The sequence below is a fragment of the uncultured Mediterranea sp. genome, from assembly GCF_902493215.1.
Taxonomy (GTDB): domain Bacteria; phylum Bacteroidota; class Bacteroidia; order Bacteroidales; family Bacteroidaceae; genus Bacteroides.
This window is the reverse complement of the sequence record NZ_CABUOL010000003.1, coordinates 57,672-173,014: the sequence shown is the minus strand read 5'-3', so window position 1 is coordinate 173,014 and position 115,343 is coordinate 57,672. Positions and strand designations below refer to the sequence as shown.

95 protein-coding genes (2 of these 95 cut by a window edge) are annotated in these 115,343 nt (G+C 53.2%); 50 read left to right on the top strand and 45 right to left on the bottom strand.

From position 1 onward, the window contains the following. From RDO88_RS03175 to RDO88_RS03080, 20 genes are all read left to right on the top strand, one after another. Positions 1-164, top strand: the 3' portion of a protein-coding gene (locus RDO88_RS03175; RefSeq protein WP_307757980.1) for a thioredoxin-like domain-containing protein. 679 nt of this gene lie to the left of the window's left edge; 164 of the gene's 843 nt are visible here — the last part of the coding sequence; its start codon lies beyond the left edge, outside the window; its stop codon occupies positions 162-164. A gap of 17 nt (positions 165-181) precedes the next feature. Next, positions 182-1,732, top strand: coding sequence for an O-antigen ligase family protein (locus RDO88_RS03170; RefSeq protein WP_307757979.1), 1,551 nt, complete (start codon positions 182-184; stop codon positions 1,730-1,732). A gap of 135 nt (positions 1,733-1,867) precedes the next feature. Then, the gene (locus tag RDO88_RS03165) at positions 1,868-2,347 is read left to right on the top strand and encodes a hypothetical protein (protein WP_307757978.1); all 480 of its coding nucleotides are present in this window, start codon (positions 1,868-1,870) and stop codon (positions 2,345-2,347) included. A gap of 42 nt (positions 2,348-2,389) precedes the next feature. Then, a complete protein-coding gene (locus RDO88_RS03160; protein ID WP_307757977.1) occupies positions 2,390-2,629 on the top strand; it encodes a hypothetical protein in 240 nt (79 codons plus the stop codon). A gap of 153 nt (positions 2,630-2,782) precedes the next feature. Next, a complete protein-coding gene (locus RDO88_RS03155; RefSeq protein WP_307757976.1) occupies positions 2,783-3,178 on the top strand; it encodes a hypothetical protein in 396 nt (131 codons plus the stop codon). 1 nt (position 3,179) lies between these two features. Continuing rightward, positions 3,180-3,830: a hypothetical protein gene (locus tag RDO88_RS03150; RefSeq protein ID WP_307757975.1), complete on the top strand. Its 651-nt coding sequence runs from the start codon at positions 3,180-3,182 to the stop codon at positions 3,828-3,830. Between the two features lie 89 nt (positions 3,831-3,919). Next, complete coding sequence (locus tag RDO88_RS03145; RefSeq protein WP_307757974.1) at positions 3,920-4,192, top strand: hypothetical protein; 273 nt, start codon at positions 3,920-3,922, stop codon at positions 4,190-4,192. 410 nt (positions 4,193-4,602) lie between these two features. After that, the gene (locus tag RDO88_RS03140) at positions 4,603-5,238 is read left to right on the top strand and encodes a hypothetical protein (RefSeq protein ID WP_307757973.1); all 636 of its coding nucleotides are present in this window, start codon (positions 4,603-4,605) and stop codon (positions 5,236-5,238) included. Further along, the gene (locus RDO88_RS03135; RefSeq protein WP_307757972.1) at positions 5,238-7,325 is read left to right on the top strand and encodes a hypothetical protein; all 2,088 of its coding nucleotides are present in this window, start codon (positions 5,238-5,240) and stop codon (positions 7,323-7,325) included. The genes RDO88_RS03140 and RDO88_RS03135 overlap by 1 nt, the downstream gene beginning before the upstream one ends. 154 nt (positions 7,326-7,479) lie before the next feature. Further along, positions 7,480-7,764: a hypothetical protein gene (locus RDO88_RS03130; protein ID WP_307757971.1), complete on the top strand. Its 285-nt coding sequence runs from the start codon at positions 7,480-7,482 to the stop codon at positions 7,762-7,764. A 382-nt stretch (positions 7,765-8,146) separates the two neighbouring features. Next, complete coding sequence (locus RDO88_RS03125) at positions 8,147-9,094, top strand: hypothetical protein (RefSeq protein ID WP_307757970.1); 948 nt, start codon at positions 8,147-8,149, stop codon at positions 9,092-9,094. A 110-nt stretch (positions 9,095-9,204) separates the two neighbouring features. Next, positions 9,205-9,900, top strand: coding sequence for a hypothetical protein (locus tag RDO88_RS03120; RefSeq protein ID WP_307757969.1), 696 nt, complete (start codon positions 9,205-9,207; stop codon positions 9,898-9,900). Positions 9,901-10,180: 280 nt separating this feature from the next. Further along, positions 10,181-10,804 carry a hypothetical protein gene (locus tag RDO88_RS03115; RefSeq protein WP_307757968.1) on the top strand — a complete coding sequence of 208 codons (624 nt, stop codon included), beginning with the start codon at positions 10,181-10,183 and terminating at the stop codon, positions 10,802-10,804. 81 nt (positions 10,805-10,885) lie between these two features. Then, the gene (locus RDO88_RS03110; RefSeq protein WP_307757967.1) at positions 10,886-11,275 is read left to right on the top strand and encodes a hypothetical protein; all 390 of its coding nucleotides are present in this window, start codon (positions 10,886-10,888) and stop codon (positions 11,273-11,275) included. A 3-nt stretch (positions 11,276-11,278) separates the two neighbouring features. Beyond that, positions 11,279-11,539, top strand: a complete 261-nt coding sequence (locus RDO88_RS03105) for a hypothetical protein (protein WP_307757966.1) — start codon at positions 11,279-11,281, stop codon at positions 11,537-11,539. Between the two features lie 214 nt (positions 11,540-11,753). After that, entirely contained in the window at positions 11,754-11,966 is a 213-nt protein-coding gene (locus RDO88_RS03100) for a hypothetical protein (protein WP_307757965.1), read from the top strand. A gap of 154 nt (positions 11,967-12,120) precedes the next feature. Then, positions 12,121-14,667, top strand: coding sequence for a beta-galactosidase GalB (galB, locus tag RDO88_RS03095; RefSeq protein ID WP_307757964.1), 2,547 nt, complete (start codon positions 12,121-12,123; stop codon positions 14,665-14,667). A 72-nt stretch (positions 14,668-14,739) separates the two neighbouring features. Continuing rightward, positions 14,740-15,963 (top strand): S-adenosylmethionine:tRNA ribosyltransferase-isomerase, encoded by a 1,224-nt coding sequence (locus RDO88_RS03090; protein ID WP_307757963.1) that lies wholly within the window; start codon positions 14,740-14,742, stop codon positions 15,961-15,963. A 94-nt stretch (positions 15,964-16,057) separates the two neighbouring features. Beyond that, complete coding sequence (locus RDO88_RS03085) at positions 16,058-16,555, top strand: NUDIX domain-containing protein (protein WP_307757962.1); 498 nt, start codon at positions 16,058-16,060, stop codon at positions 16,553-16,555. A 38-nt stretch (positions 16,556-16,593) separates the two neighbouring features. Then, on the top strand, positions 16,594-17,952 hold the full coding sequence (locus RDO88_RS03080) for an endo-alpha-N-acetylgalactosaminidase family protein (RefSeq protein ID WP_307757961.1): 1,359 nt from the start codon (positions 16,594-16,596) through the stop codon (positions 17,950-17,952). Between the two features lie 86 nt (positions 17,953-18,038). On the opposite strand, the gene glmM is transcribed toward RDO88_RS03080, so the two are convergent. The 7 genes from glmM to fmt all read right to left on the bottom strand — a co-directional run bounded on the left by glmM (position 18,039) and on the right by fmt (position 26,407). Continuing rightward, the gene (glmM, locus tag RDO88_RS03075; protein ID WP_021847824.1) at positions 18,039-19,427 is read right to left on the bottom strand and encodes a phosphoglucosamine mutase; all 1,389 of its coding nucleotides are present in this window, start codon (positions 19,425-19,427) and stop codon (positions 18,039-18,041) included. 35 nt (positions 19,428-19,462) lie between these two features. Then, on the bottom strand, positions 19,463-20,068 hold the full coding sequence (locus tag RDO88_RS03070) for a DUF4827 family protein (protein WP_307757960.1): 606 nt from the start codon (positions 20,066-20,068) through the stop codon (positions 19,463-19,465). Positions 20,069-20,169: 101 nt separating this feature from the next. Beyond that, positions 20,170-21,207 carry a DHH family phosphoesterase gene (locus RDO88_RS03065; protein ID WP_307757959.1) on the bottom strand — a complete coding sequence of 346 codons (1,038 nt, stop codon included), beginning with the start codon at positions 21,205-21,207 and terminating at the stop codon, positions 20,170-20,172. Positions 21,208-21,315: 108 nt separating this feature from the next. Beyond that, positions 21,316-22,548, bottom strand: a complete 1,233-nt coding sequence (locus RDO88_RS03060) for a Cof-type HAD-IIB family hydrolase (protein WP_307757958.1) — start codon at positions 22,546-22,548, stop codon at positions 21,316-21,318. Positions 22,549-22,654: 106 nt separating this feature from the next. Continuing rightward, positions 22,655-24,745: a ComEC/Rec2 family competence protein gene (locus RDO88_RS03055; protein ID WP_307757957.1), complete on the bottom strand. Its 2,091-nt coding sequence runs from the start codon at positions 24,743-24,745 to the stop codon at positions 22,655-22,657. Positions 24,746-24,757: 12 nt separating this feature from the next. Beyond that, a complete protein-coding gene (gene rpe / locus RDO88_RS03050; protein WP_307757956.1) occupies positions 24,758-25,408 on the bottom strand; it encodes a ribulose-phosphate 3-epimerase in 651 nt (216 codons plus the stop codon). Positions 25,409-25,438: 30 nt separating this feature from the next. Continuing rightward, on the bottom strand, positions 25,439-26,407 hold the full coding sequence (gene fmt, locus RDO88_RS03045) for a methionyl-tRNA formyltransferase (RefSeq protein WP_307757955.1): 969 nt from the start codon (positions 26,405-26,407) through the stop codon (positions 25,439-25,441). 368 nt (positions 26,408-26,775) lie between these two features. Here fmt and RDO88_RS03040 point away from each other — a divergent pair, with 368 nt between their 5' ends. Both RDO88_RS03040 and RDO88_RS03035 read left to right on the top strand, forming a co-directional pair. Then, the gene (locus RDO88_RS03040; RefSeq protein ID WP_307757954.1) at positions 26,776-27,894 is read left to right on the top strand and encodes a 6-bladed beta-propeller; all 1,119 of its coding nucleotides are present in this window, start codon (positions 26,776-26,778) and stop codon (positions 27,892-27,894) included. Between the two features lie 31 nt (positions 27,895-27,925). Then, positions 27,926-29,089, top strand: a complete 1,164-nt coding sequence (locus RDO88_RS03035) for a 6-bladed beta-propeller (protein WP_307757953.1) — start codon at positions 27,926-27,928, stop codon at positions 29,087-29,089. Between the two features lie 45 nt (positions 29,090-29,134). On the opposite strand, the gene RDO88_RS03030 is transcribed toward RDO88_RS03035, so the two are convergent. Together RDO88_RS03030 and RDO88_RS03025 are read right to left on the bottom strand one after the other, a co-directional pair. Further along, on the bottom strand, positions 29,135-30,925 hold the full coding sequence (locus RDO88_RS03030; protein ID WP_307757952.1) for a chloride channel protein: 1,791 nt from the start codon (positions 30,923-30,925) through the stop codon (positions 29,135-29,137). Positions 30,926-30,931: 6 nt separating this feature from the next. Then, positions 30,932-31,495 carry an L-threonylcarbamoyladenylate synthase gene (locus tag RDO88_RS03025; protein ID WP_307757951.1) on the bottom strand — a complete coding sequence of 188 codons (564 nt, stop codon included), beginning with the start codon at positions 31,493-31,495 and terminating at the stop codon, positions 30,932-30,934. 511 nt (positions 31,496-32,006) lie between these two features. Between RDO88_RS03025 and RDO88_RS03020 the strand changes: the two genes are divergently transcribed. The 3 genes from RDO88_RS03020 to RDO88_RS03010 all read left to right on the top strand — a co-directional run bounded on the left by RDO88_RS03020 (position 32,007) and on the right by RDO88_RS03010 (position 36,477). Beyond that, positions 32,007-33,467, top strand: coding sequence for a sulfatase-like hydrolase/transferase (locus RDO88_RS03020; RefSeq protein ID WP_307757950.1), 1,461 nt, complete (start codon positions 32,007-32,009; stop codon positions 33,465-33,467). A 69-nt stretch (positions 33,468-33,536) separates the two neighbouring features. After that, entirely contained in the window at positions 33,537-35,588 is a 2,052-nt protein-coding gene (locus tag RDO88_RS03015) for a histidine kinase (RefSeq protein ID WP_374043889.1), read from the top strand. A gap of 139 nt (positions 35,589-35,727) precedes the next feature. Next, a complete protein-coding gene (locus tag RDO88_RS03010; protein ID WP_307757949.1) occupies positions 35,728-36,477 on the top strand; it encodes a response regulator in 750 nt (249 codons plus the stop codon). Between the two features lie 157 nt (positions 36,478-36,634). Here the strand turns inward: RDO88_RS03010 and RDO88_RS03005 are convergent, their stop codons facing one another. The 6 genes from RDO88_RS03005 to rplU all read right to left on the bottom strand — a co-directional run bounded on the left by RDO88_RS03005 (position 36,635) and on the right by rplU (position 43,309). Then, positions 36,635-36,994 carry a hypothetical protein gene (locus RDO88_RS03005; protein ID WP_307757948.1) on the bottom strand — a complete coding sequence of 120 codons (360 nt, stop codon included), beginning with the start codon at positions 36,992-36,994 and terminating at the stop codon, positions 36,635-36,637. A gap of 394 nt (positions 36,995-37,388) precedes the next feature. Next, complete coding sequence (locus RDO88_RS03000) at positions 37,389-39,740, bottom strand: bifunctional dihydroorotate dehydrogenase B NAD binding subunit/NADPH-dependent glutamate synthase (protein WP_307757947.1); 2,352 nt, start codon at positions 39,738-39,740, stop codon at positions 37,389-37,391. Positions 39,741-39,976: 236 nt separating this feature from the next. Further along, positions 39,977-41,188, bottom strand: a complete 1,212-nt coding sequence (gene gluP / locus RDO88_RS02995; protein WP_307757946.1) for a glucose/galactose MFS transporter — start codon at positions 41,186-41,188, stop codon at positions 39,977-39,979. Positions 41,189-41,291: 103 nt separating this feature from the next. Beyond that, complete coding sequence (gene serS, locus RDO88_RS02990; RefSeq protein WP_307757945.1) at positions 41,292-42,566, bottom strand: serine--tRNA ligase; 1,275 nt, start codon at positions 42,564-42,566, stop codon at positions 41,292-41,294. A gap of 131 nt (positions 42,567-42,697) precedes the next feature. After that, the gene (rpmA, locus tag RDO88_RS02985; RefSeq protein ID WP_307757944.1) at positions 42,698-42,967 is read right to left on the bottom strand and encodes a 50S ribosomal protein L27; all 270 of its coding nucleotides are present in this window, start codon (positions 42,965-42,967) and stop codon (positions 42,698-42,700) included. 24 nt (positions 42,968-42,991) lie between these two features. Then, positions 42,992-43,309, bottom strand: coding sequence for a 50S ribosomal protein L21 (rplU, locus tag RDO88_RS02980; protein ID WP_288315946.1), 318 nt, complete (start codon positions 43,307-43,309; stop codon positions 42,992-42,994). A gap of 322 nt (positions 43,310-43,631) precedes the next feature. Here rplU and RDO88_RS02975 point away from each other — a divergent pair, with 322 nt between their 5' ends. The 5 genes from RDO88_RS02975 to RDO88_RS02955 all read left to right on the top strand — a co-directional run bounded on the left by RDO88_RS02975 (position 43,632) and on the right by RDO88_RS02955 (position 52,402). Continuing rightward, positions 43,632-45,764, top strand: a complete 2,133-nt coding sequence (locus RDO88_RS02975; RefSeq protein ID WP_307757943.1) for a cation:proton antiporter — start codon at positions 43,632-43,634, stop codon at positions 45,762-45,764. 232 nt (positions 45,765-45,996) lie between these two features. Next, a complete protein-coding gene (locus tag RDO88_RS02970; RefSeq protein ID WP_307757942.1) occupies positions 45,997-47,067 on the top strand; it encodes a DUF1573 domain-containing protein in 1,071 nt (356 codons plus the stop codon). A 2-nt stretch (positions 47,068-47,069) separates the two neighbouring features. Further along, on the top strand, positions 47,070-48,179 hold the full coding sequence (gene meaB, locus RDO88_RS02965) for a methylmalonyl Co-A mutase-associated GTPase MeaB (protein WP_307757941.1): 1,110 nt from the start codon (positions 47,070-47,072) through the stop codon (positions 48,177-48,179). A 220-nt stretch (positions 48,180-48,399) separates the two neighbouring features. Next, positions 48,400-51,099, top strand: a complete 2,700-nt coding sequence (locus RDO88_RS02960) for a TonB-dependent receptor domain-containing protein (RefSeq protein WP_307757940.1) — start codon at positions 48,400-48,402, stop codon at positions 51,097-51,099. 151 nt (positions 51,100-51,250) lie between these two features. Then, positions 51,251-52,402 carry a hypothetical protein gene (locus RDO88_RS02955; protein ID WP_307757939.1) on the top strand — a complete coding sequence of 384 codons (1,152 nt, stop codon included), beginning with the start codon at positions 51,251-51,253 and terminating at the stop codon, positions 52,400-52,402. A gap of 243 nt (positions 52,403-52,645) precedes the next feature. Here RDO88_RS02955 and RDO88_RS02950 read toward each other — a convergent pair whose 3' ends face one another. The 8 genes from RDO88_RS02950 to RDO88_RS02915 all read right to left on the bottom strand — a co-directional run bounded on the left by RDO88_RS02950 (position 52,646) and on the right by RDO88_RS02915 (position 65,845). Then, positions 52,646-53,902, bottom strand: a complete 1,257-nt coding sequence (locus RDO88_RS02950; protein ID WP_307757938.1) for a mechanosensitive ion channel domain-containing protein — start codon at positions 53,900-53,902, stop codon at positions 52,646-52,648. Positions 53,903-53,914: 12 nt separating this feature from the next. Further along, positions 53,915-54,913: a DUF4435 domain-containing protein gene (locus tag RDO88_RS02945; protein ID WP_307757937.1), complete on the bottom strand. Its 999-nt coding sequence runs from the start codon at positions 54,911-54,913 to the stop codon at positions 53,915-53,917. Between the two features lie 56 nt (positions 54,914-54,969). Continuing rightward, positions 54,970-55,824, bottom strand: a complete 855-nt coding sequence (locus tag RDO88_RS02940; RefSeq protein WP_307757936.1) for an AAA family ATPase — start codon at positions 55,822-55,824, stop codon at positions 54,970-54,972. A gap of 254 nt (positions 55,825-56,078) precedes the next feature. Then, positions 56,079-57,755 (bottom strand): AlwI family type II restriction endonuclease, encoded by a 1,677-nt coding sequence (locus tag RDO88_RS02935; protein WP_307757935.1) that lies wholly within the window; start codon positions 57,753-57,755, stop codon positions 56,079-56,081. Further along, positions 57,739-58,704, bottom strand: a complete 966-nt coding sequence (locus RDO88_RS02930; RefSeq protein ID WP_307757934.1) for a Dam family site-specific DNA-(adenine-N6)-methyltransferase — start codon at positions 58,702-58,704, stop codon at positions 57,739-57,741. Before RDO88_RS02930 ends, RDO88_RS02935 begins: the two co-directional genes overlap by 17 nt. A 342-nt stretch (positions 58,705-59,046) precedes the next feature. Beyond that, positions 59,047-60,342 (bottom strand): DUF3472 domain-containing protein, encoded by a 1,296-nt coding sequence (locus tag RDO88_RS02925; protein WP_307757933.1) that lies wholly within the window; start codon positions 60,340-60,342, stop codon positions 59,047-59,049. Positions 60,343-60,992: 650 nt separating this feature from the next. Continuing rightward, the gene (locus RDO88_RS02920; protein ID WP_307757932.1) at positions 60,993-62,552 is read right to left on the bottom strand and encodes a RagB/SusD family nutrient uptake outer membrane protein; all 1,560 of its coding nucleotides are present in this window, start codon (positions 62,550-62,552) and stop codon (positions 60,993-60,995) included. A 26-nt stretch (positions 62,553-62,578) separates the two neighbouring features. After that, a complete protein-coding gene (locus RDO88_RS02915; protein ID WP_307757931.1) occupies positions 62,579-65,845 on the bottom strand; it encodes a SusC/RagA family TonB-linked outer membrane protein in 3,267 nt (1,088 codons plus the stop codon). A gap of 281 nt (positions 65,846-66,126) precedes the next feature. Here RDO88_RS02915 and RDO88_RS02910 point away from each other — a divergent pair, with 281 nt between their 5' ends. Then, the gene (locus RDO88_RS02910) at positions 66,127-67,632 is read left to right on the top strand and encodes a hypothetical protein (RefSeq protein WP_307757930.1); all 1,506 of its coding nucleotides are present in this window, start codon (positions 66,127-66,129) and stop codon (positions 67,630-67,632) included. An 8-nt stretch (positions 67,633-67,640) separates the two neighbouring features. Here RDO88_RS02910 and RDO88_RS02905 read toward each other — a convergent pair whose 3' ends face one another. The 13 genes from RDO88_RS02905 to RDO88_RS02845 form a co-directional block, all read right to left on the bottom strand. Then, a complete protein-coding gene (locus tag RDO88_RS02905; protein ID WP_307757929.1) occupies positions 67,641-69,080 on the bottom strand; it encodes an NADH-quinone oxidoreductase subunit NuoN in 1,440 nt (479 codons plus the stop codon). Positions 69,081-69,170: 90 nt separating this feature from the next. Then, positions 69,171-70,655: an NADH-quinone oxidoreductase subunit M gene (locus tag RDO88_RS02900; protein WP_307757928.1), complete on the bottom strand. Its 1,485-nt coding sequence runs from the start codon at positions 70,653-70,655 to the stop codon at positions 69,171-69,173. A gap of 114 nt (positions 70,656-70,769) precedes the next feature. Continuing rightward, the gene (nuoL, locus tag RDO88_RS02895; RefSeq protein ID WP_307757927.1) at positions 70,770-72,653 is read right to left on the bottom strand and encodes an NADH-quinone oxidoreductase subunit L; all 1,884 of its coding nucleotides are present in this window, start codon (positions 72,651-72,653) and stop codon (positions 70,770-70,772) included. 61 nt (positions 72,654-72,714) lie between these two features. After that, positions 72,715-73,023 (bottom strand): NADH-quinone oxidoreductase subunit NuoK, encoded by a 309-nt coding sequence (gene nuoK, locus RDO88_RS02890; protein ID WP_204968770.1) that lies wholly within the window; start codon positions 73,021-73,023, stop codon positions 72,715-72,717. 21 nt (positions 73,024-73,044) lie between these two features. Continuing rightward, complete coding sequence (locus RDO88_RS02885) at positions 73,045-73,557, bottom strand: NADH-quinone oxidoreductase subunit J (RefSeq protein ID WP_307757926.1); 513 nt, start codon at positions 73,555-73,557, stop codon at positions 73,045-73,047. 6 nt (positions 73,558-73,563) lie between these two features. Then, a complete protein-coding gene (locus tag RDO88_RS02880; protein ID WP_307757925.1) occupies positions 73,564-74,046 on the bottom strand; it encodes a 4Fe-4S binding protein in 483 nt (160 codons plus the stop codon). Positions 74,047-74,081: 35 nt separating this feature from the next. After that, positions 74,082-75,158: an NADH-quinone oxidoreductase subunit NuoH gene (nuoH, locus tag RDO88_RS02875; protein WP_307757924.1), complete on the bottom strand. Its 1,077-nt coding sequence runs from the start codon at positions 75,156-75,158 to the stop codon at positions 74,082-74,084. A gap of 86 nt (positions 75,159-75,244) precedes the next feature. Continuing rightward, on the bottom strand, positions 75,245-76,852 hold the full coding sequence (locus RDO88_RS02870) for an NADH-quinone oxidoreductase subunit D (protein WP_374043888.1): 1,608 nt from the start codon (positions 76,850-76,852) through the stop codon (positions 75,245-75,247). After that, positions 76,842-77,441 carry an NADH-quinone oxidoreductase subunit B gene (locus tag RDO88_RS02865; RefSeq protein WP_307757923.1) on the bottom strand — a complete coding sequence of 200 codons (600 nt, stop codon included), beginning with the start codon at positions 77,439-77,441 and terminating at the stop codon, positions 76,842-76,844. Before RDO88_RS02865 ends, RDO88_RS02870 begins: the two co-directional genes overlap by 11 nt. Continuing rightward, complete coding sequence (locus RDO88_RS02860) at positions 77,432-77,782, bottom strand: NADH-quinone oxidoreductase subunit A (RefSeq protein WP_307757922.1); 351 nt, start codon at positions 77,780-77,782, stop codon at positions 77,432-77,434. The genes RDO88_RS02865 and RDO88_RS02860 overlap by 10 nt, the downstream gene beginning before the upstream one ends. Positions 77,783-77,931: 149 nt before the next feature. Further along, complete coding sequence (gene trkA, locus RDO88_RS02855; protein WP_307757921.1) at positions 77,932-79,272, bottom strand: Trk system potassium transporter TrkA; 1,341 nt, start codon at positions 79,270-79,272, stop codon at positions 77,932-77,934. A gap of 26 nt (positions 79,273-79,298) precedes the next feature. Next, positions 79,299-81,206, bottom strand: coding sequence for a 1-deoxy-D-xylulose-5-phosphate synthase (dxs, locus tag RDO88_RS02850; RefSeq protein WP_307757920.1), 1,908 nt, complete (start codon positions 81,204-81,206; stop codon positions 79,299-79,301). Continuing rightward, complete coding sequence (locus tag RDO88_RS02845) at positions 81,191-81,787, bottom strand: hypothetical protein (RefSeq protein ID WP_307757919.1); 597 nt, start codon at positions 81,785-81,787, stop codon at positions 81,191-81,193. Before RDO88_RS02845 ends, dxs begins: the two co-directional genes overlap by 16 nt. Before the next feature lie 344 nt (positions 81,788-82,131). Here RDO88_RS02845 and RDO88_RS02840 point away from each other — a divergent pair, with 344 nt between their 5' ends. The 9 genes from RDO88_RS02840 (at position 82,132) to ccsA (ending at position 92,980) form a co-directional block, all read left to right on the top strand. Further along, entirely contained in the window at positions 82,132-83,091 is a 960-nt protein-coding gene (locus RDO88_RS02840; RefSeq protein ID WP_307757918.1) for an SPFH domain-containing protein, read from the top strand. A 336-nt stretch (positions 83,092-83,427) separates the two neighbouring features. Then, a complete protein-coding gene (locus RDO88_RS02835) occupies positions 83,428-83,940 on the top strand; it encodes a hypothetical protein (RefSeq protein WP_307757917.1) in 513 nt (170 codons plus the stop codon). 13 nt (positions 83,941-83,953) lie between these two features. Further along, positions 83,954-85,300 carry an alpha/beta fold hydrolase gene (locus RDO88_RS02830; RefSeq protein WP_307757916.1) on the top strand — a complete coding sequence of 449 codons (1,347 nt, stop codon included), beginning with the start codon at positions 83,954-83,956 and terminating at the stop codon, positions 85,298-85,300. Between the two features lie 36 nt (positions 85,301-85,336). Beyond that, the gene (locus tag RDO88_RS02825; protein ID WP_307757915.1) at positions 85,337-85,552 is read left to right on the top strand and encodes a DNA-binding protein; all 216 of its coding nucleotides are present in this window, start codon (positions 85,337-85,339) and stop codon (positions 85,550-85,552) included. Between the two features lie 26 nt (positions 85,553-85,578). Further along, positions 85,579-86,067 (top strand): hypothetical protein, encoded by a 489-nt coding sequence (locus RDO88_RS02820; protein WP_307757914.1) that lies wholly within the window; start codon positions 85,579-85,581, stop codon positions 86,065-86,067. 111 nt (positions 86,068-86,178) lie between these two features. Beyond that, positions 86,179-87,537, top strand: coding sequence for a hypothetical protein (locus RDO88_RS02815; protein WP_307757913.1), 1,359 nt, complete (start codon positions 86,179-86,181; stop codon positions 87,535-87,537). Positions 87,538-87,686: 149 nt separating this feature from the next. Then, complete coding sequence (locus RDO88_RS02810) at positions 87,687-88,949, top strand: imelysin family protein (RefSeq protein WP_307757912.1); 1,263 nt, start codon at positions 87,687-87,689, stop codon at positions 88,947-88,949. A 17-nt stretch (positions 88,950-88,966) separates the two neighbouring features. Further along, positions 88,967-90,616, top strand: a complete 1,650-nt coding sequence (locus RDO88_RS02805; protein ID WP_307758029.1) for a di-heme oxidoredictase family protein — start codon at positions 88,967-88,969, stop codon at positions 90,614-90,616. A gap of 141 nt (positions 90,617-90,757) precedes the next feature. Next, on the top strand, positions 90,758-92,980 hold the full coding sequence (gene ccsA / locus RDO88_RS02800) for a cytochrome c biogenesis protein CcsA (protein WP_307757911.1): 2,223 nt from the start codon (positions 90,758-90,760) through the stop codon (positions 92,978-92,980). 322 nt (positions 92,981-93,302) lie between these two features. Here ccsA and RDO88_RS02795 read toward each other — a convergent pair whose 3' ends face one another. Both RDO88_RS02795 and RDO88_RS02790 read right to left on the bottom strand, forming a co-directional pair. Continuing rightward, positions 93,303-93,929, bottom strand: a complete 627-nt coding sequence (locus tag RDO88_RS02795) for a LuxR C-terminal-related transcriptional regulator (protein WP_307757910.1) — start codon at positions 93,927-93,929, stop codon at positions 93,303-93,305. Further along, positions 93,916-94,623, bottom strand: a complete 708-nt coding sequence (locus RDO88_RS02790; RefSeq protein WP_307757909.1) for a hemerythrin domain-containing protein — start codon at positions 94,621-94,623, stop codon at positions 93,916-93,918. Before RDO88_RS02790 ends, RDO88_RS02795 begins: the two co-directional genes overlap by 14 nt. A gap of 336 nt (positions 94,624-94,959) precedes the next feature. Between RDO88_RS02790 and RDO88_RS02785 the strand changes: the two genes are divergently transcribed. The 8 genes from RDO88_RS02785 (at position 94,960) to RDO88_RS02750 (ending at position 106,705) form a co-directional block, all read left to right on the top strand. Then, entirely contained in the window at positions 94,960-95,322 is a 363-nt protein-coding gene (locus RDO88_RS02785) for a BlaI/MecI/CopY family transcriptional regulator (protein ID WP_072544500.1), read from the top strand. Then, positions 95,319-96,077, top strand: a complete 759-nt coding sequence (locus RDO88_RS02780) for a redoxin domain-containing protein (protein ID WP_307757908.1) — start codon at positions 95,319-95,321, stop codon at positions 96,075-96,077. Before RDO88_RS02785 ends, RDO88_RS02780 begins: the two co-directional genes overlap by 4 nt. A 254-nt stretch (positions 96,078-96,331) precedes the next feature. After that, positions 96,332-98,173, top strand: coding sequence for a redoxin family protein (locus RDO88_RS02775; protein WP_307757907.1), 1,842 nt, complete (start codon positions 96,332-96,334; stop codon positions 98,171-98,173). Positions 98,174-98,187: 14 nt separating this feature from the next. Beyond that, positions 98,188-100,215, top strand: a complete 2,028-nt coding sequence (locus tag RDO88_RS02770; protein ID WP_307757906.1) for a TonB family protein — start codon at positions 98,188-98,190, stop codon at positions 100,213-100,215. 2 nt (positions 100,216-100,217) lie between these two features. Further along, positions 100,218-101,393, top strand: coding sequence for a thioredoxin-like domain-containing protein (locus RDO88_RS02765; RefSeq protein WP_307757905.1), 1,176 nt, complete (start codon positions 100,218-100,220; stop codon positions 101,391-101,393). Positions 101,394-101,438: 45 nt separating this feature from the next. Then, positions 101,439-102,668 (top strand): 6-bladed beta-propeller, encoded by a 1,230-nt coding sequence (locus RDO88_RS02760; RefSeq protein WP_307757904.1) that lies wholly within the window; start codon positions 101,439-101,441, stop codon positions 102,666-102,668. 380 nt (positions 102,669-103,048) lie between these two features. Then, positions 103,049-104,260, top strand: coding sequence for a hypothetical protein (locus RDO88_RS02755; protein ID WP_307757903.1), 1,212 nt, complete (start codon positions 103,049-103,051; stop codon positions 104,258-104,260). Positions 104,261-104,293: 33 nt separating this feature from the next. Further along, complete coding sequence (locus tag RDO88_RS02750; protein ID WP_307757902.1) at positions 104,294-106,705, top strand: glycoside hydrolase family 3 N-terminal domain-containing protein; 2,412 nt, start codon at positions 104,294-104,296, stop codon at positions 106,703-106,705. Between the two features lie 19 nt (positions 106,706-106,724). On the opposite strand, the gene miaA is transcribed toward RDO88_RS02750, so the two are convergent. The 7 genes from miaA to RDO88_RS02715 form a co-directional block, all read right to left on the bottom strand. After that, positions 106,725-107,618: a tRNA (adenosine(37)-N6)-dimethylallyltransferase MiaA gene (gene miaA, locus RDO88_RS02745; RefSeq protein ID WP_307757901.1), complete on the bottom strand. Its 894-nt coding sequence runs from the start codon at positions 107,616-107,618 to the stop codon at positions 106,725-106,727. A 97-nt stretch (positions 107,619-107,715) separates the two neighbouring features. Further along, entirely contained in the window at positions 107,716-108,279 is a 564-nt protein-coding gene (locus RDO88_RS02740; RefSeq protein ID WP_307757900.1) for a hypothetical protein, read from the bottom strand. 38 nt (positions 108,280-108,317) lie between these two features. Then, entirely contained in the window at positions 108,318-109,094 is a 777-nt protein-coding gene (gene lpxA / locus RDO88_RS02735; RefSeq protein WP_307757899.1) for an acyl-ACP--UDP-N-acetylglucosamine O-acyltransferase, read from the bottom strand. A 106-nt stretch (positions 109,095-109,200) separates the two neighbouring features. Continuing rightward, positions 109,201-110,586 carry a bifunctional UDP-3-O-[3-hydroxymyristoyl] N-acetylglucosamine deacetylase/3-hydroxyacyl-ACP dehydratase gene (locus RDO88_RS02730; RefSeq protein WP_307757898.1) on the bottom strand — a complete coding sequence of 462 codons (1,386 nt, stop codon included), beginning with the start codon at positions 110,584-110,586 and terminating at the stop codon, positions 109,201-109,203. Between the two features lie 3 nt (positions 110,587-110,589). Then, complete coding sequence (gene lpxD, locus RDO88_RS02725) at positions 110,590-111,630, bottom strand: UDP-3-O-(3-hydroxymyristoyl)glucosamine N-acyltransferase (protein WP_307757897.1); 1,041 nt, start codon at positions 111,628-111,630, stop codon at positions 110,590-110,592. 85 nt (positions 111,631-111,715) lie between these two features. Next, positions 111,716-112,945: an HD domain-containing protein gene (locus tag RDO88_RS02720; protein ID WP_307757896.1), complete on the bottom strand. Its 1,230-nt coding sequence runs from the start codon at positions 112,943-112,945 to the stop codon at positions 111,716-111,718. Between the two features lie 270 nt (positions 112,946-113,215). After that, the gene (locus RDO88_RS02715) at positions 113,216-113,692 is read right to left on the bottom strand and encodes a DUF6078 family protein (RefSeq protein ID WP_307757895.1); all 477 of its coding nucleotides are present in this window, start codon (positions 113,690-113,692) and stop codon (positions 113,216-113,218) included. A gap of 194 nt (positions 113,693-113,886) precedes the next feature. Between RDO88_RS02715 and RDO88_RS02710 the strand changes: the two genes are divergently transcribed. After that, positions 113,887-114,408: a cyclophilin-like fold protein gene (locus RDO88_RS02710; protein ID WP_307757894.1), complete on the top strand. Its 522-nt coding sequence runs from the start codon at positions 113,887-113,889 to the stop codon at positions 114,406-114,408. 24 nt (positions 114,409-114,432) lie between these two features. Beyond that, a protein-coding gene (locus RDO88_RS02705; protein WP_307757893.1) for an alpha/beta fold hydrolase crosses the window boundary here: on the top strand, positions 114,433-115,343 show its 5' portion. The gene runs 172 nt beyond the window's last position; 911 of the gene's 1,083 nt are visible here — the first part of the coding sequence; it begins with the start codon at positions 114,433-114,435; its stop codon lies beyond the right edge, outside the window.

The following is a 115,343-nucleotide window of genomic DNA, read 5'->3' as shown; positions in this document are numbered from 1 at the left end:
AAGGGTATACTTTCCCTGTCTATGCCGTCCACCGGAATTCTTCTCTGATGTCGCATGCCGACATCAGGGGATTTCCTACTGTTCTGATACTGGACCGAAACAAAACGGTGCTTTTCAAAGGCAGCCCTGACAGGGCTGTGGAAAAGATGAAGGTATTGGAATAAATGTTGAATTTAGGCTTATGATACGCTGGCTCCTCTTTTTCTTTACAGCGGCGGGAACATTGTTCTTCAGTTCCTCCCGGTTCGTGGACCCCTGGTTGGTACCCAAATGGGGAATACTGGTGGCGGGTATGGTCGTTTGGGGACTGGTGACGGCTGTCCACTGGGTGTATCCTTTCGACCGGTGTCCCGTCCGGTTCCGCTCGTGGGTGGAAGGCGGGCTGGTGGCGTTGGTCGGAGTGGAGGCGTGCTACGGCCTCTTCCGGGCGTTTGCGCCGGGAGGCGGCGGGGTAGCCTCCCTGACAGGCACGCTGGACAATGCCGCCGGCTTTGCGGCCTGCCTCTGTGTGGGGTTCCCATTCTGCCTTCGCCTGATGGGCGGGACGGGTTGGCGGCGCTATGCGGGAGTGGCGGCGGCCACGGTGGTGCTTGTGGCCGTGGCGCTTTCGGCTTCCCGGGCGGGTATCCTGAGCCTGCTGGCCGTGTCGGCGGTATGGGCGTGGAAGCGGTTGCGCTTTTCTCCGCGGGTCAAGGGGACGACCCTGGCGGTACTCCTCCTCTTGCTGGCCGGGTTGCTCTATGGGGTGAAGAAAGATTCAGCGGACGGGCGGCTGCTCATCTGGCGTTGCTCGCTGGAGATGATGAAGGACCGCCCGTTGCAGGGCTGGGGCCTCGGTGGTTTCGAGGCACATTACATGGACTATCAGGCCGCCTACTTCGAGCGGCATCCCGACAGCCGCTATGCACCTTTGGCGGACACGGTGCAATATCCTTTCAGTGAATACTTGAATATCGGTGTCGCGTTCGGAGTGGTGGGTTGGCTGGCCGTCGCTGCCTGGCTTGTCTGCCTGGGGCGCGCTTATGTGCGGCGGCCCACAGTGGAGAAGGAGTCCGGTTTGCTGGTCTGGCTGGCGGTGGTTGTCTTTGCCGCCTTCTCCTATCCGCTGATGTATCCGTTTGTCTGGCTGATGCTGGCCTATGCCTCCGTCCGGTTGCTGGAAGATGTCGGGACGGTCCGTCCCCTCCTCCTCCAGGCTGGGGCGGTGTGCTTGCTGGCCACCTGTGGCTGGGTGGGAAGCCGGACCTACCGCCGCATGAAGGCCGAACTGGTGTGGGCTGAGGCGGTCGCCGCCTCGTCATTGGGGCAGACGGAGGAGGCGATGGAGAAGTACCGGCGTGCGTATTCCGTACTTTGGGCAGACCGCTACTTCCTGTACAACTATGCGGCGGAACTGCACCGCCACGGGCAGCAGGACGAAGCGCTCCGGGTGGCCGGAGCATGTCGCCGCCGTTGGGCGGACTATGACCTGGAACTGCTGTTGGCCGAGCTGTACGAGCAGCGGGGCGAGGATGTCCGGGCGGAGGCGCACTACCGGCGAGCCTCCCTCATGTGTCCCAACCGTTTTGTCCCTCTGCACCGCCTGGTGCTCTTGCTGGACAGAACCGGGTGGGCGGATGAGGCTGTGCGGCTGGCCCGGCAGCTTGTGGAAAAACCGGTGAAAGTCCCTTCTTTCCAAGTGGATTGGATTAAGAAGGAGATGAATGATTATATAATCAAGCAATGTGAGTGATAACTGATTGTCGGATTTAAAGGTAAGTGTTATGGAACCACCAGTGTTATAATTAATGAAAGGAATCGAGTATATATAGTAATATACTGATTCTGAGTGGGTAAATAAAAATAGTATCATTAATATTGATTGGATATGAAAATTCTAACAATAATCTTATCAATTGGCATTTTGTTGTCAGTGAGTGCATGTACAGGTAGTGATATGTATATGCAAGAACAGATACCTGCCGGTGATGGGCAACTTCTTGAGACTAAAAATTGGGAAGAAGCCGACCTTTCCCCGGAATGGAATGTATTGGCCATTTCGTTGTTTTCAGAAGCGAATGCGAACAGAATCATTACTGCCCGTTTCGATGTGGATAAAAAGAGCGGGCAACATGTGATGCAGTTTCGGGTAGGAGGAGAAGGAGCGAAAGAGGGAAACCGGCCCATCTTGAAAACCCGAGAGGAAAATGACCGTAAGTGGATATACTGGGGAGAAGTATGTGGAATCATGTCTGCCAAGAGGTTTGCAGACTTCTTACAGAAGAAATTTGCGGGAGTCCCTTATGAAACCCGATTTGAACCGATAGAGGGTAAGGATTGCAGAAAGGCATATTATCGGAAAGGGTGATAATGCCTGTACACAATCGCATAATTAATAAATGTGAATGCAATGAGAAAGAACGTATTCTTTATCGTAATGGTTTCATTGTTTTTGGGAGCCTGTACTTCCACCGAAACAATAGAGGAGGTGGAGGGAACGTACTATTACGAGAAGATACAGGAATTGGCCGCTTCTTATGGAGGGTATGTTGAACGTGAAAGTTCGGCTCCTCCCATGACGAAGGCAGAGTATGAGGAATTGGAACGTATCGTACTTGCCCTTACAGGACATGGTCAGGAAAGCGACTGATGTTTATCTGAACTAAAGTACGGATCCATTTTGAATGGCCATCTTTGTCCTCTTAAGGGAGTATGTGGAAAAATGGAGATAGGGCATGAAGATTTGAAATGGATCCGTTCAAGTGAGTGATAATTCGTTGAATGGATGTAAAAGTAGAAGTTTATGAAAAGTAAATTGTTGTTATGTTGTTTGATTGTTTTGCCGATGGCTTGTTCCAAGGACAAACAATCTGAGCCTAAAGTGGAAAAGTTTGTATTGGAGTATTCTATACAGGAACGGGAGGATGCTTATGCTAAAATGTATCCTTATCTGAAAGTGGTAAACAAAAGATATACGCTTGACTTGACGGAAGAACAAGCGGATACTTTGGGTGTACCTGTAGCTTTGTATCGGGAAGCATTGGCAGATGTAGAAGCGGTAAATCAGTCTTTTGATAAGGCAGAGGAGGAAGGAATTCCCTTTGAAGTGAAAAAATTGCCGCTTTTGAGTGATTCGCTTATGAAGGCATCCCGAAAGGCTAAAATGGAATTTGAACAACTTTTAAAAGGAGGGGAATAAAATGAAAGTTTTCTTTGTTTTGTTGAGTATTATTGGAGCAGTATTGTTTGGAGCTTGTTCAAACGAACAAAATGTTTGGGAACAAGGAACAGAGCGAGTTACGGACACATCTGCAATATTGGATGCCCATTTGAAAATGGCTCCATATCTGAGGATTGTAGAAAATAGATATGTATTGGATTTATCAGAGAATGGAGCAATGAGATTAGGGATACCTATCGGTATTTATCATGAAGCTATTAAGGATATAGAAAGGGTAAATGGAACTTTTGATGAAGCAGAGTTGGAGGGAATACCTATTGTAATTGCGGATAAAACTCTTCAAAAGGATGAAAAACTGTTTTCTCCGCTTATTAAGACTAGGACGGAGAATCCTACAACTTATGCTACAATTTGGTTGGGTTACAATACATCTACAGGTTCTGCAAGTTTTACACCAAGGTCTAATAAAGTAGTGGTTAGTGCTAGTGGAACTTCGATGGTTTGGAGTGTCGTTTTAAAAGGAGGAATTAGTATGGTCTTGTCTGGCTCTTCTTTTGGAGGAATAGTGAAAAAAACGGCTAATGTATCAGCAGGATACAGAATTTCAGTGGAGGCACAAAAGGCTGCGGGTAATGGAGCTGTTGTAACGGTGGCGTTTAGTAATCAATGAAGCGGATATATTGGTTTGGATTTTGAAATTGAGTGTTATGGAACCATCACCTATATTTAAAGTGTTCTCAAAAGAGAAGAAACAGATGTATGTCGAATTGTATAATCAATAAATGTGAATGCAATGAGAAAGAACGTATTCTTTATCGCAATGTTTTATTGTCCTTTGGAGCCTGTACCTCCACCGAAACTGTAGAGGAGGTGGAGGGAGCGTACTACATCGAGAAGATACAGGAGCTGGGTGCTCTTTATGGAATCTATTATGAGCATGGCAAATCGGCTCCTCCCATGACCAAGGCGGAGTATGAGGAAGTGAAACGTATGTTGTTTGACATTATTAGACGTGGTCAGGAAAGCGACTGATGTTTGTCTAAATTAAAGTGCGGATTCATTTTGAATGGTCATCGTTGTCCTCTTAAGGGAGTATGTGGAAAAATGGAGACATTGCATGAAGATTTGAAATGGAGCCGTTCAAGTAACTTTAATCATGGTAGAATGGTAGAATATGAATGCTTTTTTTTGTAATCCATTTAAGAACAAATTTGATATGGTAGGTGTGGTAATTATATTATTGTTATCTGCATTTATAACGGTAATAGTTTTTTTCGTGATATGTCCGGTTATTCGTTACTGGCTTTTATAGGTATATGTGGCTGTTATATAGACTTATTTGTCGCAGATAAGGTGGTTCGGATAATTTGCTTGGCCATATTGTTGATGTTTATACTTGGGATAGTATAACTGATGTAATTTAACTCTGTAGGATTTATAATATGAAAAAGATTTACTGTGTTATTGTTGTGTGTTTAAGTTTTGCGGCTTGCCAATTGGAGGCCCCAAAAACTACACTTCCTGAGAGTATGCAGGATAGAATGCCCGAAACTTGGCAGGAACAAGTAGAATTTGCTAAAAAGACGACGGCCCAATTGGTATCACAAGGAAAGGGTGACTTGAAATTTGTCGATTATAACTATCTTGGGAAAATCACTTCCCAAGAGCAGCTTGACGACTGTTGGGAACGGTTGTTGGGGGATGATACGCAAGTGGTCATGTTTCCGAACAAGGATGATTATGAAACGTTTAATATCGTACCGTTGAAGCAAGAACGGGAGCGGATTTGGAACTTGGAAAAGCGGGACTATGTAAAAGGTTTCAGAGAATTGTTGGATACGGTGGTGACGATTGGAAAGGAAATGATGGAATTGGAGTGGGAGTATAAAGGGAAACCTGTTCACTCTTTGGCAATTCTTTCTCATGGGAAAATCGTGTTTGACCATATAGGAACCGTAGTTAGTGCACCGGGGTCAAGAACTCCGAAAAAACCGGTTGTCAAGACACGGGTGTACAAAAGCGAAGAGGAGGCGTTGCAACGGCTGAAGGAAAGATTGGATAGTTTAAACAATTTGTAATGAAAAAGTGGATTCTTATCTTTTCGGTTATCCTGTTGGCGTGCGGGGCGGCGGTGTATTTCGGCCTGCCGTCTCTTCCACCCGAAGCGGAGGGCAACCGCCGGAACCTGTGGGCGGTGTTGCTGCACTACCGTTGGGTGGACCGCGACCGCCAGAAGCTGGAAGCGGCCCGCTTTCTGATAGACAACATGCCCTATCATCGGGGAAAGGGGCGGCTGGTGCACGTGCCGGAAGAGATGAAGCGGTGGAGGAGGGAGGCGGACAGCCTGTATGCCTCCGTGCGGCTTGCGGGGATGGAGGAGAAGGACTGGCAGGACAGCCTGAAAAGAATGCGGACGAAACGGCTGGCTTTGTTGAAGGATTCGGTGATGCAGGAAGCGGCGATAGACGACGGATGGTTTGACGACATCCAATGCTTGTCGTACCGCTTTCTGGTGGACCATATCGACAACGCGTTCCGGATGTGGCGGCGGTCGGTGTTTGCCCGGAACCTGAGCTTTGAGGAGTTCAAGGAATATCTGCTGCCCTATCGTTCGGTGGCGGAATACGGATTCCACGTTTCGGGCAGGGAATGGCAGGAATGGTTCGGCAAATATGTACCCGTGGACGGAACGGCTGCCTTGCGGGAGGCGGTACGGGGATACAACCAGGCCGCAAACAACGTGCAGGGGCTGAACGGGAGCAACAGGCGGGAAGTACCGGCGGGGCAATATGATTTCTATGTCGGCGGCAAATTGGATTGCGTGGATATTGCCCATTATGGCTGCAACATCCTGCGGGCATGCGGTCTGCCGGTGGTTGTGGAGTTCAACATGAGTTACCTTTCCCTGCCGGGGCGGCACTACCATTGCGACGTATGGTACGATGCGAAAGGGGAATGGCGTACGTTCAATGCGCAAAGTGCCTTGCCCGGCGACCGAGATTGGGCGTTCAGCCAGGTGACCAATGTGTACCGCATGACTTATGGGGCACGGAAGGATACACCCTACTTCCTGAAGAATCCGGGAGAGCGGGTACCCGAGCTGCTGGATGACCCTTGCATTGAGGACGTGACATCGAACTTGCGGGAGACCGTGACGCTCACCGTGCCTTGCCGGGTTCCGGCGGCCAACCGGCTGGCCTATCTGGCCACGTTCCACAAGGAGAGCGGTGGCCTGATAGCCGTGACGTGGGGTACGGAGGAGGCGGGCCGCGACTCGGTGACGTTCAGGCATGTGCTGCCGGATGTCCTTTACTTTCCGGTGTACTATGCGGCGGACGGGGTGAAGGCGGCAGGTGAGCCTTTCTATGTGAAGATAAAAGACAAGCGGGCGGAAGTCCACACCCTGCCGGGAATACAGACGGGCGTACAGGAGCGGGAGACTCTCGTCCTGCGGCGCAAGTATCCCCGCAAGCCCAATATGGTGAAGGTGGCGAACGAGCTGGTAGGCGGTCGTTTCCTGGGAGCGAACCGGAAGGACTTCAGCGACGCGGTGACACTGTATGAAATCAAGGAACCGCCCTCACCCTATTTTCAGGACTATCCGTTGAAGCGGACGGGACGGTTCCGCTACTATCGTTTCCAGGCTCCGAAAGAGCGTCCGAGGGCCAATATCTCCATGCTGGAGTGGATTGCGTCTTCCGGGCGTGGGTATGCGAATGTGCTACCGGCTACACGGCCGGATATGCTGCGGCCTGCGGACACGGTTCGCCTGGCGGAGGAACAGCGTTGGGTGAAGTTGCTGGATGCACCCTGGAAGGATATGGTTTGGAAAGCGGAATATGACGGCAACAGACAGACGGCACCCGGGGCTTATCCGAACATTACACTTTGGCTGAAAGAGCCGCAAGTGGTTTCACGAGTCCGGTTCGCTCCTCTGAATGCCGATAACGGCATCCACGGAGGCGATAGGTATCGGTTGCACTACTGGGAGGAAGATGGCTGGCAATCTGTCGGGACCGTTCAGGCCGATTATGAGTATGTGGTGTTCGACAACGTACCGGCCCACAAACTGTATTGGCTGGAAAACCTGACCACGGGGCAGGAGGAGATGCCGTTTGTCATGGAGGACGGTGAACAACGGTTTCTGTATGGCGACATTATCTGAATTGGAGGTGGAGCTGATGCCTAATTTTCACCTAATCAAAAAAGTGGCTTTTGATTAGGTAAAAATTAGGTTTTAGTTAGATGCTATATGGCTGATAATCTTTATATTTGCGAAGTGTGGCTTTTGAGAAGCGGTGATGTTTTGAGAAGTCCCCATGCTGCAACAGCTGTATGACTATTACTGGAGCCGGAATGATGTGCTGGTGGCAAGTGTGTTTGTGCGATACAGAGCTGACGAAGATTTGGAAACAGGGAAAGATATCATACGGAAGGAGGGATATACTTCCCCTGTCTATGCCGTCCACCGGAATTCTTCTCTGATGTCGCATGCCGATATCAGGGGATTTCCTACCGTTCTGATACTGGACCGAAACAAAACGGTGATTTTCAAAGGCAGCCCTGACAGGGCTGTGGAAAAGATGAAGGCATTGTTAAGATAATTAAGTAACTTCAATCACAATAGGGTATGAATGCTTTTATCTACTTTCATGATGGCAATGAGTTTTTATACGGATCTGCCGGGCTATTCGTTACTGGCTTTTATAGGTATATGTGCCTGTTACATAGACTTGTTTGTCGCGAATAAGATCATTCGGACAGTATGTCTGGCTATCTTGTTGGCGCTTATACTTGTGGGGCTATTTAGCAATATGCATTGTACTCGTTAACTGATGCAATTAGCCTTGGCGTGAGTGATAATTGATTGTCGAACATAAAGATAAGTGTTGTGGAACCACCAGTGTGAATTGTGCCGTGTCTAATTCTATGACTTGGCTATATGTGTAATGATAAAATGATGTTTAATTACCAGATATAATGAATATGAAGACTATATACTACTTTTTTGTGCTTGTGTTGAGTCTACTTTTTGTCTCTTGTGGGTCCGATATTTTAGTAAATGAAGTTGTACCACCTGTTAAAGCAGAGAAAAAAAATGCTCTTGAAACATGGCAACAACAGGCTGAGTTCGTTAAGAAGTATACTAATCCGATGATTGAATTTGGTATTCATGGAGTTAGTCTTATAGGGTATACTTATCTTGGAAAAATTGATTCTCAAGAACAATTAAATGAATTGTGGGAATATCTTTTTGCGGAAGATACAGACGTGGCTGACAATGCAGGTGACAATACTTATGAAATAGTATCTTGGAAGATTAAAAAAGAAAAGGTGCGATTGCGTGGTCTGCCGGATCCCTCTGTTTTAATTAAACAACAACTTCAATCAATATTAAAAGTTGGCGTGGAAATGGTGGAAATGGAATGGATGTATAAAGGAAAAAGGGTTTATTCAAAAGCGGTTGTGTCTGATGAATGTGGTGGAATAATTTTTGATCCGATAGGTTCGTTTATATCCATTACTTTTCCTGAAAAAAAGGAGGAAATGAAATCGAGTATGAGAACAATTAAAACAAGAAGGGAAAACGAACCCATTGTGAGAGAGTGGATTTTGTCAAATCAAAGTCGCACTTATGTGAATGGTAAGCCAGCTTGGCGCTATCATCTTCAAAGTACTTCGTTGTTCTACAAGAATGGTATTTTAAAGGACTTTAGTATTTATCAGAGTCATCATGCAGAAACAGGGTGGAGTTGCGATGCAAATATTATAAGCACAAAGGGAGAAAGAGGAGTAAGCACATACCATGAATTTTCGTGGGGATATGCCTATGGAGAAGGTATTACGGTTTCTGTCAATTTGCAAGGAACTATATTTTCCATCACTCCGGGTGCTCATGGAGGTTCAGGCACAATGGCTCATACTGTTAATTAAAGAATGGTATACAGGTTATTGATCAGTTTTTGGAATGATAATCGAATGTCTAATCGTATAATGAATGTAAGTAAAATGATTACGAAAAACTGATTTGATTGAGATTTAGAATGAGAAAATATCCAATATGTCTTTTAAAAAATGAAAATATAAAATCGAAAATATTTTACAAATCTTTGATGCTTGTGTTAGGGCTGATTATGTATGGTTGTAATAATGAATATGATTATGTCGATGTGAGATTAGAAGCTGATAGAACGGAGTTTAAGCATGAAGTGTTAACTTTGGCTAATGAATATGGGGTGGAGGTCGAATTCTTGAATACATATTCAGATCCTAGTGAAAGCGATTTTAAATCAATAGAAGAGATAGAGAGAATTTTCATACAATTGAAAGAAGGTGTAGGCAAAAAACGTTCTTTTCCTTTGTATCGAAATAGAAAAGCAGATGGAAGAAGTTGGTATGAAACGAGAAATATCATGTCTCCTCCTAATGTGAAAACACGTAGTGAAATATACAGCTTTAGTGAATGGGCTTTTAATCTTTCTTGGTTTTCAGTTTCCATAGTAGAAGATGAAGGGATTTATACCGTATATACTGATTTTACAGGTTTGTCGGTATACTCATATATACAAAAGTACGCTAGTGGTTCATGCGATGGTGATGTTGTGACATTTAATGCGTTGGGAACTTTGAATGCTTCGATTACATCTGTTGTGGGATTTAAATTAAGTTATACAGTAACTGCTAATGGTTCTTATAATAAAATTGATGATAATGGATCTGTCTCATTGAGTTATTCGTAATATTCGAAAATTGCTGTCTTATGGAAATGTTAATCGTACTTCCGTACTTTGCGGAATTATTGTATCTGTCATTCTTGTTGGCAGGTTTGTTTCTCGTTTGGTATAAAAGCAGTTTTGAGAAGTCCGGAAAGCTCGTTTGGACAATCTTGATTGTATTGTTTAATGTGCTTGCCTTCATTCCATTGATATACCTGTTGTTTAGGAAGAAGAAGGAATATTCGGAGTCATGAAACGGCTTATGTCGTTTCAGTCATTATTTTAACTTGCTAAAATGGATAAGATGAAAAGAATTTACTATCTCATTGTATGCTTAAGTTTGGTGGCTTGCCAATTGGTGGCTCAAAAAAAGATATCTTCCGAGAAGATGCCGGACAAACTACCCGAAACGTGGCAGGAACAACTGGAATTTGCTAAAAAGACGACGGCCCAATTGGTAGCACAAGGAAAGGGTGACTTGAAATTTGTCGATTATAACTATCTTGGGAAAATCACTTCCCAAGAGCAGCTTGACGACTGTTGGGAACGGTTGTTGGGGGATGATACGCAAGTGGTCATGTTTCCGAACAAGGATGATTATGAAACGTTTAATATCGTACCGTTGAAGCAAGAACGGGAGCGGATTTGGAACTTGGAAAAGCGGGACTATGTAAAAGGTTTCAGAGAATTGTTGGATACGGTGGTGACGATTGGAAAGGAAATGATGGAATTGGAGTGGGAGTATAAAGGGAAACCTGTTCACTCTTTGGCAATTCTTTCTCATGGGAAAATCGTGTTTGACCATATCGGAACCGCGGTCAGTGTACCGGGTTCAAGAACTCCGAAAAAGCCGGTTGTTAAGACACGGGTGTACAAAAGCGAAGAGGAAATGTTGCAACGGATAAAGGAGATAAAGGAAAAAAAGTAGGTTTGTCTGTCTGTTAGGAATAATCGGATAGATTGCTCATAATTTAATTTCATTATTGATTAAAAAAAGGCTGATTGTTTTATGGAAAGAATATTTTTATTAGGCTGTTTAGCTTTTTTGTTGATGGCTTGCTCCAAAAGGAAACAGTCTGAACCTCAAGAAAGGAAATATGCATTAGAGTATTCTATGCAAGAACGTGAGGAGGCTCATGCCAAAATGTATCCTTATCTGAAGGTGTCAGACAAGAGGTATGTGCTTGATTTGACGGAAGAACAAGCGGATACTTTGGGTGTGCCTGTAGCTTTGTATCGGGAAGCGTTGGCGGATGTTGAAGCAGTAAATCAGTCTTTTGATAAGGCAGAAGAGGAAGGAATTCCCTTTGAAGTGGAGGATTTGCCGCTTTTGAGTGATTCGCTTATGAAGGCATCGCGAAAGGCTAAAATGGAATTTGAACAACTTTTAAAGGAATGAACGATGAAGAATCTGTTTCAAAATCCGTTTAAGAACAAATGGAATATCATAGACGGGATGATGGTATTGGTATTGTCTACATCCATGGCTGTAATCAGTTACTGGGGTGATCCGTACCATTGCTCATTCTTGCTTCTTATCATGATATACGGCTGTTACATCAGCCTGTTTGTCGCAAACAGGTTCATCCGGATAGGATGCATGGTGCTGCTTCTGCTGCTTACATTTTATTGGTATTTCAGCGGTTTTCTCCGTTCGGCATGACAGACATATCAGATGATATAAACAGATTGTGAATGCTTGTTTAAACTTTTAATTTGTCGATATTATGAGTGATTATGTGGTTGTAGTACTGGTGGTACTGATTGTTTGTACCGATGTATTGGCTATCAGGCATATCATGCGGTCGGATGCGGGTGGTGGCATGAAGGTGGTTTATGCGCTACAGAGTAGAGGGAATAGATAAATGGAATCTGACATGGAATACGCTGTTATCGGATTGATTATAGGGATACCTTTGATAGCATGGCTGTTGTATACGGGAGTACAAGACGTGCGGAGGTTGTATCGGGAACGGTCTTATGGGAAGACATTTCTTTATGTGTTTTTCCGTGTGGGACTGATTGCCTGTTTGCTTCTGTCCATCCTGTCTTTGTTTGGAGTTAAGTTGTTGGCGGATGTCCTGAAGTAGGTCGTTCGTTGTTTTGACTTTATTGTCTGGCTGATGCTCGCTTGTCTGTGGATGGAGTTGGACGATTTTATCCCATGTTGTATATGGATAATTCTCATTTAATCCTTATTTTTGCAACTACACTGAAAAATATGATTTAAGAGAAACAGACAACATGAAGAAACAAGAGAAAATGGGATGGGCCGGCGTTTGTTTGCTGTGCCTGCTTACGTGGCTGGGTTGTAGCCCGGCCGGAGAATCGGGAAAGATGGTACGTTCGGGACAGGTGGATGTCGTGTCGCTGAACGAAGGATGGACGTTTGCCCGCTACGGGCTGCAGGCCGACGGGACGTTGCGCGAAGAGCCGGAAGGCATGTATGCGGCCGGTTGGGACGATTCGTCCTGGCGGAAGTTGGATGTGCCCCATGATTTTGCCATCGAAGGGCCGTTCCGCATGGACCTGTCCGGAAACACGGGCCGCTTGCCCTATCAGGGAATCGGCTGGTACAGGAAAAGTTTTGTGCTGGATTCGACGGATGCGGACAAACGTATCTATGTGGACTTTGACGGCGTAATGGCCTACGCACAGGTGTGGCTGAACGGGCAGTACGTGGGCGGTTGGCCCTATGGATACAATTCGTTCCGGCTGGACCTGACGCCTTATGTACGTACGGGTGGCGAGAATCTGCTGGCCGTACGTACCGATACGGAAAAATGGGAGTCGCGCTGGTATCCGGGAGCGGGTATCTACCGCAATGTCTGGCTGGTGAAGACGGGGCAGGTGCAGGTGAAGCATTGGAGCGCACGCATGCGTACAGCCTGCCTGACGGAAAGCACAGCCCGGCTGGACCTGTCGCTTGAGGTGGAGAACCACCTGGACAAGGATGTGGAGGCCGTGGTGAAGGGCGAGGTATACGAACTGGACAGCACGGACTGCTTCGGCCGCAGGGTGTTGCGTCTTCCTGCACAGGAAGTCCGTCTGTCGGCCCGTTCGGCACAGGCCGTGAAGCTGGAAGATGAGCTGGATGACTACAAACGGTGGGACATCGGTTCGCCCAACCGGTATGTGGCCCGTCTGACGGTTTCGGTCGGAGGGCAGGTAACGGACCGCTACGATGTGCCTTTCGGCATCCGCGAAACGGAATTCTCCCGTCAGGGATTCTTCCTGAACGGCCGTAAGGTGGCTTTGCAGGGAGTTTGCCTGCATCATGATCTGGGTGCTTTGGGTGCCGCCTTCAACCTGAGTGCTCAGGAACGCCAGTTGCGCATCATGCAGGAGATGGGCTGTAACGCCATCCGCACTTCGCACAATCCGCCTGCACCCGAACTGCTCGACCTGGCAGACAAGATGGGCCTGCTGGTGATGGACGAGGCTTTCGATGCCTGGGCACGCGGTAAGCGAACCTGGGACTACAACAAACTGTACAACGAGTGGCATGAGAAGGATCTGCAGGCCATGGTGCGCCGTGACTGGAACCATCCGTCGGTCATCATCTGGTCCATCGGCAACGAGGTGATGGAACAAAGGGATGTGGAAATGACCCGTCACCTGGCCGGTATCGTCAGGGAGCTGGACGACACGCGTCCCGTAACGGCAGGCTATAACAATCCGGACGGCGGGCGCGACTCGAACGCCGCCCGTGAACTGGATCTGATGGGAGTCAACTATTTTTTCGGCCAGCAGGCCCGTTGGGACGAGGACGAACGCTACAAGGATATGCCTACGGTCGGTACGGAAACGTCGTCCTGCGTCAGTACCCGTGGTGTCTACTTTATGGGCGACACCTTGCGGAAAGATTTCCAGATATCGTCCTACGACCTGGATTCTCCCGGATGGGGCTGTTCTCCCGACAGACAGTTTGCCACGAATGCCCGCTTCCCGCATCTGCTGGGCGAATTCGTCTGGACCGGATTCGACTATCTGGGCGAGCCTACACCCTATAATTCGGACAACACCAACTTGCTGAACTTCCGGACGGATCCGTCGAAGCAGGAGGAGCTGAAGAAGAAACTGGAGGAACTGGCTCGTATACAGCCGCCTTCGCGCAGCAGCTATTTCGGCATTGTCGACCTGGCCGGCTTCCCCAAGGACCGCTATTACCTGTACCAGTCTCACTGGAGACCAGAGTTACCGATGGCCCACATCCTTCCCCATTGGAACTGGCCGGACCGCATCGGACAGGTTGTTCCGGTACATGTTTACACCTCGGGTACCGAGGCCGAACTCTTTGTGAACGGCAAGAGCTGGGGTCGCCGGTCGAAGAGGGAAGGACAGGACTTCCGGCTTGTGTGGGACAGCGTTGTCTACCAGCCGGGAAGCGTCCGGGTAGTGGTTTACAAAAATGGCCAGAAGTGGGCTGAGGACGAGGTACAGACAACGGGAGAGGCACGGAAGATCCGTCTGGAGGCCGACCGCAACAGCCTGGATGCGGGCAGTCGTGAACTGGCTTTCGTGACGGTCCGCCTGACAGACGAAGAGGGCCGGACGGTACCTACCGCCTGTTGCCCGCTGAAGTTTGAGGTGGAAGGAGCCGGTGAACTGGTGGCTACCGACAACGGCGATCCCATTTCGTTCACTCCCTTCCAGAGTGCGGAGCGGGAAGCGTTCAACGGATTGGCACTGGCTATAGTCCGTGCCCGGAAGGGAGCTGCGGGCGAAATCCGTGTCCGCGTTTCAGGCGAAGGTCTGGAGCCTGCTGTATTGCAGCTGGAGGCGCGATGACGATTTGCCGGGGGAATAGGGAAACCTTTGCCAAATAATCCGTACCTTTGCATCCGAAAGGAAGGAATGATTATGAAACAAGATCCCAGACATATCCGCATCAGCGAATTCAATTATCCGCTGCCCGACGAGCGTATCGCCAAGTTTCCCCTGCCTGTGCGCGACCAGTCCAAACTGCTGGTTTACCGTCACGGCGAAGTGACCGAAGACCGTTTCACTTCCCTGCCCGATTATCTGCCGGCGGGCAGCCTGATGGTGTTCAACAATACCAAGGTTATTCAGGCCCGCCTGCACTTCCGCAAGGAGACGGGAGCACTTATCGAGGTGTTCTGCCTGGAGCCCATCGAGCCGAACGACTATGCGTTGAATTTCCAGCAGACGGAACATGCCGCCTGGCTTTGCATGATAGGTAACCTGAAGAAGTGGAAAGAAGGCCCCCTGCATCGCGAGATGACGGTGAAGGGGCGTCCCTTGACACTGACTGCCGAGCGGGGCGAGTGCCGCGGCACCAGTCACTGGGTAGATTTCCGCTGGGACAACCCCGAAGTGACCTTTGCCGATATTCTCGAGGTGTTCGGCGAACTGCCTATTCCGCCCTACCTGAACCGCGAGACGCAGGAGAGCGACAAGACGACCTATCAGACGGTCTATTCCAAGATAAAGGGATCCGTGGCTGCGCCCACTGCCGGGCTGCATTTCACGCCCCGCGTGCTCGATGCCCTGCGCACGAAGGGAGTCGATTTGGAGGAACTGACACTGCATGTGGGAGCCGGTACCTTCAAGCCCGTGAAGAGCGAGGAAATCGAGGGGCATGAGATGCATACGGAATACATCTCCGTGTCGCGCGGCACAATAGACAAGCTGATAGCCCACGGCGGACAGGCCGTGGCCGTAGGCACCACGTCGGTGCGCACGCTCGAGAGCCTCTACCACATCGGTGTCACCCTGCTGAAGAATCCCGATGCGACGGAGGACGAACTGCACGTTCGCCAATGGCAGCCCTACGACATGGAGGGCGAGGCGCCTGCATCGGTTGCCGCCCTGACCGCTGTCCGCGACTACCTGGACCGCCACGGCATGGAGGCCCTGCACACCAGTACGCAGATCATCATCGCTCCGGGCTACGACTATCGCATTGTCAAGGCGATGGTAACCAATTTCCACCAGCCGCAAAGTACACTGCTGTTGCTCGTATCTGCCTTTGTACATGGTGACTGGCACACCATTTACGACTATGCGCTGGCCCATGATTTCCGCTTCCTGAGCTATGGCGACTCGTCGCTGCTGATACCGTAAGATTCACCACGGAGGACACAGAGTTGCACAGAGTATTATTCCTATAAAAAAACTCCGTGAAACTCTGTGTCCTCTGTGGTAAAAAATACAAGTTATGAACCAAGACAACAACCAAGAAATGTTTCCCCTCGTCGATGAAGAGGGCAATATCACCGGTGCTGCCACGCGTGGCGAGTGCCATAACGGCAGCAAGCTGCTGCATCCCGTCGTCCACCTGCACGTGTTCAACTCGCGCGGTGAACTCTATCTGCAAAAGCGTCCCGAATGGAAAGACATACAGCCCGGCAAGTGGGATACGGCCGTAGGTGGCCATGTCGATTTGGGCGAGAGTGTGGAGCAAGCCCTGCGCCGCGAGGTGCGCGAGGAGCTGGGTATTACCGACTTCACACCCCAACAGGTGACACACTACGTCTTCGAGTCGGCCCGCGAACGTGAGCTGGTCTTCACCTACAAGACGGTGTACGACGGTCCTGTCACTCCTAGCGACGAACTGGACGGCGGCCGCTTCTGGCCTATCGAGGAAATCCGTGCCAATCTGGGCAAGGGCGTCTTTACACCCAATTTCGAGGGAGAAGTGGAGAAGGTCCTGTAAATCTTTTACAATCAGTACAATCACAATAGGATAATATCATGAAAATGCGTGTTTTTCTTTTAGGAATATTGCTTTGCTCATGCATACATGCTGCTTGGGCTTTTAATCATGATTATTCTCAGACATGGGTATCCAAACTGTTCCTGTCGAAGCCGGATCCTGCGGGAGGATGTATAGTCAATCTGACGTTTGAGCAAGCTTTGGAAGTTATTCGGGTAACCGATAACCAGTCGTTGGGAATCCCCAAAATTGTATATCTGGTGGGATGGCAGTATAATGGGCACGATGATAAATATCCCGCGTTTTTTGATGCCAATCCTTTGCTGAAACGCCCGTCGGACAAGACGGCTCTGGAGAGTCTGCGTTGGCTGATGCGGGAAGCCCGGAAGTATCATACAACGGTGAGCTTGCATATAAACATGACAGATGCCTACGATGACAGTCCGTTGTGGGATGAGTATGTAGAAAAGGATCTGATTTCCAAAAATGCAGATGGCTCCTTGAAGGTAATAGGTGAGTACAACAACCGGAAGGCTTATCAGGTGAACTATCAACGGGAGTGGGAAGCTGGTTATACGCAGATGCGTATAGATAAATTGCTGGCATTGGTACCGGAGCTGAAAGAGGCGGGTACCATACATAGCGATGCCTGGATAGCCCGTCCGAGTGAGGGGCATAATGAGTCGGTCATCAACGAGGCGTTGTATCAGCAGCGGGCAGCCCTGTACTGGAAGTCAAAGGGGATAGATATTACCAGTGAATGGGTAATGGACTACATGATAGGTTATGTGCCTTATGCATGGCATTTCAATGGATTCAATCAGGCTGATTATCTGAAATATCCGGCCAGTGTATATACCGGCACGGGTATCAATCCGGATATTCGTAGCAGCGATCATGCTTTAGGCTTTCTGTTTGGAACTTCCTGTTATGGCGAACCTATCTGGAAGGGAGCCGATTACAATGCGTGGAAAGATGCGTTGGTCAAAGATTTCATGCTGAAGGTTCCGCAATACTTTTTCTTGAACCGTTTGGAGCGTGATTCTGTATCGGGGACAGGTGAAAACCGTGTGGCCTGGTATTCTGACGGAGTGTCTGTTTCCTTGAAAGACAGTACGGTCGTGCAGTATGACCGGGTATTGCGCAACAGAAATACGGTGTGTATGCCTGCCGTATGGCGGAATGACAGAGGAATGCTGCTGTATTGTGAAGAAGGGTGTCCGGACGGTTCATTCGATGTACCTTATTGTTGGGGTACGGCTAAAAAGGCTGAACTCTATCTGATAACTCCGGAAAATGGGCTGGTATATCAAAGAGAGGTAACGCTGAAACAGGGCAAACTGAAAATGAAAGTGGAGGGAAAGACACCCTATTATCTGATTCCCAGCAGGCGTTAGGAAAAGAATCAAAGAATAATAGGCTTGAAATGGAAAACGGGATGAAGTGTGATGCTCCATCCCGTTTTTTATTTCAGCAGAAAAACTTATTTCGCCAGTTCAGCAATTACTTTCATAATCTGCTGGCCGATTTCTTCGGCTTCTTCTTGCGTGTGAGCTTCGCTATATACGCGGATAATCGGTTCCGTGTTGCTCTTACGCAGGTGTACCCACTTTTCGGGGAAGTCAATCTTCACACCGTCGATGTCATTGATTTCCTCGTTCTTGTAGATTTCCTTCACCTTGGCCAGGATGGCATCCACGTCGGTGTCGGGCGTCAGGTCTACACGGTTCTTGGCCATGAAATAGGCGGGATAGGTGGCACGCAGTTCGCTCACCTTCTTGCCTTCGTGTGCCAAGTGGCTCAGGAAGAGGGCGATACCTACCAGCGCGTCGCGTCCGTAGTGGCTGGCGGGATAGATGACACCGCCGTTGCCTTCACCGCCGATAACGGCACCCACTTCCTTCATCTTTGTGGTGACGTTCACTTCGCCCACAGCCGATGCAAAGTATTCCTGTCCGTACTTGCGGGTTACGTCGCGCAGGGCGCGGGTAGAGCTGAGGTTGGACACGGTGCTGCCCGGCGTGTGCTTCAGGATGTAGTCGGCTACGCTGACCAGCGTATATTCTTCGCCGTACATGCGTCCGTCCTCGCAGATGATGGCCAGACGGTCCACATCGGGGTCAACCACGAAAGCCACGTCGTTCTTGCCGGCCTTCATCAGGTTCATGATGTCGCCCAGGTTCTTCTCCAGCGGTTCGGGATTGTGCTGGAAGTTACCGGTGGGTTCGCAGTAGAGCTTCTCTACATGCTTCACACCCAGTGCTTCGAACAGCTGGGGCAGGATGATGCCGCCCACGGAGTTCACGCAGTCGATGGCTACGTGGAAGTCGGCCTTGCGGATAGCCTCTACGTCAACGAGGTCGAGTGCCAGTACGCTGTCAATATGCTTTTGATTGTAGGTCAGGTCCTTGCGGTAAGTACCCAGCTTGTCTACTTCGGCGTATTCGAAGGCTTCGGCTTCGGCAATGCGGAGCACTTCGTTGCCTTCTTCCTTGTTCAGGAATTCACCTTTTTCGTTCAGCAGCTTCAGGGCATTCCACTGCTTGGGGTTGTGCGAAGCAGTGAGGATGATACCACCACTGGCACCTTCCATCGTAACGGCCAGTTCGGTGGTCGGTGTGGAGGCCAGGTCGATGTCAACCACGTCCCATCCCATACCCATCAGGGTACCTACCACTACGTTCTTTACCATTTCGCCGGAAAGGCGGGCGTCGCGGCCCACTACAATCTTGTTGCTTTTTACGGTACACGTCTTGCGGATAAGAGTGGCATAGGCAGAAGTGAATTTCACGATGTCGAGCGGATTGAGTCCCTCGCCTGCGCTGCCGCCAATGGTTCCGCGGATTCCAGAGATCGATTTGATTAGAGTCATAGATTATCGTTTTTAAGAGTTGATTGAATGCTTTCTTATCGCCAGAACTGGTATTTTGTTATGTCGTAATAGAAGGGATAGACATTCTGCATGGCTGCCTGATGGCCCATTTTGGACGGGACGATGAGGCGTACATGCGCTCTGTCGCGGATGTAGGGCATCGGCACCAGCCAACCGGCAGGAACTGCCGTATATCTGTACCAGGAGTACATCAATCCCTGGGTGAAGATACCTGCAATGGACGACGAGGTAGCTGTGTACTTGAATTCATCCGACATATAGGACAAAGACAAATTGCTCAGCGTGGTGTCCTGATCCAGCAGGCTGTATTCCATGAAGCGGACCAATACCACTTCGTTGTTTCTGACCGTGTCGGCCGGATTGTCCGAACCTTTGTCTACAATCTGCATATATACACCGCTCGCCAGCTGGACATATTCGTTTTCTTCCACATTGGTCACGGAGTCGTTGTCGAAGAATTCGGTCTGGCTGATTACCTTAATGCCTTGTTTGTTGATGAAGTCGGCAATGGCGTCGTCTTCCTCTTCCAGCATTTCGGCGTATGTCTTCGTGTCATCACAGGCCTGGAAGGCAAATCCGAAGGCCAGCAGTATAAAAAAGAATGGGATAAGTTTCTTCATTTGTATAAGTTTATATTTCCGTGCAAAAGTATCTGATTTCCTTGAATATTGAAAAACGTGGCGGCAAAGTTCGTATCTTTTAACCTTTGCCTGCCGGTTTTCTATCCTTTGGCAGTGAGCAGAGGCTTGTATTTCTCCAGAGCCTGTTCAAAAACCTTGAGCGCTTCCTCCATCGTACCGTAGAATTCTCCGCCCGAAGCGTTCAGGTGTCCGCCACCGCCGAAGAATTCGGCTGCCAGCTGGTTGCAGGGGAACTTGCCTACGGAGCGCAGCGATATCTTGATCATGGGCTTCTCGGTATCTTCGCGCAGGAAGCAGGAGAAGATGACATTCTTGATGCTGAGCGGAATGTTCACGAAGCCTTCGCTGTCGCCGCGGATGTAGCTGAACTGCTTCTGCTCCTTGACGGTGAGCGATATGAGGGCGGCGCGGTATTCGGGATACACTTTCATCTGCGTCAACACATGTCCCATCAGGCGCAGGCGGCTTTCGGAGTAGGTGTTGAACACCTTGCGGTAGATGGCGTCCTTGTCGATGCCCTTGGAGAGCAGTTCGCTGATGATGAAATAGATTTCGCGGTTGTTCGAGTTATAGGTGAAACCGCCCGTGTCGGTCATCATACCCGTGTAGATGCATTCCGCTCCCTGCTTGGTGATGTCGCTGAAATACCCCATGCGGCAGATCAGGCGGAAGATGAGTTCGGAAGTGGACGATATTTCGGGATGCGAGATGACGATACTGCAGAAGTCTTCGGGATGCAGATGGTGGTCTATCAGAATCTTGCGTGCGGGCGAGTTCCTGACGGCATCGGCCATGGCGTCGATGCGGCTCAGGGCGTTGAAGTCCAGGCAGCAGATGACGTCGGCTTCGGCGATGAGCTGGTTGGCAAACTCCCTGTAGCGGTCGTATTGCAGGATGTCCTTGCTGCCGGGCATCCACCGCAGGAAGTCGGGGAAGGCATTGGGCACAATGATGTTTGCCGTCTTGTCCTGCGAGTTGAGGAAATGCCACAGGCCCAGTGAGGACCCGATGGCGTCGCCGTCCGGACTTACGTGTGTTACGATAACCATCCGCTCCGCGCGGTCCAGCCATTTGGCGAAGTGGTCGATATTGGCTTGGGCAATTACTTTGCTTAACATGTACCTTTTCTCTTTTGAAGTGAATATTGAGCTGCAAAAGTACGAAAAAGTTTGTTTTCGGGCGAGGGAGCGGATGGTTTTCTTCGTATTATCGGCAACGGAGGAGGCTCAGCGTTTCTTCATCACGCTGTTTACCACACGTACCGACGACACCAGCTTGTTGGTCGAGGTGAATACGTCGACATTCCACACATGCGACGACCGTCCCTGGTGAACGATGGTGGCCACGGCACGCACTGTATCGCCTTCGTGGGCCGAGGAGATGTGGTTGCCGCTCACCTGCATGCCCACCACGAACTCGTCAGGCTGGCAGAGTACCATCGAACCCAGTCCGGCCACAGTTTCGGCCAATGCCAGCGTGGCACCGCCGTGCAGGATGCCGAAGGGCTGGCGGGTGCGGTGGTCTACGGGCATGGTCGCTTCCACGCGGTCCTGGGATACGTAAGTGTACTGGATGCCCAGATTGCCCATCAGCGCATGCTTGGCCTGGGCGTTCAGCTGGTCGAGGGGCACCTGCGTGGCGCGGATGTCGGCCAGGATGAGCTTCTCTACCGCCTGTGCCACACCGTCGTTTCCGTTGGTGTCGGTGGTATAGTCGGCACAAATCTTCACGGAGTCTACCGAATTGCCCATTGCTACGCCCATGCCGGCCAGCTGGATCATGGCCACGTCGCACACGCCGTCGCCGATGGCCAGCACTTCGTCGCGCCGGATGTCCAGATACTCCAGCAGCACGGCCAGCGTATTGGCCTTGTCTACCGTGCAGGGTACCACTTCGAGGAAATAGGGTTCCGAACGGAACACGTCGAGCACACCGTCCAGACGTTTCTTCCAGTGGTTTTCCAGGTCGGTCAGCGCTTCCTCATCGTCGCTCACCAGCATGCACTTGCAGGGGGCGAAGTCGATGGCGGTGGAGAACTCCTCTTCCGTTATCAGTTTCAGGTTGTTCAGCGTGGCCTCTTCCTGTACGTGCACGTTGTCGGGGGTGTTGGTCAGCAGGGTGTCGTCGTGGTAGGTGAATAGGGCGAAACCGTTCTTGATGGCTTTCTTTTCAATATAAGGTATCATTTCGGGGTTGATGCGCCGCTCGAACAAGACTTCGCCGTTCTTGGCGTCTATGATCTGCGAACCGTTGTAGGACAGGATGAAACCGCCGTACAACCCCAGTTCCAGTGACTTGGCTATGGGCAGCAGGCCATACGTGGGCCGGCCCGAGGCCAGTGCGATACGTACGCCCATCTGCTGTACTTTCAGCAGGGCGGCCAGGGTACGCTTGCTGATGGCTTTCTCTTCGTTGAGCAGAGTGCCGTCTACATCGAGAACCAAAAGTTTGTATTTCATAGTTGTAAAATTTGAAGTTGTCCAAAGATAGCCCAAATGTTTGAACTTTCCGAGTTCTGCTCATTAAAAAATGTCAATGTGACGGCTCTCCTGTTTCCTCGCCTGTTCAGAGAGGAATACGGATACAACCTTCTTCTTCCAGTGAGCGGCAGGGCAGGTTCAGGGCATGGCAGTCGGAGACAATCAGTTTCCGATAGTATGCGGACAATGACCCGTCGATGATGACGGTACCGATGCGGAAAAGGGAAGTGAGTTCGCGGATGCCGCCCTGATAGCCGCGCGCCACGTAGAGGTAGTCTACAGATAATGGATGGTCCGACCGCAGATTGCGCCAGCGGTTGTCGTTCAGCAGGCAGACGCGGCGGCCGGCATAGGTCACGATGTTGTCGTGCAGGCTGAAGTCCTCTGCCTGATACCGGCCTGTCACCACTTGCGGGGCAGTCAGGCGCAGGTGGTCCCAGTGGGGAGCCAGCGAGCGTTGCAGCCATCCCGTTTGCGGCAGGCTGTCGGCACAGGCCAGCCACGAACGTTTTCCGCCGGTCAGGCAATGGACGGCAGGTGTATCTTTTACGTTGTAGAAAACAATGCTTTTCGACGGGCAAGCGGTTGCGATGTTCACCGCATGGTAGCCGACTCCTGCCAACAGGATAAAGACTAACGTGTATGCGTGCTGCGCTGTCCGTTGCCACAAGTACCGGCAGGCGGCGAGCAGGAGGGCGTAAATCAGGAAGGTCTCCGTCCAGTCCAGCCAGATGTGGTCGATGGAGGCAAACGGCCATTGCTCAATCTGGCGGAGAACGTCGTTCTGAAGATGTATCAGTTTCTTTAACAAGGGGCTGAGCATAGCTTGTAGCGCGGCCAAAGGGCTGAGGGCCAGCCATGCCACGGCGGCATACAGAATGATGGATACCAGGGGAATGACCCACAGGTTGGTAAGCAGGAAGTGGGTGGAGAAGCGTGCGAAGTAGTGCATCACCAGCGGAGCCGTGCCCAGCTGGGCGGCAATGGAGACACTCATCAGACTCCATACTTTGTGCAGGAGGCGGTTTTCGCCCCGATACAGCCGGTTGAGTCGTGGGTAGAACAGCAGGATGGTCGCTACGGCGCAGAAAGACAACTGGAAGCCGACGTCGAACAGCCAGTCCGGACGGATGAGCAACATCAGGAAAGCAGTGGCCGATACGGTGTTGGCCGTCAGCGGCTTTTCAGTCTGCAGGCACGAGAGGGCCAGGATGCTGAACATCGTGACGGAGCGCACCACCGAAGGCGAAAGACCGGTAAGGAAGGCGAAACCCCACAGCAGGGCCACGAGCAACAGCAGCAGGGGAAGTTTCAGCAGGCGCCAGCGTTTCCACAGAGGGGAAGCCAGAAACCAGAACAGGGCATAGAGGAAACCGATGTGCAGCCCCGACAAGGCCAGTACATGGCTGGCTCCTGTCACCGAATAGGTCTCGATGATGTCTTCGCTCAGTTCGTCCTTGTGGCCTACGGTTAGGGCGGAGAGAACGGCCAGTTCGTCGCCCGTGAAGCCTTGTCGGCGGTATTGCTCCACGATGCGGGCCTGCCGGTCGGCTGCCAGCTGGCGCAGCGTCAGGGTGGAGTTGTGGCCAGCCTTCTGCCAATAGCCGGAAGGCACATAGGCCGTGCCGCACACGCCTCGCAGGCGCAGGTAGCGGGCATAGTCGAACTCGTCGGGGATGCCTTGGTTGGCAGGCGGTGCCAGGCGGGTGTGTATCCACAATATGTCTCCCCGTTGCAGGGAGCGGGCGGCCGAATCGGGTTGCAGGTAGAGCAGGAACTGCTTGCCTCGGGAGACGGATGTGAGGGTAGTGTCGTTCTTTCCTGCTGCCAGTATGAGGGAGGGGCAGAGCAGGCTGTGTGCCTTGGTTTCCGGCTGGCTATGGATGATCACTTTGTAGAAACCGTCCCGGCCGGTAAAGGGAAAATCAGCCCGCGCCAGGCTGTGCTGCATGAGCAGGCAGCCGCTTGCGGCCAGCAGGGTGTACAGGGCCGCCCCGAACAGCCGGTGCCGGTTCAGCCGATGGGCGGCGATGAGCAGGACAATGGCTGTGAGGACAAGTGCCTTGAGCCCGTCCGCAGGAATCGTGTGCGGCAAGGCATTACCGCATACGATTCCCACAACCAGCGGCAGCAGAAGCCGCAGGAAGGGATACCGTTGTAGTCCGTAGAGGAACAAACGGGTAGGGGATTACAGATTCTTCAGGGCGTGGATCATCTCTTCAGGACTGGGGGCGGAGAAGACGGCATTGCCTGCCACAAGGGCATCGGCACCGGCTTCCATCAGTCGGGCCCCCGTCTCCATATTGACGCCGCCATCCACTTCAATCAGGGCTTTCGAACCGGTACGGGCGATAAGCTCGCGCAGTTCGCGTACCTTCTCTACGGTGTTCTCGATGAACTTCTGCCCGCCGAAGCCCGGATTGACGCCCATGAGGAGCACCATGTCCACTTCGCGGATGATGTCCTTCAGCAGCATGACGGGTGTGGCGGGGTTCAGGGTAACGGCCGGCTTCATACCGGCCTCGCGTATCTGCTGTACCACGCGGTGCAGGTGGGGGCAGGCTTCGTAGTGCACGTTCATGATTTCCGTACCCAGTGCCTTGACTTCGGGGATGAACTTTTCGGGCTGCACAATCATCAGATGCACGTCAAGCGGCTTCTTTGCCAGCTTGGCCACGTATTTCAGTACGGGGAAGCCGAACGAAATGTTGGGTACAAAGACACCGTCCATGATGTCGATGTGCATCCAGTCGGCCTCGCTGCGGTTCAGCATTTCGATGTCGCGGGCCAGGTTGCCGAAGTCGGCAGACAGGATGGAGGGGGAGATAATGGGTTTCATAGGCTGTTTAAAAACGTTTTAAATGCAATGTTATTGTACGTTGAAAGTCTCGTCCAGGTGGAAACCGCGGAGCAGTTCGTCGGTCTTCAGCCGTTTCTTGCCCGGCAGTTGCAGGGAGCGGATGCCGATGAGGCCGTCGGCCGCAGCTACACGCAGGTAGGTCTTGCCGTCGGTCAGCAGGCTGCCCGGCTTCAGGTTGTGTGCCTGGGGAATCTTTTCTGTCTCGAACACTTTCAGTACCACCGTCGTTCCGTCGGGCTGCATCAGTTCGGTCCAGGCCGAGGGATAGGGCGAGAGGCCGCGCACGAAGTCGTAGATGCGCTTCACGGGCTGGTTCCAGTCGATGCGGCACGTTTCCTTGAAGATTTTGGGAGCCGGTTTCAGTTCGCCCGTCACGCCCATCTCCTCCTGCGGGATGCTGTGGATGGTACCGTCCAGAATGGCGTCCACGGTTTCGGTCACCAGCTTGCCGCCCAGCATCATCAGCTTGTCGTGAACGATGCCCACGTCGTCCGTGTCGGCAATGGGGACACGAACCTGCTGGATGACCTCGCCCGTATCAATTTCATGCTTCAGGAAGAAGGTCGTGATGCCCGTCTCCGTCTCGCCGTTGATGACGGCCCAGTTGATGGGCGCGGCTCCGCGGTACTGGGGCAGCAGGGAGGCGTGCAGGTTGAAGGTGCCCAGGCGGGGCATGTTCCACACCACTTCGGGCAGCATGCGGAAGGCCACGACAATCTGCAGGTCGGCCTGCCAGGCACGCAGGGCGTCCAGAAACTCCTCGTTCTTCAGCTTCTCCGGCTGGAGCAGGGGCAGGTTGTGTTCCAGCGCATACTGCTTGACAGGCGAGTATTGCAACTTGTGTCCGCGTCCGGCCGGTTTGTCGGGCATGGTGATGACGCCCACCACGTTGTAGCCGCCTTCCACGAGGCAGCGCAGGGCCTCCACGGCAAAGTCGGGCGTACCCATATATACGATTCTCAAGTCTTCTTTCTTCATGTTGTTCAGGAATTTGAAAGGCAGCCGCAACCGTTGAGGCTACCTTAAGTTACCTGCAAAGGTAGGCAATTCTTCCTTACCGTCAAAGCATAGCATGTATCCTTTTCCGCCTGCTTCACGCTACCAACCATCTCTTTATGCGATAACATCCCTTGTTGCAAAGTAAATAAAGGGTTTGACAGATAGACAATAAACCTGTCGATGTGCTGCTTCTCTGCCGCTCCATCAGAGGAGTTTCCTCTAAAAACATGTTTCTGGACATGTCTGTAAAAATAAGTTGTCAGATGTTTGCTTTTTATATTCTTTATATTGAACTTTAACGCAAAATGACAGTATGGTATAAGTTTGTATTCAAAAGAAATATTTCCATGAAATTTAATCTCTGTCTCAAAACATTTGTATTGTTGTCGGTATTGGCGGCTTGTACTTCCCCAAACAGCCCGCAGGATGACGCGGTTCTGATTCCCCTCAATCTGACCTCACCCCAGAAAGAGTTCCCCTTGTCATCCTTCATAGACAGTGTGACAACTTTGCGGCTTACCCTGCCGGACAGTATGTTCTTCGGTGCTGTCTCACGTATCTATTTCGAGGGAAATAACATCTATGCGGAAGACTACAAACAGCATGTTGTATTCCGTTTCGACCGCTCAGGACGGTTTCTCAACAGTATCGGACGGCAAGGAGGAGGACCGGGAGAATATACCGAATTATCTGGTTCCTTCTTGGGTAAAGATTGTCTGTTTCTGGAAGACTTGGCTACCCGCCGAATCTTCAGTTATTCCCCTGATGGTACATTCATTCGAAACATCACCTTTCCATTCAGCTTGGTCTATGATGACATTGTAGCCCTTTCTGACAGTAATTTTCTGTGTTATCAATTGTTTTGTCCAGAGGGTACTAGTGGAAGAGGACTCTGGATTATGAATGCCAAGGGTGAAAAGGTGGAAACGGTTTGGGAAGAAACAGACATATATCCCTATACTTCGAGTATGTTTGCCCGGATGACTACCGATACGGAAGGAATTGTTCACGCTTTCAATCCTTCCAGCGGAGAATTTTACAGGTATGACCCTGTTCAGAAAGTCATCAGCCGGACTTATCAGTTCCAACCCGATGTAAAATTAGAGGGGCAATTCATAGGGCATAGAACCACGTTGGACATCAAAGACGAACGGGCCGGTTGTGATATGGCCATCGAATCCGACCATTACCTGTATACTCTTTGGAGCATCTTTTCCGATAGTCCGAGAGGAAGAGGAGTACATGTCCTGTATCATAAACAGACCGGAGAATTGACAACATTCGAACGTCCTCTTGTCGACCTTCCCGGCGTGTTTTCATTAGGACTATATGTTTCTTCCAATTATCCCAATGCGTTGGTCCTTCAATATTCGGATGAATATTTTTCGGAATATTATCCCAAGGAATATAAAGAACTGGAAATGAAAGAGAACATGTTGCTTGTAAAGGTTTTGCATTTTAAATGAGATTAAAATGATAACTTCAAAAATATCATCTATGCGTAAACTGACATTCTGCATACTTGCATGTATGTTGTTCTTTACCGCTTACAGTTGTAAGGAACAAGGGGGCCATCCGTCTGCCGAAGGGGAGACAATCATTTTTTCAGGTAAAAAAAAGAGCATAGTTGACACTGCTTTTTTTGCACGTAGCAGTCTGATTCCACTTGAGACGACTGATGATGCACTGATTCGCAAAATTGATGCAATTTGCATTGCAAATGACACGCTCTTTATTTTAGACCGCTCTTTGAAGAAAATCTTCATCTACGACAAAAAAGGGAAATTTATACATGTCATTCAAGATATAGGCAACGGGCCTCATGAATATGCCTCCATTACAGATATCTGTGTTGATAAGGATTTGTTGGTCGTATTATGTGACATTCCTTACAAAATCATGAAATACAATTTTCGGGGGCAGTTTGTCGAGGAAGAAAGTTTACCGAACTATTTCAGTAACATAGCTGTGATAAATGACAGAGTGTATCTATATGAAAACGGAAGTTTGGGCAGGCAGAAATTGGGAATTTATAATGAACAGGATCAAAACTTGAAAGAAATTCCATTCCCTAAGGGACGATATATTAAGGCCGAACAGGAGGGAGTCGGGTACAGTTTCGGTAGTGGACGATTATTGACGGCTTCAAGAAACCTTTTGTTTACATGTCCTTTGAACTATACCATCTATACCGTAGAGCAAGATATGCCTAAAGCTAAATACACGATTGACTTCGGTGAAAGGGAAATTCCCCAAACGTTATTGGAACAAAACATCAGCCCCAAAGATTTTCTGGATATGATAGATCGGGAAAAATACATACATAGCATGGGGAATGTCGTAGAAAACGATTCCTACTTGATGTTTCAGACAAATCCATCTGTTTTCCTGTTGGACAAACAGACAAAGGAGTTGACGGAATGTTTTATGATAACAAACGGAGTGTTGGGAGGAGGACACACCGGCTATCTGGCTGTCAACGGGCTTCCCATGATTGCACAAGTTCATAGAGCTTCCATGTTCAAAAAGAACATAGACAACCTCATCAAATATAACATATTGCCTAAAGGCAAATTCACAGACGAGTATCTCCGTGTATATGAGAACCTCGACGAGGAGGACAATCCGATACTTTGTTTATACGAATTGCCTCACAAATAGGAATATACATTTTCTTGTATTTGACATATCCTCCTTCGACGGAACTCATTCGTCCGAGAAGCGCACCAGCACCTCGCGGTATGAATTGAATATCTTCGATTTCGAGACGAAGCCCAGGTACTTGCCTTCCTGGTCGACGACGGGCAGGTTCCAGGCCTTGGTGTCGTCGAAGGTCCGCATCACCTGCTCCATGTTGTCCGTGTCGTAGAGGCGGCCGGGGGCCGAGGTCATGAACTTGTTCACGGTGAAGCGGTGGTACAGTTCCTGGCGGAACATGATGTTGCGGATGTCGTCCAGCTGGACAATGCCCAGCAGCTTGCCTTCCTGGTCGGTGACGGGGAAGATGTTGCGCTTCGATTTCGAGATGGCCCGCACCATTTCGCCCAAGTCCATTTCGGGATGGACCACGACAAAGTCTTTCTCCACCACATTCTCCACCTTCATCAGGGTCAGTACGGCCTTGTCCTTGTGGTGGGTCAGCAGTTCGCCCTTCTTGGCCAGACGCATGGAGTAGATGCTGTGGGGCTCGAAGACGATGATGGTGAGGTAGGAGCTGACGGATACAATCATCAGCGGCAGGAACAGGTCGTAGCCACCCGTGAGTTCGGCTATGAGGAACACACCCGTCAGCGGGGCGTGCATCACACCGCTCATCACGCCTGCCATGCCCATCAGGGCGAAGTTCTTTTCGGGCAGATAGGCCGTCACGTCGAATTCGTTGCTGAAGTGCGAGAAGACGAAGCCGGCGATACAACCCAGGTAAAGCGAGGGTGCAAAGATACCGCCGCAACCGCCGCCGCCGTTGGTGGCGCTTGAGGCGAACACCTTGAAGAGGATGATGAGCATCAGGTAGACGAGCAGCAGGTCGCCGTGGCCGTAGAAGAAGGAGTTGTTCATCACCGTATCCCACTCGGCATTGGTCGTCCCGTTGAGCAGCAATTCGATGGTTTCGTATCCTTCGCCGTAGAGGGGCGGGAAGAGGAAGATGAGGATGCTCAGCATGGCACCGCCCACGGCCAGCTTCTTGTAGGGGGTGCGCAGGCGGCCGAAGAGCCCTTCCACCGAGTTCATGGCGCGGGTGAAGTAGAGCGACACCAGTCCGCAGAAGATGCCCAGCATGATGACGTAGGGGATGCGGTTCAGTTCGAAGGGCTGGTCCAGGTGGAACTGGAACATGGCCTCTTGCCCCGTCACGACGTAGGATACCGTGGCCGCCGTCACCGCCGATATCAGCAGGGGCAGCAGCGACGACATGGTAAGGTCTATCATCAGCACCTCCAGCGTGAATACCAGTCCGGCGATGGGCGCCTTGAAGATGCCGGCCACCGCACCCGCCGCACCGCATCCGATGAGCAGCATCAGCGTGCGGTGCTCCATTCGGAAGAGGCTGCCCAGGTTGGAACCGATGGCCGAACCCGTCAGCACGATAGGTGCCTCCGCTCCGACCGAACCGCCGAACCCGATGGTGATGGAGCTGGCGATGATGGACGACCACGTGTTGTGCCGCTTGATGCGCCCCTGCCGTCGCGAGATGGCATAGAGGATGCGCGTCACACCGTGGCTGATGTCGTCCCTCACCACATGGCGCACGAACAGGCCGGCCAGAAAGATGCCGACCACGGGGTATACCAGATAGAGGTAGTTGGCTGCCGTCGTGTCGAAGTTCTCCGTCAGGAAGTTCTTTATCCAGTGGATGAGCACCTTCAGTATCAGCGCGGCCAGGGCCGTGAAGATACCTACCAGGAAGCTGAGTATCAGGATGAACCGTTTCTCCTTGATGTTTTTCTCGCGCCAGACGAGGAAACGTTGCAACAGATTTTTCCGTTCTGCCTTCATGCCTCTTTACTGTCTGATGATTTTGATGACGCCGCCTTTGTCCAGCTTGATGATGCTCGACGGCCTGGCCTGGGCGGTTTCCTCGCGGCGATAGTCCACGATGTAGTCTACGGCCGCCTTGATTTCATCGCTGATTTCGCTGAAGTTCTGCGGCGAAGGCTGTCCGCTCACGTTGGCCGAGGTCGACACGATGGCCTTGCGGAACTGCTGGCACAGGCGTTTGGAGAATTCCTCGCCCGTGACGCGGATGCCCACACTGCCGTCTTCGGCCAGGAGATTGGGGGCCAGGTTACGGGCGCCCGAGTAGATGATGGTCAGCGGTTTGTCGGCCAGTTCGATGAGGTCCCACGCCACTTCGGGCACGTCCTGCACGTAGAAGTCTACCTTGACGGCCGAGTCGACCAGCACCAGCATGGCCTTGCTGTCGGCCCTGCGTTTGATTTCGTACACGCGACGCACGGCTTCTTCGTTGGTGGCGTCGCATCCGATGCCCCAGATGGTGTCCGTGGGGTAGAGTATCACTCCGCCTTCGCGCATCACCTGGCAGGCTTTCTTTATCTCTTCGTTCATCTTGTAAAGTCCGTTTAAAAGTGATTCTTACGCAAAAGTAGGCATTTTATTCCATTAAAGGAAGTCCGTCCGTGCTTTTTTGGTTTTTCCCCGGGCAGTGGCTGTGGCGGCATGTCTTGGGGGGTGCCTCTGCATTCCTCCTGCCCGGGTTCTGCCTTTCACCGCAGAAAGGATAGGCTTTCTCCGCCCGAATTCTATATCTTGCGTGCTCAGATGTATATCTTAGCCGCTCAGATGCACATCTTGGCTGCTCAGATGTACATCTTGGCTGCCAAGATATAACTTTCCGCAGGACTAAGGCAATCCTTTCTGCGGAGGGAGGGTAGGGAAAGACTGGAGAAAGGGGGGAAGGGAAGTGGAAAGAGGGGGACTTGCGGGTTGTACATTTGGCCGTTTGGCAGATTCTTCTTATCTTGCCGCCGTTTTGCGGATGTGAGAAAAAGCGCCCTGTGCTGGTGGCATCTGCAGACTGTTAACGAGGGAAAGTCTACCAAAACATAAACAGAAAACCATGAAAAGATTCAGTATCGGTTCGGCCTGCCTGTTGGCCGCAATACCGGCGTACCGCATGCAGGCGCAACATGTAGAACAACAACGTCTCAATCTGCTGGTGGTGATGGCCGACCAGTTCCGTGGCGATGCCTTCGGATTCCGCGGAAAGGAAGCGGTGAAGACACCCTGTTTCGACCGTTTTGCCAGCCAGGCGGTGGTGTTCACTCAGGCAGTCAGCAGCTATCCGGTATCGTCGCCGGCCAGAGGCATGTTCCTGTCGGGAGCCTATCCGCACGTCAACGGTGTGCTGACCAATTGTCAGTCGCAGTCGGCCACGCAGGATGTGGAGCTGAGGCAGGACCTGACGTGCTGGTCGGACATCCTGAAGCAGGAAGGCTATCAGACGGCCTACATCGGCAAGTGGCATCTGGACAAACCTGTGAAGCCTTACGTAGATTGCGCCAACAACCGTGGAGCCATGGCCTGGAATGAATGGTGCCCGCCCCAGCGCAGGCACGGGTTCGACTATTGGACGGCCTATGGTACCTACGACCAGCACCTCCGCCCGCTCTATTGGAATACGGACGGCGGGCGTCAGGACTTCTATTATGTGGACCAGTGGGGCCCGGAGTATGAGGCCGACCTGGCCATTCAGTATCTGGACAGTATCCGCGGATCGGACAAGCCTTTTGCCATGATGGTTTCGATGAATCCGCCGCACACAGGTTACGAGCTGGTGTCCGAACGCTACAAACAGCTCTACCGCGACCTGAATGTCGACTCGATAGCCGCTTCGCTGCCCCAGTTGCAGGGAAAGCCGAACTTCGCGCAGATGTTCAAGAGAAGTCTGGCCGACTATTATGCCTGCATCACAGGAGTGGACGAGCAGTTCGGCCGGATTGTGGAGGCGTTGAAACGCAACGGGCAATACGATCACACGATTGTGGTGTTCGTATCGGACCACGGCGATTCGATGGGGATGCACGAGAATATCGGCAAAAACATCTTCTACGAAGAGGCGGTGCGCATCCCCTTCTTCCTGGCCTATGGCGACCACATTGCCCCGCGTATGGACAATGACCTGCTGATTTCCATCGAAGACTTCTGTCCTACCGTATTGTCGCTGATGGGGCTGAAAGACCGTATCCCCACTACCGTGCAGGCCCGCGACCTGAGCGAACAGGTGAAGGGAAGCCGCGAGCAGATGCCCGACGGCCAGCTGTACATGCGCTACAATGCCGTGAACGAGACGGGTACGAATGTGGATAACGGCTTGCGCGGCTTCAGGACGCTGACCTACACGTATGCCGTACGTTTCAAGCAGGGGAAAGTAGTAGAGCGCTTCCTGTTCGACCGGAAGAAGGACCCCTCTCAGCTGGAAAACATCGTGGACAGGCATCCGGAGGTGGCCGACGGCCTGCACGCCCGTATGAAGAAACGGCTGGTTGAAATCAATGACCCTGCGGCTGCATTTTTGTAAGTGGTCCGATGTTTCTGCATTCGTTGAAAAGTTTTATTTTTGCAGGGTGCAATCAGCGTAAATGTATATATGGAAAGATGTGGTAAACATGTAGGACTTTCGTTGTGGCAGATGCTTTGCGTCTGCTGGGTGACGGTTGTGATGTTGGTGGCTTGTTCGGGCCGTGAAGCTTCGTCCCGCCCTTCGGATGAATGGGATACGCTGGAGGCTTTCTTCTCCACGCATGCCGATTCCATCTCGACCGCTCCCCGCTGGATGAGGCATGAAGCCTTCAGACGGATGGAGGCGGCGGAAGACAGTCTGGTGAAGTACAACTACTTGTCGCTGACGCTGAAAACGTTCCTGATGACCTCGCAGCTCGATTCGGCCCGATGGGGCATCCGTAGGATTGAGGAATTTACAGCCGGCCAGCCGGCCTCTCCCCGTGTGTACGACCTGCGGTCGGAGTGCCTCAACATGCAGGGAAACATCTGGGCGCGGACGGGCAACATGGATTCGGCGAAAGCAGCCTTCCAGCAGGCCTACGAATTGCGGATGAAGGGACGTCAGACCGATGCCATCCCCGATATACTGATGAACCTGGCCGATGCCTGCAACCGGCTGGGACGTCTGGACGAAGGGGCGTCCTGGTACAGACGGGCCTTGCTGTTGTGCGACTCCCTCCAGCTGGCTCCTACCCGGCGGACGCCCATCTACTATGGCCTGGCACAGATATATGTCGCGTTGCGCGACTTCGACCAGTGTGACTATTACTACAATCTGGCCGGGCGCGGATACGATACCATGCTGCCTTATGAGAAATACATCTATCTGAACAACCGCGGTACCTCTTATTATTATCGGGACGACTGCCGGACGGCCATGACCTACTTCAAGCGGCTCATCGAACTGACCTCAGGCTATCCGGACATGGTCTTTGAACTGAACCTGGGGCGGGTGAACCTGAGCGACTGTTTCCTGAAGCTGGCAATGCCCGATTCGGCTGCCCGCTATATGGCTGCCTGCCGTCCGTTTTTTGAGCGTATCGGTCATACTACCGCACTTTATTACCTGGATACCCAGTCCATCGAGATGGCTCTGCTCCGGAAGAACTTCCGCAAGGCCTATGAGGTGTTGTCCAACGCCCGGACGCCCGCCGACATTGATCCGGACATGGTGCATATCCGCAACAGGTATCTGCAGCAGTATTATGAGGAGACGGGCAATTACCGGCAAGCCTATTATTACCAGAAGAACAACTTGAGGCTGGATGACTCCGTCCGTAATGAGCGGGTGCGTATGCATACGGCCGACCTGGCCCTGCGTTACCAGCAGGACTCTACTCTGCTGAGTCATCGGATTATGGTGCGCGAGGCGGAGAATGAAGTGTTGCGCCTCCGTCAGACTCATTTGCTGGCTGGAGCGATAACCCTTGTTTCTTGTTTGCTGGTGGTATTCCTTTACCTTTACAATAAGAAGAAACGTGCCTTGATGCAGGCTGAAAACAGGCGGATGGTATCTTCCTTGCGGTTGGAGAACATCCGCAACCGGTTGTCGCCCCACTTCATCTTCAACGTGCTGAATCAGGAAATGCTGAGCCGCAAGCAAAAGTCGGAACAGGAAGAACTGGCAGCGCTGGTCAAGCTGATGAGGCGCAATCTGGAACTGGCCGAACAGCTTTGCGTGACGCTGGAGGAGGAACTCGACTTTGTGAAGACTTACATTGAACTGGAGCGGCGTTCGCTGGGCCCCCAGTTCCATCCGGTTGTCCGTGTGGCCGATGGAGTCAGTCCGTCTCAGGTACTCCTGCCTTCCATGCTGATACAGATTCCCGTTGAAAACGCCGTGAAGCATGCCTTGCGTGGAAAGGAAGGGGAACGCAACCTGTGGATAGACGTTGACCGCCTTCCTGCGGGCGAGGTTTCCATCAAGATAACGGATAACGGTGGGGGATATCGGCCCAACAGTTTGCATCGGGGTACGGGTACGGGAATGAAAGTGATAATGCAGACCATACAGATTCTGAATGCCAAGAACAAACAGGAAATTGATGTCACGGTTCACAATGTTTCCCTTCCGGACGGAGAGACCGGCTGTCAGGTCTCGTTCCTGTTGCCCCGTGATTATAACTATTGCTTCTGATGAAAAAGAACGACCGGATAGTTTCGTTTTTATACATGATAGTATCGATTTATCGCATAATAGTACAAAGTATTTGTTTTGATTTTTGTTTGCGATTGATATTTTGCATATATTCGCTAGCGAAAACAAACAATGATGCATGTATACGTACAAGGTAATAATAGTAGATGACGACGAAATTGCAGCTGAGAATCTTGCGTTTGAATTGAAGGCAAGACCCGAGTTCTCGGTAGAGGGGGTGGCAAGGAATGCCCGGTCGGCCAAGAAACTGATCGGCAAGGTCCAGCCGGAACTCCTGTTTCTGGATGTCGAAATGCCTGATATGACAGGGATGGAACTGTTGCAGGACATTCGGGACAACATTGTTTGGAATATGAAGGTTGTATTCTATACGGCCTACGACAAATACATGATACAGGCTATCCGTGAGTCGGCATTCGACTATCTCCTGAAACCTTTCCAGCATCAGGACCTGGAAGACATTCTGAAGCGTTTCCTGCAGCAGATCGAGAAAGGGCAGCGTTATATCCCTGCTCCTGCGCCAGTCTCTGTGGGTGAAACTTTCATTGTCTATACGCCGACCAACGACATGCGGGTGTTACGCACTTCTGAAATCGGTTTTTTCCGTTATTCTTCCGATCGCAAATTGTGGGAGGTCATTCTGAACAATGAACCGCCTTTGACACTGAGAAGAGGAATGACGGCCGAACAGATTGTACGCAGTCTGCCTAAGTTTATCCAGATTCATCAGTCCTATATCATCAACATTGATTATCTGATGTTGATTAAGGACAATCATTGCCTGCTTTATCCGCCATTCGACCGGGTGACGGAATTGCTCATTTCCAAAAAATATAAAAAAGAATTGCAGGACCGTTTTTGCTTGTGAAAGTGAAGAGTCCGTTATCAATATTGGTTAGGGAGTCTCATCGCCGTTACCAAGGGCGGTGCTGACAAAAAAAAGAAAGCGTTGGTCTTTTCCAGCGCTTTCTTGATTTATAGTCAGTTAATGTAATGTTTGTGTTCAGAAAATCCTTCTTATCTTCTTATTTGATGTCAATGCCTTTGTTGCGTAATGTGACGTTCAATACCTTTGTGTAGTCGGCATACTGCTTGGCGTCCAATGTCTTTTTCATCAACTTCAGATTGCTGTATACAGCATTGCGCAGCAGTTCTTCACGATTCTTTTTGGAAGTAGTGGCACGTGCCATTTCCTTGTCGAAGTATTCGCAGATATTGGCTACTTCCTGATGTTGTTTGGCGTCCAGGTTCAGATACTTGCTCAGCTTGGCTACGTTGGTGGTACTTTCCCATTTGGCTGTTTCGCTTACAGGTTGGTTACCTGCTGCAAAAGTTGCAGCTGTCAGGCAGAATGCTGCCGCTAATGTTAATCCTAAACGTTTCATAATCTTTCCTCTTTTGTTAATCCTAAAAACTAATCTTTAAATCTCTAATACCTATTGAGACTATAACCGGTTGTCGGTCTCTTTCTTTTTACCGGTGCAAATATATGGCTATGTTTTATAACATAAAAGCAAAATGATGGGATTTTGCTTGTTGAACTGTCATTTCTTGACCTGTATCAAGTTTTGGCTGTTATTTTATAGGGAAATATACATATTTTGTAATATGTTTGTAATGTTGTTCTTCGTATTTCTGTCATTTTGATTTTGGCTGAGGCTGGCAGTAGGCTACAGGGAAGGGTATAAAACAGAAGCTGTACCAAAACCGGAGAGCATTGTTGCACTTTGCTTCTTCGACTTTGATACAGCTTGCTGTGGGTATGAGGGGTTGTGGATTTTAACGCTTCAGTTGCTGATGCATGGATGCGGCTGCACGTCGTCCGTCGCCCATGGCGAGGATGACGGTAGCGCCGCCGCGCACAATGTCACCACCTGCATAAATGGTGGGGATGCTGCTCTGCATCTGTTCGTTGACGGCGATGGTGTTCTTGCGACCCAGCTCCAGTCCTTTGACGGATTTGGGCACGATGGGGTTGGGCGATACACCTACGGCTACTACAGCCATGTCGATATCGAGTGTGACGGTAGCACCGGGGATGGGCACAGGACTGCGTCGTCCGCTGGCATCGGGTTCACCCAGCTCCATTTGCTGGAGGATGACCTGCTTGACGGCTCCCTTCTCGTCGGCGATGTATTCGAGCGGATTGTGCAGGGTCAGGAATTCGATGCCTTCTTCCTTGGCGTGCTTCACTTCCTCCAGTCGGGCGGGCATTTCGGCCTCGCTGCGACGATAGACGATGTATACTTTCTCGGCGCCCAGGCGTTTGGCTGTACGGCAGGAGTCCATGGCTGTGTTTCCTCCACCTACCACCATAACGCGTTTGGCGGGGTTGATGGGGGTGTCGGTCTCGGGGTTGGAGGCGTCCATCAGGTTGACGCGTGTCAGGTACTCGTTGCTCGACATGATGTTCACGCAGTTCTCGCCGGGGATATTCATGAAGTTGGGCAGGCCGGCACCCGAGGCGATGAACACGCCTTTGTAGCCTTCCTTCTGGAGCTCTTCCACACTTTCGGTCTTACCGATGATGCAGTCCTTGACGAACCTCACGCCCATCTTCTCGAGGTTGTTGATTTCCACGTCCACAATCTTGTTGGGCAGGCGGAATTCGGGAATACCATATTTCAGTACACCGCCAATTTCGTGCAGGGCTTCGAAGACGGTGACATCATAACCATACTTCACCATGTCGCCTGCAAAGCTCAGGCCGGCAGGGCCTGAACCTACGACGGCCACCTTGATGCCGTTCTTGGGAGCCAGTTCGGGCAGGATGATGTTGCCGCTCTCGCGTTCATAGTCGGCCACGAAGCGTTCCAGGTTACCGATGGCCACGGCGGGTTCGTTCATCTTCAGGTGGATACACTGGCTTTCGCACTGCTTCTCCTGCGGGCAGACGCGTCCGCAGACGGCGGGTAGGGATGAGGTATGCTTCAATACACGGGCGGCTTCGAGGAACTCACCACGCTCCACATTCTTGATGAACGAGGGAATGTTGATGCTGACGGGGCAGCCTTGCATACACGTCGGGTTGGCGCAGTCCAGGCAACGCTTGGCTTCGGTCATGGCCTGTTCTCTGGTATAGCCTGTGTTCACTTCTTCCGTGCGGGTTGTGGCACGATAGACGGGGTTGAGTTCGTTCATCGGGCAGCGGGCAATGGCAGTACGTTCCTTCGGCTTCATGCTCTTGCGCAGGGCCTCACGCCAGGGAGCTTTGCGGTCGAGGAGTTCTTCCATCGGGGTGTTGGATGTCATGGCTCTTTCTGTGGTAGCCGTTTCGGCCGATGCTTCCTCTTGTGGTGTGGCATGGCAGACTGATGCTTCCAGATGACTCATCTCTTCGCGCTCCACGTCCTTGAACGATCCCATGCGCTTGAACATTTCGTCCCATTCCACCTGATGGCCGTCGAATTCAGGACCGTCCACGCAGACGAACTTCGTCTTTCCGCCCACAGTGATGCGACAGGCACCACACATGCCCGTTCCGTCCACCATGATGGTGTTCAGCGACACGTCTGTCGGAATGTTGTATTTTTGGGTGAGCAGGCAGCAGAATTTCATCATGATGGCAGGGCCGATGGCGAAACATTTGTCCACCTTTTCGCGCTTGATGACGCTCTCGATGCCTTCGGTTACGAGGCCTTTGTTGCCATACGAGCCGTCGTCGGTCATGATGATAACCTCGTCCGACGATTTCCGCACTTCATTTTCGAGGATAATCAAGTCCTTGGTGCGGCCGGCCAGAACAGAAATCACGCGGTTGCCGGCCTCCTTCAATGCCTGGATTATGGGCAGCATCGGTGCGACACCCACACCGCCGCCGGCACATACAACCGTACCGAAGTTTTCAATATGGGTAGCCTGTCCCAGCGGACCTACCACGTCGAGTATATAGTCTCCTTCGCTCAACTGGCATAACTTGGTGGACGAGAGACCTACTTCCTGTACCACCAGCGTGATGGTACCTTTCTGTACGTCGGCTCCGGCAATGGTCAGCGGCATACGTTCGCCTTTGGCGTCCACACGTACGATGACGAAGTGACCTGCCTTGCGCGAACGGGCGATGAGCGGGGCTTCCACTTCGAACTTGAACACTTTTTCTGAAAATTGTTCTTTGCTAATGATTTTGTTCATTATCCACTAATTTTGTTTGTATAATTACGTAATTGCTTTCAGATTGATAGTTTTGCAAAGATACGGCTTATTTGTTAAAATCAAAGAAAGAAGGGAAAGAAAGTTTGAGGAAGGGGAGTTGTGGAGGGGATGAGGAATTAAAAAGTTAAGGAGTTAAGCCAATGCCTTGGTATGTGAAAAAACGACATTGGGCTTAACTCCTTAACTTCTGTTTTCAGAATTCTAAAATCTGAATCTTACTTCGTGCGGATCTTATATCCTGATACTCCATAATAGAGGATAAACAGGAAGCACGGCAGGCAGAGCCAATAGGCTTGCTGGGGGCTGGTCACGTCTTTCAGCCATCCGTAGAGAGTGGGGATGACGGCACCACCGAACATGGCCATAATGAGCAGTGACGAGCCAGCCTTTGTAAATTTACCCAAATCGGCCATAGCCAGTGGCCACAGGGCGGGCCACATCAATGAACATCCCAGTGCCATGAACGAGATAAAATAAATGGAGATGTTCTGAGGAGTCAGTACCACGAGCAACGAACCGATAACGGCCAGGATGGAGCAAATCTTCAATGCAGCGGCCTGGCTGATGTATTTCGGAATGAAAATGATACCGCAAATGTAACCGATGACAATGCCGATGGGGGCAATCCATGCATAATTGGCAGCACCTTCAAGGCCCAGAGAGTTGGCATAGTCTACCAATGTACCCAGTGAGACGGTTTCAACGCCCACGTAGAGGAACAAGGCTAGGCAACCAAGCAGCAGGTGAGGGAACTGGAAAACAGATGTTTTACTAGCTGCATAGCTGGAAGCACTGGATGAAGTATCTTCCTCGTCCTCACCTTCGGCCTTCACTTCGGGCAGGGGAGCAAAGAAAGCCATGATGCCCAGGGCTACGAAAGCACAGATGATGATGATGAACGGCTTGTTCAGATCTTCAATACCAATGAGGTTCACGTCCTTGCCCAGCAACCAAACGATGAAGATGGACGGGATGGGCCATGCCAACTTGTTGCAGATACCCATGATGCTGATACGCTTGGCTGCACTTTCCAGCGGGCCCAGGATGGTGATGTAGGGATTGACAGAGGCCTGCAGATAAGCGTTGGCAGCACCGCTGATGAATGATGCAAGCAGGAAAAGGCTGAAACTTTTGTAGTCGGCCGAGAGAATGAACAAATAAAATGCCACGGCAAAGATGATGAACGAGAGCGACATGGTACGCTTGTAACCGATGGCCTTGATGGTCAGTCCGGCAGGATAACCGAATACAAGGAAAGGAATAAACGTTGCGGCAATGATCAGATAGGAAGCAGCATTCGAGATGCCCAGTGATCCTTGCAGAACAGGTACAAGCAGTGAATTGATGCCCAGCGCGAAGCCGATGGCAAAGAACATGATGCCGATGAAGGTCAGCGGCAATGCGAAACTTTTGTTATTTGCATTCATGATGAATAGATTGTTTGGGTTAGAATTATTTGAATTGCTAATAGAGAATTGAAAATGGAGAATGAATTGCCATTCTTCCATTTTCAATTCTCATTTTTCCTTATTAATCAATCATGTCGAAGCCGCAGTAGGGCACCAGTGCCTTGGGGATGCGGATACCTTCGGGCGTCTGGTTGTTCTCCAGCAGGGCGGCCACGATGCGCGGCAGGGCCAGTGCGGAGCCGTTCAGCGTGTGGCAAAGCTCGGTCTTTTTCTCGGCTGTGCGGTAGCGGCACTTCAGGCGGTTGGCCTGATAGGTATCGAAGTTGGATACGGAGCTTACTTCCAACCAGCGTTTCTGTGCTTCGCTATATACTTCGAAGTCGTAGCAGATGGCGGCCGTGAAGCTCATGTCGCCACCACAGAGGCGCAGGATGCGGTAGGGCAACTCCAACTTCTGGAGCAGGCCTTCCACGTGGTCAAGCATTTCCTGATGGCTCTGCTTGGAGTGTTCGGGCTTGTCGATGCGCACCAACTCCACTTTCGAGAACTCGTGCAGACGGTTCAGGCCACGTACATCCTTACCGTAGGAGCCTGCCTCGCGGCGGAAACACTCGGTATAGGCGCAGTTCTTGATGGGGAGCTGCTTCTCGTCGAGGATGACGTCGCGGTAGATGTTCGTCACAGGCACTTCGGCCGTGGGGATGAGGTAGAGGTCGTCTACTTCGCAATGGTACATCTGTCCTTCCTTGTCGGGCAACTGGCCTGTGCCGTAGCCCGAAGCGGCATTCACCACTGTAGGCGGCATGATCTCGGTATAACCCGATGCACGAGCTTCGTCAAGGAAGAAGTTGATGAGGGCACGTTGCAGGCGGGCACCCTTTCCTTTATAGACAGGGAAACCTGCGCCGGTAATCTTCACGCCGAGGTCGAAGTCGATGATGTCATACTTCTTTGCCAGTTCCCAGTGGGGCAGGGCGTCCTTGGGCAGCTCGGTTTCCATACCGCCCATTTTCACCACGAGGTTGTCTTCGGCCGTAGCACCTTCGGGCACTTCGTCGTAGGGCACGTTGGGGATGGTGTAGAGTAGTTGTTGCAGGTCCTGAGCGGCCTGGTCCATATCTGCCTGCAAGGTCTTGTTGGCTTCCTTCAGTTCGCCTACGCGAGCTTTGGCGGTTTCGGCCTCGTCCTTCTTGCCTTCCTTCATCAGCTGGCCGATGGACTTGGACAGGGTGTTCACCTCGGCGAGGTTGTTATCGAGTAAAGTTTGTGTACTTCTACGTTTGTTGTTCAGAGCCAATACTTGTTCGATGGCTTCCTTGGCATTCTTGAAATGCTTCTTCTCCAGTCCGCGTACTACCGCGTCTGTGTTTTCGGTGATTTGTTTGATGGTAAGCATATCTTGTTCGGTTAAGAATTATTTCTTTGTTTTCGTGCGGCAAAGGTAACTCATTCTTTCCTAAAAAGAAAGGGATGCAACCGTTTTTTCGATTGCATCCCTCGGGTCTTTTCTTGTTATGTTGCAAAAACTTATGCTTCTGCGCTTTCTACAGGAACTACAGATACGTAGCGTCTGTCTTCGCGACCTACCTTGAACTGTACTGTTCCGTCTACCAAGGCGTAGAGAGTGTGGTCACTACCCATACCGATGTTCTTGCCCGGATGGAATTCTGTACCTCTCTGACGAACGATGATGTTGCCTGCCTTGCAAGCTTCGCCACCGAATATCTTAACGCCTAATCTCTTACTTGCTGATTCACGGCCGTTCTTAGAACTACCAACACCTTTTTTATGTGCCATTTCTTCTTACTGTTTTTAGATTGATTAAGCTACTACTTCTTTGATGTTCAACTCCGTAAACTGCTGACGGTGACCGTTCAGCTTACGATAGCCTTTTCTTCTCTTCTTGTGGAAAACGAGCACTTTGTCGCCCTTTACCAGCGGAGATACCACTTCGCAAACTACTTTGGCACCTTCTACGGTAGGCAGGCCTACTGTTACGTTTCCGTCTTTGTCTACCAAAAGAACTTTTTCAAATTCTACTGTTGCACCAGCTTCTGCGTTCTGAATGTGGTGAACGAACAGCTTCTTGCCAGCTTCTGCCTTGAACTGCTGGCCGTTGATTTCTACAATTGCGTACATTTCTTATATATAATGTATAAGTTAGCTCCGTCGGGTGGTCTCCAATCACTTGGAAAGCTCTTTGTCGGACCCGGTGCGGAATAATCGGGCACAAAAGTACTGCTTTTGTTCGAGACGTGCAAATGTTTTCGTAATTATTTCCGCTTCTTTTTCAATGACATAATTGTCGTTGTCGGCTTCTCGGCTTTCTTTTTCTTGATTGTCGCATAAGGCAGGAAATGCCTTCGTGTGGAAAGGTGGAAAACTTCCTTTTCTGCTTTGTGCTTCTCTCAGTTTGTATTATCTTTGCAAGAGTTAACTTTTTATTGTGATATTGGGTCCTATGGAAGAATTTGCCTTGCTTATGCCTTTGTTGCTGGCTATCGGAGGTCTGGTGGTCGGTGCTTTGCTGAAGTCTTTGTTGCGCCGTTCGCGCGTGCCTTATACGGTGGCCTTGTTTGCCTTCGGTTTGCTGGTGGGGCTGGCCGACCGCTATGGATTGTTTCATTCTCTGCCGCAGGTGGAGGAAGCGCTGACGGGGGTGGCCAATATCAATCCCGACTTTATCCTTTACATCTTCCTGCCCGTGTTGATATTCGATGCGGCCTATGAACTGAACCTGCATATTTTCAAGAAGACGCTGGCCAACGCTACGCTGCTGGCCGTGCCGGGGCTCATTGTCTGCATGTTGCTTACGGCCCTGCTGCTGATGGGGATTTGCGCCGTGGTGCCCGGCTATGGGGAGTGGACGTGGGCCTTTGCGCTGATGTTCGGCGCTTTGATCAGTGCTACCGACCCTGTGGCGGTGGTAGCTCTGCTTCACGAACTGAAGACGAGCAAGCGCTTTTCGACGCTGGTCGATGCCGAGTCGTTGCTCAACGACGGCACGGGCATCGTCTGTTTCATGCTCTTTTTCGGTGTCTATACCGTGGCAGGACAGAGCGAGGTGTCGCCTGTCGTGCAGTTCTTCCAGGTGGTGGCGGGCGGTGTGCTGCTGGGCTTTATGGCCGCACGGCTGGTCATCTGGTTCATTACGCGCATCAACTCCGAGACGCTTATCCAAAACAGTGCCATCATCTTTTCGGCCTATCTGGTGTTCATCCTGTCGCAATATTACCTGGGCTTGTCGGGCGTCATTGCGCTGGTGGCTTTCGGATTGACCATTTCCTATGTGGGCAAACCCCGCCTGAAACCGCAGGTCAACGAGTTTATGGAGAGCTTCTGGGACCTGCTGACCTATATGGCCAATACGCTGGTGTTCATCATCGTGGGTGTGGTCATTGCCGTCAAGGTAGACTTCACGTGGTCGCACTTCGGCGTGCTGCTGCTCATCTACGTGGGATTGAACCTCTTCCGCTTTGCCATGATCATGCTGCTCTATCCGCTGATGAAGCGGTTGGGTTACGGATTGAGCAAGCGGGAGTCGGTTATCCTTACTTGGGGCGGCTTGAGAGGGGCGCTGGGCATGACGCTGGCCTTGATGGTGTCCTACACGCCCGCCATCCCCGAGGAGATACGCAGCCAGATTCTGTTCTTCACGGCAGGCATCGTGACGCTTACGCTTTGTGTCAATGCCACCACTACACGCTGGCTGCTCCTCAAGTTGGGCCTGATTCATGTACCTTCGGCTCGGGTACTGATGGAGCGTCGGGTGCAGGAGCGCATCCACGAGAGTGCCGAGAAATATTTTGAACGCCTGCGAAGCCGCGAACCTTTGGCCGGAGCCAATTGGGAGAAAGTGGCCGGCTATGTGGCTCTTCCGCCTGAAGCGGGGCCATTGTCTGTAGCCCGTTCGCAAGATGTATTGGCCGAGCTGCGTCTGCGGGTGCTCGACCGTGAAAAGGCTTTCAGCCGTGAAATCTACGACGAGGGCATCATTTCGCAGACAGCTTTCCGCCGCCTGATGAACTCACTCGACGAGCTTTACGACCACGACGGCGCCTGGGCGTTGGACGTGCGTCACTCCATTTTTGACTTCTGCGGGCGTACGCGTGCCCTCTACCGCATGCAGAAGTTGCCCTACTTCAGCCGTTGGACGGGCTTTTATTTCCGAGAGCGCATCATGGTCATCTACGACCTGGGGCGCGGCTTCATCATCCTGCAACGCGAGGATCTGAAGCTGCTCGACGAACTGGCCTCTTCGGGAGTCGTACAGGCCGACCAGCTCGGACTTCTGCAGACGCTCCGTCAGGAAGTGGAGCACAACATCGCGAGCATGAACCGTGTCATCGAGCGTTTGTCGGCCGACTTCCCCAAGGCCTACAACCATGCCCTGACGCAGAAAGCCATCCGCATGGTACTGAGCAACGAACGCCGTACCATCCGCCAGATGCAGGCCGACGGCGTGCTCTCCGACAAGGATGCGGCCCGTTATTTTGCCCGAGTCGACGAACGTAGCGATGAGGTCAACTCCTTTACGCATACCATTCCCGCTTCCATCCTGCGCTGGTTCTTCCTGCACCGTCGGCGGAAGTAGGAGTGATGGTTTCCTTCGTGGCAGGTTCGGGTGGAGAAAGCATTGTTTTCTTCTCCCTGAAACAATGCTTTTCGGAGGCGAAAGCAATGCTTTCCTTTCAGGCGGCCGCAAGGCGGGCAGGAGGGAGTGGCAGGCTGTTGAATCTAAATCTTGCCTAAAATGTGTGACGGCGGGTGTTTCTTCGGCCCGAAATTTGTACATTTGCGGCAATAATCAAGATAATGATCTACGGATGAAAAGAATATTTTCCCTGATAGCCCTTTGTACGGGTCTTGTGGCAGGTGCCGCAGGACAGGCACGCTTCACGTCGAGTACCCAGATGCAACATTTGGGACAGATTGAGTGGAAGCATCCCGTCACGGTGCAATATACCATTACCAATACAGGCGACGAGCCTCTTGTCCTGAGCGAAGTGGAGCCCGACTGCGCCTGTACGGATGCCCGATGGACACAGACACCTATCGCCCCCGGCGGAAAAGGAACGGTAGACGTAACTTTCGATGCCAAGGCTTTGGGCCGTTTTCAGAAGTCGGTGGCCATTTTTACCAATGCGGCTCCACATGTGGTGTATCTGAAGTTCGACGGCGAAGTGGTGACCGAAATCACTGACTTTACCCGTACGCATCCTTATCAGATAGGACAGATACGCATCGACAAGAACGAAATAGATTTTCCCGACATACAACGCGGCGAACATCCCGTGATGTACCTCAGCGTAGTGAACCTTTCCGACAAGGCCTACGAGCCAGTGCTGATGCATCTGCCTCCTTATCTGGAGATGGAGTGCGAGCCCGAAGTCCTGCAACAGGGCGAGCGGGGTACTGTCAAGCTGACGTTGAATTCCGAAAAGCTGGCCGATTTGGGCTTGACCCAGTCGTCAGTCTACCTGTCACGCTTCTTGGGCGATAAGGTAGGGGAGGAGAACGAAATACCTGTTTCGGCCATCCTTTTGCCCGATTTCTCCAACTTGACGGAAGCCGAGCGTCTGAATGCACCTGTCATCAGCCTTTCGGCCGACAGCATCGACTTGAGCAAGACGCTGGCTCACAAGAAACGGGCGCATCAGGACATCGTGCTGACTAATACAGGTCGCTCTTCTTTGCAGATCAGTAAGTTGCAGGTATTCCATCCGGCTGTCAACGTCCGTCTGAAGAAGACGCGCTTGGCTCCGGGCGAATCGACCCGTCTGCGGGTGTCAGTCACCAAGCGGAACATCGGCAAGCATCGCCGCCACTTGCGTCTGTTGTTGATAACCAACGACCCGACCCATCCGAAAGTAACCATCAACATTAAAGCCAAATAACTATGGAACATCCCGAAAACAATGAAGCCTATAAGGGCTTGACCGTCAATGCCGGCGTTGAGCAACCGTCATCCGTAAATCCTTATCTGAAGGACCGTCCACGCCGCAAGAAGCGTGAACTCTCCGTAGCCGAATATGTGGATGGCATCGTAGGAGGCGATGTAACCATTCTCAGTCAGGCCGTTACGTTGGTCGAGAGTGTGAAGCCCGAACATCAGGCCGTGGCACAGGAAGTCATTGAGAAGTGTCTGCCCTATTCGGGAAGCTCTGTCCGCATAGGCATCAGTGGTGTGCCTGGCGCAGGCAAGAGTACTTCAATTGATGTTTTCGGTCTCCATGTGCTCGAACAGTATGGTGGTAAGTTGGCGGTTTTAGCCATCGACCCCAGCAGTGAGCGTAGCAAGGGCAGTATCTTGGGCGACAAGACCCGTATGGAGAAACTTTCCGTGCATCCCAAGTCGTTTATCCGCCCCAGTCCTTCGGCAGGTTCGCTGGGAGGTGTGGCGCGCAAGACGCGTGAGACCATTATCCTCTGCGAGGCGGCAGGCTTCGACAAGATTTTTGTCGAGACCGTCGGTGTAGGACAGAGCGAGACGGCTGTTCACTCCATGGTCGATTTCTTCCTGCTCATCCAGCTGGCCGGTACGGGCGACGAATTGCAGGGCATCAAGCGTGGCATCATGGAAATGGCCGACGGCATTGTCATCAACAAGGCCGACGGCGACAATGTGGAGCGTGCCCGTCTGGCCGCCGCACAGTTCCGCAATGCGCTCCATCTGTTCCCGGCTCCCGAGAGTGGCTGGACACCCCAGGTACTTACCTATTCGGGCTTCTATAATATAGGAGTAAAAGAAATCTGGGACATGGTCTATCAGTATATCGACTTTGTGAAGGCCAACGGTTATTTCGATTACCGTCGCAACGAACAAAGCAAATATTGGATGTACGAGAGCATCAACGAACACCTGAAAGACAGTTTCTATCACAATCCGAAAATCCAGTCGATGCTGGCCGACCGTGAGCAGCAGGTGTTGCAGGGCAATCTTACCTCGTTTGTTGCCGCCAAATCGTTGCTCGACACCTATTTCGAGGACTTGCGGAAAACTCTTTAACAGGGACGAAACAAACCATACATGAGTCGTATACTGATGTGGCATGAGTCGTATAGTCATGGTACATCAGTATACGACTCATCTTATATAGGTGTTTGAGGGGTTCAGACGGGTTTGTAATACGCCCGTAACTTTTCCGAAACAGACTTGTACACACAGCGCAACACGCATGTAACCCCATCTCCTCATCTTTGCAGCGGAAAAAAGAAACGTTTAAAAGATGAGTATGAAAACAGATTTGGGAAAAATTCTCTTCCTTATTTTGTTCCTTACCCTTTCTGCCATGACTGCCTTGGCAGGTAACATCAAAGGAACCATTACAGACAAACAGACAAAAGAACCGCTGACCGGAGCTACCGTACAGATAGCCGGAAGCACCCAAGGTGCCGTGGCCGACATTGACGGCAACTATACACTCAACGTGCCCGACGGCGTGTACGATCTCGTGGTGCGCTACGTGGGCTATGTGGATATCAACGCCAGCCAGGTAAAGGTAAAGGGCGAAACGGTTCTGAACTTCGAGATGGATACGGATGCCCAGACCTTGAGTGAGGTATCTGTCGTGGCCAAAAAGAATCTGGAAGGCGAACGTGCCCTGCAGGTCGAGCGACAGAAAGCTACACTGGCCATTGAGAATCTGGGTGCCAAAGAGATGAGTCTAAAGGGCATCGGCAACGTACAGGAGGGTGTGAAACAGATTACAGGTATCTCCATCGCCGAATCAGGACAGCTCATTGTTCGTGGATTGGGCGACCGCTACAGCTCCACCACACTGAACGGACTTCCCATCGCCTCACCCAATCCCGACAACAAGCTTATTCCGCTCGATCTCTTCCCCTCGAGTACGATACAGAACATCACCGTCAGTAAGGTCTATGATGCCAGTGCTTTTGCCGACTATAGCGGTGCACACATTGATATCAGTACGAAGGAGAACGTAACGGACGAATTCCTGACCGCCAGCTTCAATGTTGGAGGACGGTTCAATACCCTGGGACGCGACTTCTACCAGATGGACCGCGACGGTACGCTCTTCAAGACGCCCTCGCTCGACGAAAAGATATACGACATGCCGCTGCTGGACTTCGACGAATATGTAACACAACACAACATCTTCAATACCACTTTCGATGTGGACAAGCGTACAGCCCTGCCCGAATTCGGAGGTAACCTGGGCTTCGGACGCAACTTCGCCGTGGGCGAACAGACCTTGAGTGTACTGGGTTCTTTCAGCCTCAGTAACGAAACCCAACGGATGGACGATGCCTTCTACAAGACACTCGAAGCCACAGGCAACGTACAGAACGACTTCACCTACGACGAATACACCTCTACACTGAAAATGGCAGCTCTGGCATCCGTGGGCTATACCCTGCGCCAGCACGACCGTATCGGCTATACCTTCTTCTATGCCCGCAATGCCAGCGACTCCTATCAGAACCGCGAAGGTGTGGACGCCGAAGGGCATAATCTGTGGGGCAGCAACGACATCACCCACATCTATACCCTGCAAAACCATCAGCTGAACGGTTATCATGAACTGGGCAGCCAATGGGAACTGAACTGGGCAGGCTCCTATGGCAAGACGGGCAGTGAAGAACCCGACCGCCGACAGGTGATGTTCACCAAGGACGATGACGGCAACCTGCAGCTCTTCAAGCTGAACCGCCAGGAAACCATGCGCTACTTCGGCGAACTGAACGAAGAGGAATGGGTGGGCAACCTCGACCTGAAGTACAACTGGACGGAACAGAACTTTATTAAGATGGGTGTGGCCTACAAGAACAAGGACCGCGACTATATGGGTACCCGTTTCTACTACAACGTGAACAAGCTGAACCCCACCATCGACAACATTTACGACACCGACGGCTTCCTCAATCAGGAGAATGTGGAGAACGGCAGCATCGTCATCGAACGCAAGATGCAGCCCCACGATACCTACCGCGCCGGTATGGACATCTATGCGGGCTACATCCAGACGGACTTCTATCCGCTCAGCTCCCTGCTCGTCAACGTGGGCCTTCGCTATGAGCTGACCAAGCAATGGGTGGAATACGCCATCGAAGGTGACCAGAAGTACCAGCGCCGCCGCGACCTGAACAAGAACGACTTCTTCCCCACCGTCAATCTGAAATACACCATGAACGAGCGGAACAACCTGCGTATGTCGCTCTCGCGCACCGTGACCCGCCCTTCGTTCATCGAGATGGCTCCCTTCCTCTATCAGGAATCCTACGGTTCGGCACAGATCCGCGGTAACGAGGAGCTGCAGAACGGCTACAACTACAACTTCGACCTGCGCTACGAACGCTTCGGCCAGAACGGCGACATGCTTTCGGCCACGGTTTACTACAAATTCCTCGACAACCCCATCGAACGTATCCAGAAGCTGCAGGGCGGAGCCACCATGCACTCTTTCCAGAATGCCGACCAGGGTATGGCGACGGGCGTGGAGCTCGAATTCCGCAAACAGCTGGTACGCGACCTGCGCCTGGGTGCCAACGTCTCCTATATGTACACCAACGTGAAACTGCCCGAAGGCGGTGCCTACACCAACAAGGACCGCTCGTTGCAAGGAGCCTCGCCCATCCTGCTGAATGCCGACCTTACTTACTCGCCCCGCTTCGATGAAGAACGTCAGCTCAACCTGTCGCTCCTCTACAACCTGCAGGGCAAGCGCATCCATGCGGTCGGCGTGTCACAGCTGGGCGATATCGACCAGATGGCTGTCCATACGCTGAACTTCAATGCCAGCTACAGCTTCAACCGTCACTTCAGTGCCCGCCTCCAGGTAAGCGATCTGCTGAACCGGGCAGTGGTCTTCAAACAGGAAGTACCCAAGACTGGCGAATACGTCGAAGTGGAACGTTTCAAGGAAGGTACGGCCTTCGAAGTAGGCGTCAGCTACAATTTTTAATGAAACAACGACTGTATCAGCAGTTTACTACGGATAAACCGACAGTTTACTACGGATAAACCAAGAGTTTACTGCTGTCCTTCAGCTATTTGAATGTAACACTATCAGTAAATATAAAACTTAAAAACTTAACCATTTAAAACTTTCAATTATGAACAGAAAATTGTTTTCAATGGCCCTTTTGGCCGGGATGACCCTTTTTGCTGCCTGCAGCGACGACGAGACAAACAACAACGGTGACAACGGCATTGCCGACGGTACAACCTTGAGCGGTACCATTACGGAAGATGTTACCTTGAAAGCCGGCAATACATACAAGCTGAGCGGTGCTTATACCGTAGAAGAAGGTGCTACACTGAACATCGAACAAGGCGTAAAGATTGTTTCGGTTTACGACGACAATGTGGACTACATCCTCATCAAGCAGGGAGGTAAAATCAATGCCAAAGGTACGGCAAACGCTCCCATCGTGATGACATCCGAAAAAGAAGAAGCCGGTGCCTGGGGTGGCATCCACATCTGTGGCCGCGCCCATACCAATGCCGAAGGCGGTAAGGGAAGCTCTGAAATCGGCGGTGCCGAATATGGTGGCAACGACGACAAGGACAACTCGGGTACCCTGCAATACGTACGCCTGGAATATACCGGCTATGCTTTCGATGAAGAACATGAAGCCAACGGCATCAGCTTCTATGGCGTGGGCAACGGTACGACGGTCGATCACTGTGTAGCCTACAAAGGTTCGGACGACGGTTTCGAATTCTTCGGCGGTTCGGTCAATGTCAGCAATATGGTTGTCATCAGCTGCAGCGACGACTCGTTCGACTGGACGGAAGGATGGAACGGAACAGCTACCGACCTCGTGGCCTATCAGGAAGCAGAAGCTACACTGGGTTATGACTGCGACTGTCTGATTGAGGCCGACAACAACGAAAATAACTACAGCGCAGCTCCCATCGCTCATCCTACGTTGAAGAACCTTATCCTGGTGGGTAACGGCGGTTCCAAACAGGGTGTACGTCTGCGCCGCGGCACACAGGTAACGATGGACAATGCTCAAATCTGCGGCAAAGGCAAGGCGCTGACTGTAGAAAGCACAGAAACAGAAACTGCCTTGACCGACGGAACTTCCAGCATCATCAATACGACCATTGCCAACAATGTGGACAGCGAAAAGGGTATCTACACCAACGATGTCTTTGCCGCAGGCGAAGGCAACGAAGTGGATGCCAACCTGAGCTACGCCTCACTAGCTGCCATCAAGGACGTATGCGACTGGATGCAGGGCAACTGGGTAAAATAATGATTCTTACTCTTTGAAATAACACACACTTTTTTCCTGAAGAGGGTGTGTCAAAATAGAGGTATCTGAGACTCTCCTCCTTCTGGAAGGAGGAGTACCCGATAGGGGGAGGGGGTAGGTGAATACATAATTCGTTGATTGATAACCTTTCGCGAAAACCTACCACCCCGCCCTTTGGGCACCCCTCCTTCCGGAAGGAGGGGAGTTAAAATTGTCTCACTTCATTTTGAACACCCTCTTCTGTCACTTCTCTGCCAATTTCTGGAAATCGGCTCCCGTCGGCGACTGGAAGACGCGGAGGTCGAACTCGGGTATAATGGCCAGCACATGGTCGAATACATCGGCCTGCACGCCCTCATAAGGTATCCAGTCTTTGATGGTCGAAAAGAAATAAAGTTCCACAGGCAGGCCGTGGTCGGTGGGTTGCAGGTGGCGCACCATGCAGTTCAGGTCCTTGTTCACCACAGGCAGGCTTTTGAGGTAGGCGGTGAGATAGGCGCGGAATACACCCAGATTGGTCTGCCGGCGGCCGTTTACCAGCACCTCGTTGTCGATGCCGTTTTCCTTGTTGTACGCATGTACCACGGCTTCCGTCTCGTCGATATAGTCTTTCAGCAATTGAATCTTGCGATACTTCTCCAGCATTTCGGGCGTACAGAAGCGTACGCTGGTCATGTCGATGTTGATGCTGCGCTTCACGCGTCGGCCGCCACTCTCGCGCATGCCGCGCCAGTTTTGGAAGGAATCACTTACCAGCAGGTAGGGCGGGATGGTGGTGATGGTGTTGTCGAAGTTACGCACCTTTACTGTGTTCAGCGTCACTTCGATAACCGTACCGTCGGCACCATATTGGGGCATCGTAATCCAGTCGCCCACCTTCAGCATGTCGTTGGCCGAGAGTTGCACACCGCTGACGAACCCCATGATGCTGTCCTTGAACACCAGCATCAGGATAGCGGCCGAAGCACCCAATCCGGCCAGCAGCGACAGCGGCGACTTGCCCAGCAGCTCAGCCACCACTACGATAATCCCGATGGTCCACAACGATACCTGCAACGTCTGGAGCAGACCTTTCAGCGGGCGGTCGCGCATGGATTCCTTCTCGCTATAGACCGCATAGGCTGCTTTCAGGAAGGCGTTGATGAAAAACAGGAACGAGAAGATGATAATGATGTAACACAGCCGTCGGATGAACCCCAGTGTCGCCGAGTCGGTGTCGGCAAAGACTATCGGTATGAACAGGTAGATGATGACCGGTGCCACCATGTGGCTGAGGTAAACCATCACGCTGCGGTCGAACAGGATGTCGTCCCATGAAGCCTTGGTCTTCTGTACCAGGCGGGCAATGGCCCGCAGCAGCACCCTGCGGCAGATGAAGTCGCCGGCAAAGGCTACGATCAGTACCAATATAAAAGCGATGAGCTGGTCGAACCAGTCGGCTGTAGTGGGACTCATGCCCCAATCTGTCAGTATTGTGTTAATTTGTTTCAGCAGTTCCATAAATCAAGTTCTTTATTTCATATCCAAAATATGTTTCACCGCTTCTCGCATCCATTGGTAGAGGTAGAGCCCCTTGTAGCCGTCGTTCTTCTTCAGCATCAGCTGGACGGCCGCCAGGCTGTTCTCGTAGCTGGTCAGTTCGTTGTGAAACTGTTCGTCGTGCACGGCCAGACGGCGTATTTCCTTTTCGCGTTCGCGGCGTAGCTGGTTGCAGACGGGGTTGAGCAACTTCATCACCACACAGTCCATCAGGTGATGCCCCTGTATATAGAGGTAAGTCGTGTCGGGCGTCAGGCCCAGCTGCGTCAGTTCCTCGCCCAGGGCATCGATGTGTTCGATGGTCTGCGGGAAACGCGTGCGCAGTTCAGACAGCTTCTTTTCCACTCGCCGCTGCATGTCGTCCAGGCATCGGTAAGGATGGTTCAGGCTGACGTCCTGAAGGCGGACGCAGGTGTTGAACTCATACATGGGGAAAGTATTGTTGTCGTGCTGGCGGTAGAACCAGATGTTCCACAAGAAGAGCGGATAGGCGATGCGCGAGTAGCGGCGCATGAATTCGGGAAAGTCCAGCAGATGGCGGTCGTTCAGCGTGGCCTGTACGCACACCTCGTGCAGGCTTTCGGCATAGCACAGGTAATTCTCGATGGCGTAGGCATAGGTTTGCAGCACGTATGGGTTCTGGTTGATGCGGCGCGACAGAACAGTGTTGCCCTGCATCAGGAAGTCGTAGTCACTGTCCACGCAGGCTATGAGGCTGCGTCCCAGCTCGTCAGCGTTCAGCGTGTTGAGCAAGACCGTTTTTTTCCCCTTCGACAGCGAAGTCTGCGAGGGGAGCATCACCTGGAAATAGTATTCGTCCGTCTCGAACTCGGAGAGCAGCGTGCGCCAGAAGGCCACGTCGTCGTAGCTTTCCACGTAGGCCACGATACGGCGGCGCTTCTTGCGTGGCGACAGGCGGTTGGCGGCATCCAGGTAGGCCGATGTCAGGTTTTGGCGTAAGGTGAGAGACATAATTTAATGGAGAATTGAGAATTGAGAATTGAAAATTGAGAATCGGAAACGGAGAATTAATTTTCCATTCTCCATTTTCCATTCTCCATTTCCTTTGTTATTTCGCTCACCTCCGTCACCGCGTCGAGCCAGCCTTCCATGATGACGGCGGGCGAATGGGTACTCAGGATGAGCTGCATGTCGGGGTTCAGGCGTCGGAGCATGCCGATGAGCTTCTGTTGCCAGTCGATGTGGAGCGAGGCTTCGGGCTCGTCGATGAAGAGTACGCTGTGCGTACCTTCGCGCACAAGCACGGTGAGCAGGATGATGAGCATCTGCTTCTCGCCCGACGACAGCTTGTAGGGCAGCAACCGTTCGCCATCCTGGTAGAAGGCGATATCGTTGCTCTTGCGGTCGATAGTCTTGCGTGTATATCCGAAGAGCTCGTCCACCATGTCCTGAAAGCGGCGTTTGGGCAGGGAGAGCTGTGGGGCACGGGCGCGTACCTCCGGGTCGTCACTGCCCAGCAGTTCAATCATCCGGTTGCCCACGTTCACCTGATAGTCCAGGTAGCGGCGTTGCAGCAGGTAGAGCTGCCAGTCCAGTTCGGAGTGCACATTGGGGTCGGCCATGTGTGCGGTGAAATCCCCCATGATGAGCGGGCGGTCGTAACTGCGGATTACGTCGTAGGGGATGTATGTCGCTTCCGGATTGTCGAAGAAAATGCGTACACCCGCCTGTTCGCCGTTCTTCATCTCGCCGCTCGTGTGGCGTTCCAGATAGCCCACAGAGCGGTTCAGGATGGTCGTTTTGCCCACACCGTTGATACCGGCCAGTATGTTGACGTCAGGTCGCAGGTCCCAGGCCACGTCGTAGCGGTTCCACAGGCCGCTTATCTCGATGCGTCGGATGTAGTTGGCTTGTATTTCCATATCGTTTGAACTTTTAGATAAGCAAACTTACGGAAAAAGTTTGGAAAAACCTTGGATTTTTACAGATAGTGTTGTTGCATAGTCTAAGAATTTAAAACAGATCCTCCTTGGAAAGGTTGTAATATTTTTATTAGTAATAAAGTCGTTAGTGAATATTATTGCTGACTGCCAATGCGCTAAAAACTATAGAGACGGCAACTGTACGGATGATAATTTTTTTACACTGTTAATAGGTGCCGACATTCTCTTGCACATCATCTTAACCAATTGATTGCCGATTTTTTAATTTCCTCAAACCATTGGTTTTCGTTCTCACAAGTTTCTACCAGTTCATTGGATCGTTCTAATAAACAGCGTACCTGGTGAGAATTCGGTGTATACTCAACTTTATAACTATCTTCTAACATTTTCTGGAAAACATTCAAGGGTAATGGTATTATTGTTGATTTTCCTCCATAATATGATATATTAAGTCGGTGTAGAGTATAGAAATGAGCAATGCATGCTTCATTTATCGTAGGAGCAATGAAAAGACAATAACAAGGTTTACCACTCGCTTTTTTAATTTTTCCTAAATGACGGCTTACAGGTTCACCCTCCATATCATATTGTTTTTGTCCACTTGCCAAAGTAACTTCAACAATGAGTATATAATCTCCGTAATCGCATACAATGTCAGCCATATTACCTTGGGCGGTGGAAAGTGGGTTCCCAAAATCATCAAAATTCAGATTCGCCTTGATATCTCCACCATCAAGCATCGTCATGGCACGCCAAGTATTCCATTCAAGCATCAATGGAGCATCATATAATTCTTTCCTTTCAATTTGCTTGAATGTATTTTGGATGTCATCATAAAGCTTGTAATCTTTTATTTCGACAACTTGTCTGCTCAATGTTTCAGCTTTCCTTTGTTCCGTCAGGTCTGCCAACAAATCTTTCAACTCTGATATTTCTGTTTTTGGGTTAATTTCAATCTGCGGGAATTCTGTATGTAGTTTTGCCACAAGTCTCTGCCTGTCATCTGTAAGTAATTGTGGTACTTCTGCATTTCCAAGATACTCAATGTAGTCTTCTTCGCTATCAATAAAACAAGGGTCGCGATCTATTGTCTGCAAGATATAATCAACATCCTCAATGCGTTCTGATACGATACTTAGCGATTTTCCAACGTGTGATACATTTACGAGGCCTGTCGCACGTAAATATCGAAAACAGGCATCTGCATAATCACGCATATTGCTTGATTGTGTTCTCAGGAAGTTATCCAATGATGTATCACTGCTTTCTCGTGTTTGAGTTTCTCCATTCATAATCCTCTCTTCGAAGATATGAGTAAGTTCGTTACGAAGATATTCAGCCTTAAATGTCCTATAACTTCCTTGATTCCTAACTTTTGCAATACGAAATTCTTCTATCTTCTGAACTATGTCATTAAATTTACGCCAATCCGTAAGTTGCATTCCAAATATCTGCAACTCATCAAATTTTAATGTACCCATAGTACGTACAAGTCGCAATATCTCCAAATAAGGTTTTACCCAAAAAAGGGCAGCTTTTGCAGTCGGTTTATGATAAGGCGACGGTACTTGAAATTTCAGCATTTGCCGGAGAAACACTTCTTCTTTCCGCTTTGAGGTAAGTAAAGTTATACCTGCTGGAGTAATAGAAATGCGAGGTGATAAAACAACAAAACCAAGAGATTTCGGAGCACGGTTTATTCTATCACGTGCACTAAATGCCGGATCTTTTTCCCCTTCTCCATTAAAGAATTGTTCATCACGCAAAATACTCATGAAAGCACTCTGCGTTTCATTATTCCAACGACTACCTGTAAAATGTTCAACAAGTAATCCAATTTCTGGTATCATCTTCTCTGGTGTACGAGGAGATGTTGTCAGAAATAATAATTGACTATCTATTCTTGCCATAAGGTTGCCTTGCTTCAAATAATCTTAATTGAGCTGTTTCTGGCTCGTTATATACGGCATATTGCGATGCGCAAATATGTATATTGTCCCAGCATTTTCGATAATTTGCTACAACAATATGCTTGGCAGCAGCTTTAAATCGGTTTCGGATATTGACGGCATAGTTTTTTTTATATTCATCTATTATATACCCCTTATACAATTCTTCCGTTAACGGAGTATATCCAATAACCATTAATGCTTTACAGGGAAGATTAGCAAAATCATTTGCTAATTTTCTATGACTTTCTTCGTTAAAACCATCTTTGTATTCTTCATTTCCATAATCCGAGAAAATACAATCATAAGGAGGATCAAGAAAAACAAAATCATCATCCTTGCACATATTGAACACTTCGCTATAATCTGTATTGAGTATTTCTGCACGTTGCAACAATTTACTATGCGACAAAGTGATGGACTTCGTGTTAAGATGCATATACCGTCCGAAGGGAACGTTGAATTCCCCTTTGGCATTATAGCGTATCATCCCTGAGTATGCTGTTTTGTTAATGTAATAATAGAGCAACGCATCCGAATAAGATTTATCCACAGTCCCATTAAACATTGCTCGGAGAAGATAATAAAAATCTTCATTCTTATCTTTAACCCGTTCATTAGGATGTAATGCCTTTAATGCATCAAACTCATTTCTATTATTAGTATATAACAATTCTATTTCATCAAGTTCTCTTCGCAAATTAGAGTAGTCATCTCTTACTCCACGATAAAACGTCATTAACTTCGTATTTATATCATTGATAATGGCTTGTCGGGGCTCAAGATGAAAGAATAACGCTCCACCTCCAAAAAAAGGTTCAATGTAACGTCCTGTAAATCGAGGAATATGCCACATGATATTAGGAATTTCCTTTGATTTACCGCCCCTGTATTTTATCATTGGTTTCATTTAATTCTTCTAAATCTAATTCATGTTTGCAAAAATACAAAATATCCTGAGAAATGATGTATGAACTATCGTAAGTTTTGTATTTCAACTATTTCATATAAAAATGATATAGCAGTACAAATACCGCTCCATTAAGAGGGTGTGTCAAAATAAAAATGTATAATCAAAATGCAATGTCATCTTGAACAAAGCGAAGAATCTCAATACACAATAACTGCTTTCGAGAATCTTCGCTTTGCTCAGAATGACAAAATGTTAGTTCTTATTTATTTTGAGCATCTTGGCTTTAATTATGCCGTCTGTCTCGCTCGCCCCGATTCCGAAGTGAGCGTAATGATGTATTTATTTCGTTTTTCCAAGTTCTTCCAGGGCCTGCCAATCGATCTGTGGGGGCTGTGTGGTATCATAAGCAGGCAGAGGGAAGCGTGTACCGGCTTGGACATTCTCGTTGAAAAAACCGCCCATTTTCAGGAACAGGGCCTTTCCGTCGGCAGTTTGTCCACCCGCATAGTCCAGACGCACACCTGCTTGTGCTGTGCCGTCGTTGGTAAAGGTTGCATGCAAGGGGCGCACCCATCGGCCGTCCTTAGTGCGTGCCCATTGGTTTTTAAATTGCACCTTACGAGTCAGATAGCCTTGTTCCGGATTGAAGTTTTCCAGGAAAGAATGGGGACGGGTGTACCATGTGTCGGTTTGTGGACGCAGGAACTCTGCAATCAGACGCCACTCTTCTTCCTCCGTGGCATAGAAGTAGGCCGTGTATATCGTGTTGCCCTTTCCGTCGGGGCGTACATGCATCAGGAATGGGTATGTTGTACCTGCTTTCCACGGATAAATCATAAAACTTTGGCCTCCCGAACCCTCATTGCCAAACTCTCCGATTTTCACTCCATCGCCATGGCGCAGCATGCGTATACGCTGGTCTTCGGGAATGTTACGCGGGTCTTGTGTGTCAAACGGACTCCATACGGAAAAGAGGATGCGCCGTTCTGTCTTTGAGTTATATTGCATGCCAAAGTATCCTTCGCCAAAGCCTGCTGCCATATAGTAACTATGCATCACTTCGCCATCGTGTGGAACAGTTACCTCGTTATAGAACCATTCATAATCATTCCCCTCTGGAAGCCTATAGCCCAAGTGTACAGACGGACCGCGTCGTCCCCAGTAGTTGGAGAAGTCGTGCACACACGTTATGTGGCCATCTGCGTATGCAACCATCAGATTGGTAATGTTGGCAAAGTTCCCGCCATCGCGCTTCATTCCTTTGAGGTCCACTTGAACATAACCAGGCTTACGTATCTGGATTTTCATATTCCCGGCAATAGTCGGTTCGTCGCAATCGAACTTGATGTCCTGTTCCTTGCCGTTGCATGTCATACGCATAGTGGCGTGACCTGTGCCTTGGAGCGATAGTGTAATGGTCTGTGGCTTGTCAACATGAAAGTACGCACTGACAATGGTCTGGGAACTACTCCAGCTTTCCACACCCTTATCCGAAATATGAGCCTTATCAGCACGTTGGGTAACATAAGCATTGCCTGCCAAGGATACGGATTGCACCCGTGATTGTGCAAGAACTGTAATGCTTGTCAGTGAAAATAATACGGCCATGATGTGACCTAAAGTTAATCTATACATCTTTGTGGTACGATTTAATTAATGATATGGATTATTAGTTGAATTCGACTACCATCAATCAGTTCAGGCATCGTTTCATGACAAAAGTCGTGATAATCCTTGGAATCCGCAAGGATTTCTCTGGAAATCGTGTCGATATACTCGAAATATACTTCGTAGAAGTGCTGTTCTCAAGTTTTTAGGTCCAGCTCTTGACAGAAACAAATCTCCGCTATTACAATGCCGTCATCAGACAACTGTTGAATGGTTATTTATATTTACAATTAAGATGTGTCGTCCAATGCTTTCCCTGAAACGTTCCGTACCATGGTTTCAACCCTAACCCGCCTATGTTTCAAACATAAGGGTCGAATGTTTGAAACATAGACCCCTTAGGTTTGAAACATTCCATAGTTGGATTGTAGAACCTTTGGGATTGAGGTGAAACAGAATAAATCTGATTTTGATTAAAATACTTTACATTTGAGGAGCGGGCGGATTTTTGTACAATCCTTCTGTCTTTCTTGTAAAACGATGTCTGTCGCCGTAAGCGGAATCTGCAAAAAGAAGGCCGGGAAGCACCGGCTTCCGCAGAAACCGGGCCTCCCGACCTGACATCAGAGAGAATAGATGAAGAAAAATGAGAAATTGGTTAGGGTAAAGAGGGTCTCTCACTCGATGTAACTGTCCAGTGCGCCGTTGTAGTCCACTTCTTTGGCGGGATAGACCCACGTCCACTGGTTGCCTTCTTCGGGCTGGACGCTGACGGCAAACTGGGCATGGAAACTGCCTTCGGGGTGGGCGTGGCGCACAATGGGCTGACGCCAGCGCTTCAGGTCGAACCAGTCGAAGCCTTCGCCCCACAGCTCGATGCGGCGGTAGAGTTTCACTTCTTCGAGCAGGTTGGCACCGGTACGGGTGCAGGTGTATTGCGGGTCGCGGCCGCTGTCTTTGACGAGGGCCTGCATCAGCGCCTGCGTTTCGGTATCTTTGCCTCCCAGGTGGCAGTTGGCTTCGGCTTCGATGAGGTACATCTCGGCCGCACGGAAGTGGTTGAGCTGACCGATGCCGGGCTGGCCGGTGCAGAGGAACTTGAACTGCATGTAGGCATAGACAAGGCTGGTGGCGTAAATCTTGTCGGCGTAGTCGCGGCGGGCGCGTTCCAGCATAGGGCCGCTGGTGACGCGGCCGTTGGCCGTGTTATACGTATCGCCTTCCTGAGGGCCGAGGAACATCCGGCGGCGCACATCCGTCGCAGGGATGCGGTCGTAGAGCTCCTTGCTGATGGCGCAGGGATAGGTGCGGCAGATGTTGGCGCTGGAGTTGCTGCCCTGCTGGGCGAAGAAGGAGAAGTAGTAGAGCGTCTGGTCGGGGGCGCTGTAGCTGCTCCAGATCCATTCGCTGTTGGGGGTGCTGAAGCCTCCGTCCACATAGTCGGCGTTGCTCATCAGCGGATAGTCCTTGCGGGCCAGGGGAGCATACTTGGCCGCAGTGGCCCAGTCTTCACGCGTCAGGGCGGCACGGGCATAGACGGCACAGGCTACGGAGAGGTCGGGGCTGTGGTTGTCGTCGCGGCTGCGTGTCAGGCCGCTGCGGGTATAGGCATCGACGGCCGCGTCGAGGTCGGTGTAGATTTGGGTATATACCTGTGCCAGCGTAGAGGCGGGCAGGTCGCCGTCCGAAGTGTCGATGCGCAGGGGCAGGCCGCGCGAAGCGCCCTGGTTGCTGTCTGCCCAGCGGTGGCAGTAGAGCTGGCTGAGCATCAGGTAGGCGTATGCACGGACGGTGAGCGCCTGGGCGCGGATGAAGAGGCGTTCTGCTTCCGGGCCTTCGGCCTGGTCGATATGAGCCACGATGCGGTTGGCGTTGCCTATCAGCTTGTAGTAGTAGAACCAGGGATAGTAGCAGTAGAGCGAGGAGTTGCGCTCGAGGAACGAGGTGGCGTTGATGATGTCAGCCCATCCCGTCAGGTTGCACTTCTGGAAATCGTTGCCCGGATAGTTGCCATACCAGGTCTTGATGGTGCCTTCGCCGTTCACTCCCTGCTGGCCCAGGTATTGCTGGGTCATCATGAGGCAGAGGCCGTTGACGGCCAGGCGTGCGTTCTCGGTGGTTTCGAAGACGGTGCCCGTGTCGGTGGACGACTGGGGCAGGGTGTCGAGGTAGTCGGCCGAGCAGGCAGTGAGCAGGGCTGAGCCGACGGTTATATAGAGCAGGTTCTTCAGTTTCATAAGAATATTGTTTTAAGTAATGTGTATTACAGTTTCACACTCACTCCCACGGAGAAGATGCGCGGCGTCACGAGGTAGTTGCCCTGGCCGCCGGCGAACGACTGCTGGGGGTTCATGCCCTGGCGGGCGGTGAAGGTCCAGAGGTTCTCGCAGCTGAGGTTCAGGCCCACGGCTTGCAGTCCCATGTGGTCCACCCACGTCTGCGGCAGGCGGTAGGACAGGGTGAGATTCTTCACCACCAGATAGTCGGCCGAAGTGAGCCAGCGGGAAGAGACGGCATTGTTGTCCGAGCTCAACGTGCTGTTGATTTGCGGTATGCCGTCCTTCCGGATGCGGTCGGGCGAATGTTCGTCCATACCTTCGGGGGCCTTGGTCCACGACTGCATGATGTCGGCATGATAGTTGCCGGGACTGGTGCCGGTCGTCATCAGCGACTGATAGACACCGTCCATCGTCTTGCCGCCCAGGGAGTATGTGAAAAGAGCAGAGAGAGTGAGCGACTTGTAGCCGATGGTACCCGTCAAGCTGCCATAAACCGTGGGCAGGGCCGACCCGTGGAACTCCCGCTGGCCGTAGGTGGTGTTGGTGACGTAGGGTACACCGCCAATCACCGTTGCCTTCTTGGTGATGTCAACGCCACTCTGTTTGTTGCCCAGCGTGGTGCCGTCGGGCAGTGTGACGAAATAGTCGTCCAGATTGGCTTTGTAGAGCGAGTTGCCCGTCAGCTGGTCCACACCCTCGAAGGTGTAGGTGAAGAACTCGTAGCGGCTTCTCCCCTCTACAATCTTGTAGGCGCCGGAGATGATGCCGTCCTTGTTCTGGTCGGGCAGTTTCACAATCTTGTTCTTCAGCCAGGTGGCGTTGGCTGCTATGTTGATAATCCAGTTTTTGTTGCGGAACACGTCGACGTCGGTATTCACTTCGATACCCCGGTTGGAGATGGTGCCCAGGTTGCGCGTCACGGTGGCTTCGGCGCTTCCCGTCGAGGTACCTCCGGCCGAAAGGGGCAGGTAGATGTCGAACAGCAGGTCTTTGTTGCGCTTGTCGAAATACTCCACACTCAGGTTCCAGCGGTCGAAGAGGCGTGTCTCGATGGCTACGCCGTAAGCCTCTCCCGTTTCCCATTTCAGGTCGTAGGAGTCCTTCTGGTTCATGTAGAGGGCACCCTTGTGGGCATTCTGTTCGATGGCATAGAGGCTCATGTAGCCGTAGTAGCCGGCACCGGCGTCGTTGCCCACCTGGCCGTAGTTGGCGCGCAGTTTCAGGTCGTTCACCCAGCGGACGTCTTTCATGAACGCCTCTTCGCTGATGATCCAGTTGGCACCCACGCTGCCGAAGTTGCCCCAGCGGTTATCCGGATGGAAGCGCGAGGAACCGTCGCGGCGGAAGGATACCTCCAGGTTGTAGCGGTCGCGGTAATTGTATCGGATGCGGCCCAGATAGCTTTCCGTGCGGTAGTTGTCTTCATAACCGTCCAAGCTGGTTATTTCGGTGAAGTTGCTGAAATTGGGACGGTCGGGGAATATCTGCGCCGTCTTGAAGCCATAGGTGTAGTCGTAATTATAGGAGAAATTCTCGTGGGCCACCAGTACGTCGAGCAAGTGCGGGCCGAAGAGGTGGGTCCACTTCAATTGCTGCTGGAACGTATAACTCTTGTAGCGCTGGTTGATGCGGTTGGCACGTCCGCCACTACCTTTTCCGTCGCCGATAATGGCGTTGTTGTAAGTACTGTTGTCCGACTGGCTCAGGTTCATGTCGCCCTTCACGGTGAAGGTGAAGTCCTTCAGGAACTTGATGTCCATGTAGGCAATGCCCTGCAGGGTGTTGCGCTGGGTCTGGTTCTTGTCCAGCTCGTTCTCCCACACCACGTGGCGGTCCTGATACTGGTTGCGCGTGGCGATTTCCACTCCCTTGTCGTCGGTGTAGTAGCCGGGGTCGTACTGTGTCCGGCCGTCGGCCGTCAGGCGATAGGAGCCGTCGGCGTTGTGCAGGTGTACGGGATAGATGGGAGCAATCTGGCGGCAGTACATGAAGGCGTTGGTGAACGCGGCCCCCTGGTCGCCTGCCGTAATCTGTGCATTCTGATGGCTGCCCGAGAGGTTGACTCCTGCCTTCAGCCACTTCACCGGGGTGAGGTTGACGGAGACACGGGCCGACAGGCGGTTGAAGCTCGAGTTGCGTACATAGCCTTCTTCGTCGAGGTAGCCCAGGGAGAAGTAATAGTCGCTCTTCTCGTTGGCGGCATTCCCGCTGAAAAGGTACTCCTGACGGTGGCCGTTGCGGATGGCCGCCTTGTACCAGTCGAGGTCCTCGGCATAGCCGGGCAGCATCTGCACACCGTCGGCCAGACGGCCGTTGGCATCGAACAGTTCTTTGTCGGGCTTGTTGAAGATGTTCAGGTAAAGCTGCTCGCCGATGAGGTTCTCGCTGGCATAGCGGGCCGCCACGTCGGGTGCGTCGCCGGCGGAGATGCGGGCGTTGCGCAGGTTCTGCCAGCTGGCCTCCATGAACTGGCGGGCATCCGTGCGGGCATATTCCTTGATGCCGCGGGTATAGATACCCTGGTTCATCTTGAGCTCGAAGCTCAGTTTGCCGGCCGTACCTTTCTTGGTGGTGATGAGGATGACACCGTTCGAGGCACGGTTACCGTAAAGGGCACACGAAGCGGCGTCCTTCAGTACCGACAGGCTCTCGATGTCGGCCGGATTGATGTCGGCGATGCTTCCGCTGAAGGGCACGCCGTCCACCACATAGAGGGGCGAGCTGGAGCCGTTCACCGTCCCGATGCCTCGGATGCGGATGTCGGGCGAGCTGCCCGGCGCTCCGTAGGTGCTGTTGATCTGTACGCCCGAGGTGCTGCCTTCCAGGGCTGAAGTGACGCTCGACGTGGGCCTCAGTTCGATTTTGGCCTGGTCGACCGACGAGATGGCTCCCGTGAGCGACGAACGTTTGGCTGTACCGTAGGCTACGGTGACGAGCACTTCGTCGAGCACTTGCTGGTCGCTCTCGAGAACCACCTCAACACGGTCGCTTACCGGAACTTCGCGCTGTTTCATGCCCACATACGAAATTACCAGTGTCTGGGCCGAAGCGGGTACGCCGTTCAACACAAATTTACCGTCTGCATCGGTAATGGTACCTTGCGAAGCTCCTTTCACTAATACGGAAGCTCCGATGACGGGCAGGCCGTCGTCGGCGGAAGTAACGATGCCTTCCACCGTTCGTGTTTGAGCCTGTAGCACTCCCGCTGCCAGGCATACAAACAGAATCAATGACAAAACTCTCTCTTTCATAACTTTTTTCAAAATAGCGTTTTTATAGGATATGCGATTCTCTGCAAGTATCATTTTCGGCGGCAAAATTAGTGGATATGCGGTGTACGGGCAAGGAATGTTGATGTACATCAATATTGCTCTGATATGGCTGGAAATCAGCTGTATAAATACTTTTGTTGATGTACGGATGATGTACATTCGTGTTTTTGAGGATAAAAATGGTCGTTGGAAGAGGGAAATGCAAAAAATAAGCGGGAAGTGTAGGTTATCTTGAAAATCTGTATATATTTGCATTTTATATGAAAAATAAAGTGCTATTCCTTCTGCTGACCTTGTGGCTTGGTGCCTGCAGTCCAAGTCCGGACCCACTCCCGAATGACTTTTGGGACAACATCGTTTTGCGTGATTCCGTCGCCTTGTCGGACAGTCTGTTGCATCAAGGACTACAGCAGGCGCTGGAGGCCGATGATTCGCTTCACATCAGTCTCCTTTATTTCCTGCAGGGGAAAAAACTGCATCAGGATTATTTCCTGTTCCGTGCGCAGGAGTGTTATGAGAAAAGCCGCGGATATTTGCCGGCGGGGGTACATCCGCGCCTGCAGATGGAGCTGGATATTGCGCAGGCCGACCTGTGCCGGTTCAACCATTTTTCCGAACGTGAGGCACGTCTGCTTGATGAGGCTCTCGCCTTGGCCTTGGAGGAGAAAGACAGCCTGATGCTTGTCCGGATAAGGACTGTCCGTATGCGACGCTTCAAGGTGCAGAAGCAATTTGCGCGGGCTTTGGACGAACTGCGTCAGGCGGAACGCTATGCAGATGCCTTGAAGCCTGAACAGAAAGCGGAACTGATGGCCGACATGGCTGTAGTCCATCTTTATATGGAGCAGGCCGACTCTGCGTTGGTGGCCATCGGTCGTGCACGGGCTGTCGGCCAAGGGAGGCAGGAGTATTATCGTGCGCTCGATAAAGGCATCCGCTACCACCTGGCCCGCAATGATTCTGCCCTATATTATTTCCGCAGCATAGCCGAGATGTTTCCGTTGCGACGCAGGGCGGAGGCCTACCGCTATATGGCCGAAGCTCTTTACCGTCGTGGCCAGCAACAGCAGGCTGTCGACTTCCTGCGCGAACATGTGCGCTATCGCGATTCGATCGATGCTGACAAGAAGGCGGAACTGCTCGACAAAATACATGCCATCCGCGAATACCGCAAACAGCAGGTGATGATTGAGGACAACGAACGCCAGCTCACTCGCCGGCTTTTATGGGTGTACCGCCTTGTGGGGATGGTCTGCCTGCTGGTTATTCTGTGGGGAGCCTACTACATCTATACCCGTCGCAGGCAGGCCTTACTGAACCGCGACCTGATGCAGGCACAACTTTCCCGTCAGGAAATGGAAATACGCTACCTGCGCGAACAGGAAGCGAAAGAGCAGCTGGAGAACGCACAGCTGGTGCAGAAAGTGGAATACTTCAAGCAGCTGAATGAAATAACCATCCCCTTGCTGATGCGCAGTCGGACGGCTTCGGGGGCTCTTCATCTCTCTAAGGACGACTGGCAGACGCTCCGCAACAATACGGACGCCTGCTTCGACAACTTTACAAGCCGTCTCAAGACTGCCTATCCCCAGCTGAACGAAGAGGATATAGATTTCTGCTGCCTGGTGAAAATGGAACTCCCCCTGGCTGTTCTGGCAGAAATCTACCACATAGCCAAGGGGAGCATATCGCGCAAAAAGATGCGTCTGAAAGAAAAGATAGGAGTTACGGATACAAGTTTCGACGAGTTTGTAACTTCCTTTTAAGGGTGGGCTTACAGCCCGAACGCATAGCGTCCTATCGATTCGTAGGAGGCGCTGACGATACTCAGTACTGTGATGCCCAGCGTACAGATGAGCAGGGCGGCACGTGTATAATTGTCGCTGCTGAAGGCGGCGATGGGTTCTTCATTCTTGTTGATGTACATGGCCTTTACCACACGCAGGTAGTAGTAGAGCGAGATGACCGTATTGGCCAATGCAATGAATACCAGCAAATGGAAACCGCTGTTGAAGGCTGCCGCAAAGATGAAGAACTTCGAGAAGAAACCTGCAAACGGCGGGATACCTGCCAGCGAGAACAGACAGAGCGTCATGAGGAATGCCAGACGCGGATTGGTGGTGTAGAGTCCGTTGTAATCGTCCACAGTATATTTATGGGTACGCAGGGCAATGATGGTGATGACGGCAAATACACCCAGGTTGGCAAAGAGGTAGATGAGGATGTAGTAGACCAGTGCTGTCATACCCTGTGTCGTACCGGCAATGACACCCAGCATGATGTAGCCTGCCTGCGAGATACTCGAGAAGGCCATCAGGCGTTTCAGGTTCTGCTGGCGCAGGGCAAAGAGGTTGGCCAACGTGATGGAGGCGATGATGACCCAGTACAGCAGTGTCTGCCATTGTTCCACCATCGGCGCGAAAACCTTGACGAGCACAGCCATCAGCACGAAAGCGGCCGATCCTTTGGAAATGACACTCAGATAGGCTGTCACTGTCGAAGGAGCGCCTTCGTATACATCGGCTGTCCAGAGGTGGAAGGGAACGAGCGAAATCTTGAATCCCATGCCGGCAAAGAAGAATACAAAAGCCATAATCTGCAAGGCGCTGCCATCGAGATGGGCAGGTACGTCGGCAAAATAGAGAGTTCCTACGGTGCCGTAGATGAGCGAAATGCCATAGAGCAGCAGGCCGCTCGAGAACAATGCCATCAGGATGTACTTGGCACCCGCCTCGGCTGAATGGTGGCGGTATTTGTCGAAGGCCACGAGGGCTGCCATCGGTACGCTGGCTGTCTCCAGACCGATGAAGAACATCAGAAAGTGGCCGGCAGAAATCATCAGATACATACCCAGCAGAGTAGAGAGAGTGAGGAAGTAGAACTCACCTTGCTTGTGGCATGTGTCGGGACGGCGCATCCACTCGTGGGCCATCAGGAAGACGATGAGGGTACCGATGCTCAGGATGGACTTCATGATGTGCTGGATGGGGGAGTTGTGATACATGCCGCCGAAGGCGTCGGTCACAGGGCCCGGCACAAGGGTTATCACGGTATGGAGAACCAGCAGGGCTACAGGCAGCATGGTGTTCAGTACGGGCCGTCCGTCGCGCTTGTGGGCGTCGGGGCTCATGAACAGGTCGGCTATGAAGAGGATGAGGATGACAGCTATCAGCGACAGCTCTTCTTTCATCACGAGAAATTGACTATAATCCATTTTGTTAATTGTTAATTGAAAATTGAAAATTGAGAATTATTGAATGAAGAACTGAAAATGGATTGTTAATTTTCAATTCTCCATTTTCAATTATCCATTTATCAGTGTTACGATGGGCAGTACGCTGTCGCCTATCATGCCGCTTATCCACCACGGAGCCATACCCAGGGCGGCTACGCAGACAATGAGGATGATGACAGCCGTGCGCTCGTCCCATGTGGCATCGGTCAGTGTGAGGTGATGCTCATTGGTGCAGGTACCGTAGAGAATCTTGCCCACCAGACGCAGGATGTAGACCGCCGTGATGACAATGCTGCAGCAGGCGATGATGGTCCACGTGCGATGGAACACGTCGGCATGCTGGAAGGCGCCGTTGAAGATGGTCATCTCGGCCACAAAGCCGCTCAAGCCCGGCAGACCCAGGTTGGCCAGACCGGCAATGACATAGCAGACGGAGAGGAAAGGCATAATCTTCATCAGACCCGACAGCTCGCGGATGTCGCGGGTGTGCGTACGTCCGTAGATCATACCGATGAGGGCAAAGAAGAGGGCCGTCATCAGACCGTGGCTTAACATTTGGAGTACGGCGCCCGTGCAGGCCGTCTGGTTCATCATCAGGATGGCGAAGAGCACCAGGCCGCAGTGGCTCACCGAGGAGTAGGCGTTGATGTATTTCAAGTCGGTCTGTACGCAGGCCGAGAAGGCACCATAGACAACCGAAATGCCTGTCAGTACCAGGAAGATCCAGCCCAGCTCATTGGCAGCTTCGGGCATCAGATACATGGCGATGCGGAAGCAACCATACCCTCCCAACTTCATCAGTACGCCTGCATGAAGCATGGATACGGCTGTCGGTGCTGAAGCATGACCGTCGGGGCTCCACGTGTGGAAGGGGAAGAGGGCACCCAGCACGCCAAATCCCAGGAAGGTGAGCGGGAACCAGATGCGCTGCTGTTCGACGGGTATGTTGTGCAGGGCAGCTATTTCGGTGAGGTTCATCGTAGTGGCGCCACTGCCGTAGTAGATGCCCAGGATACCTATCAGCAGGAAGGCCGAACCGCCCATCAGCATCAGCGTCAGTTTCATGGCGGAGTATTCCTTGCGGCCCGAACCCCATACGCCGATGAGCAGATACATCGGTATCAGCGCTACTTCATAGAACATGAACATGGTGAACAGGTCGATGGAAATAAAGAAGCCGAACACGCCCAGTGACAGGAACGTGAACCACAGGAAATATTCCTTGGTGAGCGGCTGCAGTCGCCACGAGGCGAAGGTACCTGTAAAGACAATGATAGCCGAAAGCAGCAGCATGGCCACGGATATGCCGTCTACTCCTACCGAGTAGTGGATGTTGAGGGCAGGATACCAGGCTACGTCGGCGCAGAAAAGCATTTCGTCGGTAGCTCCTCCGGCACGGGCGTTGAGATACATCACGGTGAGCACACCTGCCAGCACGAGCAGGGCCGAAGCTCCCGTCACCATCACGGCACGTATCTGACCGATGTTTCGGGCCAGCCATAGGCCGAGAAGCATCAGCAGGGGAATCAGAACGAATAAGGATAAGAAATTCATTTTATTAATTGAAAATTGATAATTGACAATTGAAAATTATCGGTCATTGAGCATCGAAAACGGGAATTTGTTTCATTGAAAGTTAATTGTCCATTTTCCATTCTCAATTCTCCATTATATAAGTATCAGTATCAGGGCCAGTGTTCCCAGCAGGAAGACCAGAGCATATTGCTGGATGCGTCCGCTTTGCAGGCCGCGTATCTCGTCGCTGGTCGCTTCGGCACTCCAGGCCAGGAAGTTGAAGAACCCGTCCACCACGTGGCGGTCCCACCAGGCGATGGGGCGGCTGATGCATCCGAAGATAATCTTGTGCGTGATGAACTGATAAATCTCGTCGATGTAGAAGCGGTGGTAGGCAGCTGTCCACAGGCCACGGAAGCGACGTTGCAGGGCGTCGGCCAAAGGCTGGCGCTCATACAGGTACATCGGAGTGGCAATTGCAATGGCCAGGGCAGCCACGGCGATGCTTGTGCCGGCCACGCTCTTGTCAATGTGGATGTCGTAGGCCAGTCCGTTGGACGAAACCAGGTGCCCGAAAGGAATGAAACCTGCCACAAGGGTAATGGCAGCCAATACCATCAGCGGGAAGGTCATGCTCAGCGGGCTTTCGTGTGGTGTGTGTGCAGCATGAAGCTCCTTGTTCTCCTTACCCCAGAAGATGCCGAAGTAGAGGCGGAACATATAGAATGCCGTCATGGCGGCGATAATCGTCATAATCCATCCCATGGCAGGGCTGAACTGGAAGCAGGCGGTCAGAATCTCATCCTTCGAGAAGAAGCCCGAGAACGGAGGGATACCCGCAATGGCCAGACAGGCGATGAGGAATGTCCAGTGGGTGATAGGCATATACTTGCGCAGACCTCCCATGGCCGACATCTCGTTGCTGTGGACGGCATGGATGATGCTGCCCGCGCCGAGGAAGAGCAGGGCCTTGAACATGGCGTGGGTGAAGAGGTGGAACATACCTGCCATGTAACCCAAGCCTCCTTCGTGAGGGTCGGCCGAGGTACATACGCCGAGGGCCACCATCATGAAGCCGATCTGCGAAATGGTGGAGAAAGCCAGCACGCGCTTGATGTCGCTCTGCACGCATGCTACCGATGCCGCATAGAAAGCGGTGAAGGCACCCACGTAGGCCACGATGTGAAGCGTCTCGGGCGCATAGGCGATGAACAGCGGGAACATGCGGGCCACCAGATAGACACCCGCTACCACCATCGTGGCGGCATGGATGAGGGCGCTGACAGGCGTCGGACCCTCCATGGCGTCGGGCAGCCAGATGTGCAGGGGGAACATGGCGCTCTTGCCCGCACCGCCGATGAACATCAGCCCCAGGGCCAGCGGAAGCATGGCACCACCTTTGGCCAAAGCCATCTCAGTGGGCGTGAATGTATAGGTGCCTGCGTAGTAGCCATACACCAGGATACCGATGAGGAAGCCCAGGTCGGCGAAGCGCGTCACGATGAACGCCTTCTTCGAAGCGGCGATGGCGGCAGGTTTGGTATAATAGAATCCGATGAGCAGATAGGACGATACGCCCACCAGCTCCCAGAAGAGGTACATCTGGAAGATGTTCGTGGCTACCACCAGGCCCAGCATGGACATGGTGAAGAGCGACAGGAAGGCATAGTAGCGTTGGAAGCCCCGTTCACCCTTCATGTAGCCGAAGGAGTAGATGTGTACCATCAGGCTGACGGTCGAGATGACGATGAGCATTACTACCGAGATGGGGTCGAGCAGGATACCCATGTCGATGCTCAGGTTCTCGCTGAAGGGCAGCCAGTGGAAGTTATAGGGCATCAGCGTGGCATACGTTCCGTCGGCCAGTCGCGGCGCGCTGAAGTAGCTCCAGGCCGTCAGATAGGAGAGCACGGCCACCGCGCCCAGCACTACGGTACCGATGAGGCCCGCCGTGCGGTGTGTCATCCATTTGCCCCCAATCCCCAGCGTGAGGAAAGAGAGGAACGGAAGGAGAAGAATAAGAATTGTATATTCCATAATAATGGATAATTTAAAATTGAAAATTAAAACCTAATACCTAAAACCTAATCCATCAGAATCACCACTTCATTTCGTCCAGATTGTTCACCTGAATGCTTCGGATGTTGCGGTAGATGTTGATCATGATGGCGATGGCGATAGCTGTTTCCGCAGCCGAGATGGCAATGGAGAACAGGGCGAAGAAATAACCTTCGAGACTGCCGGGGAAGAGGAAGCGGTTGAACACGGCAAAGTTGATGTCCGTTGCGTTCAGTATCAGCTCGATGGAAATCAATATGGCCAGTGTGTTGCGGCGGGTGAAGAACCCGTAGATGCCCGCAAAGAACATGATGGCCGACACGATCAGGTAATATTCCATGTGTATCATAAGTCGTAATCTTTTTTATTGTTATCTCTTTCGTGCAATGAGCAACCCGCCCACGATGCAGGCCAGCAGCAGGATACTGGCAGCCTCGAAGGGCAGCAGGTAGCCGTATTTGTCGCCCGACAGCATCTGCTGGCCGATGGTGTGGATGTTGATTTCCATCGGTTGCAGGTCGGTTGTGGCCAGGAACTTGTGCTTCAGCGTGATGAAGAGCACGATGACTGCGCCGGCCAGCGTGGTGCCCAGTCCGGCCAGAAACTTGCTCCGCTTCAGCTTGATGGCCTTGTCGCCCTCGCCGCTGGTGAGCAGGATGGAGAAGACGTAAAGGACGACGATGCCGCCCGCATATACCATAATCTGTACAGAACCCAGGAAGGTGTATCCCAACAGAAAATAGATGCCGGCCGTGCCAAAGAGCACGAACAGCAGATAGGTGGCCGAACGCACCATGCGTGTGGTGGTCACCGTCAGCAGGGAGAAGACGGTGATGAAGGCCGCCAGAAAGTAGAATATGACTGTTTCAAGAGTTATTTCCATTTCTTCTTAATCGTTAGTGGTTAGTTTTTTCTTCTCTTCCACATGGCTGCCCGGGTGGTTGAGGGTGAGGATGAGCTTCGAGCGGTCGAACACGGCATGTTCGAACTGCTGGTCGAAGGTGATGGCGCCGTGCGGGCAGGCGTTGACGCAAAGTTGGCAGAACATGCACGAACCGAGGTTGTACTCATACTTGGCCAGCACTTTTTTCTTCTTGCCGTCCTCTGTCTCGACGGTTTCGCTTGTCACGCGGATGGTGCCGTTGGGGCAAGCCATCTGGCACAGGCCGCAGGCCACGCAATGATGTTCATTCTGTTCGTTGTGTGGCATGAAGAGGGTACCACGGAAGCGGTCGAACATCTTCAGCTCCTTGCGGTTCTCGGGATACTGCTCCGTCACCTTAGGCGTGAAGAACTCGCGCATGGTGGTCTTCAAGCCTACGGACAAGCTCTTGATGCCCTTGAAGAAGCTGCTGAAATAAGCATTTATCATAATGATACTATATTTTGATATTTAATGTTTAGAGTTTAAAAGTGCAGTCCGTAGGCCACCACGATACTCATGAGTATCAGGTTGAGCATGGACAGGGGGATGAGGTATTTCCACTCCAGCGTCAGAATCTGGTCGATGCGCAGGCGGGGGAACGTCCATCGCAGCCACATCATGAGGAATACCACAAAGAAGGCCTTGCCAAAGAACCACACGAAGCCGGGGATATAATCCATCACCGCATTGAAGCCGTCCAGCCCGGCAATGTGGAGAGGCATCCATCCACCCAGGAAGATGGTAGCTGCCATGGCTGCCACGATGAACAGGTTCAGATACTCGGCCAGGTAGTAGAAGCCGAAGTGCATGCCGCTGTATTCCGTGTGGTAGCCGGCTGTCAGCTCACTTTCGGCCTCAGGCAGGTCGAAGGGGCCACGGTTACACTCGGCATTGCCTGCGATGAGGTAGGTGACGAAGGCGATGACGGCGGGGATGTGTCCTTTGAAGATGAGCCATCCGTCGGCCTGTCCGCTCACGATTTCCGATATCTGGAGAGTGCCTGTCAGCACGGTCATGGTGAGCAGGCTCATACCTACCGACAGCTCGTAGCTGACAATCTGCGCACCGCTTCGCATGGCGCCGATGAGCGAGAATTTGTTGTTGGAGCTCCATCCGGCCAGCAGAATGCCCACTACGCCGATGCTCGACGCGGCCAGGAAGAAGAAGATACCCACGTTGAAGTCGAGCACTTCCAGCCCCTTGTTCACAGGCAGGCACGAGAAGGTGAGGAACGAGGCCAGTATCACCATGTAGGGAGCCAGGTTGTAGAGGAAGCGGTCGGCACCCTTGGGGGTGAAGATTTCCTTGGTGAGCATCTTGAACACGTCGCAGAACACCTGCAGGGAGCCGTACTTGCCCACACGGTTCGGGCCGAGGCGGCACTGGAAGAAGGCACACACCTTGCGCTCCATGTAGATGAGGATGATGGCGAGGATGGCATACATCAGCACGATGCACACGCCTATGACGACACACTCGATGAAGACCGCCAGCCCTTCGGGCATCAGGGAGGTCAGCATTTGGTGTATCCAGCTTGTTACAATACTAAAGTCAAACATTTATTTAATTGATAATTGATGATTGATAATTGAGAATGGGCGGCTGGCAAGCCATTTTCCATTCTCCATTTTCCATTCTCCATTGATTATCTGTCGATGTCGGGCACCACATAGTCCAGCGTACCTCCGATGGCGATGAGGTCGGCTATCTTCGCGCCGCGGCAGATGGTGTTCACTGTACCCACCAGTGGCAGGCCTGTGGCACGGTAGTGCAGACGGTAGGGAGTCTTGTCGCCACGGCTCTCGAGGTAGACGCCAAACTCGCCGCGGCTGCCTTCGACGGCGGCATACCAGCTGCCTTCGGGCACGCGGATGATGGGTTTCATCTTTTCCTGATAGGGGCCTTCGGGGATGTTGTCGATGAGCTGCTCGATGATGTGGAGGCTCTCTTCAATCTCGTTCATGCGTACCATGTAGCGGGCAAAGCAGTCGCCCTCGGTGCGGACTATCTCGTTGAACTGCACTTCATTGTAGGCAGCATAGGGCATGCGCTTGCGCACGTCGCAGGCCCATCCGCTGGCGCGGCCTGTACCTCCTGTCGCTCCGAAGGAGATGGCGTCCTCGCGGCTCAGCACGCCGATGCCCTTGAGGCGCTGCTGGGCGATGATGTTGCCTGTGAAGATGTCGTGATACTCCTTCAGGTTGTGGCGCATGTAGGGGATGAATTCCTTGACACGCTTCACGAAGTTAGGATGGATGTCGGCCTGCACACCTCCGATGGTGTTGTAGTTCAGGATGAGGCGTCCGCCGCAGGTCTCCTCGAAGATGTCGAGCACCTTCTCGCGGTCGCGGAAGCCATAGAGGAAGGCTGTCGTGGCACCCAGGTCCTGGCAGAGGCAGGAGAAGAACAGGATGTGCGAGTCGATGCGCTGCAGCTCGTCCATGATGGTGCGGATGTACTGCACGCGGCGGCTCACCTCCACGCCCATGGCCTTCTCGATGCACATGCACAGCGCGTGGCGGTTCTGCATGGCGCCCAGGTAGTCCAGACGGTCGGTCAGGGCCAGTGTCTGCGGGTAGGTCAGGCTTTCGTTCATCTTCTCGATGCCGCGGTGGATGTATCCGCAGTTCACGTCAATCTTGTGGATGTTCTCGCCCTCGAGCGACACGCGGAAGCGCAGCACGCCGTGCGTGGCGGGGTGCTGGGGGCCGATGTTCACCACATATTCGTCGTCGCCGAAGAGCACCGTCTGTTCTTCGGTCGTCTCGCCGTCTTGTGTGGTCTTTATTTCGAGGGTGGTGTCCACGGTCTCTTCGTTGGTCATGCGCAGGGGATTTTCCTTTTCAGGGTCGTTGTCCTTGCGCAGGGGGTAGCCCACCCAGTCGTTGCGGAGGAAGAGGCGTCGCATGTCGGGATGTCCCACAAAGCGGATGCCGAAGAAGTCGTACACTTCGCGTTCAGGAAACTCGGCTCCGCGCCAGATGTCGGTCACCGAAGGCAGTTCGGGCTGTTCGCGGTCGAGGGTCGAGGTCTTCACCACCATGCGCTGGCCGTTCTCGGTCGACTCCAGGTGGTAGACTACGCCAAGGCCTCTCAGCGCGCCTTCCGCGTCCTTTTCGTCGGGTACTCCCCAGTCCATGCCCGTCAGGCTTTCCAGGAAGTCCATTTTCTGTTCGTTCTTCAGGCGCAGCATTTCGTCGTGCAGCTGCCCTGGCTCGATGTATAGTGTCTTTTCTTCCATATTATTCTTCATTCTTCATATCCTCGTTCTTCATTTTTCTGTTCACTCCTCCGAAGAATTTTTCAATCTTCACCTTGCGCTGCAGCTGCATCATGCCATAGAGGAAGGCTTCGGGGCGCGGAGGACAGCCGGGCACGTAGACGTCGACAGGCAGTATCTGGTCCACACCCTGCACCACGTGGTAGGACTTGCGGAAGGGGCCTCCGCTGACGGCGCATCCGCCCACGGCCACGACGTATTTGGGGTCGGCCATCTGGTCGTACAGGCGTCGGAGCACAGGGGCCATCTTGTGGGTGATGGTACCGCTCACGAGGATGACGTCGGCCTGTCGGGGGCTGTTGCGGGTCACTTCGAAGCCGAAGCGTGCGATGTCGTATCGGGCGGCACACACGGCCATGAACTCGATACCACAGCAGCTGGTGGCGAAGGTCAGCGGCCAGAGGGAGTTGCTGCGTCCCCAGTCGATGAGCTGGTCGAGCGCACCCACCACGACGTTCACGCCGCCGGCGTTCAGTTCTTGAATGATTTTCTCGAGTGTTTCGTTGTCCTGAAATTCTTCGTAGGGGATGGACTTGATGACGGGTTTCTTCGTTACTTCCATTCCAGTGCTCCTTTCCGCCAGGCGTAAGCCAGACCCAGCACTAAGATAAAGAGGAAAAATGCGGCGGAGATGAGTGCCTGTGCTCCTCCCTCCTTCAGGGTGATGGCCCAGGGGAAGAGGAATACTGTTTCGACTTCGAACATCAGGAACAGGATGGCAAACAGGTAGTAGCCTACACGGAACTGCATCCAGGAACGGCCGCGTGTGGGGATACCGCATTCGTAGGGTTCCATCTTCTGCGGATTGTACGAACGGGGCGCTATCGCGTGGGAAATGGCGATGACGAGGCCCACGAAAACAATGGCCGTCAACACGACGGTGACTAAGAACGTAAAATTCATAAATCTGACAAGATTTTAGTGTTTGTTATGGGGAGACGTTTCTCCCCTTCTCATTTTCGGCCTGCAAAATTACAAATAAGAATTCATCTGTTTGTAACCTCCGCTTGACAAAAAATGGTTATTTTTACACTTTTTATCCTATGTCAAACTTAACTAAAGTAATGTTCTATCTTCTTGATCATCATGCTCAGGCAGAACACCACCACGTGGTCGCCCGGCTGTATTAGCGTGTTTCCTGTCACGACGACACCCTCGCCCTGGCGGATGAGGCCGCCGATGGTCACGCCCTTGGGCAGGCCCAGGTCCTTGACGGGATGCTTCGTGATTTTCGAGCCGGCCTTGACGGTGAACTCGGCCACGTCGGCGTTGGCCACGGTGAGGCATTTCACGTTGCTCACGTCGGCGTCGAGCATCATCTGGTAGATGTGGCTGGCGGCGATCATCTTCTTGTTGATCACGGTGCCTATGTCGAGGCTTTCGGCCATGCCGATGTAGTCGATGTTCTCCACTTCGGCTACGGTCTTGCGCACGCCCATGCGCTTGGCGGCGAGGCAGGCCAGGATGTTGGTTTCGGAGTTGCCCGTCAGTGCCACGAAGGCTTCGGTGTTCTGCAGCCCCTCTTCGGTGAGCAGGTCGAGGTCGCGTCCGTCGCCGTTGATGACCATGATGCGGTCGTCCAGAATCTCTGTCAGGCGGTTGCATCGGTTCAGGTCGTTTTCGATGATTTTCAGCTGCATGTAGTCGGGCACGTACTGGGCGGTCCTGACGGCGATGCGGCTGCCGCCCATGATCATGACGTTGCGCACGTCGGGGTAGTCTTCCTTGCCGGCCACCTTACGCACGTAGGGGATGTACTTGCGGGTGGTGGTGAAGTAGACGATGTCGTGCAGCTGGATGACGTCGTCGCCGCGGGGGATGAGCGTCTCGTTGCCGCGCTTGATGGCCACGATGTGGTAGGGCAGTTCGGGGCCTCCCAGCTGGTGCAGGGGGATGTTCAGTATCTCGGCCTTGGCGCGCATCTTGGTGCCTATCAGGATGAGGGCTCCGCCGCAGAACTCCCACCACTGGCGCACCCAGCTCATGCGGATGGAGGCCACGATTTCCTTGGCGGCCAGCATTTCGGGGTAGATGAGCGAGTGCACGCCCAGCTTCTGGAAGAATTCCTTGTTCTTGGGCAGCAGGTATTCGTAGTTGTCGATGCGGGCCACGGTCTTCTGTGCGCCCAGGTTGGCGGCCAGCAGGCAGGCCGTCACGTTGCGGCTTTCGTCGGGGGTGACGGCGATGAACAGGTCGGCGTCGGACACACCCACTTCCTTGAGTCCCGATACCGACGAGGGTGAGGCGTTGACGGCCATCAGGTCGAAGTTCGACCCGAAGGCGTTGAGGCGTTCTTCGTTTTCGTCCATCAGGATGATGTCCTGCTTCTCGCGCGAGAGGAGCTTGGCCAGGTGTGTGCCTACCGCGCCGGCACCGGCAATGATGATTTTCACTTTACAATCAGATTATAAATTGTTCATTATTCATTGTTCATTGATAATTGTCGGCAGATGCCCTCTTCGTCCATGCCGCACAGGTGGTACAGCTCGTTGACGGTGCCATGCTCGACAAACTGGTCGGGCACGCCGATGCGTCGCACGTCGGGCTTGTAGCCGTGGTCGGCCATGAACTCCAGCACGGCGCTGCCCATGCCTCCGCTGACGACGCCGTCTTCCACCGTGACGATGCGGCGGAAACGTCGGCCTATCTCGTGGAGCATTTCCTCGTCCAGCGGCTTGAGGAAGCGCAGGTCGTAGTGGGCGATGGAGAGGCCCTGCTCCTGTTCGGCCCGCGTGATGGCGCGTGCGGCCACGTTGCCGATGGGGCCCAGGGTGACGACGGCCATGTCCTTGCCCTCCTTCAGCTTTCTTCCCTTGCCCACGGGCACCTCTTCCAGCGGGCAGCGCCAGTCGAGCAGCACGCCCCGTCCGCGCGGATAGCGGATGACGAACGGCCCCTTGTCGGGCAGCTGGGCGGTGTACATCAGGCGGCGCAGCTCGTGTTCGTCCAGCGGCGAGGCGATGGTCAGGTTGGGGATGGGGCGGAAGTAGGCCAGGTCGAACACGCCGTGGTGTGTGGGGCCGTCTTCGCCCACCAGGCCGGCACGGTCCAGGCAGAGCACCACGGGCAGGCGCAACAGGGCGATGTCGTGTATCACGTTGTCGTAGGCACGCTGCATGAAGCTCGAGTAGATGTTGCAGAAGGGTTGCAGCCCTTCCTTGGCCATGCCGCCCGAGAAGGTGGCCGCGTGTCCCTCGGCGATGCCCACGTCGAAGGCGCGGTCGGGCATGGCTTCCATGAGCTTGTTCATGGAGCAGCCGGTGGGCATGGCGGGCGTCACGCCCACGATGCGCGGGTTCTGCCGTGCCAGCTCCACGAGCGTTTCGCCGAAGACGTCCTGGTAGAGGGGCGGCAGGTGGCTGGTGTCGGCCAGGATGCGTTCGCCCGTGTCGGGGTTGAACTTGCCGGGCGCGTGCCACACGCCGGGGTCCTTTTCGGCCGGCTCGAAGCCTTTGCCCTTGGTGGTGTGCAGGTGCAGTATCTTGGGTCCCTTCAGGTCCTTGATGTCGTGGAGCACGCGGGCCAGATTCTTCACGTCGTGTCCGTCGATGGGCCCAAAGTATCGGATGTTCATGCCCTCGAAGATGTTCTGCTGCTGGGCGGCCATGGACTTCAGGCTGTTGGCAAAGCGGATGAGGGCCTTGCGCCGCTCTTCGTTGAGGATGCCCATCTTGAAGAGGATGCGCGACATCTTGAAGCGCAGCTGGTTGTAGCGGTTGCTCGTGGTGAGGTTGAAGAGGTACTGCTTCATGCCTCCCACGCTGCGGTCGATGGCCATGTCGTTGTCGTTCAGGATGATGAGCAGGTCGTTCGGCGTGGACGAGGCATTGTTCAGCCCCTCGAAGGCCAGTCCGCCGCTCATGCTGCCGTCGCCGATGACGGCCACCACCCTGCGGTCTGTTTCGCCCTTCTGCCGGGCGGCCACGCACATGCCCAGGGCGGCCGAAATGGAGTTCGACGCATGTCCGCAGGCAAAGGTGTCGTATTCGCTCTCTTCGGGCGAGGGGAAGGGCTTGATGCCCTTGAAGCGGCGGTTGGTCGAGAAGGCATCGCGACGTCCCGTCAGTATCTTGTGCCCGTAGGCCTGGTGTCCCACGTCCCACACGATGCGGTCGTAGGGTGTATGGTAGACGTAGTGCAGGGCTACGGTAAGTTCCACGGTGCCCAGGCTGGCGGCGAAGTGTCCGGGGTTGCGCGACACTTCTTCGATGATGTCCTTTCTGAGCTCCCTGCATACCTCCGGCAGCTGGTCCGGACGCAGTTTGCGGAGGTCTTCGGGGGTAGCGATGCTGTTCAGCAAGCTGTATGTAGTCAGATTCGTATCCATCTCTTGTCTTTGTTATAGAATGCAAAAGTAACAAAAAGAAATCGGATGCGGGCAAAGTTATACGTTTTTTCTTCTGCCTGTCTGGCTTTTCCCCCGTCCGTGTACCACAAAGATAGACCATTTTCTCGGGCGGGCCAAAAAAAGGACGCCGCCAGCAGCTGAAAATGTGTTAACAGAACAGCGGAGCGTGTTAATAAAACTAATGCATTGTTTTTCAGGGTGGAAAGCAGTGTTTTTCGAGGGACGCCGCGGCGTTTTTCCGTCTCTGTACCGCCGGCGGACGGGGCCTGCGTGTCTGTTCGGAGAAATGGCCCGTGCGCTTCGATGCCGGGGCGGAACTCTCTCTCTTTGGTGAAAATTTCGGCCGGAAACAGCTTTTTTTTCTTCAAAAAATAGTGCGAAATGAGTTTTTTCGGGCATGTCCTTTTTCTCGATTTTCCTGTTTTTTCGCCCTCGAATGTATGTGATTTTGCCCTTTTGGGAGGAAATAAACGGCGCTTTTCGCTCCATTTTTCTGTTCCGGTGATGACAGCTGTGACAGTTGTATTTATTACGATGAAATATAATTGGTTGAAAATCAATGTGTTTTATTGAATACGAATTTCTCGCAGTGACAATGACAGATGACAGTTTGTTTTTTTCAGAAGAGCGTGTGCGTCCCAAATATAAGTTATATTATATATATATTATTATATATATAATATAAAATTTGTCACGCACTTTTTCCAAACCGAATTCAACTAACTGTCATCTGTCATTTGTCATTCTGTCATTGCTGTGACAAATGACAGATGGCAGTTGTCGGCAGCCGGAATGAGACGCCGGTGTATGGACATGGAAGAAAAAACGTCTGAGGCTCTTGCATAATTCAAACGAAATACATATCTTTGCGATATCAAAATGATATCACTTTAAAACAATGCGTATGGAAACAAAGGAAATGAATTTCAAAGGCTTTAAGATGAACGGCTTCCTGGCCCTGTTCCTCTTTCTGTTTGTATGGGCGGCCCTTACGGTGTGGTGCTTCGTGACGGGCGGCGTGCTGCTCTATGTGCTGGGGACGGTGATGTCCGTGCTGTGGATCATCCTGAACTGCGGCTACATGATGCTGGAGCCCAACGAGGCACGGGCCATGGTGTTCTTCGGTCGGTATAAGGGCACGTTCCGCGAGACGGGCTTCTTCTGGGTGAACCCTTTCATGGAGGCCAAGAAGCTGTCGCTGCGTGCGCGCAACCTCGACGTGGAGCCCATCAAGGTGAACGACAAGATTGGTAACCCCGTGCTGATAGGCCTCGTGCTGGTGTGGCGGCTGAAGGATACGTACAAGGCGATGTTCGAAATCGACTCGCAGACCATGGCCAGTGCGGGCACCACGTCGAGCGACGGCAAGGCGGTGAACATGGGCAACGCCGTGGCCAACCGCATGAACGCCTTCGAGAACTTCGTGAAGATTCAGAGCGACGCCGCCCTGCGCCAGGTGGCCGGGCAGTATGCCTACGACGACAACGAGGGCGCCGACGGCGAACTGACCCTCCGCTCGGGTGGTGAGGAAATCAACGACCAGCTGGAGCAGAAGCTCAACGAGCGCCTGGCCATGGCGGGCATCGAGGTGCTGGAAGCCCGCATCAACTACCTGGCCTATGCGCCCGAGATTGCGGCCGTGATGCTGCGCCGCCAGCAGGCGTCGGCCATCATCAGTGCCCGCGAGAAGATTGTCGAAGGGGCCGTGTCGATGGTCCACATGGCGTTGGACAAGCTCTCGAAGGACGAAATCGTGGAGCTGGACGAAGAGAAGAAGGCGGCCATGGTGAGCAATCTGCTCGTGGTGCTCTGTGCCGACGAGGCTGCCCAGCCGGTGGTGAATACGGGGACGCTGAACCATTAATGGCGTGCTCGGACAGGCGAACGGATTCAGACACAAGAACATAGGGAATGTCTCAAAATAGAGGTATCTGCGACGGAAGGGTGTCAAAATAGAAGTATCTTCAACTCTCCTCCTTCCGGAAGGAGGAGTCCCCGATAGGGGGAGGTGGTAGGTGAATGCGTAACGCGTTGATTGATAACCTCTCGCGAAAACCTACCACCCCGCCCGTTGGGCACCCCTCCTTCCGGAAGGAGGGGAGTTGAAAGCCGATACTTTTATGCCTCTTCCGCTTTTAAAGGCAATTGGCCTCTAACTCCTCTAACTCCTTTAACTTCTCTAACTTCTAAAACAAAAGATATGATAGGATTTAATAGTGGAAGTGAAGTAATCTATCAGTGCAGCACCCGCCTGACGGCCGGCTCCGGCATCGGAGTGGGGGTGTTCATCGCGCTGGTGTTTGCCTGGATACTCGGCCGCAACTGGCTGCTGATGGACAAGGGCAACCTCTGGGGCATTGCGGCCTTCATGCTGGTGGGCGTGCTCATCGCCCTGCGGGGCGTCTACCTCTATTGCCGTCCGCGTGTGGAGACGAGGCACATCGTGGTGGGCAACCTGACGCACCGTCTCTACCTGCGCAACAAGCCCCTCTTCGTGCTCTTCACCGGCGGCGTGTATGCGCTGGTGGTGGTAGGGGTGACGCTCGTCTTCGACCTGATAGAGTGGGCGGTGGAAGGCTTCGATGCCGCCGTATGGGCCGACCGTTTCCGCCTGCGCAACCTGATGATTGTGGCGCTGGCCTTTGTGGGCGGCGCGCTGAAGTATTACCTGGATTATTACTATTACAGCCGTTGGCTGAAGAACAATGGATAATTGATAATGGACAATGGATAATTGGAAGATTACGATATGGGCTTTGTTCTTCCTGCTGGGCGGAACCGCCCTGAAGGGATGGGCGCAGGACGACCGTCGGGCGCGTGCGGAGCGCATCTACGAACACCTTGTCGAAGGCCGTGGTGACAGCATCTATGTCGCCCTCAACGACGAGGCGCAGCGCCAGCTCTCGCCCGCCGTGTTTGCCGACACCTGGCGCCAGCTGACGGGCCAGTTCGGCGCGTTGCAGTCGGCCGGAGCCTGGACGCAGGAAGCCGTGCAGGGCGTGGAGCTGTGCCGCCGCGACCTGACCTTCGAACGCTACCGCCTGCGCCTGCTCGTGGGTTTCGACGCCGATGGGCGGCTGAACACCATCCGTGTGGTGCCCGCCCCCGAACCTGCCGGAGCGCCTGCCGTAGCCTTCGACCGCACGCTGATGGAAGAGCGCGACACCGTGGTGGTGACCGACGGCTACCACCTGCCCGCCACGCTGACCCTGCCCCGCCTGAAGGAGGAGGGCCGACGGGTGCCCTGCGTAGTGCTGGTACACGGCTCGGGCCCCAACGACCGCGACGAGACCATAGGCCCCAACAAGCCCTTCCGCGACCTGGCCTGGCTGCTGGCCTACCGCGGCATCGCCACCCTGCGCTACGACAAGCGCACGAAGGTCTACGGCGCCGATTGCGTGCCGCAGGGTCGCCGGCTGGACATGGATGTGGAGACGGTGGACGATGCCCTCTCGGCCGTCCGTCTGGCAGCCGGCCTGCCTCAGGTGGCGGCCGACAGCGTCTTTGTCCTCGGCCACAGCCAGGGCGGCATGATGGCCCCGCGCATCGCCAGGCGTTCGCCTCAGGTGGCAGGCATCATCATCGTGGCCGGACCTGCCCGTCCCTTCGAGGACCTACTGGTGGAGCAGTCGGCATATCTCGCCTCGCTGACCACGCCCAGCGAGCAGACGCGCGCCCAGCTGGACGAGCTGAAGCGGCAGGTGGCCAACGTGAAGCGCCTGGGCACGCCTGCCTTCAGCGACACCATCGCCCTGCCGCTGGGCCTGCCCAAGGGGTATTGGGAATTTCTGCGCGCCTATCGCCCCGTGGAAGTGGCCGCAAGCTTGGATTGCCCCCTGCTGGTGCTTCAGGGCGAGCGCGACTATCAGGTCACCATGCAGGACTACGGCCTGTGGCTCATGGGCCTGCTCGCCCGCCCCAAGGCGCAGCTCAAGTCCTACCCCGCGCTGAACCACCTGTTGCAGGAAGGCAAGGGCAAGTCCACCCCGCTGGAGTATAACGAGGCGCGCCCCGTACCCTCCTGCGTGGCCGACGACGTGGCCGGCTTCATCCGCGGCAGGGATGTGCGTTGATTGTTGTTTGTCTGGTAAAAATACGTATAGAGAAAAGTGGCAACGAAGAAAGAAAATACAACCAAGAGTTTTGTCCTGCGCGTGGACGCCGCTACGATGGATGCCATCGAGAAGTGGGCGGCCGACGAGTTCCGCAGCACCAACGGCCAGCTCCAGTGGATCATCAACGAGGCCCTGCGCAAGAGCGGGCGGCTGAAGAAGGCGAAGAAGGGCGGCGCGGCGAAGAATGAAGAGGGCGATGACTCCCTCTGACTCCTATTAACTTTAAAGAAATAAATATGATACGAATCAAGTCTTTCAATCTGTTTGGCGTGAACCTGGGTCCTTTCTCGGCCCACGATTGTCCCGATGTACATTTCCGCCCCGCCGTCGTAGATTGGGTGGTGGAAGGCGTGGCCCTGCTTCTGGTTGTGCTGGGCTGGGTGGGTGTGCTTTGGCAGTATACCTCGCAGGGCGGACAGGCGGATGGCAATATGTGGGTATCGGCCCTCCTGTCGACGCTCGTGTTCGCGCTGATGGTGACGGGTGCCCGCCTGCCTGTGCGTTTCATCCGCTTCCCTGTGCGCGTGAATGTCCGCAACGTGGGGCAGCAGTACGTGTGCGTGGTGCGCCTCCTGCGGGCGTTCAATGTGTGCATCAGCCTGCTCTTTGCTGTCGGCCCCTGGGCCGACCACCATCTGTGGGCACGCATCGCCTGCCTGGCCGCGCTGGTGCTGATGGCCCTCTCCCTGGCCGTCTATTACGTTGTGGCCCTGCGGCTGAAGTAATATACCTAAAACTACCTATTTTCCTCCCTACAATACCCGCTTTTGGGTATTGCCCCCCTTTGAGTGCCCCCGTACCTTTGCACCAACAAAAAATTATAAAAAATAAGGGAAATGAAACAAAAGGTATGGGGCCTTTCATTGGGCCTGATGCTCTGTACAGGAGCACTTTACGCCGACGAGGGAACAACCTCTCAACGGCAGGAGCCCGACGGACGGGCCAAGCTGGCAAGTATCGAAGCCGTACAAAAAACCGACGCCGAAGCCGCTCCGCGCAAACGGCGATTCACCATCGGCGGCTATGGGGAAGCCGTCTACAGCTACAATTTTTATAGTGACAACTACCTGCGCTACGACAGCCCGCAGAACTACAAGGACGACACGCACGGACGCTTCGACCTGCCCCACGTAGTCATCATGCTGGGTTACGACTTCGGCAAGGGCTGGACCATGGGTACCGAAATCGAGTTCGAACATGGCGGCACGGAGAGTGCCGTCGAGATTGAGGAACACGAAGGCGGCGAATACGAAAGCGAAGTGGAGCGTGGCGGTGAAGTGGCCCTCGAGCAGTTTTGGATTCAGAAGTCCTTCTGTCCCCAGTTCAACATCAAGCTGGGCCACATGGTGGTGCCCGTCGGCATGACCAATGCCCACCACCTGCCCACCGAGTTCTTCGGTGTCTATCGACCCGAGGGTGAGAACACCATCCTGCCCTGCACGTGGCACGAGACGGGTATCAGCCTTTGGGGCCGTGCCGGGCAGTGGCGCTACGAGGCCATGCTTCTGGCGGGTCTCGACTCCGACCGCTTCGGCAGCAAGGAATGGGTGAAAGGTGGAGCGGGCAGCCCCTACGAATTCAAGATAGCCAATGCCATGGCAGGTGCCTTCCGCGTGGACAACTATTCGGTAAAAGGCCTGCGCCTCTCGCTCAGCGGCTATGCGGGCAACTCCTTCAGCAACACCCTGAAGAAGGCCACCAACGCCGTTTACGACGATGTGAAGGGAACGGTACTCATCGGCGCGTTCGACTTCTGCTACGACGCCCACAACTGGGTGGCGCGCGGCTCGTTCGACTATGGCCACCTGTCCGACGCCGACCTCATCACCCGCTACAACCAGAGCTTCTCCAAGGATTCTCCCTCGCCCAAGCAGCCCGTGGCCTCGAGTGCCATTGCCACAGGTGTGGAGGTGGGTTACGACTTCCTTTCCCTCAACCCCAGACGTACCGACAAGGAGCAGCGCCTCTACCTCTTCGGCCGCTACGAGTACTACGACTCCATGTACAAGACTGCCAAGGCCGTGACCCACTACGAGGAGTATGGCCGCCAGCGTCTGGCCGTGGGCGTCAACTACTATCCGCTGAAGGAAGTCGTGCTCAAGGGCGAATATTCCATCGGCCTCCTCAAAAGCAAGTTCAACAACGAGCCTGCCGTGTCGGTAGGTGTGGCCTATGCGGGCTTCTTCAACTTGTAATAGCTCACCACAGATGGCTCAGATTGACACAGAACTTTCTTGATTTTCAGATTGTCAGGTCGATGAATCTGTGATAATCCGTGTAATCTGTGGTGAAGATCTGATTTTACTTGAATACATTCCATAATAACCAAAAAACATAAGACACAATGAAAACGTTTCTGAAATTCCCGCTCTGTCTGGCTCTGGGAGCCATGATGGGCATGAGTATGACATCTTGTAGTGACAACGATGACCCTACCGACGGAACCGAGCTTTCGGCTCAGGAGAAGGCCTTGAAGGAAGTGGTGGCCGACTTTGCCGATAAGACCGTGATTCCTTCGTATCAAGGCATGGCCGACGCCGCCATGAGCCTTCACAGCTTGTGTATCGACATCCGCACGAAGAAGCAGGCTGGCACGCTGACCACCGCCGACGTGGAGGCCGCCTGCGAGGCCTGGAAGCTGGCGCGCGACTATTGGGAGAAGAGTGAGGCTTGGCTGTTTGGCCCGGCAGGCGACTACAACGTAGACCCCCACATCGACTCCTGGCCGCTGGACAAGACGGGTATGGATGCTCTGCTGAACAACCCCGCCCAAATGGCGCAGATGGACGACGAAGGCAACTATGTGGGCAATTACCTGGGTTATGCCCTGCAAGGCTTCCATGCCATCGAGTACCTGCTCTTCGAGCTGACCAACACCAATGCCAGCGGCAACGCTACAGCCAATTCTACCAGCGTAGCCCACAACCTGAACTATACCACTGAAGAACTGAACTACCTCGTGGGGCTGGCAGGCGACCTGCGCAACCAGTGCATCCTGCTGGAGGCCTGCTGGGCAGGAACTGAGAATGTATCGGCCGAGAAGCAGCAGATTCTGACCGACACCGAACTGGACAAGGGCAAGAACTTCGGCGATAACATCAAGAATGCAGGCGCGGCAGGCAGTGAGTACAAGAACTACCTCGACGTGGTGTACGACATGATAACGGCCGGCATACAGAACATTGCCAACGAGGTGGGCAACATCAAGATTGGTAACCCCACGGGCAAGGGACTTCCCTCGGGCGGTATGGAGTACGACCCCAGCTACATCGAGTCGCCCTACAGCCTGAATTCCATCCGCGACTTCCAAGGCAATGTCATCAGCATCCGCAATGCCTATCAGGGCTCGCCCTCGGTGGACGGTACCATCCAGACGGCCACCCACACCCTGAGCACCTACGTCGCTACGCTCAATGCCGATCTGGACACTCGTGTGAAGGCCGCCATCCAAGACGCCTACGACAAGATAAGCCTGATGGGCGAACCCTTTGCCTACACCTGTGGTGCGGCCGAGTACGATAAAATCAATCAGGATGCCATCGATGCCTGCAATGTGATGAACGATATCTTCGACGAGGTGAAGACGTTGTTGCAGGCCAACCATTAAAGAAAGAAAAGTCAATGATGAAAAAGACCTGTTTTTATGTAATCCTTGGAGCCGCTCTGAGCCTGACGGCCTGTAGCGACGACGACGTGAAGGGCGACAACCCTTCGTCCGAGACGCCCGCTGAGCTGCCCGACTGGTACTACACGGGCGGCGAACTGGGCACTACCTCCAACTCTACCTCGACGGCCTTCGAAGACCCTACGGCCGTGGTCGAGGCCGACGCCACCATGAACGCCGCCTTCAACCGTGGCGAGCAGTTCTTCGAGAAACCTTTCACGGCCAACTTCGACGGCATGCGCCATGGCCTGGGGCCGCTCTACATCCGAACCTCGTGCATGCATTGCCATCCTGGCTACGGGCATGGCAAGAGCCAAAACAACGGCACGTTCAACACCAACGAGATAGGAAACGGCTATCTGCTGGTGGTTTACAACCCCGAGACCGAGGCCTATGTGCCCTGGCTGGCAGGCATGCCGCAAACTCATGCCGTGGCCCCCTTCAAGGCGCCGCTCGACGAGTCGCAGATTACCATCACCTGGCACGAATATACCGACGCCTTCGGCAACAAGTTCCCCGACGGCGAGACCTACCAGCTGCGCTACCCCGAAGTGGACATCCCCAGGAGTGCCATTTACGTGGCCAACCGCGGCTACGACGTGGGCGACTACGAGGTGCGTCTGGAGTCCACCATCGGCATCTATGGCACGGGCCTGCTCGATGCCATCAGCGACGAGGACCTGAAGGCTGAATACGCCAAGCAGGAGCAGGACGGCTATTTCAAGCTCAACGAAGCCATCTTCAAGAACGGAGAGTGGGTGAAGCAATATGCCAATACGGCGCAAGGCGGAGACGGTACCCTCTATCCGTTCCGTTATACCTACGCCTTGAGCCGTGGCCCCTTGCAGGACGCGGCAGGTGCCAATGCCTTCTGGAACATTACCAACGCCACGCGCAGCGACCGCCGCTTCCATTACCTCGACGCGGCAGGCTCCTACGCCCAATATGCTTCGCAGGACCCCGACATTCAGGCGGGCTTTCCCAGCTACATCGCCAAGGTGTCCACACCCGAGGAACACCCTGAATGGTTCACGGAAAACGTGGCGGACAACATCTACAACTACCTGACCTCGAAGACGCTGCCCGTCGAGGTGAGCGACCAGGACTACATCGACCTCATGGTGTGGCATCGGGGCCTGGCCGTGCCCGCCGCCCGCAACGTGGACGACGAGGACGTGCTCCGCGGCAAGGAACTCTTCTCGGAGATAGGTTGCGCCTACTGCCACAAACCCACCTGGACGACGGGCGACGACGAGATACGCGACCCCGCCCGCTTCTTCACAGGCGACAAGGCCAGGCAACTGCCCCGCTATCCGCATCAGAAGATTTGGCCCTACACCGACATGGTGCAGCACAAGCTCCACATGGTGAACGACATCCGCACTGGTTGGTGCCGCACCACGCCGCTCTGGGGGCGCGGCCTGCATCAGCGTTGCACAGGGGCCGAGTATGCCGACCGCCTGCACGACTGCCGTGCGCGCACCACGATGGAAGCCATCATGTGGCACGGCACCAGCGAGCAGAGCGATGCCTACTACACCGTCCAGAAGTTCCGCGAGCTTTCGAAAGAGGACCGCGAGGCGGTGGTGAAGTTCATCGACTCCATCTGATGGCTTGCCGATAAAAAGATGTAAGAACACTACAGATAGCATTGCTTTGCACAGAACTTTTTAAAACATGGAGTTCGTATGTGTAAAGCAGTGCTTTTTGTGGTGTAAAGCACTGCTTTTCCCTATAAACTCTTTTCTGGTATGAAAATCTTGCGAAACCTTTCCTTCGGCCTGTTGGGCCTGCTTGTCTGTGTATTGATGGCCGCCACGTGTGTGGAGAAGGTGTGGGGCACTCCCTTGGTCGTGCGCCACGTCTATGGCTCGCCTTGGTTCGTGGCCTGCTGGGCGCTGATGTCCGTTGCGGGTATCGGTTATCTGTGGCGCCGTCGGGTGCAGAAGCGTCGGGCGACTTTTTTGTTTCACCTCTCCTTGGCGCTCATTCTGCTGGGTGCGCTGGTCACCCACGTGTGGGGCGTGCAGGGGCGCGTGCACCTGCGGCAGGGCGAGGAGGTGGAGGCCTTTGCAACGTCCGAGGGGCGGACGGCGGCCTTCCCCTTCCGCCTCTCGCTGGAGGAGTTCAGGGTGGAGTATTATGCGGGCACATCGGCGCCGAAAGACTTCGTGAGCCGCTTCACGCTGGCCTCAGGCGATGAAGTGCATCAGGGCGAGGTGTCCATGAACCGCATCTTCCGCCATGAGGGCTACCGCTTCTATCAGTCGGGCTACGACTCCGACGGGCAGGGCGTCACCTTGTCCGTGGCCTGCGACCCTTGGGGCATCAGCCTCACCTATGCGGGCTATGTCCTTCTGTTGCTTTCGGCCCTGGCCTTCTTCCTTGAGCCTCAGAGCGGGTTCCGACGCCTGCTTCGCCACCCCTCGCTTCGGGCGGCGGGCGTGGCAGGCCTGCTGCTGGCCGCGCCCTTCGTACGGGCGGCCGAAGACCTGCCGCGCACCTTGCCGCGCGAGACGGCTGCTTGCTTCGGCCGGCTCTATGTCTACTACAACGACCGCGTCTGCCCCCTGCAGACGCTGGCCAAGGACTTCACCATGAAGCTCTGTGGCAAGCCCACGTATCGGGGCCTCACAGCCGAGCAGGTGCTGACGGGTTGGTTCTTCTACTACGACGACTGGAAGCGCGAGCCGTGCATCCGCGTGAAGAGTGCCGACGTGCGCCGCCTGCTGGGGGTGGAGGGGGGCTATGCCTCGTTGCAGGACTTCTTCGGCCCTGATGGCTACCGACTCGATGCCGAAGCCTTGGCCGACGCTTCCATGGCCGACGCGAAGGCCGTGGGCGAGGCCAACGAGAAGTTCAGCCTGGTGAGCAGCGTGGCGACGGGGGCGGCGTGGCGCATTTTTCCCTATATGCCCCCGTCGTCGGCCGATGCTTCCCGCTTGGAGTGGCTCTCCCTGGCCGACCGCCTGCCGCGCGACATGCCCCTCGAAGAAGGCACTTTCGTGCGTGGGGCGATGAACTACGTGGCCGAACAGGTGGCGCGCAAGCACTTTACGGAGGTGGAGCGGCTGGTGGGCAAGATACGTCGCTACCAGCAGCGCGAGGGTGGGGCGTTGTTGCCCTCTGACCTCCGCTTTGGTGCCGAGAGGGTCTATAACCAGGTGAACGACAGCTTTTCGCTGGCCGTGGCCTCTGTCGTGCTGGGATTGTTCTCCTTTGTTTATTCTGTCCGCTGCCTGATGCTTCGTCGGCAGGAGAGGCGAGGGGTAAGTCGTGTGTCGCTGGTCGTGATGGGCCTGATGGCCTGTTGGCTGGCAGGCCTGATGGCGCTTCGCGGCCTGGTGAGTGGTCACCTGCCCATGTCCAACGGGCACGAGACGATGCACCTGCTGGCCCTTTGTGCCACCCTGCTCACCCTCGTCTTCCATCGCCGTCTGCCCCTGGCGCTCCCTTTGGGCTTCCTGGTGTGTGGGTTGGCGTTGGTGGTGTCCATGCTGGGCGAGCGCAATCCGCAGGTGGGCCAACTGATGCCTGTCCTTGCCTCGCCCCTGCTCAGTGTGCATGTGGCGGTCATCATGGTGGCCTACGCCCTGCTGGCCTTCGTCATGCTCAATGGGGTGGCGGCACTGGTTCTGCTTGCTTCGTGCAGGGAGTGTGAAGCTCAGGTGGAGCGCCTTCAGGTGGTGAGCCGCCTGCTGCTCTATCCGGCCGTCTTCCTGCTGGCCGTGGGCATCTTCATCGGCGCCGTGTGGGCCAATGTGTCGTGGGACCGCTACTGGGGATGGGACCCCAAGGAAGTGTGGGCGCTGGTCACGATGCTTGTCTATGCCCTGGCGCTCCATCCTGCTTCGTTGCCCTGCTTCCGCCGTCCGTTGTTCTTCCACGTGTTCAGTGTGGTGGCTTTCCTCTGCGTGCTGGTTACCTACTTCGGCGTCAATTTCCTGCTGGGAGGCATGCACAGCTACGCTTGATGAATGGAGAATGGAAAATTGAGAATAATCGTCCTCAATACCTACTGCCTGATGTTTCGTACCCGAAAATACCTACTTCAAGCGATTGCACCGTCCGCCGCGATGCATTACCTTTGCACCATCAGATTTGAATGAATTAGTTAGTCATAATTACGTAACCACTTTTAGAAAGGTAAAAAGATTCCCGCCCTCCGATGCGATATCGTGGGGCGGGAATTTCCTTGTTTGTCCACCACAGATTACACAGATTGGCACAGATTTCTAAAAAGAAATATCTCTGAAATCTGCGCCAATCTGCGTAATCTGTGGTAAAAAATGAGCTTTACAGCTTCTCCTTGATATCGCTCAGCTCCACCAGCTTGTTGACGATGGCATAGATGGTGAGGCCGGCGGGCGAGTGTATCTGCAGCTTGCGCGCGATGTTGCGGCGGTGGGTGATGACGGTGTGGATGCTCAGGAAGAGCTTGTCGGCAATGGCCTTGTTCGTCATGCCCTTCACGACGCAGGTCACGATTTCCTTCTCGCGCTGGCTCAGCGTGTCCGATTCGTTGTCCTTCTCCTCCTCTTCCTCCTCGTCGCCACGGAGCAGGCCGTTCAGCTTGGCGGCGATGATGTCGAGGTCGTCGCAGATGGAGAAGCGCTCGTCGTACTCCTTCAGCACGTTGTTGTTCGTTACCGATGAGATGAGGGCGATATACTTCACACCCGTCAGGCGGGGATGTTCGGCCTTGAAGGCGGGCAGGTTGAACCATCCGTCGAACGAAGGATTGATGATGACCATGTCCGGCTGGTGCAGGTGGGCGTAGTGGCTCAGTGCCTCGACCGAGTTCACCTCGATGGGATGGATGTCGAGGTTGGGGATGCGTTTCAATACGGCCGATACGCCACTGCGGATGATGATGGACGCTTCGGCCACGACTATCTTCAACGACTGGTTATTGGTGCTCATCTTTCAATCTCCTTTCCATCTGCGCCACGGCGGGCACAAACATGTAGTCCTCCACCTGGCAGTGCGACGCCAGGTCCTGCTCGCAATTGAAGATGTCGAACAGGACGGCGTTCAGCAGGTTGTTGTTCTCTTTCTCGGGGTAATACTTGATGATGATGTTCTTCAGTTCCGTCAGCTTGCTGTCTATCTGGTTGTGGTGGCTGGCGAAGGTGGCGATGTCGTAGGTGTCGGACAGGCGGCCTTGCAACAGCCCGTCCACGTAGGTGAAGACGGCCTGGTTCTCGTACTCCATGTGGCGGCGCACCTCCTTGGCATATTCGTCGAAGAACTTCAGGATGAGGAAGGCCACATCGTTGGTACCCGAGCAGTCGATGGCCTCGATGAGCTTGCGTCGGATGGCAGGCAGGTTGAAGTCGAGGAAGTACGCGTGCGCCCGCTTCAGGTAGTCCATCAGGGCGGTGAGCGAGAAGTCGTCCTCCTCGCCGCTGTACGTGTAGGGTTCGTGGCTGATGAAGTTGGCTACGGCCAGAAAGGTCTTGTAGTCCACCCCCTGTGTCTGGCAGACGTCCTTCACCGAACGGTCGCCGAAGCCCAGCGACAAGCCGAAGCGGCTCATCACCATCAGTAGGGAGTAATTGTCGCAGATGAGGTCGCTCATCTTGTCCGTGGCGCGGTATTTATGCGGTTCGTTCATGGGCGTAAATGCTTGTTACTGTTATAACTGCCTTAGGGCAGCGGTTGTTCTTTTCTCGGCCGCAAATTAACGATTTTTTGGCGGACGGCACAATCCCCATTTGTAGGTATTTCGTGGGTTGACCACAGATTACACAGATTGCCACAGATTTTTTAGATACCAGATTGTCAAGACTGGATAATCTGTGAAAATCCGCGTAATCTGTGGTGAGAAAGTTAGCCTCCTTCCCTTCTTTCAAGCAAACTAAATCTTTTAGTTCTTATTAACGAGAAAAATTAGTTTATGAACTAAATTCTTTCGTTATTTGCGGATGGAAGAGCTAAAAACTGAGAAAATATGAAAGGACTGACCGCTAAAGAAGAAGAAATCATGGGCTTTTTCTGGGAAAAAGGCCCGCTGTTCGTGAAGGAGATGCTGGCTTTCTACGACGAGCCGAAGCCGCATTTCAATACCCTGTCCACCATTGTGCGTGGGCTCGAGGAGAAAGGCTATCTGTCGCACAAGGCCTATGGCAATACCTATCAATATTATGCCACCGTCAGTCGCGACGACTTCAGCCGCCGCACCCTGCGGAGCGTCATCAGCAAGTATTTCAACAATTCCTACCTGGGCGCCGTGTCGTCTCTGGTGAAGGAGGAGGACATTTCGCTGAAGGAACTGAAGGAACTGATACAGAAAGTAGAGGAGGGACGGTTATGAGCAAGCGTATTCTTATGATGATGTGGCTGTTGTGCAGCCTGACCGTAGCTGTCTGGGGGCAGTCGGACGGGAAAAAGGAACCGAAGCTGCTGGTGGACAGCTGCTTCTTTGCGGAAATGCCTTCGGAGTTGCAGGGAGCTTCCTATCGGATGTCCTTCCTGAAGGGCGACGACGGGCGGATGCTGTTGCTGGTGACTGGCATCAAGCTGAGCGAGAAGTCGAAAGAATATGCCATTCCCCTGTCCGAAGTGAAGGATGCCGACTATTGGCTGGAGAAGGCGAAGGAAAACAAGCAGTTCCTGTCCATCATAGATCGTACTCCCAAGTTGGCCTTGAAGGAGGGCGAGCGCATCAAGCCCTTCAGCGTGCAGGCCACGGACGGCACCCGCTGGACCGACAGTAACACGCAGGGGCGTCCGCTGGTGTTGAACTTCTGGTACACAGGTTGCGGCCCTTGTATCCGCGAGATGCCCGAGCTGAATGGGTGGATGGACACCTGCCCCGACGTGAACTACCTGGCCGTCACCTGGAATACGCCCGAACAGATCAAGAAGATTGTGGAGCGTCGTGGCTTCCGCTTCCATCAGGTGGCAGGCGACTCTGTGCTGTGGAAGATGTTCGGCGTGCAGCAGACACCTACTACCGTAGTGCTGGATAAGCAGGGCGTGGTGCGCAAGCTGGTGATAGGTACCAGCCAGCAGAAGCGCGACGAGCTGCTGGAGGCTATCCGGCAGGTGTCGGGCGAGAAACAATGATAAGTTAAACTTGTAGGAGTTAAAGGAGTTAAAAGGAGTTATCGCCCACTATGGTGGGCTTAGAAGTTAAAGCCAATAGACGAGAAAATGAAGAATGTAGAATTTCTACGACTCATTAATCATTAACCATTTACTATTACGAAACTACCGGCTTTAACTTCTAACAGAGCAAAGCGAAGTGATAACTTCTATAAGTTCTTAACTTCCAAGGAAATATTATATGCGAAACTTAAATAATTTAATACAGAATCCGTATGAAAAAGATATTATTGGTAATGTTGTCCTTGCTGTGCTGGCTGAGTGGGTACGCACAACTGAAGGTGGTGGAGAAACCTTACTTCCTGGGCGGGGAGACAAGGCTGGAAGTGAACCGTGTATCTCTCTATGATGACCGTACGGTGGTCGACGTAGACTATTATGCCGGAGCCATGGGTGATGCAATCAGGTTGTCGCCTTCGGCTACCTTGTCGGCCGGAGGCAAGCAATATGCCTTGAAGAAGGCTGAAGGCATTTCTACCACGGAGGATTTGGAGGTAGCCGTTAACGGGAAGGTCAGCATGCAGTGGACATTCGAACCACTTCCGCTCGATGTCGCCACATTCGATTTTCAGGAAAATGTGGACAGGGGCTGGAAACTGCTTCAGATACATTTGGACGGCAAAAAGCCCGAAATCGTTGTGCCCGAACGTTTGGTCAATCATCGGCCCGACTATGACCGCCCTCTGCCGGCGGCCGAGCCTGCCTTTGGAAAGTTCCGCATCACCGTCCGTTTCCTGGGCAAGGTGTCGCCGGGCAGCATCCGTTATGGTTTGAGCGAATGGGGCGCGCAGTCGTTCCTGCCTATTTCAGTCGAAGAGAAGGATGGCGTTTGTGTGATAGACGACTACTTGACCCATCCAGGGTTGAAGTCGTTCTACGTGGGCAGGCGGAAGTTCTCGGTCTTCGTGGTGCCGGGCAGCGAGGTGACGATGACCGTCAACTATCACGCCATGCAGATGGCGGGTACGCATCTCTTTGGCGAAGAGTACAAGAACGTGCAGAAAGTATGGTTCGAAGGTGATTACGACGGGCTGAACACTGCCTTGGCCAACAGCCCTTACAGCCTGGATGCGACCGATGAGCTGGACGACATCGGTACAATGTCGGTGGATGAACTGAAAGAAAAGATATTGGCCTATTACGATCGGGTGGAACGATGGCTGGAGAACGATGCTTCGTTCAGTGCCTCAGTGAAGAGACTGCTGCACTTGGAGTTGCAGGCCCTGACATTCAGCAATGTTTCCTCTGCCAAGTACACCATAGGTTTTGCTCTGCGGGTCAAAGGACAGAAGCGGGGCAACCTGGTAGAAGGGCCTGGCTTCCGCGACGAAATCATGGCGCTTGACTCGCTCCGCTCACCGGCCATGATGATGACTACGCGCTATTCGAGCATTGTGTCGGCCTTGAGTGAGGCTCACGACCCTGCCGCAGACCACCCCTGGTGCAAGGATATGGAAAGCACGGCCTTGAACGAGATGGCGCGCTGCTACCTGGGACGTATGGCTCCGCTGCCCGATACGTTGCTGGCCAAGGTGGACAGCCTGCAGACGCCTGCCATCCGCGAATATGTTCTGACCAAACACCACGAATACGCAGAGGCTCTGAAAAAGTCTGCCAATGAAGGCGACGGTTACACCATTGCTACGCTGGACGCTTCCGTCAGAGGCGACAGCCTGCTGCCGGCCATTGCTGCCCGTCACAAGGGACGTGTGGTGTTGATAGACTTCTGGGCCACGTGGTGCGGTCCGTGCCGTCAGGCCATGAAGAGCATGCAGCCGATGAAGGAGGAACTGAAGGGTAAGGAGGTGGATTTTGTGTTCGTGACCGACGAAACCTCTCCGCAGGTGTTATGGAAGAAGATGATTCCCGACATTCATGGCGAGCATTATTATCTGACCAACGCACAGAATGCCGACCTGTTGAAGAAATATCAGTTCACAGGCATCCCCGCCTACTTGATATTGGACAGGGAAGGCCGCGTGGTGTACCAACATGTAGGTTTCCCAGGCACGGAGGTTATGAAGCAGGAGTTGGAAAAAGCATTAGGAACGTTTTAAATTGACAAATGAATATGGGAACCTTTTTAGTTTATATACTCAAGTCTGCTGCCTGCCTGGCGGTGTTCTATCTGTTCTACAAGTTGCTGATGAGCCGCGACACGTTTCATCGCTTCAATCGCTTTGCCCTGCTGGGGTTGCTGGTGCTCTCGTCCGTACTGCCGCTGGTGGAAGTCAGCGTGAACCGTCCCGCTCCTGTACACGAGACGATGCTCACGTTGGAACAGCTCCTCCTGCTGGCCGATGTGCAGGCGGAGGGCGAGGTCGTGTCCCAACCCACTACGGCCCTGTGGGTGCGCGTGGCTCTGCTGGTCTATCTGGTGGGCATTGTCTTCTTTGCCGTGCGTAACCTGTGGTCGCTGGGGCGGTTGGCTGTCTTGCTTCGTCGGGGCCGCTTGGAGCGGTTGGCCGATTGGTTGCCGGGCAGGGCGGAGAATGTAAGGCTGGTGGTGCACGATTGTGACATCGCTCCCTTCAGCTGGATGCGCTGTATTGTCCTCTCGCGCAAGGATTTGGAAGAGAACGGCCGCGAGATACTCATTCACGAGCTGGCACACATCCGCAACCATCATTCATTGGACCTGCTGCTGGCCGACCTCTGCATCTTCGTACAATGGTTCAATCCCGCCGCGTGGCTCCTGAAGCAGGAATTGCAGACCATCCACGAGTACGAGGCCGACGAAACCGTACTGCGCGAGGGCGTGGATGCAAAGAAATATCAGATGTTATTGATAAAAAAAGCTGTCGGCACAAGGCTCTACTCTATGGCCAACAGCTTTAATCACAGTTCACTTAAAAAACGTATCACTATGATGTTAAAAGAAAAGTCCAATCCGTGGGCGCGGGTAAAGTACCTCTACGTACTCCCGCTGGCGGCACTGGCCGTGTCGGCCTTTGCCCGTCCCGAAGTGTCGGCTGTAGCCGACGAGCTTTCAAGCGCCAAAGTTAATGATTTGGTGGCAAGTATGAAAACAAATCAGGCAGAAACTGCCTCCGTAGTGGTGAAAGACACCCTGACACCCGACGAATCCGTCTTCGAGGTGGTAGAGCAGATGCCTGAGTTCCCTGGTGGCTATAAGGAGATGATGAAGTATATTGAGCAGAACATGCGCTATCCCGAAGAGGCCAAGAAGGCAGGCACGCAGGGGCGTGTGGTTGTTCAGTTTCTGGTTAATAAGAATGGCGCAATCAGCGATGTGAGTGTATTGCACAGTGTTGACCGCCTGCTCGATGCCGAGGCCGTCCGTCTCGTTCGCTCCATGCCTAAGTGGAAGCCTGGCATGCAGAAGGGGAAGGCGGTGACGGTAAAATATACCATCCCCATGATGTTCAGACTGACTGAGGCCGGCGGGAAAGACGCCCCCAAAAGCCAGCCCCTTATTATAAAGGGGACAAGCACTGCCGACTATGTGGACATGCTGATACTGGTGGACGGACGGGAAGTAACCCCTGAAATCCTCGGGGCTCTCAATCCCGAGCGCATCCAATCCTTCATTATTCTGAAAGAACCGGCTGATGTGGCTAAATATACGACAGACAAGAGCAAGAAAGCCGTGATGCTGGTCACGCTGAAGAAGGAAGGGCCGAAGGCTTTGGCAGGCACTGTATCCACCATCCGCGTGTTGGACAACGCGTCGAAGGCGCAGGTGGTAATTGACGACAAGCTGGTGGATGAAGCCACTTTCAAGTCTTTGTCGCCCGACCAGTTTGAGTCTGTTACCGTGTTGAAGCCCGAAGAGGCTGTTGCAATCTATGGCGAGGCTGGCAAGAACGGTGTCATTGTTATCCGTACCAAAGCGGCTGCCAGCACGAAGGACGGCGAACTGAAGGTCAGCGGGCGGGTGATGGATACGCAGGGCGAGCCTGTCATCGGCGCCTATATCACAATTGAAGGTACGACTCGAGGCTCCGTGAGTGATGTGGACGGTAAATTCACGCTCACGGCTCCCAACGGCACCATGCTCAAGGTGGGCTATGTCGGCATGAAGGAAGCCCGTCTCAAGGCTTCGCCTATTCTGGTAGTGAAGCTGGAGAAAGAATGAGTATGGCTATGATGAAATACATGGCATGGCTGCTCGTTTGGTTTGTTTGCTGTGGAACCGTTTGGGGAGCTTCCCCTTCCGATGGGAAATTCGTCATCCGTTGGAACTTGAAGAACATGCCCGACAGTGTGAAGGGGGTACTTTATGATTTCAATCCCCGCATGGGCGCCGGCAAAACCATTGCTGAGTTTCCCTTACAGGACGGACTGATGGTCTATGAAGATACGATTTCCCGCCCTCGACATCTGAGGTTTTTCGGTTGGGGAAAAGGTTTTCCCAACTGGGTACTCGACTTGTGGGTGGAGCCTGGCGGTTGGATTGACTTTCAAGGTGAGGACAAGTGGTTGAACCGATGGACGGTAACGACCAATGTCGGCCTGCAGAAAGACATGTTGGGTTATGAGGCCTGCGTTGCCGCTGAGGTAGAAGAAATCCTTCGTCTGGACGAAGAAACCGAGCGGTGGGATAGCTTGTCTTCGAAACGATTGCGTGAGCTGAACAACCGTATTGTCAGCAAGGGACTTTCCTACCTGAAGACGATATCCGTAACAGAAGCTTGGTTGGACAAGTTTCTGGAAATCGCCTGGTATGCCACAGGCCAACAAGACTTCTTGGCCTCCTGCCGTCCCGACTTCCAGCAGCTCTATGCCCGTCTCCCCCTCGATTGGCAGAATACGGAGAGGGGAAAACTGATGGAATCGTATGCTTTTCCCGCTCCTACGGTGGATGAAGGTGACGAGATGGTGGACGGACTTCTTTATGACGCTGACGGCAGAAAGCATCACTTGTCCGAACTGAAAGGACGCTACATTCTGCTCGACTTTTGGAGCGTGGCTTGCGGTCCTTGTCGCATGGCAGAGCCGGAACTGAAGGAGATAGCCGAAATCTATGCGGACCAGCTGGTGTTGGTAGGCATTTGTACCGACAACAAAGAGCGGTGGATTACTTTTTTGGCCGGACACGAGATGCCCGGCCACCAGTGGAACGAACTGAAAACTGGCGGGTGGACGCTTGCGTCGCGTTACAAAATGAGCGGCATCCCTTATTTTGTACTGATAGCTCCCGATGGGAAGATACTGGAGATATGGAAAGGCTATCGGAAGGGAGTCTTGAAGAAGAAGTTGGAGAAAAGGGTATCTGTTGAGATGGTTCAAACTGAAAAAGCCCCTGAGCTTTGAACCTGAGTAAATAATTGTGGGGCTGTTTTTTTTAAAATAGGTATCATGAAAACTTATGTATGGGTATTGTACGCCGGTTTGTTGCTTTGTTCCTGTGGGGCAAACGGTTCAAACAAGCAGAACAATGGGGAAAACGCTTCTGCCGAACAGACTCAGGAAACAAAGAAGGAACAAGGGTTGGCAACGCTGGATGTCACCAAGGATTATCCTGAAAAGACAATCGTTTTGCAGGATCTGGCCGATGTGAAATACATTCCCCTTGAAACGAAGAAGAATGCTTTGCTGACCAATTCTAGTGCTATGCTGGGTTATGTTTCCGACAGCCTGATTGTGGCATATACATTGGAGGAGGAGATTATCCTCTTTAATGGAGACGGCAGTGTGCGTTCCAGCTTCTGTCATGCCGGACAGGGCAGTAAAGAATATCAGTCTATCAACGGAATAGTTGTGGATCCCCAAGCACAGGAAATATTTGTCGAGGATTATCTGCTGAGGTATCGGATGCAGGTGTATTCGTTTACAGGACAGTATAAGCGTACGTTGCCCATCCCATTCAAGATGGCTCTGGGTAGCATTCTGGATTTTTCTGCTGATTGTCTGTTGGTGTGCGACAGGGATGTTGACCAGCAGGGTATTTCCAATCTGGCGAAACCATATATGTTGCTTTCCAAAAAGACCGGAAAGATCGTGAAGGAACTGGACATTCATTTTACCAAACGTATATCCAATCGTCTGTCCAAACCTCTCGGCGAGAATCGGAGTATTTCAGCTGCTTTGGCTTATGATCCCATTATCCGCTGTGAGGATAGTTATGTGATCGGTGATTTGTCGGCGGATACAATCTATACCTATACTCCCCAAGGTGTACTTTCGCCGATGCTGGTACGTACGCCGCCGGTACTCTCCATGGAAACTCCCAAAGTGATCTGTCCGGACTTTAAGACGGGCTCTTACTTTTTCTTTGACCTGGTGGATTTTGAATTCGATTTTGAGACCCGCACGGGATTCTCTTCCCAATCTATGGTTTATGATTATGCAGCCGGAAGGCCGTATGTATGCAAACTCGTCAATCGGGACTGCGAGGAACTGTCATGCGGGCTGGGTGGCGGAAGCCATACAAATACGGTTTGGAACACGACCTGTTATCTGATTCCCAGCAGTGATCTGGTAGAACAGTCGGAAGCAGGCAACGTACATGGCCCGCTGAAGGAGATTGCCGCCACCCGAGCCGAGGATGACAACCCTGTGCTGGCGATTGTACGGTTTAAAGATTGAGTTTATTTTGACAAGAGGTCTCAGAATAGAAGAGTGTAATCAAAACGTAATGTCATCCTGAACGTAGTGAAGGATCTCAATACACGAGCTGCTGTTTTTGAGATTCTTCACTACGTTCGGAATGACAAAATGTTAGAACTTCTCTATTTGGGGACAGTCTCTCGTGCTTTTCTCGATTTGTCCTATTGGGGGATAAGATAGGTTGCGGCTCGGGATAAAAAATAGCTGAAAGGAGTTTCAATATTTTGTTCTCCGCTCACCTTTGCGTTTCTTTTGATAAGATAGGATGCGTCTCGGTATAAAAAATCAAGTAAACTTGTTTTTTCTACTCTCGACTTTCCGTATCTTTGTCCTCCGTGAACGTAAACGGAGGCTTTAAAATGAAAAACATCCTGCTTTTGACTGCTCTGCTGGCCGCTTGGCTGACACCTGCGCTGGCCTGTACCTCGGTCGTTGTGTCCGGACGGGCGACACCTGACGGACGCCCCCTGTTGTGGAAGCATCGCGATACCGATTTTTTGAAGAACCACGTGGAGTATGTCCGCGGCGAGAAGTACGACTTCATTGCCGTGGTCAATAGCGAAGACTTCCACCTGAAGCGTGAGGCGTGGATCGGTACCAATTCGGCAGGCTTCGCGCTGATGAATACGCAGAGCTACAACCTCGTGGACGTGGAGGACGGCGAGGAGCGGGGCGAGGCCAACGGCCGCGTCATCTATCGAGCGCTCGAAGTCTGTGCCACGGTGGACGACTTCCGCCACTTCCTCGACACCCTTGCCAAGCCCAGCCGCATAGAGGCCAATTTCGGCGCGATAGATGCGCAGGGCGGGGCCATGATGTTCGAGGTAGATTACTATACCTATAAGATATACGATGCCAATGACCCTGCAACGGCCCCCGATGGCTATGTGGCCCGCACCAACTTCTCCGTGTCTGGACAGTATGGGCCGGGAGCAGGCGTGGTGCGCTACAAGGAGGCCGAGCGCGTGCTTCCGCCTCTGGCACGTGCGCAGGCCCTCACGCCCCAGCGTATCTTTGGCGACCTGTCGCGCTCCTTCCACAATTGCCTGTTGGGCATCGACCTGCGCCAGCCGCCCTTCACGGGAGCGGAGGCTTCGGGCTGGTTTGCCGACCAGGACTTCATCCCTCGCAGCAGCACTTCCTGTTCGGTTGTGGTGCAGGGCGTGAAGAAGGGCGAGGCTTCCGAGCTGACAACGATGTGGACCTTGCTGGGCTATCCGCCTACAGGTGTGGCCGTGCCTCTGTGGGTAGACGAGGCCTTGCCCCAGATGGTGGCGATGGACCAGTCGCTGGGTACTTCACCTCTGTCTGCCGCCTCCCTGCGTCTGAAGGACAACGTGTTTTCCCTGAAGTGGGGCATGGGTAGCGACCGCTATCTGCACTGGTCCCTGCTCTACAATGCGGAGGGCAACGGCTACATGCAGCGTCTGGCTCCCCTTGAGGAAAAGAATTTCCGCCTGACAGAGCCTGTATTGGAAGGCTGGCGTCGCAAGGGTCGGGTGGACAGGCAAGAGATGCAGGCGCTTTACCGCAAGCTGGACAGGGCAGAGTTGTGGAAGTGTTACGAGTAATCAAAACAATCATATAGAGAAAGAGAAAATAACATGAAGAACAAACGAACGATGCTGGCGGCATTGCTGGGCCTGTGTGTGGCCCTCCCCCAGCAGGCACAGAACAAGTCCATCTACCACAAGGGGTGGATCGATTTCAACAAGAATGGCGTGAAAGATGTCTACGAGGACCCCACGCAACCGGTGGACAAGCGGGTGGACGACCTGCTCCGCCAGATGAACATCAACGAAAAAACCTGCCAGCTGGCTACACTCTACGGGTATGGGCGCGTACTGAAAGACTCCCTTCCCACGGAGCGGTGGAAGACGGAGGTGTGGAAGGACGGTATTGCCAACATCGACGAGATGCTCAACGGTGTGGGCGGCAAGGCGCGCCGCGTGGAGCAGATGCTCTATCCCTTCAGTAACCATGCCGAAGCCATCAACCGCGTGCAGCGCTGGTTTGTGGAAGAGACGAGACTGGGTATCCCTGTGGATTTCAGCAACGAAGGCATTCATGGCCTGAATCACACCAAGGCGACGCCTCTGCCAGCGCCGATAGCCATCGGCAGCACTTGGAACCGCGAACTGGTACATCAGGCAGGTACCATCGCTGGGCAGGAAGCGCGGGCCTTGGGCTATACCAATGTCTATGCCCCCATCCTCGACGTGGTGCGCGATCCCCGTTGGGGCCGCACGCTGGAGTGCTACGGCGAAGACCCTTATCTGATTGCTTCGCTGGGTGCGGAGATGGTGAAGGGTATCCAGTCGCAGGGTGTGGCTTCGACGCTGAAACATTATGCGGTCTATAGTGTACCCAAAGGCGGACGCGATGGTAATTGCCGTACCGATCCGCATGTGGCGCCGCGCGAGTTGCACCAGCTTTATCTTTATCCTTTCAAGAAAGTCATTCAGGAGGCTCATCCGATGGGCGTCATGAGCAGTTACAACGACTGGGACGGTGTGCCCGTGACGGCCAGTTACTATTTCCTCACTGAACTGTTGCGCGAGGAATATGGCTTCGACGGCTATGTGGTGAGCGACAGCGAGGCGGTGGAGTATGTCCAGACCAAGCATCGTGTGGCCGATACCTATGACGAGGCTGTGCGCCAGGTGCTCGAAGCAGGTCTGAACGTGCGTACCCACTTCACGAAGCCGGCCGATTTTATCCTGCCCATCCGCCGTCTGCTGGAGCAGAAGAAGATTTCGATGGCTACCATCGACAAGCGTGTGGCCGAAGTGCTGCGCGTCAAGTTCCGTCTGGGCCTCTTCGACCGTCCGTATGTGGAGGACACGAAAGCTTCGGACAAGGTAGGTGGTGTGGACCGCAACATGGACTTCGTCAAGCAGATACAGCAACAGTCGCTTGTCTTGCTGAAGAATGAAGACAACCTTCTTCCGCTGAATCGTCAGCAGGTGCGCAAAGTGCTTGTTACCGGTCCGTTGGCAGCCGAGAGCAACTTTATGGAAAGCCGTTACGGTCCCAATCGTTTGGAGAAGGTGACCGTGCTCGACGGTCTCCGCACCTATCTGAAAGGCAGTGCCGAGGTGGTCTACGCCAAGGGATGCGACATCGTGGACAAGGGTTGGCCTGCCACTGAGATTCTGCCCACTCCGTTGACCGATGAAGAGAAGTCCTGCATGGCCGAGGCTGTTCAGAAGGCTGCCGATTGTGATGTCATTGTCGCCGTATTGGGCGAGGACGAATACCGTACGGGCGAAAGTCGTTCGCGCACCTCGCTCGACTTGCCGGGACGTCAGCAGCAATTGCTCGAGGCCCTCCATGCTACAGGCAAGCCTGTCGTGCTGGTACTCATCAACGGCCAGCCGCTCACCATCAACTGGGCCGACAAGCATATCCCTGCCATTCTGGAAACTTGGTTCCCCAGCTGTCAGGGCGGAACGGTGATTGCCGAGACCCTTTTCGGCGAGCACAATCCGGGCGGCAAGCTCACGGTGACCTTTCCCAAGAGTGTGGGACAGATTGAACTGAACTTCCCCTTCAAGCCGGGTTCTCATGGCAGTCAGCCCCAGTCCGGTCCCAATGGTTCGGGCTCTACGCGTGTGTTGGGTGAGCTTTATCCCTTCGGTTATGGCTTAAGTTATACCACCTTTGTCTATTCCGACCTCGAAGTGACACCGCTCGAGCAGTCCACGCAAGGAGACTATACCATCCGCCTGAAGGTGACCAACACAGGCAAGCGGGCGGGCGACGAAGTGGTACAGCTCTACGTACGCGACAAGGTGAGCAGCGTCATCACCTACGATTCGCAGCTCCGTGGTTTCGAACGTGTCTCTCTGCAACCGGGCGAAACGAAAGAAGTCACCTTCCGTCTTACCCCTGAAGACCTGCAACTGCTGGACCGTAACATGCGTTGGATGGTAGAGCCGGGTGAATTCGAGTTCATGGTAGGTGCATCGAGCAAAGATATCCGTCTGAAGCAGACGGTGCGGGCATTGCCTTGATAAGTATGTACAGGTAAATTCAGATTTGAGAACGGAGGTACGCCAGTATCTCCGTTTCTTGTTCGGGGTGGAACCAGCGGATATCGGTGTCGCGCTTGAACCAGGTCATTTGCTTGCGGGAGTAGATACGCGAGTTCTGTTTGATTTTCTCGACGGCAAAGTCCAGTGTCCATTCACCGTCCAGGTATTTGAAGAGTTCCTTGTAACCCACGGTGTTCAATGAGTTGTAGTCTTTGTGCGGATAGACGCGACGGGCTTCGTCCAGCAGGCCTTCGGCCATCATCTGGTCCACGCGGCGGTTGATGCGGTCGTAGAGTTCCTCGCGGTCGCGGGTCAGTCCCACCTTGACGATGCGGAAGGGGCGCGGCTTGGTCTGTCGGGTACGGAAGGAAGTGTATGTTTTCCCCGTCATGTAGCAGATTTCGAGGGCGTGGATGACACGCTTGGGGTTTTTCAGGTCAACTATCTGGTAGTATTCGGGATCGAGCAGGCGGAGCTCGGCGCAGAGGCGGTCGAGGCCTTCCTCTTCGTAGCGGCGGAGCATCAGTGTGCGTGTTTCGTTGTCTACGGTCGGGATGTCGTCGATACCTTTGCACACAGCATCCACATACATCATGGAGCCGCCGGTCAGTACGACGACGTCTTTTTCCTTGAACAGCTGTTCAAGAAGTTTCATGACTTCCGCTTCGTATTGGGCAGCGCTGTAGTAGTCGGTCAGGCCCAGCGTGCCCACCATGTAGTGCTTCACCCGCCGGAGCTGTTCTTCGGTCGGGGCGGCCGTTCCTATCTTCAGGTCGGCATACAATTGCCGCGAATCGGCCGACACGATGCATGTGCCGAACGCTTCTGCCAGCCGCAGGCTCAGTTCCGTTTTGCCTACGCCGGTGGGGCCTATGAGAACGAGGAGAGTCAAGGGAAATGAAGAATTAAAAATGAAGAATGAAGAATAGGACTATGGGATGAATTTTTCATTCATCCGCAAAGCGGAAATTCTTCATTCTTCATTGTATTTAGTATCTGTCTTCGTCGTAAGGATTGCCGCCGCTACCTTCGTCGAAACCGCCGAAGCCGTCCTTGTCGAAGTCGTCCATATCGAAGTCTTCGTCGCCGTAGAAGTTTTCGTCGAGGTCGAGGGCTGCATTGTTCTTGGCTTCGAATTCAGCAAAGTCTACCGTCTGTTTGGGGGCATCGCCTTCCTTCTTGGTGCATTTGGCACCCTTCATGTTCTTGCCGGTGATGATTTCACTGAGCTCGATGAAGAAGCAGCGCTCCGTCATGTAGTCGAACACGTAGAGCAGCTTCTGCTTTTCGTCCTCTACCAGCTCGTCGATACGGGTGTCTTTCATCACCCAACTGTCTGTTTCGGAGTTGTCGTCCATCTCTTCCAGCGTCACTTCTTTTTCCTTCTCCCAGTCTTCGTCGCAGATGAAGAAAGAAGTCATCTGGTCGTCGGTATAGTCGACAGCTTTCAGGATAGCCTTGTGGAAGTCGTAGAAAGTGGCTTCCGGGTCAATCTGTATTTCTCTGACGAAGTCGTCCGACTCGTCGGAGATAAGTGTAAATCTATAAATCATAGTCTGAGTCTGTTGGTTGCTTGAGTTTGTTTTCGTTTTTATTTTCCTGCGGGAATGATGCCTCGGCTCGAGCTTCGGATGAAGTCGACGATGTAGCGTATCTCGGGCGTCATCTCCATTTCCGCTTCAATCTTGTTCAGGGCATCGGTCGTGTTGAGGCCGCTCTGGTAGATGAGGCGGTAGGCATTGTGGATGGTCTCGATGGTTTCGTTGGAGAAACCACGACGGCGCAGTCCTACAATATTGAGGCCTGCATAGCAGATCGGTTCACGTCCGGCGATGATGTAGGGCGGGATATCTTTGCTGAAGCGGCATCCTCCCTGAATCATACCATAACCGCCTACACGGCAGAACTGGTGCATCAGCACGTTGGCGCTGATGATGGAGTTGTCGTCAATTACGATTTCACCCGCCATCTTGGTAGAGTTACCGATAATGCATCCGCTCCCTATCTGCGCATCGTGGGCCACGTGTACGCCTTCCATCAGCAGGTTGTTGTTGCCCACAACGGTGCGCCCTTTGGCAGCCGTACCACGGTTCACGGTCACATTCTCGCGGATGGTGTTGTTGTCGCCAATCTCGGCGGTCGTTTCTTCGCCTCTGAACTTCAGGTCCTGGGGGATGGCACCGATGACGGCGCCGGGGAAGATGGTATTGCCGTTTCCGATGCGGCTGCCATACAGGATACTGGCGTGCGCCATGATCTTGTTGTTGTCGCCGATGACCACGTTCTTGTCGATGAAGACAAAGGGAGCGATTTCCACATTCTCACCGATCTTCGCTTCGGGATGGATGTATGCTAAGGGACTGATCATAATATGAATGAAGAATGAAGAATTAAGAATGAAGAATGAAGAATTCAGGCTGCGCAACGGGATGCGTCCCAAGGAAATTCTTCATTCTTCATTCTTCATTATTAATTTATTTGTTCTTTACTATCTGTGCCATGAACTCGGCTTCGCAGACCACCTTTTCGCCTACAAATACATATCCCTTCATGGTGGATACGCCGCGGCGGATAGGAGCCAGCAGCTCTACACGGAATATCAGTGTGTCGCCGGGCACCACCTTCTGGCGGAACTTCACGCCGTCTATCTTCATGAAGTAGGTGGAGTAGCGTTCGGGTTCGTCTACGGAGTTCAGTACCAGCAGGCCGCCTGTCTGTGCCATGGCCTCTACCTGAAGTACGCCCGGCATGACCGGTTCCTGCGGGAAGTGGCCGGTGAAGAAAGGTTCGTTGGAGGTGACGTTCTTCACGCCCACGATGTAGTTGGCACCTATCTCGATAACCTTGTCCACCAGCTGCATGGGGTAGCGGTGGGGCAGGAGCTCGCGGATGCGGTTCACGTCCATGATGGGCGGACGGTTGCAGTCGTAGGTAGGGGCCTGTATCTCGTGCAGGCGGATTTCCTTGCGCATCTGGCGGGCAAACTTGTTGTTGATGGTGTGGCCCGGGCGGGTGGCGATGATGCGTCCCTTGATGGGCTTGCCTATCAAGGCCATGTCGCCGATGACGTCGAGCAGCTTGTGGCGGGCACATTCGTTGGGCCATACCAGCGGCTTGTGGTTGATGTAGCCCAGCTGCTTGGCATCCATGTGGGGCACGCCCATCACGTCGGCCAGCTTGTCGAAGTTCTCCTGCGACATCTCGCGTTCGTAGATAACGATGGCGTTGTCCAGGTCACCTCCCTTGATGAGGCCTGCCTGAAGCAGGGGTTCGATTTCGCGTACAAAGACAAAGGTGCGGCTGGCGGCCACTTCGTCCTTGAACTTGCCCATGTCTTCCAGCGTAGCAAACTGGTTGGGCAGGATGGTCGAGTCGTAGGATACCAGTACGTTCAGGCTGAAGCTCTCGTCGGGCAGCAGGATGATGGACGAACCGGTCTTCTCGTCGCGGAATTCCGTCTTCGACTTGATGATGTAGAAGTCCTTCACGGCATTCTGTTCCTCGATGCCTACACGTTCTATTTCGTTTACATAATATTGGGCGCTTCCGTCCAGGATGGGGAATTCGGGACCGTTCACCTGTATCAGGCAGTTGTCTATGCCCAGGGCGTAGAGGGCTGCCATGCCATGTTCCACGGTGCTGACCTTGACGTCGTTCTTGGCCAGTACGGTGCCGCGTGTCGTCTCGACCACGTTTTCGGCTACGGCGTCGATGACGGGTTGGCCTTCCAGGTCGATGCGCTGGATCTTATATCCATGGTTTTCGGGTGCCGGATTGAAAGTGACAGTCAGCTCGAGGCCTGTATGAAGCCCCTTTCCGCTGAGCGAAAAGCTTTCTTTCAGAGTCTGTTGTTTCAACATGGGCTATTTCTTTAATTGTTCTTTGAGTTCATTCAGTTCTTTGCGGAGCGCGTTCAGCTCGAAGTACATATCGGGCAGCTTGCGGAAGATGGCCTGCGACTTGAAGTAGGGCTTCTCTTCCATGGGCGGCGTACCTATCAGGCGCTGGTTGCCCTTGGTGCTGCTGGGCACGCCCGACTGGGCACCGAAGATGACTTTGTCGCCGATGTGGATGTGCCCTGCGATGCCTACTTGGCCGCCGAACATACACCATTCGCCCACCTTGGTCGAACCGGCCACGCCTACCTGTGCGGCCATCACCGTGTGCGAACCTATCTCGTCGTTGTGGGCTATCTGGACAAGGTTGTCCAGCTTCACGCCGCGGTGTACGATGGTGGCTCCCATCGTGGCACGGTCTACGCACGTGTTGGCTCCTATCTCCACGTCATCCTCGAGGATGGTGATGCCGATTTGTGAAATTTTTTCGTAACCGTCGGGCGTAGGGGCAAATCCGAAGCCGTCGGCACCGATGACGCTTCCGGCATGCAGGATGCAGCGGTTGCCCACCCGGCAGTCATGATAGACCGTAACCCCCGGATAGAGGATGCAGTCGCTGCCCACGCGGGCTCCGGCACACACGGTGGCGCGCGGATGCAGGGCGGTATTGTCGCCTATCTCCACATGGTCGCCCACGTAGGCAAAGGGACCTATGTAGACGTTCGCTCCCACCTTGGCCGTGGGGGCCACGAAGGCCAGCGGGTCGATGCCCGTCAGCCGCGGCTTGCTCTGTTCGTAGAGCGTCATCAGCTTGGCAAGGCTCTCGTAGGCGTTGTCCACCTTGATGAGGGTGGCTTTCACTTCATGTTCGGGTTCGAAGTCCTTGTTCACCAGGATGATGCTGGCCTTCGACTCGTAGATATAGGGAGTGTATTTCGGATTGGAAAGGAAAGACAGCGCGCCGGGTATTCCTTCCTCGATTTTGGCGAAGGTATGTACGGTCGCATTCTCGTCTCCCACGATTTCTCCCTGTATATAGGCAGCTATTTGTTTGGCTGAAAATTCCATGTCTGTTTCTTGCTAAATGGTTTTCAAAACACAAATAACGGACTTTTTTTTTATATTTCCTTGTCCTCGGGTGAATATTTTATACTTATCTATGCAGGCGCAGGTAGCAAAGGTAGTATTTTTTTACCTTCTTCGAGAGCAGCTGGATGTTGAGCATGTCCGATGCCTCGGCGATGTTCTTCGTGGTGCCGTCCTTGTAGAGGATGTCGATGCTGTCGTCGGCGGGGTTGTACATGTTCTTTTCGATGCGGGGGACGGAGACGAACCAGGCGGCTTCGGCGGGCGTCACGTCCAGCGCGGCGGCTATCTGTGCCGTCAGTTCCTGCTTGCGCTCCTCGGTGGCGGGTTCGGTGGAGATTTCCACCTTGAACAGGCGGCGGTCCACCATGCCCGTGCTCAGTGTGGAGAGCACCTTGTCGGGGTGTCCGCACCATACCTTGAGCGAGGTCCAGATGTCGTTGTCGTCCAGGCGGATGAAGTTCTCCAGGCAGGCCGGGTCGTCGTAGAAGCGCGTGCGGTCCACGTCGTTGTAGAGGAAGAAGCGCAGGGCGGGCGAGGCGAAGAGTTCTTCACCCTTGGCAGCCAGCTCCTTGGCGCGGAGCAGGGCGGCGATGAGCATCCGCTCGTAGGCTACGGAGGCCTTGTGCAGATACACCTGCCAGTACATCAGGCGGCGGGCCATGAGGAAGTTTTCGATGGAGTAGATGCCTTTCTCCTCGACGACGAGGTGGTCGTCCTTGACGTCGAGCATCTTGATGATGCGTGCCGAGCCGATGTTTCCCTCGGTGACGCCCGTGTAGAAACTGTCGCGTCGCAGGTAGTCCAGGCGGTCCATGTCGAGCTGGCCGCTGACCAGCTGGTGGAGGAAGCGCTTGGGATACTCGTCCTTGAATATCTGGATGGCCAGCGTGAGCTGCCCGTTCATCTCGCGGTTGATGCGCTCCATCAGCAGCAGGGAGATGTCTTCGTGGGAGACGCCGCGCACGATGGTGTCTTCCAGCACGTGCGAGAAGGGTCCGTGGCCGATGTCGTGCATCAGGATGGCGGCCTCGACGGCTTCGGCCTCGCTGTCGAAGATGAAGTTGCCCTTGGCCGTCAGGTGCTGGATGGCCTCGGTCATCAGGTAGAAGGCGCCGAGCGAGTGCTGGAAGCGCGTATGTTGCGCGCCGGGATAGACCACGGACGACAGGCCCAGCTGGCGGATGCGCGTGAGGCGTTGCAGCAGCGGATGGCGCACAAGGTCGTAGAGCAGCCCTTTCGGTATGTTGATGAACCCGAAGACGGGGTCGTTGATGATTTTGCGTTCGTAGCTCATGGTTTCTGTTTTTATAAAGGTATTGATTTAGTCGTAGGCTATCAGATACGTTGACAGGAGGATGGTTTGCTTTTCTTCAGCAAACCTTCTTCTTTCAGTTTCGGTTTCTTTACGTTTCTGCAAGTGCCTTGCAATATCGCTGCAACACGTTTTGCAGTGTTTCTGCAAAGCCTTTGCAGCGCTTCTGTATTGCCTTTGCAGTAATACTGCAAAGCACTTGCAGAGTCACTGCAAAACGTTTGCAATCTTTTTGCAGTGCTATCGGTCTGATTACCAATTTACTCCTTCAGAGTATTCGTCGAAGTCGGGGACGGGGGAGATGCCAGCCCGGCGGAATACATTCTGGATGGCTTTCTGTTCCTGAGGGGTAATGAGGCGTTTGCCTTCCTGGCTGTAGTAGAAGTAACGTTCGCAGGAGAAGCACCCCATGACCTGAAGGCGGACTTGCCGTAACTGCTTGTAGGGTACCAAATCGAACAAGTGTGTCATGCCCCGTGCGAAGCGTACGGGCGTACTGTCGCGGAAGAAGCTGCACTGGGCGGCAGACTTCTGGATATAGACGGGGCTCACGCTCTGCAGGGCGGGCGGATCGGTTCTTCCGCTTTGTCCGAGGAGGCGGGCGGCGGTGGCGTGCAGGCAGTGCGATGCGCGGGGGCAGGCCTCGTCTGTGGCAAAGCAGTAGAGGTAATGGTTAGGGATGTTTTGCACGGCCGGCGTAGGCGTGACGGTAGTGTTTTCGTGGTTCATGGTCGGATGTCCTTAATTGGTTTACGCCCAAAGGTAGGAGATTTCAAGGAGATAAACAAGGGGGAGGCGGAGAGAATGCGGCAGAAATCCGTACATCTATCCGTAATCTCCGTTATTTCTTCCGTAATCCGTATACATGGCGGAGGCGTCCGCCGCCGTATCTTTGCATCCGGAAACCCTAACGTTTTTTTATCATGAAGACCTGTCTGCTGATTTTCCTCCTCCTGTTGCTGCCCTGGATGGCGGCGGCCTGTAGCTCGGATCCCGAACCGGAGCTTGTGCCTCCCGTACCCGAACAGCCCGCCCAGCCGGAGGAAGAAGAATCGGAAAATGAAAATCAAGAGAATATGGAAACAAGTACAATCAGACTGAAAGTAGGCGGAAAGACATTCACCGCCACGCTGGTGGACAACTCTTCGACTCGTGCGCTGAAGGCGCTGCTGGCCGAGGGAGACCTCACCATCGAGATGGAAGACTATGCACGGATGGAGAAGGTGGGCCCGATAGGCACCACCCTGCCGCGCAACGATGAACAGATTTCGACCGTGCCGGGCGACCTGATTCTGTATCAGGGCCGCTATTTCGTCATCTACTACGGACGCAACAACTATTCGCTGACCCGTCTCGGCAAGATTGACAACGTGTCGGAAAGTGAACTGAAAGCCGCTTTGGGCGACGGAGATGTTACCGTGACCCTTGGCTTGGGAAGCAAATAAGATAGTATATATAAGGTGTAAAAGATGAACAGAAAGAAAACTCTCTCCTGCCTGCTGGCAGCCTTCCTGCTGACAGGCCTTACCGCCGCTGGTGCGGCAAACGTTACGGACAAATGTAACCCTCAAACAGAAAACGATATGGAAAAATTGGAATTGACCAGTGAGTGGGACAAGGTGTTCCCGCAGAGCGACAAAGTGAATCATCGTAAAGTGACCTTCCACAACCGCTACGGCATTACGCTTGTGGCCGACCTCTACGTGCCGAAGCAGGCTACGGGCAAGCTGGCTGCCATTGCCGTGAGCGGGCCGTTCGGAGCCGTCAAGGAGCAGGCGTCGGGCCTCTATGCGCAGATGCTGGCCGAGCGCGGCTTCCTGACCATTGCCTTCGACCCCTCGTTTACGGGCGAGAGTGGCGGCCAGCCTCGCTATGTGGCCTCGCCCGACATCAATACGGAGGACTTCTGTGCGGCGGTGGACTATCTGTCAACCCGCGACGACGTAGACCCTGAGCGCATCGGCATCCTCGGCATTTGCGGTTGGGGAGGCATGGCTTTGAACGCTGCCGCCATCGACACGCGCATCAAGGCGACGGTCACCTCGACCATGTACGACATGAGCCGCGTCACGGCCAACGGTTACTTCGACTCGATGGATGCAGACCAGCGTTACGAACTCCGCCGCCAGCTCAACGCCCAGCGCACGGCCGACTACCGCAACGGCTCCTACGAACGTGCCGGTGGTGTGGTGGACCCGCTGCCTGCCGACGCGCCCCAGTTCGTGAAGGACTACTACGCCTACTACAAGACCCCGCGCGGCTACCACAAGCGTTCGCTCAACTCGAACGACGGATGGAACAAGACTTCTTCGCTGTCGTTCATCAACATGCCCATCCTGACCTATAGCAACGAGATACGCAGCGCCGTCCTGATGATTCA

What these genes read in the sequence shown, in the direction of transcription:
- RDO88_RS03110 (WP_307757967.1), top strand. Translation starts at nt 10,886, where the DNA reads ATGGAAAGAATATTTTTATTAGGCTGTTTAGCTTTTTTGTTGATGGCT.
- nuoH (WP_307757924.1), bottom strand. Translation starts at nt 75,158, where the DNA reads ATGTTTGACTTTAGTATTGTAACAAGCTGGATACACCAAATGCTGACC.
- glmM (WP_021847824.1), bottom strand. Translation starts at nt 19,427, where the DNA reads ATGACTCTAATCAAATCGATCTCTGGAATCCGCGGAACCATTGGCGGC.
- RDO88_RS02815 (WP_307757913.1), top strand. Translation starts at nt 86,179, where the DNA reads ATGAAACAAAAGGTATGGGGCCTTTCATTGGGCCTGATGCTCTGTACA.
- RDO88_RS02865 (WP_307757923.1), bottom strand. Translation starts at nt 77,441, where the DNA reads ATGGAAGTAACGAAGAAACCCGTCATCAAGTCCATCCCCTACGAAGAA.
- RDO88_RS02840 (WP_307757918.1), top strand. Translation starts at nt 82,132, where the DNA reads ATGGAAACAAAGGAAATGAATTTCAAAGGCTTTAAGATGAACGGCTTC.
- RDO88_RS03040 (WP_307757954.1), top strand. Translation starts at nt 26,776, where the DNA reads ATGAAATTTAATCTCTGTCTCAAAACATTTGTATTGTTGTCGGTATTG.
- RDO88_RS03170 (WP_307757979.1), top strand. Translation starts at nt 182, where the DNA reads ATGATACGCTGGCTCCTCTTTTTCTTTACAGCGGCGGGAACATTGTTC.
- RDO88_RS02905 (WP_307757929.1), bottom strand. Translation starts at nt 69,080, where the DNA reads ATGGATTATAGTCAATTTCTCGTGATGAAAGAAGAGCTGTCGCTGATA.
- RDO88_RS02960 (WP_307757940.1), top strand. Translation starts at nt 48,400, where the DNA reads ATGAGTATGAAAACAGATTTGGGAAAAATTCTCTTCCTTATTTTGTTC.
- RDO88_RS02885 (WP_307757926.1), bottom strand. Translation starts at nt 73,557, where the DNA reads ATGGAAATAACTCTTGAAACAGTCATATTCTACTTTCTGGCGGCCTTC.
- RDO88_RS03020 (WP_307757950.1), top strand. Translation starts at nt 32,007, where the DNA reads ATGAAAAGATTCAGTATCGGTTCGGCCTGCCTGTTGGCCGCAATACCG.
- RDO88_RS03005 (WP_307757948.1), bottom strand. Translation starts at nt 36,994, where the DNA reads ATGAAACGTTTAGGATTAACATTAGCGGCAGCATTCTGCCTGACAGCT.
- rpmA (WP_307757944.1), bottom strand. Translation starts at nt 42,967, where the DNA reads ATGGCACATAAAAAAGGTGTTGGTAGTTCTAAGAACGGCCGTGAATCA.
- RDO88_RS02835 (WP_307757917.1), top strand. Translation starts at nt 83,428, where the DNA reads ATGATAGGATTTAATAGTGGAAGTGAAGTAATCTATCAGTGCAGCACC.
- RDO88_RS02715 (WP_307757895.1), bottom strand. Translation starts at nt 113,692, where the DNA reads ATGAACCACGAAAACACTACCGTCACGCCTACGCCGGCCGTGCAAAAC.
- lpxA (WP_307757899.1), bottom strand. Translation starts at nt 109,094, where the DNA reads ATGATCAGTCCCTTAGCATACATCCATCCCGAAGCGAAGATCGGTGAG.
- RDO88_RS02940 (WP_307757936.1), bottom strand. Translation starts at nt 55,824, where the DNA reads ATGGAAATACAAGCCAACTACATCCGACGCATCGAGATAAGCGGCCTG.
- RDO88_RS03025 (WP_307757951.1), bottom strand. Translation starts at nt 31,495, where the DNA reads ATGAACGAAGAGATAAAGAAAGCCTGCCAGGTGATGCGCGAAGGCGGA.
- RDO88_RS02870 (WP_374043888.1), bottom strand. Translation starts at nt 76,852, where the DNA reads ATGAAGAATAATATGGAAGAAAAGACACTATACATCGAGCCAGGGCAG.
- RDO88_RS02955 (WP_307757939.1), top strand. Translation starts at nt 51,251, where the DNA reads ATGAACAGAAAATTGTTTTCAATGGCCCTTTTGGCCGGGATGACCCTT.
- RDO88_RS03065 (WP_307757959.1), bottom strand. Translation starts at nt 21,207, where the DNA reads ATGTTAAGCAAAGTAATTGCCCAAGCCAATATCGACCACTTCGCCAAA.
- lpxD (WP_307757897.1), bottom strand. Translation starts at nt 111,630, where the DNA reads ATGGAATTTTCAGCCAAACAAATAGCTGCCTATATACAGGGAGAAATC.
- RDO88_RS02910 (WP_307757930.1), top strand. Translation starts at nt 66,127, where the DNA reads ATGAAAAATAAAGTGCTATTCCTTCTGCTGACCTTGTGGCTTGGTGCC.
- RDO88_RS02950 (WP_307757938.1), bottom strand. Translation starts at nt 53,902, where the DNA reads ATGGAACTGCTGAAACAAATTAACACAATACTGACAGATTGGGGCATG.
- RDO88_RS02790 (WP_307757909.1), bottom strand. Translation starts at nt 94,623, where the DNA reads ATGAACGAACCGCATAAATACCGCGCCACGGACAAGATGAGCGACCTC.
- RDO88_RS02810 (WP_307757912.1), top strand. Translation starts at nt 87,687, where the DNA reads ATGAAAACGTTTCTGAAATTCCCGCTCTGTCTGGCTCTGGGAGCCATG.
- RDO88_RS02710 (WP_307757894.1), top strand. Translation starts at nt 113,887, where the DNA reads ATGAAGACCTGTCTGCTGATTTTCCTCCTCCTGTTGCTGCCCTGGATG.
- RDO88_RS02755 (WP_307757903.1), top strand. Translation starts at nt 103,049, where the DNA reads ATGAAAAACATCCTGCTTTTGACTGCTCTGCTGGCCGCTTGGCTGACA.
- rplU (WP_288315946.1), bottom strand. Translation starts at nt 43,309, where the DNA reads ATGTACGCAATTGTAGAAATCAACGGCCAGCAGTTCAAGGCAGAAGCT.
- RDO88_RS02975 (WP_307757943.1), top strand. Translation starts at nt 43,632, where the DNA reads ATGGAAGAATTTGCCTTGCTTATGCCTTTGTTGCTGGCTATCGGAGGT.
- RDO88_RS02935 (WP_307757935.1), bottom strand. Translation starts at nt 57,755, where the DNA reads ATGGCAAGAATAGATAGTCAATTATTATTTCTGACAACATCTCCTCGT.
- RDO88_RS03030 (WP_307757952.1), bottom strand. Translation starts at nt 30,925, where the DNA reads ATGAAGGCAGAACGGAAAAATCTGTTGCAACGTTTCCTCGTCTGGCGC.
- serS (WP_307757945.1), bottom strand. Translation starts at nt 42,566, where the DNA reads ATGCTTACCATCAAACAAATCACCGAAAACACAGACGCGGTAGTACGC.
- meaB (WP_307757941.1), top strand. Translation starts at nt 47,070, where the DNA reads ATGGAACATCCCGAAAACAATGAAGCCTATAAGGGCTTGACCGTCAAT.
- RDO88_RS02765 (WP_307757905.1), top strand. Translation starts at nt 100,218, where the DNA reads ATGGCTATGATGAAATACATGGCATGGCTGCTCGTTTGGTTTGTTTGC.
- RDO88_RS03080 (WP_307757961.1), top strand. Translation starts at nt 16,594, where the DNA reads ATGAAAATGCGTGTTTTTCTTTTAGGAATATTGCTTTGCTCATGCATA.
- galB (WP_307757964.1), top strand. Translation starts at nt 12,121, where the DNA reads ATGAAGAAACAAGAGAAAATGGGATGGGCCGGCGTTTGTTTGCTGTGC.
- RDO88_RS03085 (WP_307757962.1), top strand. Translation starts at nt 16,058, where the DNA reads ATGAACCAAGACAACAACCAAGAAATGTTTCCCCTCGTCGATGAAGAG.
- RDO88_RS03145 (WP_307757974.1), top strand. Translation starts at nt 3,920, where the DNA reads ATGTCGAATTGTATAATCAATAAATGTGAATGCAATGAGAAAGAACGT.
- RDO88_RS03015 (WP_374043889.1), top strand. Translation starts at nt 33,537, where the DNA reads ATGGAAAGATGTGGTAAACATGTAGGACTTTCGTTGTGGCAGATGCTT.
- RDO88_RS02770 (WP_307757906.1), top strand. Translation starts at nt 98,188, where the DNA reads ATGGGAACCTTTTTAGTTTATATACTCAAGTCTGCTGCCTGCCTGGCG.
- RDO88_RS02900 (WP_307757928.1), bottom strand. Translation starts at nt 70,655, where the DNA reads ATGAATTTCTTATCCTTATTCGTTCTGATTCCCCTGCTGATGCTTCTC.
- RDO88_RS02740 (WP_307757900.1), bottom strand. Translation starts at nt 108,279, where the DNA reads ATGATTTATAGATTTACACTTATCTCCGACGAGTCGGACGACTTCGTC.
- RDO88_RS03000 (WP_307757947.1), bottom strand. Translation starts at nt 39,740, where the DNA reads ATGAACAAAATCATTAGCAAAGAACAATTTTCAGAAAAAGTGTTCAAG.
- RDO88_RS03115 (WP_307757968.1), top strand. Translation starts at nt 10,181, where the DNA reads ATGAAAAGAATTTACTATCTCATTGTATGCTTAAGTTTGGTGGCTTGC.
- RDO88_RS02830 (WP_307757916.1), top strand. Translation starts at nt 83,954, where the DNA reads ATGGATAATTGGAAGATTACGATATGGGCTTTGTTCTTCCTGCTGGGC.
- RDO88_RS02760 (WP_307757904.1), top strand. Translation starts at nt 101,439, where the DNA reads ATGAAAACTTATGTATGGGTATTGTACGCCGGTTTGTTGCTTTGTTCC.
- RDO88_RS02780 (WP_307757908.1), top strand. Translation starts at nt 95,319, where the DNA reads ATGAGCAAGCGTATTCTTATGATGATGTGGCTGTTGTGCAGCCTGACC.
- rpe (WP_307757956.1), bottom strand. Translation starts at nt 25,408, where the DNA reads ATGAAACCCATTATCTCCCCCTCCATCCTGTCTGCCGACTTCGGCAAC.
- RDO88_RS02860 (WP_307757922.1), bottom strand. Translation starts at nt 77,782, where the DNA reads ATGAATTTTACGTTCTTAGTCACCGTCGTGTTGACGGCCATTGTTTTC.
- RDO88_RS02920 (WP_307757932.1), bottom strand. Translation starts at nt 62,552, where the DNA reads ATGAAACTGAAGAACCTGCTCTATATAACCGTCGGCTCAGCCCTGCTC.
- dxs (WP_307757920.1), bottom strand. Translation starts at nt 81,206, where the DNA reads ATGGATACGAATCTGACTACATACAGCTTGCTGAACAGCATCGCTACC.
- nuoK (WP_204968770.1), bottom strand. Translation starts at nt 73,023, where the DNA reads ATGATACACATGGAATATTACCTGATCGTGTCGGCCATCATGTTCTTT.
- RDO88_RS02785 (WP_072544500.1), top strand. Translation starts at nt 94,960, where the DNA reads ATGAAAGGACTGACCGCTAAAGAAGAAGAAATCATGGGCTTTTTCTGG.
- RDO88_RS02775 (WP_307757907.1), top strand. Translation starts at nt 96,332, where the DNA reads ATGAAAAAGATATTATTGGTAATGTTGTCCTTGCTGTGCTGGCTGAGT.
- RDO88_RS02970 (WP_307757942.1), top strand. Translation starts at nt 45,997, where the DNA reads ATGAAAAGAATATTTTCCCTGATAGCCCTTTGTACGGGTCTTGTGGCA.
- nuoL (WP_307757927.1), bottom strand. Translation starts at nt 72,653, where the DNA reads ATGGAATATACAATTCTTATTCTTCTCCTTCCGTTCCTCTCTTTCCTC.
- RDO88_RS02945 (WP_307757937.1), bottom strand. Translation starts at nt 54,913, where the DNA reads ATGTCTCTCACCTTACGCCAAAACCTGACATCGGCCTACCTGGATGCC.
- RDO88_RS03035 (WP_307757953.1), top strand. Translation starts at nt 27,926, where the DNA reads ATGCGTAAACTGACATTCTGCATACTTGCATGTATGTTGTTCTTTACC.
- RDO88_RS03160 (WP_307757977.1), top strand. Translation starts at nt 2,390, where the DNA reads ATGAGAAAGAACGTATTCTTTATCGTAATGGTTTCATTGTTTTTGGGA.
- RDO88_RS03150 (WP_307757975.1), top strand. Translation starts at nt 3,180, where the DNA reads ATGAAAGTTTTCTTTGTTTTGTTGAGTATTATTGGAGCAGTATTGTTT.
- RDO88_RS02915 (WP_307757931.1), bottom strand. Translation starts at nt 65,845, where the DNA reads ATGAAAGAGAGAGTTTTGTCATTGATTCTGTTTGTATGCCTGGCAGCG.
- RDO88_RS03120 (WP_307757969.1), top strand. Translation starts at nt 9,205, where the DNA reads ATGAGAAAATATCCAATATGTCTTTTAAAAAATGAAAATATAAAATCG.
- RDO88_RS03135 (WP_307757972.1), top strand. Translation starts at nt 5,238, where the DNA reads ATGAAAAAGTGGATTCTTATCTTTTCGGTTATCCTGTTGGCGTGCGGG.
- RDO88_RS03125 (WP_307757970.1), top strand. Translation starts at nt 8,147, where the DNA reads ATGAAGACTATATACTACTTTTTTGTGCTTGTGTTGAGTCTACTTTTT.
- RDO88_RS03070 (WP_307757960.1), bottom strand. Translation starts at nt 20,068, where the DNA reads ATGAAGAAACTTATCCCATTCTTTTTTATACTGCTGGCCTTCGGATTT.
- RDO88_RS03165 (WP_307757978.1), top strand. Translation starts at nt 1,868, where the DNA reads ATGAAAATTCTAACAATAATCTTATCAATTGGCATTTTGTTGTCAGTG.
- gluP (WP_307757946.1), bottom strand. Translation starts at nt 41,188, where the DNA reads ATGAATGCAAATAACAAAAGTTTCGCATTGCCGCTGACCTTCATCGGC.
- RDO88_RS02805 (WP_307758029.1), top strand. Translation starts at nt 88,967, where the DNA reads ATGAAAAAGACCTGTTTTTATGTAATCCTTGGAGCCGCTCTGAGCCTG.
- RDO88_RS03140 (WP_307757973.1), top strand. Translation starts at nt 4,603, where the DNA reads ATGAAAAAGATTTACTGTGTTATTGTTGTGTGTTTAAGTTTTGCGGCT.
- RDO88_RS03010 (WP_307757949.1), top strand. Translation starts at nt 35,728, where the DNA reads ATGTATACGTACAAGGTAATAATAGTAGATGACGACGAAATTGCAGCT.
- RDO88_RS03105 (WP_307757966.1), top strand. Translation starts at nt 11,279, where the DNA reads ATGAAGAATCTGTTTCAAAATCCGTTTAAGAACAAATGGAATATCATA.
- RDO88_RS03060 (WP_307757958.1), bottom strand. Translation starts at nt 22,548, where the DNA reads ATGAAATACAAACTTTTGGTTCTCGATGTAGACGGCACTCTGCTCAAC.
- RDO88_RS02795 (WP_307757910.1), bottom strand. Translation starts at nt 93,929, where the DNA reads ATGAGCACCAATAACCAGTCGTTGAAGATAGTCGTGGCCGAAGCGTCC.
- RDO88_RS03155 (WP_307757976.1), top strand. Translation starts at nt 2,783, where the DNA reads ATGAAAAGTAAATTGTTGTTATGTTGTTTGATTGTTTTGCCGATGGCT.
- RDO88_RS02750 (WP_307757902.1), top strand. Translation starts at nt 104,294, where the DNA reads ATGAAGAACAAACGAACGATGCTGGCGGCATTGCTGGGCCTGTGTGTG.
- RDO88_RS02930 (WP_307757934.1), bottom strand. Translation starts at nt 58,704, where the DNA reads ATGAAACCAATGATAAAATACAGGGGCGGTAAATCAAAGGAAATTCCT.
- RDO88_RS02730 (WP_307757898.1), bottom strand. Translation starts at nt 110,586, where the DNA reads ATGTTGAAACAACAGACTCTGAAAGAAAGCTTTTCGCTCAGCGGAAAG.
- fmt (WP_307757955.1), bottom strand. Translation starts at nt 26,407, where the DNA reads ATGAAGAAAGAAGACTTGAGAATCGTATATATGGGTACGCCCGACTTT.
- RDO88_RS02925 (WP_307757933.1), bottom strand. Translation starts at nt 60,342, where the DNA reads ATGTATAGATTAACTTTAGGTCACATCATGGCCGTATTATTTTCACTG.
- RDO88_RS02880 (WP_307757925.1), bottom strand. Translation starts at nt 74,046, where the DNA reads ATGATAAATGCTTATTTCAGCAGCTTCTTCAAGGGCATCAAGAGCTTG.
- ccsA (WP_307757911.1), top strand. Translation starts at nt 90,758, where the DNA reads ATGAAAATCTTGCGAAACCTTTCCTTCGGCCTGTTGGGCCTGCTTGTC.
- RDO88_RS02820 (WP_307757914.1), top strand. Translation starts at nt 85,579, where the DNA reads ATGATACGAATCAAGTCTTTCAATCTGTTTGGCGTGAACCTGGGTCCT.
- RDO88_RS02720 (WP_307757896.1), bottom strand. Translation starts at nt 112,945, where the DNA reads ATGAGCTACGAACGCAAAATCATCAACGACCCCGTCTTCGGGTTCATC.
- RDO88_RS03100 (WP_307757965.1), top strand. Translation starts at nt 11,754, where the DNA reads ATGGAATACGCTGTTATCGGATTGATTATAGGGATACCTTTGATAGCA.
- RDO88_RS03090 (WP_307757963.1), top strand. Translation starts at nt 14,740, where the DNA reads ATGAAACAAGATCCCAGACATATCCGCATCAGCGAATTCAATTATCCG.
- RDO88_RS03130 (WP_307757971.1), top strand. Translation starts at nt 7,480, where the DNA reads ATGCTGCAACAGCTGTATGACTATTACTGGAGCCGGAATGATGTGCTG.